Annotated in this window: 104 protein-coding genes, 2 tRNA genes, 1 pseudogene and 2 riboswitches (2 of these 109 only partly in view); of the genes and pseudogenes, 55 read left to right on the forward strand and 52 right to left on the reverse strand. The window is 73.0% G+C overall.

Going from position 1 to position 115,068, the window contains the following annotated elements:
• The 6 genes from LG379_RS13560 to pstB form a co-directional block, all read left to right on the forward strand.
• On the forward strand, positions 1-411 hold the 3' portion of the coding sequence (locus LG379_RS13560; RefSeq protein ID WP_225755123.1) for a response regulator transcription factor. 288 nt of this gene lie to the left of the window's left edge; 411 of the gene's 699 nt are visible here — the last part of the coding sequence; its start codon lies off the left edge, out of view; it ends in the stop codon at positions 409-411.
• A gap of 158 nt (positions 412-569) precedes the next feature.
• Positions 570-1,676, forward strand: a complete 1,107-nt coding sequence (gene pstS, locus LG379_RS13565) for a phosphate ABC transporter substrate-binding protein PstS (RefSeq protein ID WP_225755124.1) — start codon at positions 570-572, stop codon at positions 1,674-1,676.
• Positions 1,677-1,956: 280 nt separating this feature from the next.
• Positions 1,957-3,174 (forward strand): phosphate ABC transporter substrate-binding protein PstS, encoded by a 1,218-nt coding sequence (locus LG379_RS13570; protein ID WP_225755125.1) that lies wholly within the window; start codon positions 1,957-1,959, stop codon positions 3,172-3,174.
• Positions 3,171-4,151: a phosphate ABC transporter permease subunit PstC gene (gene pstC / locus LG379_RS13575; RefSeq protein ID WP_225755126.1), complete on the forward strand. Its 981-nt coding sequence runs from the start codon at positions 3,171-3,173 to the stop codon at positions 4,149-4,151. Before LG379_RS13570 ends, pstC begins: the two co-directional genes overlap by 4 nt.
• Positions 4,151-5,110, forward strand: coding sequence for a phosphate ABC transporter permease PstA (gene pstA, locus LG379_RS13580; protein ID WP_225755127.1), 960 nt, complete (start codon positions 4,151-4,153; stop codon positions 5,108-5,110). The genes pstC and pstA overlap by 1 nt, the downstream gene beginning before the upstream one ends.
• Before the next feature lie 34 nt (positions 5,111-5,144).
• Complete coding sequence (gene pstB / locus LG379_RS13585) at positions 5,145-5,924, forward strand: phosphate ABC transporter ATP-binding protein PstB (protein WP_225755128.1); 780 nt, start codon at positions 5,145-5,147, stop codon at positions 5,922-5,924.
• Positions 5,925-5,990: 66 nt separating this feature from the next.
• On the opposite strand, the gene LG379_RS13590 is transcribed toward pstB, so the two are convergent.
• Both LG379_RS13590 and LG379_RS13595 read right to left on the reverse strand, forming a co-directional pair.
• Positions 5,991-6,488, reverse strand: coding sequence for a hypothetical protein (locus LG379_RS13590; protein WP_225755129.1), 498 nt, complete (start codon positions 6,486-6,488; stop codon positions 5,991-5,993).
• Positions 6,489-6,593: 105 nt separating this feature from the next.
• A complete protein-coding gene (locus tag LG379_RS13595; RefSeq protein WP_225755130.1) occupies positions 6,594-7,076 on the reverse strand; it encodes a hypothetical protein in 483 nt (160 codons plus the stop codon).
• 281 nt (positions 7,077-7,357) lie between these two features.
• Between LG379_RS13595 and LG379_RS13600 the strand changes: the two genes are divergently transcribed.
• Genes LG379_RS13600 through ispF form a run of 3 tightly spaced genes read left to right on the forward strand, consistent with a single transcriptional unit; the run spans position 7,358 to position 9,214 of the window.
• Complete coding sequence (locus LG379_RS13600; RefSeq protein ID WP_034225045.1) at positions 7,358-7,840, forward strand: CarD family transcriptional regulator; 483 nt, start codon at positions 7,358-7,360, stop codon at positions 7,838-7,840.
• A 52-nt stretch (positions 7,841-7,892) separates the two neighbouring features.
• On the forward strand, positions 7,893-8,717 hold the full coding sequence (locus tag LG379_RS13605) for a 2-C-methyl-D-erythritol 4-phosphate cytidylyltransferase (RefSeq protein WP_225755131.1): 825 nt from the start codon (positions 7,893-7,895) through the stop codon (positions 8,715-8,717).
• Positions 8,714-9,214: a 2-C-methyl-D-erythritol 2,4-cyclodiphosphate synthase gene (gene ispF, locus LG379_RS13610; protein ID WP_225755132.1), complete on the forward strand. Its 501-nt coding sequence runs from the start codon at positions 8,714-8,716 to the stop codon at positions 9,212-9,214. Before LG379_RS13605 ends, ispF begins: the two co-directional genes overlap by 4 nt.
• A gap of 36 nt (positions 9,215-9,250) precedes the next feature.
• On the opposite strand, the gene LG379_RS13615 is transcribed toward ispF, so the two are convergent.
• Complete coding sequence (locus LG379_RS13615; protein ID WP_225755133.1) at positions 9,251-10,183, reverse strand: NADP-dependent oxidoreductase; 933 nt, start codon at positions 10,181-10,183, stop codon at positions 9,251-9,253.
• Between the two features lie 79 nt (positions 10,184-10,262).
• On the opposite strand from LG379_RS13615, the gene cysS reads away from it, so the two are divergent.
• Both cysS and rlmB read left to right on the forward strand, forming a co-directional pair.
• The gene (gene cysS, locus LG379_RS13620; RefSeq protein WP_225755134.1) at positions 10,263-11,702 is read left to right on the forward strand and encodes a cysteine--tRNA ligase; all 1,440 of its coding nucleotides are present in this window, start codon (positions 10,263-10,265) and stop codon (positions 11,700-11,702) included.
• Positions 11,702-12,724 (forward strand): 23S rRNA (guanosine(2251)-2'-O)-methyltransferase RlmB, encoded by a 1,023-nt coding sequence (gene rlmB / locus LG379_RS13625; RefSeq protein ID WP_225755135.1) that lies wholly within the window; start codon positions 11,702-11,704, stop codon positions 12,722-12,724. Before cysS ends, rlmB begins: the two co-directional genes overlap by 1 nt.
• On the opposite strand, the gene LG379_RS13630 is transcribed toward rlmB, so the two are convergent.
• A complete protein-coding gene (locus tag LG379_RS13630) occupies positions 12,691-13,413 on the reverse strand; it encodes an MBL fold metallo-hydrolase (protein WP_225755136.1) in 723 nt (240 codons plus the stop codon). The two genes, rlmB and LG379_RS13630, sit on opposite strands and share 34 nt — an antisense overlap.
• 82 nt (positions 13,414-13,495) lie before the next feature.
• Here LG379_RS13630 and LG379_RS13635 point away from each other — a divergent pair, with 82 nt between their 5' ends.
• Positions 13,496-14,068, forward strand: coding sequence for a TetR/AcrR family transcriptional regulator (locus LG379_RS13635; RefSeq protein ID WP_225755137.1), 573 nt, complete (start codon positions 13,496-13,498; stop codon positions 14,066-14,068).
• 5 nt (positions 14,069-14,073) lie between these two features.
• On the opposite strand, the gene LG379_RS13640 is transcribed toward LG379_RS13635, so the two are convergent.
• The 4 genes from LG379_RS13640 to LG379_RS13655 form a co-directional block, all read right to left on the reverse strand.
• Positions 14,074-15,321, reverse strand: a complete 1,248-nt coding sequence (locus LG379_RS13640; RefSeq protein WP_225755138.1) for a DUF4032 domain-containing protein — start codon at positions 15,319-15,321, stop codon at positions 14,074-14,076.
• Between the two features lie 105 nt (positions 15,322-15,426).
• A complete protein-coding gene (locus LG379_RS13645; RefSeq protein ID WP_225755139.1) occupies positions 15,427-16,554 on the reverse strand; it encodes an ABC transporter ATP-binding protein in 1,128 nt (375 codons plus the stop codon).
• Positions 16,555-16,794: 240 nt separating this feature from the next.
• Positions 16,795-17,589, reverse strand: coding sequence for a trehalose-phosphatase (gene otsB / locus LG379_RS13650; protein ID WP_370634526.1), 795 nt, complete (start codon positions 17,587-17,589; stop codon positions 16,795-16,797).
• Entirely contained in the window at positions 17,586-19,049 is a 1,464-nt protein-coding gene (locus LG379_RS13655; RefSeq protein ID WP_225755140.1) for a trehalose-6-phosphate synthase, read from the reverse strand. Before LG379_RS13655 ends, otsB begins: the two co-directional genes overlap by 4 nt.
• Before the next feature lie 167 nt (positions 19,050-19,216).
• Here LG379_RS13655 and LG379_RS13660 point away from each other — a divergent pair, with 167 nt between their 5' ends.
• The 5 genes from LG379_RS13660 (at position 19,217) to LG379_RS13680 (ending at position 23,556) form a co-directional block, all read left to right on the forward strand.
• Entirely contained in the window at positions 19,217-21,001 is a 1,785-nt protein-coding gene (locus LG379_RS13660; RefSeq protein WP_225755141.1) for a serine/threonine-protein kinase, read from the forward strand.
• Between the two features lie 154 nt (positions 21,002-21,155).
• Positions 21,156-21,665 carry a hypothetical protein gene (locus LG379_RS13665; RefSeq protein WP_225755142.1) on the forward strand — a complete coding sequence of 170 codons (510 nt, stop codon included), beginning with the start codon at positions 21,156-21,158 and terminating at the stop codon, positions 21,663-21,665.
• 104 nt (positions 21,666-21,769) lie between these two features.
• Positions 21,770-22,645 (forward strand): thioredoxin domain-containing protein, encoded by an 876-nt coding sequence (locus tag LG379_RS13670; protein WP_225755143.1) that lies wholly within the window; start codon positions 21,770-21,772, stop codon positions 22,643-22,645.
• Positions 22,646-22,647: 2 nt separating this feature from the next.
• Positions 22,648-23,403 carry a vitamin K epoxide reductase family protein gene (locus LG379_RS13675; RefSeq protein WP_225755144.1) on the forward strand — a complete coding sequence of 252 codons (756 nt, stop codon included), beginning with the start codon at positions 22,648-22,650 and terminating at the stop codon, positions 23,401-23,403.
• An 81-nt stretch (positions 23,404-23,484) separates the two neighbouring features.
• Positions 23,485-23,556: transfer RNA gene (locus tag LG379_RS13680), tRNA-Thr, on the forward strand.
• 58 nt (positions 23,557-23,614) lie between these two features.
• Here LG379_RS13680 and LG379_RS13685 read toward each other — a convergent pair.
• Both LG379_RS13685 and LG379_RS13690 read right to left on the reverse strand, forming a co-directional pair.
• On the reverse strand, positions 23,615-24,514 hold the full coding sequence (locus LG379_RS13685) for an SGNH/GDSL hydrolase family protein (RefSeq protein WP_370634527.1): 900 nt from the start codon (positions 24,512-24,514) through the stop codon (positions 23,615-23,617).
• A 129-nt stretch (positions 24,515-24,643) separates the two neighbouring features.
• Entirely contained in the window at positions 24,644-25,360 is a 717-nt protein-coding gene (locus LG379_RS13690) for a uracil-DNA glycosylase (RefSeq protein WP_225755145.1), read from the reverse strand.
• A gap of 85 nt (positions 25,361-25,445) precedes the next feature.
• On the opposite strand from LG379_RS13690, the gene LG379_RS13695 reads away from it, so the two are divergent.
• From LG379_RS13695 to groL, 4 genes are all read left to right on the forward strand, one after another.
• Positions 25,446-25,772, forward strand: coding sequence for a DUF3263 domain-containing protein (locus tag LG379_RS13695; protein ID WP_225755146.1), 327 nt, complete (start codon positions 25,446-25,448; stop codon positions 25,770-25,772).
• Positions 25,773-25,803: 31 nt separating this feature from the next.
• Positions 25,804-26,424, forward strand: a complete 621-nt coding sequence (locus tag LG379_RS13700) for a LytR C-terminal domain-containing protein (RefSeq protein WP_225755147.1) — start codon at positions 25,804-25,806, stop codon at positions 26,422-26,424.
• A gap of 63 nt (positions 26,425-26,487) precedes the next feature.
• Positions 26,488-27,960: an NAD(P)/FAD-dependent oxidoreductase gene (locus LG379_RS13705; RefSeq protein WP_225755148.1), complete on the forward strand. Its 1,473-nt coding sequence runs from the start codon at positions 26,488-26,490 to the stop codon at positions 27,958-27,960.
• Between the two features lie 267 nt (positions 27,961-28,227).
• Positions 28,228-29,853 (forward strand): chaperonin GroEL, encoded by a 1,626-nt coding sequence (gene groL / locus LG379_RS13710; protein ID WP_225755149.1) that lies wholly within the window; start codon positions 28,228-28,230, stop codon positions 29,851-29,853.
• A 140-nt stretch (positions 29,854-29,993) separates the two neighbouring features.
• Here the strand turns inward: groL and LG379_RS13715 are convergent, their stop codons facing one another.
• From LG379_RS13715 to LG379_RS13760, 10 genes are all read right to left on the reverse strand, one after another.
• A complete protein-coding gene (locus tag LG379_RS13715) occupies positions 29,994-30,260 on the reverse strand; it encodes a DUF4031 domain-containing protein (protein ID WP_225755150.1) in 267 nt (88 codons plus the stop codon).
• Positions 30,261-30,337: 77 nt separating this feature from the next.
• The gene (locus LG379_RS13720) at positions 30,338-30,625 is read right to left on the reverse strand and encodes a WXG100 family type VII secretion target (protein ID WP_225755151.1); all 288 of its coding nucleotides are present in this window, start codon (positions 30,623-30,625) and stop codon (positions 30,338-30,340) included.
• Between the two features lie 53 nt (positions 30,626-30,678).
• On the reverse strand, positions 30,679-31,407 hold the full coding sequence (locus LG379_RS13725) for a hypothetical protein (RefSeq protein WP_225755152.1): 729 nt from the start codon (positions 31,405-31,407) through the stop codon (positions 30,679-30,681).
• Between the two features lie 43 nt (positions 31,408-31,450).
• Positions 31,451-32,989, reverse strand: coding sequence for a HAMP domain-containing sensor histidine kinase (locus LG379_RS13730; RefSeq protein ID WP_225755153.1), 1,539 nt, complete (start codon positions 32,987-32,989; stop codon positions 31,451-31,453).
• 3 nt (positions 32,990-32,992) lie between these two features.
• A complete protein-coding gene (locus tag LG379_RS13735) occupies positions 32,993-33,715 on the reverse strand; it encodes a response regulator transcription factor (protein ID WP_225755154.1) in 723 nt (240 codons plus the stop codon).
• A 165-nt stretch (positions 33,716-33,880) separates the two neighbouring features.
• Positions 33,881-34,666 (reverse strand): PspA/IM30 family protein, encoded by a 786-nt coding sequence (locus LG379_RS13740; RefSeq protein WP_225755155.1) that lies wholly within the window; start codon positions 34,664-34,666, stop codon positions 33,881-33,883.
• 44 nt (positions 34,667-34,710) lie between these two features.
• Positions 34,711-36,789 (reverse strand): TPM domain-containing protein, encoded by a 2,079-nt coding sequence (locus tag LG379_RS13745; RefSeq protein WP_225755156.1) that lies wholly within the window; start codon positions 36,787-36,789, stop codon positions 34,711-34,713.
• A gap of 170 nt (positions 36,790-36,959) precedes the next feature.
• On the reverse strand, positions 36,960-38,606 hold the full coding sequence (locus tag LG379_RS13750; protein ID WP_225755157.1) for a DNA repair helicase XPB: 1,647 nt from the start codon (positions 38,604-38,606) through the stop codon (positions 36,960-36,962).
• A gap of 103 nt (positions 38,607-38,709) precedes the next feature.
• The gene (locus tag LG379_RS13755) at positions 38,710-41,250 is read right to left on the reverse strand and encodes a helicase-associated domain-containing protein (protein WP_225755158.1); all 2,541 of its coding nucleotides are present in this window, start codon (positions 41,248-41,250) and stop codon (positions 38,710-38,712) included.
• Positions 41,251-41,294: 44 nt separating this feature from the next.
• Positions 41,295-41,882 (reverse strand): TetR/AcrR family transcriptional regulator, encoded by a 588-nt coding sequence (locus LG379_RS13760; protein WP_225755159.1) that lies wholly within the window; start codon positions 41,880-41,882, stop codon positions 41,295-41,297.
• A 93-nt stretch (positions 41,883-41,975) separates the two neighbouring features.
• On the opposite strand from LG379_RS13760, the gene LG379_RS13765 reads away from it, so the two are divergent.
• The 4 genes from LG379_RS13765 to LG379_RS13780 all read left to right on the forward strand — a co-directional run bounded on the left by LG379_RS13765 (position 41,976) and on the right by LG379_RS13780 (position 46,806).
• Entirely contained in the window at positions 41,976-42,317 is a 342-nt protein-coding gene (locus LG379_RS13765) for a hypothetical protein (RefSeq protein WP_225755160.1), read from the forward strand.
• 147 nt (positions 42,318-42,464) lie between these two features.
• Positions 42,465-42,848, forward strand: a complete 384-nt coding sequence (locus LG379_RS13770) for a cold-shock protein (protein WP_225755161.1) — start codon at positions 42,465-42,467, stop codon at positions 42,846-42,848.
• Positions 42,848-43,744 (forward strand): DUF3027 domain-containing protein, encoded by an 897-nt coding sequence (locus LG379_RS13775; protein WP_225755162.1) that lies wholly within the window; start codon positions 42,848-42,850, stop codon positions 43,742-43,744. The genes LG379_RS13770 and LG379_RS13775 overlap by 1 nt, the downstream gene beginning before the upstream one ends.
• The gene (locus LG379_RS13780) at positions 43,741-46,806 is read left to right on the forward strand and encodes a sacsin N-terminal ATP-binding-like domain-containing protein (protein WP_225755163.1); all 3,066 of its coding nucleotides are present in this window, start codon (positions 43,741-43,743) and stop codon (positions 46,804-46,806) included. The genes LG379_RS13775 and LG379_RS13780 overlap by 4 nt, the downstream gene beginning before the upstream one ends.
• Here LG379_RS13780 and LG379_RS13785 read toward each other — a convergent pair whose 3' ends face one another.
• Positions 46,807-47,040 (reverse strand): DUF2530 domain-containing protein, encoded by a 234-nt coding sequence (locus tag LG379_RS13785; protein WP_225755164.1) that lies wholly within the window; start codon positions 47,038-47,040, stop codon positions 46,807-46,809. It lies immediately after the preceding gene.
• 82 nt (positions 47,041-47,122) lie between these two features.
• On the opposite strand from LG379_RS13785, the gene LG379_RS13790 reads away from it, so the two are divergent.
• From LG379_RS13790 to LG379_RS13805, 4 genes are all read left to right on the forward strand, one after another.
• Entirely contained in the window at positions 47,123-48,619 is a 1,497-nt protein-coding gene (locus LG379_RS13790; RefSeq protein ID WP_225755165.1) for an NCS2 family permease, read from the forward strand.
• 118 nt (positions 48,620-48,737) lie between these two features.
• Positions 48,738-50,051: a UDP-glucose/GDP-mannose dehydrogenase family protein gene (locus tag LG379_RS13795; RefSeq protein ID WP_225755365.1), complete on the forward strand. Its 1,314-nt coding sequence runs from the start codon at positions 48,738-48,740 to the stop codon at positions 50,049-50,051.
• 139 nt (positions 50,052-50,190) lie between these two features.
• Positions 50,191-50,676, forward strand: a complete 486-nt coding sequence (locus LG379_RS13800; RefSeq protein WP_225755166.1) for a MarR family winged helix-turn-helix transcriptional regulator — start codon at positions 50,191-50,193, stop codon at positions 50,674-50,676.
• A complete protein-coding gene (locus LG379_RS13805) occupies positions 50,673-52,031 on the forward strand; it encodes an MFS transporter (protein ID WP_225755167.1) in 1,359 nt (452 codons plus the stop codon). Before LG379_RS13800 ends, LG379_RS13805 begins: the two co-directional genes overlap by 4 nt.
• Before the next feature lie 111 nt (positions 52,032-52,142).
• On the opposite strand, the gene LG379_RS13810 is transcribed toward LG379_RS13805, so the two are convergent.
• Both LG379_RS13810 and serC read right to left on the reverse strand, forming a co-directional pair.
• Positions 52,143-53,435, reverse strand: coding sequence for a sugar MFS transporter (locus tag LG379_RS13810; protein ID WP_225755168.1), 1,293 nt, complete (start codon positions 53,433-53,435; stop codon positions 52,143-52,145).
• Positions 53,432-54,568, reverse strand: a complete 1,137-nt coding sequence (serC, locus tag LG379_RS13815; RefSeq protein ID WP_225755169.1) for a phosphoserine transaminase — start codon at positions 54,566-54,568, stop codon at positions 53,432-53,434. The genes LG379_RS13810 and serC overlap by 4 nt, the downstream gene beginning before the upstream one ends.
• 109 nt (positions 54,569-54,677) lie before the next feature.
• Between serC and LG379_RS13820 the strand changes: the two genes are divergently transcribed.
• The 4 genes from LG379_RS13820 to LG379_RS13835 all read left to right on the forward strand — a co-directional run bounded on the left by LG379_RS13820 (position 54,678) and on the right by LG379_RS13835 (position 58,624).
• Complete coding sequence (locus LG379_RS13820) at positions 54,678-55,391, forward strand: metal-dependent transcriptional regulator (RefSeq protein WP_225755170.1); 714 nt, start codon at positions 54,678-54,680, stop codon at positions 55,389-55,391.
• A gap of 364 nt (positions 55,392-55,755) precedes the next feature.
• Positions 55,756-55,915: riboswitch (cyclic di-AMP (ydaO/yuaA leader) on the forward strand.
• A gap of 2 nt (positions 55,916-55,917) precedes the next feature.
• Positions 55,918-56,724, forward strand: a complete 807-nt coding sequence (locus LG379_RS13825; RefSeq protein ID WP_225755171.1) for a C40 family peptidase — start codon at positions 55,918-55,920, stop codon at positions 56,722-56,724.
• Positions 56,725-56,949: 225 nt separating this feature from the next.
• Positions 56,950-57,582: an HNH endonuclease gene (locus LG379_RS13830; RefSeq protein ID WP_225755172.1), complete on the forward strand. Its 633-nt coding sequence runs from the start codon at positions 56,950-56,952 to the stop codon at positions 57,580-57,582.
• Positions 57,583-57,676: 94 nt separating this feature from the next.
• Positions 57,677-58,624 (forward strand): universal stress protein, encoded by a 948-nt coding sequence (locus tag LG379_RS13835; protein ID WP_225755173.1) that lies wholly within the window; start codon positions 57,677-57,679, stop codon positions 58,622-58,624.
• A 2-nt stretch (positions 58,625-58,626) separates the two neighbouring features.
• Here the strand turns inward: LG379_RS13835 and LG379_RS13840 are convergent, their stop codons facing one another.
• The 4 genes from LG379_RS13840 to LG379_RS13855 form a co-directional block, all read right to left on the reverse strand.
• On the reverse strand, positions 58,627-59,100 hold the full coding sequence (locus LG379_RS13840; protein WP_225755174.1) for an Lrp/AsnC family transcriptional regulator: 474 nt from the start codon (positions 59,098-59,100) through the stop codon (positions 58,627-58,629).
• Positions 59,101-59,354: 254 nt separating this feature from the next.
• Complete coding sequence (rocD, locus tag LG379_RS13845) at positions 59,355-60,590, reverse strand: ornithine--oxo-acid transaminase (RefSeq protein ID WP_225755175.1); 1,236 nt, start codon at positions 60,588-60,590, stop codon at positions 59,355-59,357.
• Positions 60,587-61,441 carry a dimethylargininase gene (ddaH, locus tag LG379_RS13850; protein WP_225755176.1) on the reverse strand — a complete coding sequence of 285 codons (855 nt, stop codon included), beginning with the start codon at positions 61,439-61,441 and terminating at the stop codon, positions 60,587-60,589. The genes rocD and ddaH overlap by 4 nt, the downstream gene beginning before the upstream one ends.
• A 228-nt stretch (positions 61,442-61,669) precedes the next feature.
• On the reverse strand, positions 61,670-62,242 hold the full coding sequence (locus LG379_RS13855; protein WP_225755177.1) for a hypothetical protein: 573 nt from the start codon (positions 62,240-62,242) through the stop codon (positions 61,670-61,672).
• A gap of 131 nt (positions 62,243-62,373) precedes the next feature.
• On the opposite strand from LG379_RS13855, the gene LG379_RS13860 reads away from it, so the two are divergent.
• Positions 62,374-63,360 (forward strand): aldo/keto reductase, encoded by a 987-nt coding sequence (locus LG379_RS13860; protein WP_225755178.1) that lies wholly within the window; start codon positions 62,374-62,376, stop codon positions 63,358-63,360.
• A gap of 68 nt (positions 63,361-63,428) precedes the next feature.
• On the opposite strand, the gene LG379_RS13865 is transcribed toward LG379_RS13860, so the two are convergent.
• From LG379_RS13865 to LG379_RS13885, 5 genes are all read right to left on the reverse strand, one after another.
• The gene (locus LG379_RS13865) at positions 63,429-64,340 is read right to left on the reverse strand and encodes a hypothetical protein (protein ID WP_225755179.1); all 912 of its coding nucleotides are present in this window, start codon (positions 64,338-64,340) and stop codon (positions 63,429-63,431) included.
• 82 nt (positions 64,341-64,422) lie between these two features.
• Complete coding sequence (locus LG379_RS13870; RefSeq protein WP_225755180.1) at positions 64,423-65,805, reverse strand: UTP--glucose-1-phosphate uridylyltransferase; 1,383 nt, start codon at positions 65,803-65,805, stop codon at positions 64,423-64,425.
• A gap of 96 nt (positions 65,806-65,901) precedes the next feature.
• A complete protein-coding gene (locus LG379_RS13875; protein ID WP_225755181.1) occupies positions 65,902-66,828 on the reverse strand; it encodes a lipid kinase in 927 nt (308 codons plus the stop codon).
• 133 nt (positions 66,829-66,961) lie between these two features.
• Complete coding sequence (locus LG379_RS13880; protein ID WP_225755182.1) at positions 66,962-67,612, reverse strand: response regulator transcription factor; 651 nt, start codon at positions 67,610-67,612, stop codon at positions 66,962-66,964.
• Positions 67,609-69,030: a sensor histidine kinase gene (locus tag LG379_RS13885; RefSeq protein WP_225755183.1), complete on the reverse strand. Its 1,422-nt coding sequence runs from the start codon at positions 69,028-69,030 to the stop codon at positions 67,609-67,611. Before LG379_RS13885 ends, LG379_RS13880 begins: the two co-directional genes overlap by 4 nt.
• Positions 69,031-69,222: 192 nt before the next feature.
• On the opposite strand from LG379_RS13885, the gene LG379_RS13890 reads away from it, so the two are divergent.
• Genes LG379_RS13890 through LG379_RS13905 form a run of 4 tightly spaced genes read left to right on the forward strand, consistent with a single transcriptional unit; the run spans position 69,223 to position 73,313 of the window.
• Positions 69,223-70,164, forward strand: a complete 942-nt coding sequence (locus LG379_RS13890) for a ribokinase (RefSeq protein ID WP_225755184.1) — start codon at positions 69,223-69,225, stop codon at positions 70,162-70,164.
• Positions 70,161-71,417 carry a sugar MFS transporter gene (locus tag LG379_RS13895; RefSeq protein WP_225755185.1) on the forward strand — a complete coding sequence of 419 codons (1,257 nt, stop codon included), beginning with the start codon at positions 70,161-70,163 and terminating at the stop codon, positions 71,415-71,417. Before LG379_RS13890 ends, LG379_RS13895 begins: the two co-directional genes overlap by 4 nt.
• Before the next feature lies 1 nt (position 71,418).
• Positions 71,419-72,348 carry a pseudouridine-5'-phosphate glycosidase gene (locus LG379_RS13900; protein WP_225755186.1) on the forward strand — a complete coding sequence of 310 codons (930 nt, stop codon included), beginning with the start codon at positions 71,419-71,421 and terminating at the stop codon, positions 72,346-72,348.
• A complete protein-coding gene (locus LG379_RS13905) occupies positions 72,345-73,313 on the forward strand; it encodes a carbohydrate kinase family protein (RefSeq protein ID WP_225755187.1) in 969 nt (322 codons plus the stop codon). Before LG379_RS13900 ends, LG379_RS13905 begins: the two co-directional genes overlap by 4 nt.
• A gap of 63 nt (positions 73,314-73,376) precedes the next feature.
• Here the strand turns inward: LG379_RS13905 and LG379_RS13910 are convergent, their stop codons facing one another.
• The 3 genes from LG379_RS13910 to LG379_RS13920 form a co-directional block, all read right to left on the reverse strand.
• Complete coding sequence (locus LG379_RS13910) at positions 73,377-74,063, reverse strand: Pr6Pr family membrane protein (protein WP_225755188.1); 687 nt, start codon at positions 74,061-74,063, stop codon at positions 73,377-73,379.
• Positions 74,064-74,198: 135 nt separating this feature from the next.
• Positions 74,199-75,299, reverse strand: a complete 1,101-nt coding sequence (locus LG379_RS13915; protein WP_225755189.1) for an alpha/beta fold hydrolase — start codon at positions 75,297-75,299, stop codon at positions 74,199-74,201.
• Between the two features lie 258 nt (positions 75,300-75,557).
• Positions 75,558-76,382: a pseudouridine synthase gene (locus LG379_RS13920; RefSeq protein ID WP_225755190.1), complete on the reverse strand. Its 825-nt coding sequence runs from the start codon at positions 76,380-76,382 to the stop codon at positions 75,558-75,560.
• Between the two features lie 228 nt (positions 76,383-76,610).
• Positions 76,611-76,693, forward strand: a riboswitch (cyclic di-GMP riboswitch).
• 76 nt (positions 76,694-76,769) lie between these two features.
• Here LG379_RS13920 and LG379_RS13925 point away from each other — a divergent pair.
• Positions 76,770-81,023, forward strand: coding sequence for an S-layer family protein (locus tag LG379_RS13925; protein ID WP_225755191.1), 4,254 nt, complete (start codon positions 76,770-76,772; stop codon positions 81,021-81,023).
• Here LG379_RS13925 and LG379_RS13930 read toward each other — a convergent pair.
• Entirely contained in the window at positions 80,957-81,607 is a 651-nt protein-coding gene (locus LG379_RS13930; RefSeq protein WP_225755192.1) for a hypothetical protein, read from the reverse strand. The two genes, LG379_RS13925 and LG379_RS13930, sit on opposite strands and share 67 nt — an antisense overlap.
• 230 nt (positions 81,608-81,837) lie before the next feature.
• Between LG379_RS13930 and LG379_RS13935 the strand changes: the two genes are divergently transcribed.
• The 5 genes from LG379_RS13935 (at position 81,838) to LG379_RS13955 (ending at position 86,866) form a co-directional block, all read left to right on the forward strand.
• A complete protein-coding gene (locus LG379_RS13935; RefSeq protein ID WP_225755193.1) occupies positions 81,838-83,040 on the forward strand; it encodes an amidohydrolase in 1,203 nt (400 codons plus the stop codon).
• 113 nt (positions 83,041-83,153) lie between these two features.
• Complete coding sequence (locus LG379_RS13940; protein ID WP_225755194.1) at positions 83,154-83,648, forward strand: nucleoside deaminase; 495 nt, start codon at positions 83,154-83,156, stop codon at positions 83,646-83,648.
• A gap of 127 nt (positions 83,649-83,775) precedes the next feature.
• On the forward strand, positions 83,776-84,597 hold the full coding sequence (locus LG379_RS13945) for a hypothetical protein (protein ID WP_225755195.1): 822 nt from the start codon (positions 83,776-83,778) through the stop codon (positions 84,595-84,597).
• Between the two features lie 125 nt (positions 84,598-84,722).
• A tRNA-Arg gene (locus tag LG379_RS13950) sits at positions 84,723-84,795 on the forward strand.
• A gap of 391 nt (positions 84,796-85,186) precedes the next feature.
• Positions 85,187-86,866: an AIPR family protein gene (locus LG379_RS13955; protein WP_225755196.1), complete on the forward strand. Its 1,680-nt coding sequence runs from the start codon at positions 85,187-85,189 to the stop codon at positions 86,864-86,866.
• Positions 86,867-87,005: 139 nt separating this feature from the next.
• Here LG379_RS13955 and LG379_RS13960 read toward each other — a convergent pair whose 3' ends face one another.
• The 5 genes from LG379_RS13960 to mobF all read right to left on the reverse strand — a co-directional run bounded on the left by LG379_RS13960 (position 87,006) and on the right by mobF (position 94,121).
• Positions 87,006-88,052 (reverse strand): hypothetical protein, encoded by a 1,047-nt coding sequence (locus LG379_RS13960; RefSeq protein WP_225755197.1) that lies wholly within the window; start codon positions 88,050-88,052, stop codon positions 87,006-87,008.
• Positions 88,042-89,700, reverse strand: coding sequence for a class I SAM-dependent DNA methyltransferase (locus tag LG379_RS13965; RefSeq protein ID WP_225755198.1), 1,659 nt, complete (start codon positions 89,698-89,700; stop codon positions 88,042-88,044). The genes LG379_RS13960 and LG379_RS13965 overlap by 11 nt, the downstream gene beginning before the upstream one ends.
• A gap of 120 nt (positions 89,701-89,820) precedes the next feature.
• Positions 89,821-90,963 carry a site-specific integrase gene (locus tag LG379_RS13970; RefSeq protein ID WP_225755199.1) on the reverse strand — a complete coding sequence of 381 codons (1,143 nt, stop codon included), beginning with the start codon at positions 90,961-90,963 and terminating at the stop codon, positions 89,821-89,823.
• On the reverse strand, positions 90,963-91,178 hold the full coding sequence (locus tag LG379_RS13975) for a helix-turn-helix domain-containing protein (RefSeq protein ID WP_225755200.1): 216 nt from the start codon (positions 91,176-91,178) through the stop codon (positions 90,963-90,965). The genes LG379_RS13970 and LG379_RS13975 overlap by 1 nt, the downstream gene beginning before the upstream one ends.
• Before the next feature lie 36 nt (positions 91,179-91,214).
• Complete coding sequence (mobF, locus tag LG379_RS13980; RefSeq protein ID WP_225755201.1) at positions 91,215-94,121, reverse strand: MobF family relaxase; 2,907 nt, start codon at positions 94,119-94,121, stop codon at positions 91,215-91,217.
• 413 nt (positions 94,122-94,534) lie between these two features.
• On the opposite strand from mobF, the gene LG379_RS13985 reads away from it, so the two are divergent.
• Both LG379_RS13985 and LG379_RS13990 read left to right on the forward strand, forming a co-directional pair.
• The gene (locus LG379_RS13985) at positions 94,535-94,969 is read left to right on the forward strand and encodes a DUF6653 family protein (RefSeq protein WP_225755202.1); all 435 of its coding nucleotides are present in this window, start codon (positions 94,535-94,537) and stop codon (positions 94,967-94,969) included.
• Between the two features lie 88 nt (positions 94,970-95,057).
• Positions 95,058-95,654, forward strand: coding sequence for a hypothetical protein (locus LG379_RS13990; protein ID WP_225755203.1), 597 nt, complete (start codon positions 95,058-95,060; stop codon positions 95,652-95,654).
• A gap of 135 nt (positions 95,655-95,789) precedes the next feature.
• Here LG379_RS13990 and LG379_RS13995 read toward each other — a convergent pair whose 3' ends face one another.
• Positions 95,790-96,665, reverse strand: coding sequence for a bifunctional 2-polyprenyl-6-hydroxyphenol methylase/3-demethylubiquinol 3-O-methyltransferase UbiG (locus LG379_RS13995; protein WP_225755204.1), 876 nt, complete (start codon positions 96,663-96,665; stop codon positions 95,790-95,792).
• A gap of 122 nt (positions 96,666-96,787) precedes the next feature.
• On the opposite strand from LG379_RS13995, the pseudogene LG379_RS14000 reads away from it, so the two are divergent.
• Positions 96,788-97,451, forward strand: a pseudogene (locus tag LG379_RS14000) (Type 1 glutamine amidotransferase-like domain-containing protein).
• Between the two features lie 343 nt (positions 97,452-97,794).
• Here the strand turns inward: LG379_RS14000 and LG379_RS14005 are convergent.
• The gene (locus LG379_RS14005) at positions 97,795-98,049 is read right to left on the reverse strand and encodes a relaxase domain-containing protein (RefSeq protein WP_225755205.1); all 255 of its coding nucleotides are present in this window, start codon (positions 98,047-98,049) and stop codon (positions 97,795-97,797) included.
• Between the two features lie 205 nt (positions 98,050-98,254).
• Here LG379_RS14005 and LG379_RS14010 point away from each other — a divergent pair, with 205 nt between their 5' ends.
• Positions 98,255-98,674 (forward strand): nitroreductase family deazaflavin-dependent oxidoreductase, encoded by a 420-nt coding sequence (locus tag LG379_RS14010; protein ID WP_225755206.1) that lies wholly within the window; start codon positions 98,255-98,257, stop codon positions 98,672-98,674.
• Here LG379_RS14010 and LG379_RS14015 read toward each other — a convergent pair.
• The 5 genes from LG379_RS14015 to LG379_RS14035 form a co-directional block, all read right to left on the reverse strand.
• Positions 98,655-98,873, reverse strand: coding sequence for a hypothetical protein (locus tag LG379_RS14015; protein ID WP_225755207.1), 219 nt, complete (start codon positions 98,871-98,873; stop codon positions 98,655-98,657). The two genes, LG379_RS14010 and LG379_RS14015, sit on opposite strands and share 20 nt — an antisense overlap.
• A 13-nt stretch (positions 98,874-98,886) precedes the next feature.
• Entirely contained in the window at positions 98,887-99,465 is a 579-nt protein-coding gene (locus LG379_RS14020; RefSeq protein WP_225755208.1) for a hypothetical protein, read from the reverse strand.
• Positions 99,466-99,915: 450 nt separating this feature from the next.
• On the reverse strand, positions 99,916-100,329 hold the full coding sequence (locus tag LG379_RS14025; RefSeq protein ID WP_225755209.1) for a DUF6527 family protein: 414 nt from the start codon (positions 100,327-100,329) through the stop codon (positions 99,916-99,918).
• Positions 100,326-101,489, reverse strand: a complete 1,164-nt coding sequence (locus LG379_RS14030) for a ThiF family adenylyltransferase (protein WP_225755210.1) — start codon at positions 101,487-101,489, stop codon at positions 100,326-100,328. Before LG379_RS14030 ends, LG379_RS14025 begins: the two co-directional genes overlap by 4 nt.
• Entirely contained in the window at positions 101,464-101,715 is a 252-nt protein-coding gene (locus tag LG379_RS14035) for a multiubiquitin domain-containing protein (protein ID WP_225755211.1), read from the reverse strand. The genes LG379_RS14030 and LG379_RS14035 overlap by 26 nt, the downstream gene beginning before the upstream one ends.
• 194 nt (positions 101,716-101,909) lie before the next feature.
• Here LG379_RS14035 and LG379_RS14040 point away from each other — a divergent pair, with 194 nt between their 5' ends.
• The 3 genes from LG379_RS14040 to LG379_RS14050 all read left to right on the forward strand — a co-directional run bounded on the left by LG379_RS14040 (position 101,910) and on the right by LG379_RS14050 (position 104,148).
• Positions 101,910-102,209, forward strand: a complete 300-nt coding sequence (locus tag LG379_RS14040; RefSeq protein ID WP_225755212.1) for a type II toxin-antitoxin system RelE/ParE family toxin — start codon at positions 101,910-101,912, stop codon at positions 102,207-102,209.
• 15 nt (positions 102,210-102,224) lie between these two features.
• Positions 102,225-103,298, forward strand: a complete 1,074-nt coding sequence (locus LG379_RS14045; protein WP_225755213.1) for a HigA family addiction module antitoxin — start codon at positions 102,225-102,227, stop codon at positions 103,296-103,298.
• Positions 103,299-103,470: 172 nt separating this feature from the next.
• The gene (locus LG379_RS14050; RefSeq protein ID WP_225755214.1) at positions 103,471-104,148 is read left to right on the forward strand and encodes a DUF3223 domain-containing protein; all 678 of its coding nucleotides are present in this window, start codon (positions 103,471-103,473) and stop codon (positions 104,146-104,148) included.
• 335 nt (positions 104,149-104,483) lie between these two features.
• Here the strand turns inward: LG379_RS14050 and LG379_RS14055 are convergent, their stop codons facing one another.
• The 4 genes from LG379_RS14055 to LG379_RS14070 form a co-directional block, all read right to left on the reverse strand.
• A complete protein-coding gene (locus LG379_RS14055) occupies positions 104,484-105,533 on the reverse strand; it encodes a LacI family DNA-binding transcriptional regulator (protein ID WP_370634528.1) in 1,050 nt (349 codons plus the stop codon).
• Between the two features lie 41 nt (positions 105,534-105,574).
• A complete protein-coding gene (locus LG379_RS14060; protein WP_225755216.1) occupies positions 105,575-106,474 on the reverse strand; it encodes a carbohydrate ABC transporter permease in 900 nt (299 codons plus the stop codon).
• Positions 106,471-107,343 carry a carbohydrate ABC transporter permease gene (locus LG379_RS14065; RefSeq protein ID WP_225755217.1) on the reverse strand — a complete coding sequence of 291 codons (873 nt, stop codon included), beginning with the start codon at positions 107,341-107,343 and terminating at the stop codon, positions 106,471-106,473. The genes LG379_RS14060 and LG379_RS14065 overlap by 4 nt, the downstream gene beginning before the upstream one ends.
• A 68-nt stretch (positions 107,344-107,411) precedes the next feature.
• The gene (locus tag LG379_RS14070) at positions 107,412-108,788 is read right to left on the reverse strand and encodes an ABC transporter substrate-binding protein (RefSeq protein ID WP_225755218.1); all 1,377 of its coding nucleotides are present in this window, start codon (positions 108,786-108,788) and stop codon (positions 107,412-107,414) included.
• A 338-nt stretch (positions 108,789-109,126) separates the two neighbouring features.
• Here LG379_RS14070 and LG379_RS14075 point away from each other — a divergent pair, with 338 nt between their 5' ends.
• From LG379_RS14075 to LG379_RS14090, 4 genes are all read left to right on the forward strand, one after another.
• Entirely contained in the window at positions 109,127-110,476 is a 1,350-nt protein-coding gene (locus LG379_RS14075) for a glycoside hydrolase family 172 protein (RefSeq protein WP_225755219.1), read from the forward strand.
• Positions 110,477-110,502: 26 nt separating this feature from the next.
• A complete protein-coding gene (locus tag LG379_RS14080; RefSeq protein ID WP_225755220.1) occupies positions 110,503-111,765 on the forward strand; it encodes a glycoside hydrolase family 32 protein in 1,263 nt (420 codons plus the stop codon).
• Between the two features lie 898 nt (positions 111,766-112,663).
• On the forward strand, positions 112,664-113,308 hold the full coding sequence (locus tag LG379_RS14085; RefSeq protein ID WP_225755221.1) for a gluconate 2-dehydrogenase subunit 3 family protein: 645 nt from the start codon (positions 112,664-112,666) through the stop codon (positions 113,306-113,308).
• Positions 113,309-113,312: 4 nt separating this feature from the next.
• Positions 113,313-115,068 carry the 5' portion of a GMC family oxidoreductase gene (locus LG379_RS14090; protein WP_225755222.1) on the forward strand. 11 nt of this gene lie beyond the right edge of the window, so only the first 1,756 of its 1,767 coding nucleotides appear in the window; the start codon lies at positions 113,313-113,315; the stop codon falls past the right edge of the window.

Genomic DNA, 115,068 nt, shown 5'->3' on the forward strand with positions numbered 1-115,068 from the left:
GACTACGTCACCAAGCCGTACTCGTCCCGCGAGCTCCTCGCCCGGGTCAAGGCGGTGCTGCGCCGCCGCGCCGAGCCGGTCGAGGACGACGACGAGCAGGTCCTCGTCGTCGGCGGTCTGCGGCTGGACCCCGACCGCCACGTCGTCGAGGTGGACGGCGAGCGCACGTCGTTCCCGCTCAAGGAGTTCGAGCTGCTCGAGCTGCTCCTGCGCAACGCGGGGCGCGTGCTCACGCGCCGTCAGATCATCGACCGCGTGTGGGGCTCGGACTACGTCGGGGACACGAAGACCCTCGACGTCCACGTCAAGCGGGTCCGCGCCAAGATCGAGAAGGACCCGGGCGCGCCGGTCAGGCTGCTCACCGTCCGCGGGCTCGGCTACAAGCTCGCCGACGACGACGCCCCGGCCTGACCCGCGGGCGACGCCTGGCCGCGTGATCACGAACGTCCGTCGTGCGTTCACCGCCCGTTCAGCAGGGGCACCGGATGCGGTCACGCGGGCTCCCTAACGTCGCCGTCGACACCGACCGCCGGTACCCGACCGGTGGCGTGACGACAGGACGGAACACCGTGAAGCTTCAGCGCACGAGCCGCATCGCCCCCCTCGCTGCCGTGGGCGTGCTGGCCCTGACCCTCACCGCGTGCGGTTCCGACGCCGCCACGGAGGACCCGACGACCGACGCGGAGTCCGGCGCGACGGGCGAGCTGAGCGGTCAGCTCTCCGGTGCCGGCGCGAGCTCGCAGGAGTCCGCGATGCAGGCGTGGATCGCGGGCTTCGGCAGCGCGAACCCGGACGTCACCGTGGCGTACGACCCGGTCGGCTCGGGTGGCGGCCGGACCCAGTTCGTCGAGGGCGGCGTGGCGTTCGCCGGCTCGGACGCGGCCCTGGACGAGGAGGAGACGGCCCTGGCCGCCGAGCGCTGCGCGCCGGGCGACGCCGCCGAGCTGCCGCTCTACATCTCGCCGATCGCCGTGATGTTCAACCTTCCCGGCGTCGAGTCGCTGAACATGACGCCGCAGACGGTCGCCGGGATCTTCGCCGGCGAGATCACGCAGTGGGACGCCCCGGAGATCGCCGCGGACAACCCCGACGTCGAGCTCCCGGACCTGGCGATCACGCCGGTCAACCGCTCGGACGAGTCCGGCACCACGGAGAACTTCACCGAGTACCTCGCCGCCGCGGCCGCCGACGCCTGGCCGCACGAGGCGAGCGGTGACTGGCCCATCTCCGGCACGCAGTCCGCGCAGGGCACGTCCGGCGTGGTCCAGACCGTGACCGAGGCCGAGGGTGCCGTCACCTATGCGGACGCCTCGCGGGCCGGCTCGCTGGGCACGGTCGCCGTGCAGGTCGGCGACGAGTTCGTGCCGTACTCGCCGGAGGCCGCGGCCGCCGTCGTCGACGCGTCCCCGCTGGCCGAGGGCCGGGGCGAGGCGAGCCTCGTCCGCGAGCTCGAGCGCGACACCACGGCGGCGGGCACCTACCCGATCGTCCTCGTGTCGTACTCCCTGGCCTGCACCACGTACGAGGACCCGGCCACGGCCGAGCTCGTCAAGGCGTTCCTCACCTACGTCGCCAGCGAGGAGGGCCAGGAGCAGGCGGCCGGCGCCGCCGGCTCCGCGCCGATCTCCGAGGAGATGCGCGCCAACGTCATGGAGATCGTCGAGCAGATCTCCTGAGCCCGTCGCGCCGGCCGCCCCGGGGGGAGCGGCCGGCGCGCACGACGACGGCCGGTGGTCACTGGGGGGTGACCGCCGGCCGTCGTCGTGCGTCGGGTCGGCGCCATCTCCGAGCGCCGTCCCCGTCGGACGCGGGCCGGCGGCACGCGGACAGGCCCGCCGCGGGCAACTCTTCCCCCCTCGTTCACCCTCCGTTCACCCGGGGGCGACCGCGCGGTAGGGCACCCTCGTACTGTGGACCCGGCCGAGAACCCGGCCGGACCGACCCGAACGGAGAGCCGTGACGCGGACGATGCGTCAGACCCCCCACCTCGCCGGCACGTCGACCGCACAGCCCCCCGCCACCGCCCCCCGGCGGTCCGCGCGTCGGCGCGCCGCGGCAGCCGTCGTCGTCGGTGCCCTCGCGCTCACCGTCTCGGCCTGCGGCTCGGACGACCCGCTGAACCACCCGTGGCGACCGGGCGGCGGCGCCGCGCAGGCCGGCAGCGGTGACGGTGCAGCGCAGGTCGAGGGGCTCACGGGCACCGTCGCGGGCGCCGGGTCCAGCGCCCAGGAGGCGGCGATGCAGGCGTGGATCGCCGGCTTCCAGTCCGCGAACCCCGACGTGAGCGTTGCCTACGACCCGGTCGGCTCCGGGGGCGGTCGCACCCAGTTCGTCGAGGGCGGGATCGCGTACGCCGGCTCGGACGCACCGCTCGACGAGCAGGAGCTCGCGGCCGCGCAGGAACGGTGCGCCCCCGGCGAGGTCGCCGAGCTGCCGCTGTACATCTCGCCGATCGCCGTCATGTTCAACCTCGAGGGCGTCGAGACGCTCAACATGTCCGCGGCCACCATCGCCGGCATCTTCGCCCGCGACATCACCCGGTGGGACGACGAGCGCATCGCCGCGGACAACCCCGGCGTCGCCCTGCCGGACCTGCCGATCACGCCGGTCAACCGGTCGGACGAGTCCGGGACGACCGAGAACTTCACCGAGTACCTGCACGAGGCCGCCCCGGAGGCGTGGCCCTTCGACCCGAGCGGCAACTGGCCGCTGACCGGCGGGCAGTCCGCGCAGGGCACCTCCGGCGTCGTGCAGACGGTGCAGGACGGCCAGGGCACCATCACGTACGCGGACGCCTCGCGGGCCGGGACGCTCGGCACCGTGGCCCTCGGCGTCGGGGGGGACTGGGTCCCGTTCTCGCCGGAGGCGGCGGCCGCCGTCGTCGACGCGTCGCCCCGGGCCGAGGGCCGGCCGGCCGCGAGCCTGGTCGTGGCGCTGGACCGTGACACCACGGCTCCCGGTGCCTACCCCCTCGTCCTGGTCTCCTACACGATCGCCTGCACGGCCTACGCCGACGCGGCGGACGGCGAGCTCGTCGAGGCCTTCCTCACGTACGTGGCGAGCGAGGACGGCCAGGCGGCCGCGGCGCAGGCGGCCGGGTCCGCACCGATCTCCGAGGGTCTGCGCGAGCAGGTCATGACCGTCGTCGAGGCCATCAGCCAGGAGGCGATGTGACCACGCAGCCGACCACCACCCCGCCGCCCGCGCAGGAGGTCCGCCGCGCGCCCGCGCGCGACCGGGCGGGTCGCGTCTTCGCCGGTCTGTCGACCGGCGCCGGCGCCCTCATCCTCGTCGTCCTCGCGGCGGTCGCCGGCTTCCTCCTGTACGAGGCGTGGCCCGCCCTCACCGCGGGCGCCGAGGAGCTGACCGCCATCAGCTGGATCCCCGACGACGGGTCGCTCCTGACGTACGTCGGCCCGCTGATCTTCGGCACGCTCGTCGCGGCCGTGCTCGCCCTCCTCATCGCCGTGCCCGTCGCCATCGGGATCGCGCTGTTCATCTCGCACTACGCACCGCGCCGGCTCTCGAGCGCGCTCGGCTACGTCGTGGACCTGCTGGCCGCGATCCCCAGCGTCGTCTACGGCCTGTGGGGCGGGCTCGTCCTGGCGCCCCTGGTCCAGCCGGTGTGGCAGTGGCTCAGCCAGGTGCTCGGCTTCATCCCGCTCTTCCAGGGCCCGGCGGCCACCCCCGCCCGCGTCATGATGACCGTCGGCGTGGTCCTCGCGGTGATGATCCTGCCGATCATCACCGCCGTCTCGCGGGAGGTCTTCCTGCAGACGCCCCGCCTGCACGAGGAGGCGGCGCTCGCGCTCGGCGCGACGCGGTGGGAGATGGTGCGCATGGCGGTCATCCCGTTCGGCCGGTCCGGCGTCATCAGCGCGTCGATGCTCGGCCTCGGCCGAGCCCTCGGCGAGACGATGGCGGTCCTCATGATCCTCTCGCCCGGCCTCACCTACAGCCTCGCTCTGCTGCTGGCGGGCCGTCAGCAGACCATCGCGGCGAACATCGCGCTGCAGTTCCCCGAGGCGAGCCCGCTGGGAGTCAGCGCGCTCATCGCGACGGGCCTGGCGCTGTTCGTCATCACGCTGGCGGTCAACATGCTCGCGCGCTGGGTCGTTGCCCGCCGTGCCGACTTCTCGGGGGCGAACTGATGACGACGACGACCTCCACCCGCCCGACGACGGGAGCGCCCAGCACGCGCGACGTGCTCACGCGGCCCGACACCCGGCGCAAGCTCGTGGACCGCGGCATGCGGGGCGTGGTGACTCTCGCGTTCCTCGTGGCGCTCGTGCCGCTGCTCTCGCTCGTCTGGACCGTCCTGGTCAACGGGTTCGAGCGGCTCAGCCCGTACTTCCTCGTCGTGTCGATGCGCGGCGTCTTCGGCGGGATGGACGCCGGCGGCATCTACCACGCGATCGTCGGCACGGTCCTGGTGACGGGCTTCGCCGCCCTCATCTCCGTGCCGATCGGCCTCATGACGGCCATCTACCTCGTCGAGTACGGGCGCGGCCGGCTCGCGCGCGCCGTGACGTTCTTCGTCGACGTCATGACCGGCATCCCCTCGATCGTGGCCGGCCTGTTCGCCTACGCGCTCTTCGCCGTCTTCTTCGGCCCGGGTGTCCGGTTCGGCGTGGTCGGCGCCGTCGCGCTGTCCGTGCTCATGACGCCCGTCGTCGTGCGGTCGAGCGAGGAGATGCTCCGCCTCGTCCCGAACGAGCTCCGGGAGGCGGCGTACGCCCTGGGCGTGCCGAAGTGGCTGACGATCGTCAAGGTCGTCCTGCGCACGTCCGCGGCGGGCATCGTCACGGGCATCATGCTCGCGGTCGCCCGGGTCATCGGGGAGACGGCACCGCTCCTCATCACCCTCGGCGTCATCGACTCGATCAACTACAACCTGTTCGAGGGCCGCATGATGACCCTGCCGGTGTACGTCTACCGGCAGTACCAGCAGGGCCTGGTGCCGTGCCGACCTGACCAGCTCGACTGCATCGCGACGGTCAACTTCGACCGTGCGTGGGCGGCCGCGCTCGTGCTCATCATCATCGTGCTCGTCCTCAACCTCGTCGCCCGCCTCATCGCCCGGTGGTTCGCGCCGTCGCGCGGGCACTGACCGAACGCCCCCCGGCGCACACAGAGAGAGACCCATGGCCCAGCGCATCGACGTCAAGGACCTCGACGTCTACTACGGCACCTTCCGTGCCGTGGCCGACGTCTCGATGATGATCGAGCCCCGCTCCGTCACGGCGCTCATCGGCCCGTCCGGCTGCGGCAAGTCGACGTTCCTGCGGACGCTGAACCGGATGCACGAGGTCATCCCCGGCGCCCGCGTCGAGGGCACCGTGACCATGGAGGGCGTGGACCTCTACGGCAACGACGTGGACCCCGTCGCGGTGCGACGGCTGGTCGGCATGGTGTTCCAGCGGCCCAACCCGTTCCCGACCATGTCGATCGCGGAGAACGTCCTGGCCGGCGTGCGGCTCAACAACCGCCGGATCTCCAAGAGCGACGCCGAGACCCTCGTCGAGCAGTCGCTGCAGGGCGCCAACCTGTGGAAGGAGGTCAAGGACCGGCTGGACCGTCCCGGGTCCTCCCTGTCGGGCGGTCAGCAGCAGCGCCTGTGCATCGCGCGGGCCATCGCGGTCAGGCCGCAGGTGCTCCTCATGGACGAGCCGGCCTCGGCCCTCGACCCGATCTCCACCCTCGCGATCGAGGACCTCATCGCCGAGCTCAAGAACGACTACACGATCGTCATCGTCACCCACAACATGCAGCAGGCGGCGCGCGTGAGCGACCGGACGGCGTTCTTCAACATCGCCGGCACGGGGGAGCCCGGGCGCCTCATCGAGATGGACGACACCCGCACGATGTTCTCCACGCCGTCTGTGCAGGCGACGGAGGACTACATCTCCGGCCGCTTCGGCTGACGGGTCGGTCGCGCGGCCGGACGACCGGTGCACGGCGGCCGCCGTCGACCCGGCGGGCACCTGTGCTCAGGACGCCTGGACGGGGACCAGCGGGTCGTACGGCGGCAGCGTGCCGTCGAGGACCGGCACGGGTGTGACGACCTGGCCGCCGCGGTCCGTGCCCACCAGGAGCTGCATGACGGCGCCCGGCCGCACGGGGACCTCCGGCACCGCGATCTGCACCTCCTGGTCCGACCCGAGCGTCACGGTGCCGCCCGCCGGCACCGTGACCCGGGCGAGGACCGTCCCGTCGGGCAGTGCGACCGTCACGTCGACGGGGACCGTGTTGTCGTTCCACGCGGCGCCGTAGAGCGCCCCCGTCCCACCCTCCTCGGCCGTGAGCACCATGAGGTTGACCAGGCCGGCCGTCTCGCTGATGTCGACGGGCAGCCCGTGGGACGGCGGGTAGGCGATGTCGGTGGTGATGGGGTTGGTCGCCGAGCACCCGGCCGTGACGAGCGCCGAGGTCGCCAGGAGGGCGCCGGCGGCGAGCCGGCCGACGCGGGTCGCACGGGGGGTGGTCATCACGGTCCTCCACTCGACTTGGTCTTCTCTTGACCAATCTAAGGAGAGATCCGGAATATGTCGCGGCGAGCGTCGCAGCCGGTGCTCAGGCGGAGTCCGTCGTGCTCACGGGACGAGGTCGGCGTACTCCGGCAGCGTGCTGTCGAGGACCGGAACCTGGAGGGTCGTGGCGCCGGCCACGTCGGTCGTGAGCGTGACCGCGAGCTTGCTGCCCGGGATGGCGGGCACCGCCTCGACGTCGACCGTCTCGTCCGCGTCGGGGCCCAGCAGCACGGTGCTCCCGGCGGGGACGTCGATGGCGTCGCTCTGCTCCTCGCCCACCGTCAGGACGACGGACGCGTCCTGACGTCCTTCGTTCGCGACGAAGCCGACGACGGTGCCGGCCGCGCCCTCCTCGGCCGTGAGGACCATCATGTTGCCGACGCGCACGTCGCCCAGCCGCTCACCCACGCCGTCCGACGGGTCGTAGTCCAAATCCGTCGTGATCGGGTTCGTCGCCGAGCACCCTGCGAGCAGGGCCGTCGTGGCGAGCACGGCCGCCACGGACGCCGTGCGACGGGTCGGGAAGGGGGTCGAGCGCTTCGCCACGGAGGGTCTCCTGGTCACGTCGGTCGAGGACGCCACGCGGGCGGACGCGGGCTGCGCCCAGGGTACTGGGTCACCGGACGCGCGCGGCCGTGCGGTCAGCCTGCGGTCGTCGGGCCACGCGCAGACCGCCTCCGGTGGCCACCGGAGTCCCCTCGGACCCGTCCCGGTGCGCCGGGTCGGACCGGTTCCAGTGCGCTGACCTGCGGCGACGGTCGGACGTGACCGGGGGTCCCGCCCGCGCCGTGTTAAGATGGACCTCCGCGAAAGGGGACGTCCGCGACATGACCTTCACCGTAGGCGAGACCGTTGTCTACCCGCACCACGGCGCTGCACTGATCGAGGAGATCAAGAAGCGCACGATCCGGGGCGAAGAGAAGATGTACCTCAAGCTGAAGGTCGCCCAGGGCGACCTGACGATCGAGGTACCCGCCGAGAACGTCGACCTGGTCGGCGTCCGCGACGTCGTGGGGCAGGAGGGCCTCGAGAAGGTCTTCGACGTCCTGCGCGCCCCGTACACCGAGGAGCCGACCAACTGGTCGCGCCGGTACAAGGCGAACCTCGAGAAGCTCGCCTCCGGCGACGTCATCAAGGTGGCCGAGGTCGTGCGCGACCTCTCCCGCCGCGACGCCGACCGCGGCCTGTCCGCCGGCGAGAAGCGCATGCTGGCCAAGGCCCGCCAGATCCTCGTCTCCGAGCTCGCGCTGGCGGAGCACACCGAGGAGGAGAAGGCCGAGGCCATCCTCGACGAGGTCCTGGCCTCCTGACAGCACCTGCGGCCCGCACCCCCATCCGCACGACCACACCCGGCTGAGCCCCGTGGACGACGTGCACGCCCCCCGGGGCGACGGTGGCGGCGTGCGGGCCGTCGTCGTCCTCACCGCCGCCGGCAGCGGGTCGCGACTGGGGCACGCCGTGCCCAAGGCGCTCGTGCCCGTCGCCGGGACGCCGCTCGTCGAGCGCGCCCTGCGCGGGCTCTGGGCGTCCGGCGTCGTCGACGACGTGGTCGTGACCGTCCCGTCGGAGCACCGCGCCGACTTCGAGGCCGTCGTGCGGAGGGCCGTCGCCGACAGCACGCGGCGTGGGACGCCCGCGTCGGCCAGGTGCGTCGTCGGCGGGCCCACCCGGCAGGCATCGGTGGCTGCCGGCGTGGCGGCCCTCCTCGGCGCGCACGAGGTCGCCGGGCACGACGGCGCGGCGACCGACGGAGCCCCGCGCACCGTCGTCCTCGTCCACGACGCGGCCCGGGCGCTCACGCCGCCGGACGTCGTCCGACGGGTCGTCGAGGCGGTGGCGAGCGGTGCCGACGTCGTCGTGCCGGTCGTCCCCGTGACCGACTCGGTCGTGGACGTGTCGGCCGGGGTCCGGCCGGTGGACCGCACCCGCCTGCGCGCCGTGCAGACCCCGCAGGGCTTCGAGGCGGCGCTCCTGCGCCGCGCGCACCTCGCCGCGGCCCACCGTGCCGCCGACGAGGCGACCGCCGCGACCGACGACGCCCAGCTGTGCGTGGCGCTCGGCGCCGCGGTCACCCTCGTCGAGGGGCACGTCGACGCCGCCAAGGTGACCACGCCGCGGGACCTGCTCGTGGCGGAGGCCCTCCTGGGCGGCGGGACGGGCGGACGGGCTCAGGAGGGGCACCCGTGAGCGACGCGACACCCCGGACCGGCGTCGGCGTCGACGTCCACGCCTTCGCCGCCGCGGGCAGCGGTCGCCCGATGTGGCTGGGCGGGCTGCACTGGCCGGGCGAGGTCGGCCTGGCCGGCCACTCGGACGCCGACGTCGCCGCGCACGCGGCCGCGGACGCGCTCCTGTCCGCCGCGGGGCTCGGCGACCTCGGGTCGAACTTCGGCACGTCGGAGCCGGAGTGGGCCGGTGCCTCGGGCGCGGCGCTCCTCGGCGAGGCGGCGCGGCGCGTCCGCGCCGCGGGCTTCCGCATCGGCAACGTCGCCGTGCAGGTGATCGGCAACCGCCCGCGCGTCGGCGCGCGCCGCGCCGAGGCCGAGGCGGCGCTCGGGGCGGCCTGCGGCGCCCCGGTCAGCCTGTCCGCCACGACCACCGACGGCCTCGGCCTGACGGGCCGCGGCGAGGGCGTCGCGGCGATCGCCACGGCGCTCGTCGTCCCCACCGCGCCGCCGGCCTGACGGCCGCCCCTCGCGGCCGTCAGCACGCCGTGCCGCTCAGGGGACGACGACGATCTTCCCCGTCACCACACCGTCGATGCTCGCGCGGTGCGCCCGGGCGATGTCGGCCAGGTGGTAGGTCGCCCCGACGAGGACGCGCAGGCGGCGGTCGCCGGCCATCTCCACGAGCCGGCGGCGCGCGTCGGCCCGGACCGTCGTGCCGGGGTCGGCTCCGGGCACGTGGCCGAGGACCTGCACGCCGAGCGCGGGACCGCGCTGGAAGTTCGCGACGGTGGCGACGCGGCGCCGGTCCCCGACGAGCTCGAGCGAGACGTCGAGCGCCTCGTCGGAACCCACGGTGTCGATCGCGGCGGTGACGCGGGGAGCCAGGGCGCGCACGCGGTCCGCCAGGCCGGGGCCGTAGGTGACCGGCAGGGCACCCAGCGCGACGAGGTGGTCGTGGTTCGACGCCGAGGCCGTCCCGACGACGCGCGCGCCGCGCATCCGCGCCAACTGGACCGCCATCGCCCCCACGCCGCCGCTCGCCCCGTGGACGAGCACCGTGTCGCCGGCGCCCGCGTGGACGGCGGTCACGGCGTGCCACGCCGTCGTCCCGGTGAGCAGCAGGCCACCGGCGGCGGTCCACTCCAGCGACGGCGGCTTGGCCACGAGGACGTCCGCCGGGACCACGACCCGGTCCGCGTACGCGCCCCGGACCGGCCAGCCCACGACCTCGTCGCCGACCGCGGGCCAGTCCACGTCGGGCCCGACGGCGCCGACGACGCCCGCGACCTCGAGGCCGATCCGCAGCGGCAGCTTGGCCGGGTCCCGGCCCCAGGTGCCGTTGTACGACTTCCAGTCGGCGGGGTTCACCCCCGCCGCCCTCATCTCGAGGAGCACCTGGCCCGGGCCGGGGACGCCCGGGTCGGACTCGACCACTGCCAGGACCTCGGGTCCGCCGTAGGCGGTCGCCACCACGCTGCGCACCATGCCCCATCCTTTCGTGCAGGTCAGGCCCACGTCCAGGGTCGAGGGTCCCTGGGACCCGGCCCGCCGGTACCCTTGCGCGGTGACCCTCCAGCTCTTCGACACGGCGACGCGCGGCCTGCGCGAGCTCGTCCCGCTGCGCGCCGGGCGGGTCGGCATGTACGTGTGCGGCGCGACGGTGCAGAGCTCGCCCCACATCGGTCACGTCCGCATGGCGGTGGCGTTCGACGTCCTCGTCCGCTGGCTGGGGCGCAGCGGGTACGACGTCACCCTCATCCGCAACGTCACCGACATCGACGACAAGATCCTGGCGCGCTCCGCCGAGGCCGGCGTCCCCTGGTGGGCGTGGGCGCAGCGGCACGAGCGCGAGTTCACGGCGGCCTACGACACCCTGGGCGTCCTGCCGCCGACGTACGAGCCCCGCGCCACGGGCCACGTCACGGAGATGGTCGAGCTCATGGAGCGGCTCGTCGAGCGCGGGCACGCCTACGTCACCGGCCCGGGGGACGTGTGGTTCGACGTCCGCTCCTGGTCGGAGTACGGCTCGCTGACGAACCAGCGCCCCGAGGACCTGCCGCCCGCGCCCGACGACGACGGCGGCGCGGGCGACGGCCCGGCGAAGCGCGACCCCCGGGACTTCGCGCTGTGGAAGGGCGTCAAGGGGTCGGACCCGTCCGGCGCCGCGTGGCCCACCCCGTTCGGGCGGGGCCGTCCCGGCTGGCACCTCGAGTGCTCCGCGATGGCACAGCGGTACCTGGGCGAGGCCTTCGACATCCACGGCGGCGGCCTGGACCTGCGGTTCCCGCACCACGAGAACGAGCAGGCCCAGTCCCGCGCCGCCGGGTACGGCTTCGCCTCCATGTGGCTGCACAGCGCGTGGGTCACCCAGGGCGGGGCCAAGATGAGCAAGTCGCTCGGCAACTCCCTGCTCGTGTCCACGCTGCTGGAGCAGGCCGCGCCCGTGGTCCTGCGCTACGCGCTCGCCTCGGTGCACTACCGCTCGATGCTGGAGTGGACCGACGAGACGGTGCACGAGGCCGAGGCCACCTGGGTCCGTCTGGCCGGCTTCGTCGCGCGCGCGCAGGAGCGCGTGGGCACGCCGACCTTCGACGACGTCGCGGCGGCCGGGCTCCCCGCGGCGTTCGTGGCCGCGATGGACGACGACCTCAACGTCTCCGCAGCCCTGGCCGTCGTGCACGAGCACCTGCGGGCGGGCAACACCGCGCTGGCGGAGGGCGCCGACGACGCCGTCGTCCGAGCCGCCCTGGTGGCGGTGCGGGCGATGCTGGACGTGCTCGGGCTCGACCCGGCGCGCTGGGCCGCCGCGGACGGCGACGGCCGGGCGGCACGAGCCCTGGACGCCCTGGTCCAGGCGGAGCTCGACGCGCGCGCCCAGGCGCGCGCCACGAAGGACTGGACGACCGCCGACGCCGTCCGCGACCGCCTCGCGGCGGCCGGTGTCGTCGTGCAGGACTCACCCACCGGCGCGCGCTGGGCGCTCGCCACCGATCTGGAGGACTGATGGCCGGCAACTCCCAGCGTCGCGGCGCGACGCGCAAGCCCGGCAGCAAGAAGGGCGCCACCGCCGGCACCGGTGGCAAGAACCGGCGCGCGCTGGAGGGCAAGGGGCCGACGCCGAAGGCCGAGGACCGGCCGTACCACGTCGCCGCCAAGCGCAAGGCCGCTCAGGAGCGGCAGGAGCGCAAGGACGCCAGGACCGGCACGGGAGAGCGCCGGACGTCCGGGGCGCCCGCGGGCCGCTCGACGACGCCGGCGGCCCGCCGGCGCCGCGAGGTCGGTGGCGTGGAGATCGTCTCCGGGCGCAACTCCGTCGTCGAGGCGCTGCGGGCGGGCGTGCCCTGCGACGGCGTCTGGGTGGCGCGCAGCATCGAGGGGGACGAGCGCACGCGCGAGATCCTCAAGACCGCCTCGGACAAGGGGCTGCCGATCCTCGAGGTGACCAAGGCCGAGCTCGACCGCCTCACCGACGGCCTGGTCCACCAGGGCGTCGCCATGCAGGTCCCCGAGTACCGCTACGTCGACCTCGACCGCATCCTGGCGCGGGCCGAGCGGGCGGGGGAGCCGCCCCTCGTCGTCGCGCTCGACGGCATCACCGACCCCCGCAACCTCGGGGCGGTGCTGCGCTCCGCCGGGGCCTTCGGGGCGCACGGCGTCGTGGTGCCGGAGCGGCGGGCCGCCGGCGTCACCGCGGCCGCCTGGAAGGTCTCCGCCGGTGCGGCGGCCCGCGTGCCCGTGGCGCGCGTGACGAACCTCGTCCGGGCGCTGGAGGAGCTGCGGCGCGACGGCTGCTTCGTCGTCGGCCTCGACGCCGGGGGCACGACCGCGGTGGCCGACCTGCACGTGGCGACCGACCCCGTCGTCCTCGTCGTCGGCTCCGAGGGCAAGGGCCTGGGGCGGCTCGTGCGGGAGACCTGCGACGTCATCGCCTCGATCCCCATCCGGGAGGCCGTCGAGTCCCTCAACGCCGGTGTCGCGGCCGGCGTCAGCCTCTACGAGGTCGCGCGGATCCGCTCGCGCACCTGACGGACCACGGCGGCGGTGCCGGCGTCGGACGGCGCCCCGTGGCCAGGCAGGACCCAGCGCGCGTCCAGGGCCCGGAGCCGGTCCAGGCTCGCCAGCGCCTGCGCGGGGTCGTCCGTGAAGGGCGCAGCCTGTGCGCCGGTCCGGCCGGTGAGGACGTGGCGCGTCGTCAGGGCGTCACCGACCATGACCGCGTCGACCGCCGGGACGTGGACCGCGACGCTGCCGGGCGAGTGGCCCGGCAGGGCGACGACCCGCGGCCGGCCGGGCAGGTCGAGGACGTCGCCGTCGGCGACCTCCTGGACCTCCCGGACGTACGTCGTCCGGAGACCTCCGTGGGTGGCGGCGTAGGCCAGGAACTGGCCGGTCGGACGCAGGCGCCAGCTGCCCCAGTGGGCGTGAGGACGCTCCTCGCCGCGGGCCCGGGCGGCGTCGTCGGCGTGGACGAGGACCGGGACGCCGTGCTCGCGCCGCAGGCGCTCGGCGAAGCCCAGGTGGTCGGTGTCCCCGTGGGTCAGCACGACCCCGCGGACGTCGGCCAGGGTGCGGCCCGCGTCGGCGAGCTCGCGCACGAGGGCCCGCCAGTGCCCGCTCAGCCCGGCGTCGACCACGGTGACGCCGTCGTCCGCCAGGACGAGGTACGCGGCGACGAGGTCGTTGCCGATGCGACGCAGGGACGGGGTGATCTGCACGGTTGCCTCCGTGTGCCGGACGGGTGATGATGGCTAATGTAACTAGCCATGAAGGCTATGTGCAATAGCATACGGAGGTCCGATGCCCGCACCGCAGCGCACGTCCCTCGCCGCCATCCGGCGTGCGGCGGCGGAGCTCCTCGAGGCCGACGGTCCCGGCGGACTCACCATGCAGGCGGTCGCGGAGCGGGTCGGCGTCCGCGCGCCGTCGTTGTACAAGCACGTGCCGGGCAGGGACGCCCTGGTCAGGCTCGTCGCCGAGGACGCCGCCACCGAGCTGGGCGTCGCGCTCGAGGCCGCCGCCCCGCCGGGCACCACGCCCCGGGACGGGCTCGAGGCTGCGGCGAGCGCCCTGCGCCGGTTCGCCCACGCGCGGCCGGCCGCCTTCCGCCTCGTCCTCAGCCCGGGTGCGGAGGGGACGCGGCCCGACCCGGAGGTCTCGCGACGGGCGGCCGCGACGGTCCTGCGCCTCGCCGCCGAGCTGGCCGGGCCGCAGCAGGCCCTCCCGGCCGCGCGGACGATCACCGCGTGGGCGAGCGGGTTCGTGGCGATGGAGCTCGCTGACGCCTTCCGGATGGGCGGCGACGTCGACGCGGCGTTCACGTTCGGGGTCGACGCGCTCGCGCGGGCCCTCGCGCAGCCGTCGCAGACCTGACGGCGTCAGTCCCGGACGACGGGCAGCACAGCCGTGTCGGTGACGCCGAGGATCGACTTCTCGTCCGGGCGCTGCCGCAGCACCTTCTCGACGTAGCTGGCCACGGCCTCCGGCAACGGGACGTCCCGGCCCTGCTCGCTGGAGATGTACCAGCGGTGGTCGAGGATCTCGTGGAACATCTGCGCGGGCTCCAGCTTGCCGCGCAGCTCGCGCGGCACGGCACGCACCGCCGGCTCGAAGACCGTCGTCAGCCAGTCGTGCGCGACGAACTCCTCCTCCTCGCCCTGCCGGTCGGTGGCGGCGGCGTAGGAGTCGAGGTCGTTGAGCATGCGGCGGGCCTGGTTCTCCTGGACGTCCAGGCCCGTCAGCCGCATGAGGCGACGGGAGTGGTGGCCGGCGTCGACGACCTTCGGCTGGATGTGCACCGTGGTCCCGTCCACGTCCGTCGTGATGTCGAGCTCGCCCACGTCGAAGCCCAGCCGGTTGAGCTGCTCGATCCGGGCGGCCACGCGCCAGCGCTCACCCGTGCTGAACGACTCCGCGCCCGTGAGCGTGTCCCACAGGTCCGTGTAGCGCTCGACGAGCGCGGCGCCGATCGCGATCGTGTCGACGTCGGGCTCGAGCAGCTCGCCGGCCTCGAGGTCCATGAGCTCGCCGATGATGTTGACCCGCGCCACCTCGAGGTCGTAGGCGCGCTGGCCGTCGGAGAGGCGGTCGTGCAGGTCGCCGGTCTCCGCGTCGACGAGGTACGCCGCGAAGGTCTCGGCGTCCCGGCGGAAGAGGGTGTTGGACAGCGACACGTCGCCCCAGTAGAAGCCGGTGAGGTGCAGCCGGACCAGGAGCACCGCGAGCGCGTCGACGAGCCGGGTGATCGTGTCGGGCCGCAGCTGCTGGCTGAAGAGCGCCCGGTAGGGCAGCGAGAACTGCAGGTGCTGGGTGACCAGGCACGTCTCGAGCCGCTCGCCGTCGGCGTCCCGGCGGCCGTTCACGACGCCGACCGGCACGACGCTCGGCACGCGCAGCCGCTGCAGGGCGCGCAGGAGCTCGTACTCGCGGAACGCGACCGTCTCGCCGATCTCCTTGACGGCGATGACCCGGCCGGACATCTTGACGAAGCGCACGACGTGGCGCGAGATGCCGCGGGGGAGCGCCGCCAGCACCTTGTCGGGCCACTCCTCCAGGGGCACGTCCCACGGCAGGTCCAGGAGGGCGGGGTCCGGGGCGGCGGCGGTGATCTGCAGCGACTGCGGCACGGCGGTGTCCTCGGTGTGCTGGGCGCCCGGAGGGCGGCGCGGTGCGGAAGACACGAAGGGGCGGACGGCCGGAGCCGCCCGCCCCTTCGCGGGTGATGCAGGAGGTCAGACGGCGATGCGCTGACCGGTGGAGGCGGAGAACGCGTGGCGCTCACCGGGACGGACGGCCACCCAGACGGTGTCGCCCTTGCGCGGGACCTGACGCGGGTCGACGCGGACGATGATCTGCGCGTCGCCGGCGCCGGAGTGCATCTCGCGGGCCTCGGCGCCTGCGTTGGCGAGGGCGCCGTAGACGAAGGCGTCCGAACCGAGCTCCTCGACGAGGTTGACCTCGACGGGGATGGCGCCGTCCTGCGCCTGGGTCACGACGTCGAGCGACTCCGGGCGGAAGCCGATCGTGATGTGGCCCTTGTCCTCCGCCGTGATGGCCGAGAGGACCGAGCGCTCGAGCGGGATGCGGGTCTGCCCGAGCTGCGCGGCACCGTCGGCGACGCGGAACGAGCCGATGTTCATCGCCGGGGAGCCGATGAAGCCCGCGACGAAGACGTTGGACGGGGTGTCGTACATGTCGCGCGGCGTGCCGACCTGCTGCAGGAGCCCGTCCTTGAGCACGGCGATCCGGTCACCCATGGTGAGGGCCTCGGTCTGGTCGTGCGTGACGTAGACGGTCGTGACGCCGAGGCGGCGCTGCAGCGACGCGATCTGCGTGCGCGTCTGGACGCGGAGCTTGGCGTCGAGGTTCGACAGCGGCTCGTCCATGAGGAACACCTGCGGCTGACGCACGATGGCGCGGCCCATCGCGACACGCTGGCGCTGGCCACCGGAGAGCGCCTTCGGCTTGCGGTCGAGGTACTCGGAGAGGTCGAGGATCTTCGCGGCCTCCTCGACGCGCTTGCGGATGTCCGCCTTGGGCGTGCCCGCGATCTTCAGCGCGAAGCCCATGTTGTCGGCGACGGACATGTGCGGGTACAGCGCGTAGTTCTGGAACACCATCGCGATGTCCCGGTCCTTCGGCTGGACGTCAGTGACGTCGCGGTCACCGATGAGGATGCGCCCGGAGTTGACGTCCTCGAGGCCGGCGAGCATGCGCAGCGACGTGGACTTGCCGCAGCCGGAGGGGCCGACGAGGACGAGGAACTCGCCGTCCTCGATGTGGAGGTTGAGCGCGTCGACCGCGGGGCGGTCGGTGCCCGGGTAGAGCCGGGTCGCGTGGTCGTAGGTGACCGTAGCCATGATGAGGTACTTCCCTTCACCGGCAGGTACGTGCCGGACGATCCGTCGTGAAGTGGATGCGTCGTGCGGGCCTCGTCGACGAGGCCCCGTCCGAGGCGTGGTCCGCTGTGACCCACGTCGCAGACGCGACGGCGCCATCCTGCCACACCTGGTCCGGCGAGGCGCAGGCGTCCGCCGTCCCGGTGACGGCGGACGACGGGCGCGTCGGGCTCCCGCGGGTGACGTGGCGACCGGTGCCGCTCAGGTCAGCGCGTCAGCCAGGCGCGTGAGGAGCTCGGCCATCGCGTCCGGGTCGGCCACGCGGAAGCGGGCGGCGGTCTCACCGTCGCCGACCTTCACCGACACGTCGCCGGGCCGCAGCGTCGCGAAGGCCCGCTCGTCCGTGACGTCGTCCCCGGCGTAGGCGACGACGTCGACCCCCAGCGCCGAGCGCAGGGCCGCCAGGGCGTCGCCCTTGGTCACGTCGAGCACCGACAGCTCGACGACGGCCTTGCCGCGCATCGCGTCGACGCCCTCGCGGTCCCCCAGGGCGAGTGCGTGCTCGGTGAGCCGCGCCGCGGCGTCGCCGTCGGTCACGGTGCGGGTGTGGAGGACGACGGAGGCCGGCTTGTGCTCGACGCGTGCTCCGGGCACGGCCGCCACCGCGCGCTCGAGCGCCGCGGTCAGCTCGGCGAGCAGGCGGGCGCCGGCGGGGTCGATGTCGACCGAGTCGGGCACGACCTCGCCGTCGCGGCGGTGGCCCCGTTCGCCGCCGTGCGAGCCGACCAGGTGCGTCCCCGCGGGGACCTCCGCCTTGGCGGACAGGTCGCCGAGCGCGCGGCCGGAGACGATCGCCAGGTGCAGGCCGGGCACGCCGGCGAGCCGGTCCAGGGCGGTGACCGCCGCGGGGAGGGCCCGGCTGCGCTCCGGGTCGTCCTGCAGCGGGGCGAGGCAGCCGTCGAAGTCCAGCGCGAGGAGCGCCCCGCCGTCGCGGACGGCGGCCACGACCTCCGCGACCGCCCGCGCGGCGTCGTCGGCGCCCGGGACGGCGCTCACAGGGCGCGGCCCGTGGACGGCTCGGACGGTCCCACGTCGCGCGGGCCGAAGGCGTGGGGCGGGTCGTCCATGAGGTGGGACAGGAAGCGGTTCGACCAGCGCGCCACGTCGTCGTGGAGCACGCGCCGGCGCAGCTTGCGCATCCGGCGGCGCTGCTCGGCGGGCTCCATGTGCACGGCGCGCTCGATCGCGTCCTTCATGCCGTCGATGTCGTGCGGGTTGATCATCAGGGCGCCGCCGAGCTCGTCGGCCGCGCCGGTGAACTCGCTGAGCACCAGGACGCCCCGCTCGTCCGTGCAGGCGGCGACGAACTCCTTGGCGACGAGGTTCATCCCGTCGCGCAGGCTCGTGACGAGCATGACGTCGGCCGCCAGGTACAGCGCGGCCATCTCGTCCGGCGGGTAGGAGTGGTGCAGGTAGTAGATGGCCGCGGCACCGATCTGGCCGTGCTCGCCGTTGATGCGGCCGACGAGGAGCTCGACCTCCTCGCGCAGCTGCTGGTAGGCCTCGACGTTCTCCCGGCTGGGGCTCGCCACCTGGACGAGGGCCGCGTCCGGCACCCCGAGCCGACCCTCCTCGAGCAGCTCGCCGAAGGCCTTGATCCGGTGCCGGATGCCCTTCGTGTAGTCCAGGCGGTCCACGCCGAGCAGCAGGACGCGCGGGTCCCCGAGGTCGCGGCGGATCTCCCGCGCACGGGCCCGGACGTCCTCCTGGCGGGCCATGGCGTCGAACCGGGAGGAGTCGATCGAGATGGGGAACGCGGCGGCCCGGACCTCGCGGCCGGCCGCCCCGTCCGCCCCGGGGCAGTGGACGACCTGGCCCTTCGTCGTGAGGTCGGTGAGGCGGCGGACGACCCGCACGAAGTTCCCCGCGTCGCCGGCGCGCTGGAAGCCGATGAGGTCGGCGCCGAGCAGCCCCTCCACGACCTGCCGCCGCCACGGCAGCTGGGCGAAGATCTCCAGCGGGGGGAACGGGATGTGGTGGAAGTAGCCGATGCGCAGGTCCGGCCGGATCTCCCGCAGCAGTGCCGGGACGAGCTGCAGCTGGTAGTCCTGCACCCACACGGTGGCGCCCTCGGCGGCCTGCGCCGCGGCGGCCTCGGCGAAGCGCCGGTTGACCTTGCGGTAGGCGTCCCACCAGCGCCGGTGGAACTCCGGCGGGCTGATGACGTCGTGGTACAGCGGCCACAAGGTGTCGTTGGAGAAGCCCTCGTAGTAGTCGCCGACCTCGGCCTCGCTCAGCGTCACCGGCACCAGGCGCATGTCGTCGCCGTCGAACGGCTCCGCCTCGACGTCCGGCTTGCCCGCCCAGCCGACCCACGCGCCGTCGGCAGCCTGCATGATCGGCTCCAGCGCGCTGACGAGGCCTCCGGGCGAGCGGCTCCAGCTCGTGCTGCCGTCCTCCTCGACGGTGATGTCCACCGGCAGGCGGTTGGCGACGACGACCAGCGCGTAGGTCACGGCATCAGCTCCTCGGGTTCCCACCGAGGGTAACCAAGGCACGGCAAAGCGCGCCGGTCAGAGCACGGCGGGCGGGGGCGAGGCCGACCGTGGCCGGACGCTGCTGCCCGGTGCGCCACCGGGCGCGGCACGCGGCGCCCCGACGCCGCCCCCGCTAGCGTTCCGGCATGGAGCGGATCGGCGTCGTCCCCGGGACGGAGATCGGGGGCTACCGCGTGCTCGGCCCGCTCGGCCGCGGTGGCATGGGGTCGGTCTACCGGGCGGTGGACGCCGACGGGGTGGCCGTCGCGATGAAGGTGCTCCACGCCCACCTGGCGGCCGACGACGCGCACCGCGAGCGGCTGCGTCGCGAGGTGGCGAACCTGCAGCGCGTCCGGCACCCGGCCGTCGCCCGGGTCCTCGACGCGGAGATCGACGCCGACGACGCCTTCGTCGTCACCGAGCTCGTCGAGGGCACGGACCTCGCCGCCCGGGTCCGCGACGGCGGGCCCCTGCCGCCGGCGGCGGTGGGGGACCTGGCCGAACGCCTGCGGGAGGCGCTCGAGGTGGTCCACGACGCCGGGGTGCTGCACCGCGACCTGAGCCCCGGCAACGTCATGCTCAGCCCGCGGGGCCCGGTCCTCATCGACTTCGGCATCGCGCAGACGGTCGAGGACGCCCGGGTGACGGCGACCGGGATGGTCGTGGGGACCCCGGGCTACCTCTCGCCCGAGATGGTGCGGGGCGGCGAGCCGTCGTCGGCGGCCGACTGGTGGGGGTGGGCCGCGGTGCTCGCGTTCGCCGCGACGGGCCGGGCGCCGTTCGGCACGCGACCGCTGGCCGCGGTCCTGGCGCGCGTGGAGTCGGGCGAGGCGGACCTCGCGGGCCTCGACCCGCGGACGGCGGCGGCCCTGCGCTCGGCGCTGGTCGTCGACCCGGCCGCCCGCGCCGAGCCCTCCGCCGTCGTCGCGGAGCTGCGCCGCGCGGCCGGCGGCGACACCGCCGTCGCGGGGGACACCCAGGTGCTCCCGGGCGGGCGGGCGACGCAGGCCGTCCCGACGGCCACCGCCGTGCTGCCGCCCTGGGGGCCGGGTCCGGCTCCGTCGGACGCGGACCGGACCGCCGTGCTCGGCGTCACGGACGCGACGGCCGTCGTGCCGGCCGCCGCCGGGGACGACGACTGGGACACGGCTGACGGGGGCGACGGCTGGGACCGGGCCGACGGGTCGTACGACGACGATCGGGCTGCCGACGGGGCTGACAGTGCCGACGGTGCTGACAATGCCGACGGTGACGCGTTCGAGCCGTTCGACCCCGACGCGCAGGATGAGCCCGTCTCCGAGGAGCCGCCCCCGGTCCGGCGGCGCGCGATCAGCGTCCTCGCGGTGGGCGTCGTGCTCGTGGCGCTCGCGGCGACCCGACCGGTGACCGCGCTGCTCGTCGCGGTGGCCGCGGCCGCCCTGTGCCGGACGGTGGGCGTGGGCGTGCACGCGCTCTACCGGCGGCGCGCCCGGCGCGGCGGCCGACGCGGTGATGCGGCCCGGTCCACCGTGGCCTCCCCGTGGTACCTGCTGCTCGGTGTGCTGGGCGTCGTGCCGGCCGCGGTGGTCGCGGCGAGCACGGTGGTCGTCGTCGGCGGGGTGACCTGGTGGCTGCTCGGCTCGGGGCGCCTCGTCGTCGCCGCGCCCGCCGCCGGGGAGCCGGCAGGGGAGCTGGCCGGCAACGCGGCGTGGGTGACACCGGCCCTGCTCGCCGCGGCGGCCGCCCTCGGGCTGGTGGTGCTGTGGTTCGGCCCCCTCATGCGGACGACCCGGACGGGCGCCCGCTGGGTGCTGCGGGCCGTGGCGCCGGGCGCGGTCGGTGCCACGGTGCTCGTGCTGGTTGCCCTCGCCGCCGCGGCGCTCGTCGTGACGACCTGGTCGGGGACCGAGACGATCTGGTGGCCGCTGCCCGGCCCGCCCGAGCTGCGCTGACACCGTCAGCGCCCGGGGACCGCACCTCCCGAGGACGGCAGCACGTGAGGACGGCAGAGCCAGAGGCGGCAGCCCGGCTCTTGTCCCGGTGCGCGCCGTCACAAAGGTCCGAGGTCCCATGCCGGGTGCCGGGGGCGGCTCGTACCCTGGTCGCATGCACCAGGGGCGACGGGGCACGGCGGGCGTCCGCCGCGCGCCCGCGCGCCTCGTCGTGGCCTGGCTCGCCCTGCTCGCCGGCGTGGCGACGCTCGCCGCCCAGGCGCCCGTCCTCGTCCACCGCTGCCTGCCGGCGGACGGGCTGACCGGGGCGCTCGGCATCCGGCTCGCGCTGCTGCGGCCCGACGTCGACTGCCCGTCCGGCACCCTCGCGGTCGGCGCGGAGCCGGGGCAGGCCATGGGTCTGCTCGTGCTCGTCACCGTGCCGGTCGTCGTCGCGCACGCCCTCAGCCTGCTCGCCGCGGCGTGCGTCGTCGCCGGTGCCGGGCTGCTGCTGCGCGCCGTCGGCGCGCTCTCCGGCGCCGTCGTGCCGACCGTGCCCGGTGTGCCGCGCGTCGTGGTCGACCGGGCCCGCGCCGTGGTCGCGAGCGTCGTCAGCCGCGTCGTCCGCCCGGTGCTCGACACGGCGGTCCTGCGCCGCGGCCCACCGGCGCTCGTCGGCGCCTGAGCCCTGACGTCCCGCACGTCGACCGCCCCCGGGCGGGCGCTCACGCCCCGCGCCCCGCGCCCCGTCCCGCCCGACGCCCCGCGTCCCCAGTCACCGAGGTCACCATGTCCAGCACCAAGCCCACCCGTACCCAGCGTGAGGAGGCGCGCGCGATCGCCGAGCGCCTCCACCAGGAGCAGCAGTCCGCCGAGGCCCGCCGCCAGCGCACGATCCTCATCTCGCTGCTCGTCGTCGGCCTCGTCGTCATCGGCGGCGTCGTCGCGTTCATCTTCGCCAACGCCGGCAGCACGACGTCCTCGACGGTCGACGTGCCTGACCTCAGCGACGCCGAGGACCCCTTCGAGGGCATCGCCGCCCCGCAGGGCGCGACGGACGACGGCGCGATCGTCGTCGGCCCGGACGGCGTGGCCGGCTCCGCCGAGGGCGCGGACGCCGACGCGGTGACCGTCAAGGTCTACTCCGACTTCCTGTGCCCCTTCTGCCAGATGTTCGAGCAGACGAACGGCCCGGTCCTCGAGGAGCTGCGGGCCGCCGGGGACGTCGTCAGCGAGTACCACCTCGTCTCGATCCTCGACCGCGCCGCCGCGGGCTCGCAGTACTCCACCCGGGCCGCCGCTGCCGCCGCGCTCGTCGCCGACCAGGCGCCGGAGGCGTTCGTGGACCTCGTCGACGCGCTGTTCGCGAACCAGCCCGCCGAGGGCGTCGCCGGCCTCACGGACGCGCAGATCGCCGAGCTCGCCCGGGAGGCCGGCGTCGCCGAGGACGTCGCGGCACAGATCGAGGACGGCAGCTACGCGACCGGTGAGGACTCGTTCGTGCCGTGGGTGGCCGCGGTGACCGAGCAGGCCTCGCGCGACCTGCCGCGGCTCGCCACGCCCGCCGTGCTGCTCGACGGCCAGGACATCGGTGAGGGCGGCCTGGGCGTCGACTGGCGGGTCCCGGGCGCGCTCGCGGCCGCCGTCGAGCAGGTCCGGGGCTGAGCGTGGACCGCGAGGGGGGAGCGGGCGGGTCGGGCGTCCCGGTGGTGACGCAGCGCCCCGGCCCGCCCGTGCCCGACGACGACGGCGGCATCGCGCGCGTGCCGGCCGCCGCCGCGTCGCCGGTCGGCCTGCGGGCCGGCACGGGGCTCGTCGCCGCGCTGTTCCGCATCCGCCACCACAACACGTTCATCTTCACGACCATGCTCGTGTCGGCCTGCGTGAGCCTGCTCGCGTCGTTCGTCCTCTCGGTCGACGCGCTGCGCCTCGCGGAGGACCCGGGCCTGGCCCTGGGCTGCGACATCAACGCGGTCCTGTCCTGCGGCACGGTCGCGCAGTCGTGGCAGGCGCAGCTGTTCGGGTTCCCCAACGCCTTCCTCGGCCTGATCGCCGAGCCGGTGGTCATCACCATCGCGGTGGCGTCGCTCGGCGGCGTGCGGTTCCCGCGGTGGTTCATGTTCTCCGCGCAGGTCGTCTACACGCTCGGCCTGGTGTTCGCGTACTGGCTGTTCGCGCAGTCGACGTTCGTCATCGGCGCGATGTGCCCGTGGTGCCTGCTCGTCACGGTCTCGACGACGCTCGTGTTCACGACGCTCACGCACGTCAACGTCCGCGACGGGAACCTCTACCTGCCGCGGCGGGCGCTGGCCCGCCTGCAGTGGGCGGTGGAGCGGGACGTCGACCTCGTCGTGGTGTGGGCGTGGCTCCTGGGCCTGGCGGTCTTCGTGCTGCTGCGGTACGGCCCGGCGCTCGTCGCCTGAGGTCACGGCCGCCGACGGCGGCGCGCGCCGCCTCCGGGCGAGGGGCGTCGCCGTCGGCGGCTCTGGCACACTTCCTGCGTCGCCGCCTTAGCTCAGTGGTAGAGCACCCGCCTTGTAAGCGGACGGTCGTCGGTTCGAATCCGACAGGCGGCTCTGACCCGCCGGCGGGAGCCACCGGCCGGCACCCGGAGGCGCTCCGCGAGCGGCCGCGTCACTCCTCGTGGACGGGGCCCGGCTGCGGACGCTTGGGGCGGCGCTCGTCCCCCGACGACCGGCCGCGCAGGCGCCGTGTGGCCCACGGGTACACGTGCTCGCGCAGCCACTGGACGTCCTCGCGCACCCGCTCCAGCCGCGGCGAGGGCGGCAGCGGGGTCAGCGGGTCGTCCCACCGGGCGTCGTCCGGCTCGAGCCCCAGGGCGACGAGAGCACCCTGCGCCACCCGGCGGTGACCCTCGGTCGTCAGGTGGATGCGGTCCGGCGCCCACATGCGCCAGTCGCGCAGCGACCGCATCCCCCAGAGGTCGACGACGTGCGCCCCCTGACGCCGCGCGATCGACCAGATGTGCGTGTTGTAGACGGCGACGCGGCTGCGCGTGCGGCTGACCAGCGGGCTGTCCTTGGCGTCGACGCCGGTGCCGAGCAGCACGTCGGCGCCGGACGCGCGGAGCCGGACGACGGCGTCCTCGAGCCGCGTCGCCATGACGTCCGGGTCCGCCGTCGGGCGCAGCATGTCGTTGCCGCCACCGACGAGGCTGACGAGGTCCGCCGCCATGTCGATCGCGGCGGGCACCTGCTCGGCGAGTATCGGGGCGAGGAGCCGGCCGCGGATGGCCAGGTTGGCGTACTCCAGGGGGGCCGCCGGTACCTCGTCGCCGGCGGGCCGCGCGCGGGCCGCCAGGTGCATCGCGAGGAGGTCGGCCCAGCCGCGGCAGGCCTGCGGCGCCGCTGTCCCGGGGGAGCCGCCGTCGGGCAGGTCCCACAGCCCCTCGGTGAACGAGTCGCCCAGGGCGACGTAGCGACGCCACGGGACGGTCGCGCGGGCGGGCGCCGTGCCGAGCGGTCGGTCGAGGGACAGGTGCGGGTCGGCGGGGCCGGAGGGCGTGCGGGTCACGGGCCCAGTCTGCGACGAGCGCGCGGCCCGAGGCACCTCGGCGGGCATCCGCTGACGGCGGGGCACGGGAGGGCGCGCCCACCGGACGGCGACAGGACGCGCCCGGACGCGACAGGCCGCGACGGCGCGTCAGCCGGACGACGCCGCGGCGTCGGTGCCCTGGCCGCGTCCGGCGCGGCCCCAGTCGATGCCCGGCGCCCCCTGCTCGGCGAGGAGGCGGTCGACCGCGGAGAACGGGCGGGAGCCGAAGAAGCCCCGGGAGGCCGACAGCGGGCTCGGGTGGACCCCGGAGACCACGGGCGTGCTGCCGAGGAACGGGCGGACGGTCTGGGCGTCGCGTCCCCACAGGAGCGCGACCAGCGGGCCGCCCCGTTCGGCAAGGGCCCGCACCGCGCGCTCCGTGACGTCCTGCCACCCCAGTCCCCGGTGGGACCCGGGTGCACCCTCGCGCACGGTGAGCACGCGGTTGAGCAGCAGGACGCCCTGCTCGGCCCACGGCTGCAGGTCGCCGGTCGGCCCCGGGGTGGCGCCGACGTCGTCGGCCAGCTCCCGGTAGATGTTCTGCAGCGAGCGCGGGAGGGGCCGCACGTGCGGCGCGACCGAGAACGCGAGGCCGGTGGCGTGACCCGGTGTGGGGTAGGGGTCCTGGCCGACCACGAGCACCCGGACGTCGGCGAGAGGACGGGTGAACGCCCGCAGGACGTCGGCCCCCGCGGGCAGGTAGCGGTGCCCCGCGGCGGTCTCGGCCCGCAGGGCGTCGCCGATGGCGTGGACACGTCCCTCCACGGGCGCCAGGGCCTCCGCCCAGTCCGGTGCGACGAGGTCGGTCAGCGGGCGGGGCGGCACGCCGGCAGCGTAGCGACGTGCAGGCAATGACACCGGTGTGATTCGCCGTCTAGCATGGGCGCGACCGCACCACCTCGGAGGAACTATGCCGACGACCTCGCCCAGCCTGCCGACGCTCGCCGCCCGCGGCGAGGCGACGCCGGACGCTCGCGGGACCTCCGCCGCACTGACCGAGCGGGACGAGCAGGTCCTCGCCTTCGAGCGCCAGTGGTGGAAGTACGCCGGCGCGAAGGAGCAGGCGATCCGCGAGCTGTTCGAGATGTCGGCCACGCGCTACTACCAGGTGCTCAACGCGCTCATCGACTCCCCGGCGGCGCTCGCGCACGACCCGATGCTGGTCAAGCGCCTGCGCCGGATGCGCAGCTCCCGCCAGCGCGCCCGCACCGCGCGTCGTCTCGGCATCGACGGCTGAGGTCGTCGTCCCAGCCGCTAGCCTGACCGGCGTGAAGGGCCACCACGCGTACCCGCCGGACGAGTTCGACGCCGCGGCGCAGGAGGAGCGTCCCCGGGGGGTGCACCGCGCGCCGCGCACCTGGTGGAGCCGGTGGGGTGCGCTCGTGGCCGTCCTCGTGGTCTTCCCCCTCCTGGCGTTCGGCGTCGTGACGTGGCTGTCCGGGTGGGACGGCCTGCAGCAGGACGGGACGGCGGTCGACCAGCCGCAGGCCGAGGTGCCGACCGACGCGGGGGCCACCGAGCCGGACGCGGAGGCCACGGACGGCGCCGGGCAGCCTGTGGAGGAGTCACCTACCGCGGAGCCCACCCCCGAGGCCCCGGCGGCGCCCGAGCCCGACCTCACCGCTCCCGTCGCGGTGCTCAACGCGACGGGGACGTCCGGTCTCGCCGCCGAGGCGGCCGGTGTGCTCGAGGACGCCGGCTTCACCTCGCTCACGACGGGCAACTGGCCCCAGCAGGACCCCCCCGCGTCGGTCGTCCTGTACGCCGACCCCGCGGACGAGGGGACGGCGGGCGAGGTCGCCGCAGCGCTCGGCATCACCGGCGTGCAGCTGTCGGAGGCGGTCGAGGACGTGACCGCGGTGCTGTGGACGGACTACGTCGCGCCGTGACGTGACCGGTCGCGGTCGCGGCCCGGTTCGCACCCGCCTGGCCGCTGCGTGAGGATGGGCGGGATGAGCAACCGGACCGCACTCGACGTCGTCGTCGTCGGCTCCGGGCCCAACGGCCTGGCGGCCGCCGTGACGCTCGCCCGCAGCGGGCTGGCGGTCCAGGTCCTCGAGGCGCAGACGACCGCGGGCGGCGGCGCACGGACCGTCCCGGGGATCGTCGACGGCGTCGTGCACGACCAGTGCAGCGCGGTGCACCCCATGGCGCTCGCGTCACCCTTCTTCCGCCGCTTCGACCTGGCGGGGCGCGGGGTCGAGCTCCTGACGCCCGAGGTGTCGTACGCCCAGCCGCTGCTCGACGGCGACTCGGCGATCGCCTACCGCTCGCTCGACCGGACCGTCGAGCACCTCGGCGTGGACGGTCCGGCCTGGCGGTCCCTCATGGAGCCGCTGGTCGACCGTGCCGACGGCGTCGTGGAGTTCGTGCTGGGTGATCACCGCCGGCTCCCGCGGGACCTCGTGGCGGCGGTCGCGTTCGGGCTGCGCGTCCTCGAGCAGGGCCTGGCGGCGACGTGGGACCGCCGGTTCCGCGAGGGCCGTGCGCCCGCGCTCATCACCGGTGTGGCGTCCCACGCGATCACGCCGCTGCCCTCGGTGCCCGCCGCCGGCACGGCACTGCTGCTCGGTGCGCTCGGCCACGCCACCGGGTGGTGCATCCCGCGCGGCGGGACGCAGGTCATCACCGACGCGCTGCTGGCGGACCTGGCCCGGCACGGCGGGGTCCTCACGACCGGCCACCCGGTGCGCACCGCCGCCGACCTCCCGGCGGCGCGGGCGTACGTCTTCGACACCACGCCCTCGACGGTCGCCGAGGTGCTCGGCGACCGCATGCCGCCACGCTTCGCCCGCGGCTTCCGGCGCTTCGAGCACGGCAACGCGGCCGCCAAGGTCGACTTCGTCCTGTCCGGACCGGTGCCGTGGTCCTTCCCCGAGGTGGGCCGCGCCGGGACCGTGCACCTCGGCGGCTCACGCCCCGAGATGGCGCGCGCCGAGCACGCCGTCGCGCGCGGCCGGCACGCCGAGCACCCCACGGTGCTGCTGAGCGACCCCGCGGTCGTCGACCCCGGTCGCCTCGGCCCGGGGGGCATCCGTCCGCTGTGGACGTACGCGCACGTCCCGGCGGGGTCCGAGCGCGACATGACCGCGGCGGTGACCGCCGAGATCGAGCGGTTCGCCCCCGGGTTCCGCGACCTCGTCGTGGCCGCGCGGGCGGTGCCCGCGGCACGCATGTCCGTGCACAACGCCAACTACGTGGGCGGGGACATCGCCACCGGCGCCATCACCCTGCGGCGGATGCTCGTCGGGCCCCGCTGGCAGGTGGACCCCTACGCGACCGGCGTCGACGGCGCCTACCTGTGCTCCTCCGCGGCTCCGCCCGGCCCCGGCGTGCACGGCATGGGGGGATGGCACGTGGCGCGGCGGGTGCTGCGGGACCGCTTCGGCATCGCGGTCCCGCCGGACCTCCGGCCGGGCCGCTGAACCGGCGTCGTCCGACGCGCGCGGGTCGTCGGTCCGGCGCTCCGGGGGGTCCGGGCCGCTGACCTGCCGTCCTCCTCCGAGGGACCGAGGCGCCTTGCACTCTCGGGTCGAGAGTGCCAATAATGCGTTAGCACTCTCGACGCGAGAGTGACAGAACGTCTGGTCCGAGGTGAGGCCGGAGCCGGCGGGACGTGACCGCCGGGTACCGAGCCGTCCGTCGCGGGCACCGCGGCCCAGTCCCACCGCCACAACCGGAGGACCATCCGAATGGCCAAGATCATTGCCTTCGACGAGGAGGCCCGCCGCGGCATGGAGCGGGGCATGAACGCCCTGGCCGACGCCGTCAAGGTCACCCTCGGCCCCAAGGGCCGCAACGTCGTGCTGGAGAAGAAGTGGGGCGCCCCCACGATCACCAACGACGGCGTCTCGATCGCCAAGGAGATCGAGCTCGAGGAGCCGTTCGAGAAGATCGGCGCCGAGCTCGTCAAGGAGGTCGCCAAGAAGACCGACGACGTCGCGGGTGACGGCACCACCACGGCCACCGTGCTCGCCCAGGCGCTCGTGCGCGAGGGCCTGCGCAACGTGGCCGCCGGCGCCAACCCCATCGCCCTGAAGCGCGGCATCGAGAAGGCCGTCGAGGCCGTCACCGAGCAGCTGCTCAAGGCCGCGAAGGACGTCGAGACCAAGGAGCAGATCGCGGCCACCGCCGGGATCTCCGCCGGCGACCCGGCCATCGGCGAGCTCATCGCCGAGGCCATGGACAAGGTCGGCAAGGAGGGCGTCATCACGGTCGAGGAGTCCAGCGCCCTCGGCCTGGAGCTCGAGCTGACCGAGGGCATGCGCTTCGACAAGGGCTTCCTGTCGGCGTACTTCGTCACCGACCCGGAGCGCCAGGAGGCCGTCCTGGAGGACGCGTACGTCCTGCTCGTCGAGTCGAAGATCTCCAACGTCAAGGACCTGCTGCCGCTGCTGGAGAAGGTCATCCAGGCCGGCAAGCCGCTCTTCATCGTCGCCGAGGACATCGAGGGCGAGGCCCTGGCCACGCTCGTCGTCAACAAGATCCGCGGCACCTTCAAGTCGGTCTCCGTCAAGGCCCCGGGCTTCGGCGACCGCCGCAAGGCGATGCTGCAGGACATGGCCATCCTCACCGGCGGCCAGGTCATCTCCGAGACGGTCGGCCTCAAGCTCGAGAACGCCACGCTCGACATGCTGGGCCAGGCCCGCAAGATCGTCGTGACGAAGGACGAGACGACCATCGTCGAGGGTCAGGGTGACGCCGAGCAGATCGCCGGCCGCGTCTCGCAGATCCGCGCCGAGATCGAGAACTCCGACTCGGACTACGACCGCGAGAAGCTCCAGGAGCGCCTCGCCAAGCTCGCCGGCGGCGTCGCCGTCATCAAGGCGGGTGCGGCCACCGAGGTGGAGCTCAAGGAGCGCAAGCACCGCATCGAGGACGCGGTGCGCAACGCCAAGGCCGCCGTGGAGGAGGGCATCGTCGCCGGTGGTGGCGTCGCGCTCATCCAGGCCGGCAAGCTCGCGTTCGAGAACCTGGAGCTCGAGGGCGACGAGGCGACCGGTGCGCGGATCGTGCAGTACGCGGTCGACGCCCCGCTCAAGCAGATCGCGATCAACGCCGGCCTCGAGGGCGGCGTCGTGGCGGAGCGCGTGCGCAACCTCCCCGCCGGCCAGGGCCTCAACGCCGCGACCGGCGTGTACGAGGACCTGCTCGCCGCGGGCGTCAACGACCCGGTGAAGGTGACCCGCTCGGCGCTGCAGAACGCGGCCTCGATCGCGGCCCTCTTCCTCACCACCGAGGTCGTCGTGGCCGACAAGCCGGAGCGTCACCCCGCCCCGGCCGGTGGCGACGGCGGCATGGGCGGCATGGACTTCTGATCCGCGGATCGGGAGGCTGTCGCACCGGCTGACCAGCACACGAACGGGCGTCCCCTGACGGGGGCGCCCGTTCGTGCGTGCGGACCGCTCAGCGGCGCTCGCGCGGACAGCTGCTCAGCGGCGCTCGCGCGGGATGCTGGTCAGCGGCGCTCGCGCGCCGGGACCCGCAGCCCCGAGGCGCGCAGCCGGCGGACGAGCTCGCGGGAGTCGACCAGCTGGGCGCCGAGCGCCACGAGCTCGTCGTAGCGCTCGCGCGGGACGTCGTAGTGGTCGAGGTCGAAGGCGCGACGGGGGATGCCGGCAGCGGCGGCCAGTGCGTGGAGCTCCTCGAGCGAGCTGTCGCTCACGAGGTGTCCCCAGACACGGCCGTGACGTGGCCACAGCGGGGGGTCCAGGAGCACGGCCACAGGTCGATGGAAGCACACGCTCCCGCTCCATCACCGCTCCGACCGGTCGGGCGCGTGCGGCGCACGGCGGTCCGGCGTCAGCGGACGAACAGGCGCGACGCGTTCTGCTCGGCCTCCGCGTACGTGGTCGCCGCGGCCCCCAGCGCGGCGGTGATCTGGTCCAGGCTCGCCTCCACGCGCTGCTGCGTCGCCGACCACTCGGCCAGCACGCCGCCGAAAGCCGTGGCGGCGCCACCGCGCCACCCCGCCTGAAGGTCGGTCAGGTGCCGCAGCAGCGCCGCGACCTCCGCCCGCACCGCCACGACGGACCGACCCGCCGCCGCGCTCGCCTGTGCCACCTGGTCGCTGTCGACCTCGTACCTCATGACCCCTCCTCCGCCGGTGCTGAGGGGCCGACGCTACGAGCCCGTTCCCGTGCTCAGGCGTCGGGACCGTCAGGCCTGTGGACGGCCTCGGCGTCGAGGCGCTTCAGCTCCTTGCGGAGGCGGTGGAGCTCGGCGGCGGTGTTCTGCCGCGCAGGCTCCTCCCAGGCGGCCCCGAGCGGGCTGACGAACAGCCGCGCCCGTTCCGTGAGCTTCTCCAGGATCCGGATCCGCGCGCGGACGAAAGCCTCGACGGGCAGGTGGGCGTACTCGGCGCGCACGTCCTCGAGGTACGCCTTGTACCGCTGCGGCTCGGCGGCGAGGACGGCGAGGTCGGCGTCGCACAGGACGGCGCAGTCGAAGTCGTCGGGGTCGGGGTTGTGCCGACGCAGCGCCGTGACGAGGTACGCGACGCGCTCCGCCGACGGTGCGGGGACACCGAGCGACATCAGCTGCTCGCGGGCCAGCGCCGCGCTGGCGACCTCGTCCTCGCCGCCGCGACCGGCGTAGGAGGTGCGCTCGGCGGCGTCGAACACCGCGCCGTGGTACCAGGCGCCGAGGCGGACGAGGTCCGGCTCGTGCGTCTCCTCCGCCAGCTCGTCCACGCGCATGAGCACGTCCGTGAGGTGACGCAGGTTGTGGAAGCGACGTGCCGGCTCGCTCCACCGGTCGATGAGGTCGTGCGCGACCTTCTCGACCTCGTCCTGCGGGGCGGTGGCCCCGGCCGACCGGCAGGACCGGACGAACGCCTGGGACAACCACTGGGGTGCGTCGGTGACGCCCATGGGTGCGGAGCCTCGCTGTGGGGGTGCAGGACGAGCAGTCATCCTAGACCGGCGCCGGCCAACCCTCCTGTCGGTCGTGGCCGACCGCCGACGGCAGCACGACCCGGACCGTCGTGCCGCCGCCGGGCGTCGTGCGGACGCCCACCTCGCCGCGGTGCGCCCGGACGATCGCGGCCACGATCGCGAGGCCGAGGCCGGCGCCCCCGGTCTCGCGGCCCCGCGCGGCGTCCACGCGGTAGAACCGCTCGAACACCTGCCGGGCGTGCTCGGGCGGCACTCCCGGACCGTGGTCGCGGACCTCCACCGCCACGTGCCCGTCGGCGGCGCGCCCCACGGCGACCTCCGCCGGTGTGCCGGGCGGCGTGTGCCGCGCGACGTTGCCCACGAGGTTGGACAGGACCTGCCGCAGCCGGTCCTCGTCGCCGACGGCGACGGCGCCCCCCGTGCTCCCGCCCGCCACCAGGGGCTCGACGCGGACGGGTCGGTCGGGGTCCAGCGCGCGCAGGTCGGCCGCCGCATCGGTGGCGAGCACGGCCAGGTCGACGGGCTCCGAGCGGAGCGGCCGGTCCTCGTCCAGGCGTGCCAGGTGCAGCAGGTCCTCGACGAGGCTGCCCATCCGCACCGCCGAACCCTCGATCCGGTGCATGGTGGCGGCGACGTCGTCGGGGGCGGACAGCGCACCCATTCGGTACAGCTCGCCGTACCCGCGGATGGTCGCCAGGGGGGTGCGGAGCTCGTGGCTCGCGTCGGACACGAACCGGCGCATGCGCTCCTCCGACGCCTCGCGGGCGGCGAAAGCCTGCTCCAGCTGCGCCAGCATCGCGTTGAGGGCGGCGGCGAGCCGCCCGACCTCCGTGCTCGTCGGCTGCTCGGGGACGCGGCGCGCGAGGTCGCCGGCGGCGATGGCCCCCGCGGTCGTCTCGATCTCCCGCAGCGGGCGCAGCTCGCGACGCACGCCCCACCACCCGGCCGCGGCGCCCAGAGCGACGACGCCGAGCGCGATGGTCACGAGGACACGGCGCATCTGGGCCAGCGTCGCCTCGGCGGGGTCCAGCGGGAGCGCGACGACGACGGAGCCGACGACGCCTCCCTGCCGGTGGCTGGTCAGCGGCAGGGCCAGCGCCCGCCACCGGCCGCCGTCGTCCGCGTCGGGGACGGTGAACGCGCGCCCCGCGCGGTCGGCGACCTGGGGCGCCGAGAGCGTGGGGACGGTGGGGCTGCCGGCCGCGGCGCCGTCGACGGCCTGCGCCGTGACCACCTGCCCGTCCACGTCGAGGATCGCCACGTGGTAGTCGGACGGCAGGTTGCCGGTGTCGAGCATCCGCATGCCGCGCGCGGTCACCCGGTCCACCGCGAGCGGCGCCGCCGACGCGAGCTGGGTGTCCACCTGCTCCACGAGGGAGCTGCGCAGGAAGGTCTGGGCGACCACGCCGGTCAGGCCGAGCCCCAGCAGGAGCAGGGCCGTGAAGAGCGCCGTCAGGCGGGAGCGCAGGGGCAGGGACGACCACGCCGTCGCGGCACGGGAGCGCAGCCCGCGCGCCCGCGCGGCGCGGGCCGGCGGGTCGCCGACCGCGGTGCTCACGGCTCAGGCCCCCGGCGGCAGACGCAGCACGTAGCCGATGCCGCGCTTGGTGTGGATCAGGGGCTGGTCCTCGGGCGTCCCGTCCGGCTGGCGGTCCACCTTGCGGCGCAGGTAGGAGATGTAGGACTCGACGATCGCGCCGTCGCCGCCCCAGTCGTACTCCCAGACGTGGTCGAGGATCTGCGACTTGGACAGGACGCGGCCGGCGTTGAGGAGCAGGTAGCGCAGCAGCGCGAACTCGGTGGGGGAGAGGTCCACGACGCGGTCGCCGCGGCGTACCTCGTGGGAGTCCTCGTCGAGCTCGAGGTCGGCGTACCGCAGGACGTTCTCGTCGGCGGCCTGGCCCGCCGCCCGGGTGCGCCGCAGGACGGCACGGATGCGCGCGACGACCTCCTCGAGGCTGAAGGGCTTGGTGACGTAGTCGTCGCCCCCGACCGTGAGCCCCTGCACCTTGTCGGTGGTGTCGTCGCGGGCGGTGAGGAACACGACGGGGACGTGCTGGTCGCGGTCGCGCATCCGCCGCGTCACGGTGAACCCGTCCATGTCCGGGAGCATGACGTCGAGGACCACCAGGTCCGGCTGGACGTCGCGGACCAGCGCGAGGGCGGAGGCGCCGTCGGCGGCCGCGTACACCTCGAATCCGGCGAAGCGCAGGGACGTGGTGAGCAGCTCGCGGATCGTCGGCTCGTCGTCGACGACGACGAGGCGTGCCTCGGGATCAGCCATGCGCTCAGTCTGCTCCCCGTGCCTGGGAGCTGCCTGGGAGTCCGCTGGGCGCCGTCGCGTCCCGACGACGACGGCGCCCCGCCCCGCGGGGTGCGGGACGGGGCGCCGTCGTGGTGCCGTCAGGTCACGCGCGGCACTCGGCCGCGCAGCCCTGCGGACGCACGCTCAGGCACGCTCCTCGCGCGCGGCCTCGATCTCCGGCGTCACGGACCAGGCCTCGATCTGCGCCGTCGGGCGGGTGCCGGCCTTGAGCGCGGCGAGGCGTGCCTCGACCTCGATCTCCGTGCCGGCGTCCTCCAGCTCGGCGAACTGGGACTCCAGCGACGACGCGGCGATCTCCGCCTGGCCCATCGCCATCGCCTCCTCGCGCCGCACGCGCTCCTCGAAGCGGGCGAGCTCGCTCGTGGGGTCCATGACGTTGATCGAGGAGATGGCGCCCTGCACCTGCTGCTGCGCCTCGGCGGCCTTCTGCCGGGCGACGAGCGTGTCCCGGCGGGTCTTGAGCTGACCCAGCTTGTCCTTCATCTGGGACAGGCCCAGCTTGAGCTTCTCGACCGTGTCGCGCTGGGAGGCGATGAGCGGCTCCGACTCCTTCGCCTCGGTCTCGGCGCCGATCTGCTTCTGCAGGGCGATCTTGGCGAGCTGGTCGAACCGGTCGGCGTTGGTCGTGTCGCCCTGGGTGCGATACTGGTCGGCGCGGGTCGAGGCGGCCACCGCCTTGTCGCCCCACTCCCGGGCCGCGGCGACGTCCTCGTTGTGGTCCTGCTCCGCCAGGCGCAGGTTGCCGATCGTCTGGGCGATCGCGCGCTCGGCCTCACCGATGCTGCTGGTGTAGTCGCGGACGAGCTGGTCCAGCATCTTCTGCGGGTCCTCGGCCTGGTCGATGAGCGCGTTGATGTTCGCGCGGGCCAGCTGGGTCATGCGGCCGATGATGCTCTGCTTCTCCGTCATGTGCCGTGCCTTCCTGTCTCGGTCGTCTACCGGTCGTCCGTCGGTCACGCGTCCTGTCGCCTAGAAGCTGCCGCCCCCTCCACCGAAGCCGCCTCCGCCGAAGCCGCCGCCGAATCCGCCGCCGCCCCGCCGAAGCCGCCGCCTCCGCCACCCCGAAGCCTCCGCCGAAGCCGCCGCCCCACCGCCGCCGCCGCGGGGATCGAGTCGATGAGGATGCCGCCGAGGATCATGCCGCCGACGTTCGGGCCCCCGTGGTACTGGGTCCGTGGCTGGTGGCGCAGCTCGTAGTCGTCGATGTCGGCGTGGGCGATCGCCTGCGCCTCCTGGGCGAGGCTCTCGGCGCGCTGGACGGTCGCGAGCGCCGTCTCGGGGTCGGTGCGCGCCTGGTCGCCGGCGAGCTGCAGGAGGCGCGCCGCCTCCGCGAGCCGCGTCCGCGCGTCCGGCCCGACGGCGCCGCGCCGCGTCGTGATGAAGTCGGCGGTGGCCCGGATGAGGGAGTCCACGCGCCCGAGCGTCTCGCCCAGGTGCTGCTCCGCCCGGCTGCGGCGCTCCGCCTCCTCCCGGTGCGGGGCCAGCGCGCGGTCCAGCTCCGCCTCCGCCTCGGTGATGGTGCGCAGCGCGGCGAGCGGGTCCCCTCCGCTCCGTGCGGCCTGCGCCCGCTCGATCGCGACGCGCGCCGTGTCGACGCGCGGGGCGACCTCGCCGCTGCGCGGGGCGAGGCGGCGGGCGTCGTCGATGTCGGAGCTGATGGAGGCGATCGCGCGCTCGAGGCGCTGCGCCGCCGAGGCGAGGTCGGAGCCCGCGCGGTCGACGGCGTCCAGGAGCGTCACGGCCTGGCCGATCGCGTTCTCCGAGGCCCGCGCGAGGTCCACCGCGGCGGCGCGGTCGCCCGCCGCGAGCGCCTCCCGGCCCTGGCCGACGGAGACGCGCACCTGGTCCAGCAGGGCCTGGGCCTGGTCGGGGTTGGCCGTGACGGAGGCGAGCGCCTCCTGGGGGTAGGTGGCGGCGAGCTGCTCGAGCGCGCGTCGTGCCGCCGGGATGCGTCCCTCGATCTCCGCGGCGCGGGCCTCGTCGGCGTCGAGCAGCTCCGGTGCGCGCTTCTGGAGGTCCCGGAGCTCGTCGAACTTGTCGGTCTGCGAGTCCAGGCTCTCGGCGACCTCGCGGCACAGCGCGAGGACCTGCAGGGACACGCGCCGGACGGTGGCGTCGTCGTCGGGGATCTCGTCCTCGAGCACTTGGCGCAGGTGGAACGCCTCCAGCACCTGCTTCTTGGCCCGCTCGAGCACCGCGCCGAACTCGCGCGTCGCCTCGATGCCGAACTGCGCCTGGGCGAAGCCGAGCTCCTGCTCCGAGGTGCGGACCGCGTCGTCGACGCGGACGAGGGCCGAGGCGGCGCGCCGGTCCAGCTCGTCGGTCGGCAGCGCCTCCAGCCCCTGCGCCACCGGCGCGGGCGGTCCGCCCGGCCCGCGACCGTCCGCGGGCCCGGACCTCTTCCGCCGCAGCGAGCGGACGAGCAGGACGCCGGCGATCACGGCACCACCGAGGAGGAGCAGGGTCACGAACCCCCCGAGGCCGCCGCCGTCGTCGACGGCCGGGGCCCCGGGAGGCGAGCCAGGGTCCGCTCCCGTGCCGGTGCCCGTGCTTGCTTCCCGCAGGCCGGTCGCTGCGGCGAGTGCCGCACCGGCCCAGTCGTTGGCGCTGAGTTCCGACCGCACCTGGGGCTCGATTTCAGAGATCGCCGCCCGGGCAGGTGACCCTTCCGCTGCACCGAAGAAGTAGTCACGGTCACCCACCGCGACAGCAAGCAGGGTGTCGCGTCCACCGAGCCCCGACAACTCTGCTGTCTCCTGCCCCCACTCCGTGTAGGTGCGACCCGAGAAGTCCTCGACGAAGACCACGTAGAGATCGATTCCTGCGTCGGTCGCGAGCCGGTCGACGGCCTCCTGGACCTCCGCGGCCTGACCGCCGAGCACGCCGGCCTCGTCGACCACCTGCTCCGTCAGGTCGATCGGCTCCGCGGCGCCCGCGGCGAGGGCCGGGCCGAGGGTGAGGAGCGCGGCGCCGGTCAGGGCGGTCGCGGCCCGGGCGGGCACGGTACGGGCGCGGGTCCGGGCTGGGGTCACGGCTCGATCCTCGACCACGCGGGCGGTGCCCGCAACGAGTTGGCGCGCTGACCAGGCCGTGTTCGCGCAACGCGTCACGTGAGGGCCCCCGGGAACTGCGGGCCGCCGCCGTTCGTCCGCCCGCGAGCCGCCCGCGGTGCGCCCGGCGCCGGCCGCACGGTGCCGTGCGGTCAGGACTCCGGGACGAGGTCCTCCGCGTCGACGATCCGGTACGCGTAGCCCTGCTCGGCGAGGAACCGCTGGCGGTGCGCGGCGAACTCCTGGTCGACCGTGTCGCGCGCGACGACGGCGTAGAAGTGCGCCGTCCGGCCGTCGGCCTTGGGGCGCATGATCCTGCCGAGGCGCTGCGCCTCCTCCTGCCGGGACCCGAACGACCCGCTCACCTGGATCGCGACCGCGGCCTCGGGCAGGTCGACCGAGAAGTTCGCGACCTTGCTGACGACGAGCCGGCGCACCTCACCGGAGCGGAACGCGTCGAAGAGGCGCTGACGCTCACGGACCGGTGTCTCGCCCGTGATGAGCGGCGCGTCGAGGTGGTCGGCGAGCAGCTCGAGCTGGTCGAGGTACTGACCGATCACGAGCACCTGCTCGTCCGCGTGCTTGGCCACGAGCTGCTCGACCACGGTGTTCTTGCCGGGGGCCGACGCGGCGACGCGGTACTTGTCCTCCGGCTCGGCGGTCGCGTAGAGGAGCCGGTCGCGGTCGGGCAGGGTCAGCCGCACCTCGACGCACTCCGCCGGCGCGATGTACCCCTGCGCCTCGATGTCCTTCCACGGCGCGTCGAACCGCTTGGGCCCGATGAGCGAGAACACCTCGTCCTCGCGGCCGTCCTCGCGCACGAGCGTCGCCGTGAGGCCGAGACGGCGGCGCGCCTGCAGGTCCGCGGTCATCCGGAAGATCGGCGCGGGCAGCAGGTGGACCTCGTCGTAGAGGATGAGGCCCCAGTCGCGGGCGTCGAGCAGCTCCAGGTGCGGGTAGACGCCCTTCCGCCGCATCGTCAGCACCTGGTAGGTCGCGATGGTGACCGGACGGACCTCCTTGCGGGCACCGGAGTACTCGCCGATCTCGTCCTCGGTCAGGCTCGTGCGCCGCAGCAGCTCGTCGCGCCACTGGCGCGCCGAGACGGTGTTGGTGACGAGGATGAGCGTCGTCGTCCCAGACCGCGCCATCGCGCCGGCGCCGACGAGCGTCTTGCCCGCCCCGCACGGCAGCACGACGACGCCCGAGCCGCCGTGGAAGAAGTTGTCGACCGCCTGCTCCTGGTACGGCCGCAGCGACCAGCCCTCCGTGACGAGGTCGATGGGGTGCGCCTCGCCGTCGACGTAGCCGGCGAGGTCCTCGACGGGCCAGCCCAGCTTGAGGAGGACCTGCTTGAGGCGCCCGCGCTCGCTGGCGTGGACCACGACGTCGTCGTCGTCCAGGCGCGCGCCGACCAGGCCGGCCGTCTTGCGGGACCGCAGGACCTCCTCCAGCACCGGACGGTCCAGGGCGTGCAGGACCAGCCCGTGCGTCGGGTGCGAGACGAGCTGCAGGCGCCCGTAGCGCGACATCGTCTCCGCGACGTCGACGAGCAGCGCGTGCGGCACCGGGTACCGCGAGTGCTCGAGCAGCACGGAGACGACCTGCTCGGCGTCGTGCCCCGCGGCGCGGGCGTTCCACAGGCCGAGCGGCGTGAGCCGGTAGGTGTGGACGTGCTCGGGGGCGCGCTCCAGCTCGGCGAACGGCGCGATCGCGCGGCGGCACGCCTCGGCGGCGGGGTGGTCGACCTCCAGCAGGAGGGTCTTGTCGCTCTGCACGATCAGCGGACCGTCGGTCACGCGGGCTCCTCGTGGTGGGGGATCGTCGGGTCTGGGTAACGCCCGGACCGGTGGGCGCTGTTCCCGGGCGGACGCCGCCGTTCCCGGCGGACGGCGTCAAGGGTCAGACCGGCGTCACGGAGGCGATCCGGTGCACGGCCACGGTCATCTCGGTCTCGCGCTCGGCGTCGACGACGCGCACCCGGCCGCCGTCGACGCGCACCGGGCGCACGCGGCGCCGCACCGGGACCCCGGCAGGGTCGACCATCTCGAGCCACACGTCGCGGCCCGCACCGGCGGCCTCGCGCAGCAGGTCCAGCCCGAGGACGGGGTCCGACGCGGCCGTCCCGGGGGCGCCGTCGTCGGCGGTGCCGGCGTCGCGGGCGCCGCCCCCGTCGGACGCCGCCGCCCGCTCCCGGCGGTCGACGGCGAGCAGGTCCCGCGCGACACGGTGCAGCCGCCGGTCCCGGGCGGCGGTCGCCTCCGGCGCGCCGACAGGCGCTCCCGCCGGCGCGGTCCGGCGGCCGCGCGCCGGCCGGACGCGGTGCGCCGTCGTGGCGCCGAGCACGACGTGGCCCGTGGCGTCCTCCGTGACGGGGGCGAGGCCGCGGTCGCGGAGCGCCGCCAGCAGAGCAGCGGGCGTCGCCTGCGCCGCGAGCACGGTCGGGGCGAGCCGGAGGAGGCCGAGCCCCCGCAGGGCCGGGTCCTCCGCGAGGCCCGCCAGCAGGGTGGGGTCGTCGGCGCGCACGTAGGACGACGCCAGCCCCACCCGTGTGCGTCCGTGCCGGCGCGCCGTGTCCAGCACGAGGTACTCCAACGGCTGGGGCACCCCCGAGCGGGCGTGACGCGAGAGGTCCGCGAGCAGGTCCTCGGCGGTCCGCCCGGAGTCGAGGGCCCGCCGCACCGACGTCTCCGTGAACCGGACGGTCAGGGCGGCGCCGCGCGACTCGACCTGCGCGGCGCCCTCGAGCAGGCCCCCGAGCCCGGGCGTCGGTCGTCCGGGCACGATTCCCGTGAGGTCCCCCTGGAGGAGCACCTCGTCGACGTCCGGCGGCAGCTGACCGGCCAGCGCGGCGGCCGGCCCGCTGAGGCCGTCGGTGGGGACGGGCGCGCCGTCGTCGTCGGCGAGCAGGGCGCGGCCCGCCGGGGACAGCGCCCCCGCGCCGAGGATGCCGAGGGCCGCTGCCTCCGTGAGGACGGCCTCGACGGCGTGCAGCGGGGGGACGGACCGCGGCGTGCGCCACCGGAGGACGTCGTGCACGGCGGCCGCCGCGGCCGCCGTGCCCTCCGGGAGGCCGGCGAGCACGTCGAGGACGGCGCGGCGCAGGCGCGGGGCCCACGGACGGCGCGACTCCGGGTCGAGGGCGGGTCGCAGGGCACCCTTCTCGGTGCGGGTGCCGACGAGCCAGGCCGCCCGCTCGGACCGCAGCCACGCGACGGCCAGGTCCGCCCAGCGCTCGGTGGACGGCAGGGCGAGCCAGTCGTCGGCGGCCGCGGCGGGCGCCATCGCGGCGCTGTCCTCCCCGTCCTCGACGACGAGGCCCGCCGCGCCCGCGACCTCGACGACGAGCGCGGCGGCGTCCTCGGCCACCTCCAGCCGCTGGGCGGCGCGGCGCAGCTCGCGCGCGCCGATGCCGCCGGCTCGCAGCACGGGCGCCGGGTCCTCGCCCCAGAGCGTCACGAGCCCGGCGACGAGCCGGACGACCTCCTCGGCCTCACGGGCGGACTCGGCCGCGACCGTGCCCGCGCCGACGACGGGCCCGGTCACCTCCGGTGGGACCTCGGCGCTGCGGTGCGTCCGCCCGCCCCGCAGCGCCAGGCCGATCTCGCAGGGGAGGACGACGTGCTGGGCGTCCGAGACCGCAAGGAGCCCGTGCCGCAGCGCCCACTCGACGCCGGCGCGCGCCGGCGACGGCCCGCCGGGCGCCGCGTCGGGGGAGCGGCCGACGGGCGGGCCCCAGGCGAGGGCGTCGAGCACCGGACGGACGGCGGCCGGCGCCTCGGCGAGCAGGCCGTCGACGACGGCGGGTGCTGCCAGACGCGCGACGACGGCGGCGAGGAGGGTCTCCGGCGCCGGGTCGTCCGGCGTCGCGTCCGCCAGGGTGCTCCCGTCCACGCCCAGGGCGTCCGCCAGGCGGGCGAGCGCCGCGGGCGAGCGCCGTTCCAGGGAGGCCCGGAGCGTGGGGCCGAGGCCGGCCGGGTGCGGCCCGAGGACGTCGGCCAGGCCGGGCGCCGGGCGCAGGGCGACGTCGGCGGGCAGGTCCACCCAGGCGTCGTCGGGAAGGGGCGGGTCGGTCCACAGCAGGGCGGCGGTCAGCGCGGTCACCACGGCGGGGCGCAGCTCGGGCACGGGTGCGCCGATGGCCGCGGCGAGCTGCGCGAGGGTGACGCCGGTGCGTGGCGCGGGTGCGCCGGGCCGCGTGGCCCTCGAGGCGTCGGTCGCGGGAGCCGTCGTGCCGTCCAGCGCGAGGACGGCCTCCAGGGCCTGGAGGGTCGCCGCGTCCAGCGCGGCGAGGGCGCGGTCCAGGCTCACGCGGTTGGCCGCCCGGGCCGCGAGCGACCGGACGCTCGAGGGCGGCGGTGCGGCCAGGTCGGGTCGCACGGCGAGGAGCGGGACGAGGCCCGCCTCGCCGCGGACGCGCAGGGCCTGCGTGAACACGGACATCCGCACCACCTTACGGCGGTGGCGCTACGAGGTCGGCGGCGGGTTCAGCGGCCGGCGAGGGCATCGAGGCCGCCGAGCGCGAAGGACGCGGCCCGGGTGGCCTCGCCGTCGGGGTCGCCACCCGCCTCGACCCGCTCGATGAGCGTCGCCGCGACGCCCTGGACGAGCGCCGACGCCCCCTCGAGGTCCGTCACGCCGAGCTCGCGCGCGGCGGCGTGCAGCGGCTCCGCAGCCGTCCGGTGCCCGCGGGCCAGGCGCTCGCGGGTGTCCTGCGGCAGGGGCGTGTCCCGCAGCGCCGCGGCGAGGAGGTGGTTGCCCTGCGCCGCGCTGAGCGCCGCGGCCCGAAACCATCCCCGGACCAGCTCCCGGGGCGAGGTGACCCCGGCGGTGGCGTCCTGCAGCGTCGCGGTCCAGCGGTCGAAGCCCTCCTCGACCAGGGCGACGAGCAGTGCCTCGCTCGACGGGAAGTAGGCGTAGACCGACGGCCGGGCGAGCCCCGTGCGCGCCGCCACGGCCGACACCGTCAGCGCGTGGCTGCCCTCGCCGACGACGATCTGCTCGGCCGCCCGCAGGACGTCGGCGCGGCGACGGGCGCGGTGCTCGGCGACGGTGGGTGCGGTGATCCGGGGCATGGCGCGCCCAGTCTGCCACGCTTGCCGACATTGCGTTGCTATGATCTCGACGCCGCGTCGACAAGGCGCGTCCCCGACCCGAGGAGTACTGCTGTGGACTTCGCCCGTGACCTCCTGCTCGTGCTGCACATCGTCGGTCTGGCGTCGATCATCGGCGGCTTCCTCGTGCAGACGCGCTCGTCGCGCAAGCGGGTCGAGCCGGCGATGCTCCACGGCGCCCTGACGGCCCTGGTCACGGGCGTCCTGCTCGTGGGGGTGGCGGAGATGGGCGACGTCGACCTCAACCACGTCAAGATCGGCGTCAAGCTCGTCGTCGCGCTCGTCATCGCCGTCCTCGCGTGGCGGGGCCGCAAGGCGTCGTCCGTCTCCACCGGCGTCTGGGGCGCGATCGGCGGCCTGGCTCTCCTCAACGTCGTCCTCGCCGTCTTCTGGTGAGCGCCCCCTGACGCCCGCCGACGGCGCCACGGCTGCAGCAGCACGCCGTGGCGGTGGCGCCGTTCGTCGTCAGGGAAACCGGCGGACCGCCCGCCCCGCGCCCGGTAGCCTGAGCAGGTCCCGTCCGCCGACACGACAGAGGTCCCAGTGCCCACCGGCAAGGTCAAGTGGTTCGACGCCGAGCGCGGCTTCGGTTTCATCGCCAGCGAAGACGGCGACGAGGTGTTCCTGCACGCCTCGGCGCTGCCGGCCGGCGTCACGGCCCCGAAGCCCGGCACGCGCGTCGACTTCGGCGTCGCCGACGGCCGCCGCGGACCGCAGGCCCTGTCCGTCAAGGTGCTCGACCCGCTGCCGTCCGTCGCCAAGGCGCACCGCAAGCCCGCCGACGACATGGCGATGATCGTGGAGGACCTCATCAAGCTGCTGGACAACGTCGGCAACGGCCTGCGCCGCGGGCGCTACCCCGAGAAGGGTGCGGCGTCGAAGGTCGCCACCCTGCTGCGCGCCGTCGCGGACGACCTCGAGGCCTGATGCCCACCGCCACGAAGGACGCCGTCCTGGTCTCCGCCGTCGACCTCGCGCGCGCCGCCGCGGTGGAGGAGGCCGGCTCGCCCGACCTCGTCGGCGAGCACCTCGGCCTCGTCGTCGAGGGGGAGCGCCTCGTCTCCCACCGCTTCGCGACGACGGCGCTCGGCCAGCGCGGCTGGGAGTGGACGGTCACCGTCGCCCGCGTCCCGCGCGGCCGGACGCCCTCGGTGTGCGAGGTGCACCTGCTGCCCAGCGACGACGCCGTCCTCGCCCCCACGTGGGTGCCGTGGTCCGAGCGGATCCGGCCCGGCGACCTCGGTACCGGTGACGTCCTGCCCCGCCTGCCCGACGACGAGCGCCTCGACCAGGGGTACGAGGCGGTCGGCGACGCCGACGCCGACGAGCTCGCCGTCTTCGAGCTGGGCCTCGGGCGTCCGCGGGTCCTGTCGCGCACCGGTCGCTCGGAGGCCGCGGAGCGCTGGTACGCCGGGTCCCACGGCCCCACCGCCCCGCAGGCCATCGCCGCGAGCGCGCCGTGCTCGACGTGCGGCTTCCTCCTGCTCATGGCGGGGTCGTTGCGGACGGAGTTCGGCGTCTGCGCGAACGACTGGTCCCCGGACGACGGCAAGGTCGTGAGCATGGACCACGGGTGCGGCGCGCACTCGGAGACGGACGTGCCCGACGGGCCGAGCGACTGGCCGGACCCGCCGTCGGAGCTCGAGCCGCTCGAGCTCGTCGACCTGGCGACGGTGCCTGGCCCTGTCGCGACGGAGGCCGCCGTCGAGGAGCCGGCGCCCGTCGACGAGACCGTCCCGGACGAGGAGCCGGTGCCCGCGGACGAGGCCGTCCCCGCCGAGGAGCCGACGCCCGCGGACGAGACCGTCCCCGGCGAGGAGTGACCGAGGACCCGTTCGGGACCGGCCGTCTGCGCGAGGCCGTCCTGGCGGCCTGGACGGCCCAGCCGGCGCGGTTCCGCGAGGACGCGAACGCCGAGGAGGACCACGCCCGCGGCGGCTACCGCGACCGCGTCGTCGTCGAGCTGGCCCAGAACGCCGCCGACGCCGCGTCGCGGGCCGGTGCGGCGGGAAGCCTCCTCCTGCGTCTCGTCGACCACGGCGACGGCGGCCTGCTGCTCGCCGCCAACACCGGCGCGGCGCTCGACGCGGAGGGCGTCGCGTCCCTCGCGTCCCTGCGCGCGTCGGCGAAGCGCGACGAGGGGACGGCCGGCGCTCCCGGCGGCGTCCCGACCGCGCCCGTCGGGAGGTTCGGCGTCGGGTTCTCGGCCGTCCGGTCCGTCGCCGACGACGTCGCCGTGGCCAGCCGCGCCGGCGCCGTCCACTTCTCGCTCGCGCGCACCCGCGACGCGGTGGCCGGCACGGGCGTGCTGGGCGACGAGCTCGCCCGCCGCGGGGACGCCCTGCCGGCCCTGCGCCTGCCCTGGCCCGGCCCCCTCCCCGCGGGCGAAGCGGCGGAGGCGCGCGACCTGGTGGGCACGGACGGTGCCCCCGTCGGCGCATGGGACACGGTCGTCGTGCTGGTCCTGCGGGACGCCGCCGCCGTGAGCGCCGTGCGGGTGCAGCTCGAGGACGTGGCGGACCCGCTGCTGCTGGCGCTGCCCGCCCTCGGCGACGTCGTCGTCGAGGCCGACGGAGCGGCCCGGACGGTGCGCGACGTGCGATCGCGGTGGGTCGTCGCGACGCGGACCGGTGCGGTCGGGCCGCGGCTGCTCGTGGACCGGCCCGTCGAGGAGCGCGCCCGGACGACGTGGTCCGTCACGTGGGCGGTCCCGCGCCCGTCGACGCGGACGTCCTGGGCGCCGGTCGTCCACGCGCCGACGCCCACGGACGAGCCGTGCACCGTCCCCGCCCTCGTCCTCGCGACCTTCCCCCTGGACCCCTCCCGCCGGCACGTCGCGCGCGGGCCGCTCACCGACGTCCTCCTCGAGGAGGCGGGCCGGACCTACGCCGACCTCCTCCTCGCCTGCCACCGGGACGACGGCGCGCCCGACGTGCTCGACCTCGTCCCCGGCGGACTGCCGTCCGGTGCGCTCGACGCCGCGCTGCGGGCGCAGGTCCTCGCCGCCGCGGCGGCCGTCCCGGTCCTGCTCCCGGCCGACGGCGGCCCGGCCCTCGCGCCGCGGGACGCGGCGGTCCTGGCGGGCCCGGCCGGCGACGACCCCGACCTGCTCCCGGTGCTCGGCCGACGCGTCCCGCGGCTGGTCCCCGCCCCGACCCGGCACCGCGCCGCCCTGCGTGCCCTCGGTGTGGAGGAGCTCGACGCGTCCGACGTCGTGGAGGCCCTGCCCCCGCTCGACCCGCCGGAGCACCGGGGCCTGCTCGACGCGGCGGCCGGCGCGGAGCCCGCGGTGCTGGAGGCCCTCGCGACGCTGCTCGTCCCGCTCGCCGACGGTCGGCACGTCCGCGGCGCCCGTGGGCTCACGGTGCTGGACGGCGCCGTCGACGACGACGTGCTGGGTCGCCTCGCGGACTGGGGGCTGCGTGTCGTGCACCCCGCCGCCGCCCACCCGCTGCACGAGCGGCTCGGCGCGGAGCGGCTGACCGTCACGGACCTGCTGCGGCACCCCGTGCTGCGCGGCCACGTGCTCACCGGTGACGACGAGGAGGCGACCGCGGACGTCCTCCTCGCCCTGCTGGACCGGGTCGCGGCCGACGGCGGTGCACCGCACGCGGAGGCCTGGTGGGGCGAGCTGCTCCTGCCCGCCGACGACGGCGAGCCGTCCCCGGCGCGCGGCCTCGTGCTGCCCGGGTCGGACGCCGGGCGCTGGTTCGCCGCGGACGTCCTGCCGCCGGTCGCCGACGACGTCGTGGCGCGCTGGGGGCGCGTGCTGGCCCTGGTGGGGGTCCGGACGGGCCTGGCCGTGGTCGACGTGCCCGTCGAGGCGTACGACGCCTTCCTGCCCGCCGGGGACGACCCGCACCACGGCGCCCCCCACGACGACCTCGCGCTCGTCCTCGACGCCCTCGACGGCTGGGAGGACTACCTGGACGAGGTCCGGCCCGCCGCCGGCCCGCAGCGCGCCGTCGCCGACCTGGACGCCGTCGTCCCGGCCGCGTGGCCGGAGGTCCTCCGTGCCCTGGCCACCGCGGCCCGACCGGCGCTGCTGGACCGCGTGCGCGACGCCGACGGCGCGCCGTGCCCCACCTACGTCGCCTGGTGGTTGCGGACGCGCGCCGGGCTCGGGCTGGAGCGCCCCTTCCGCGGCGAGGAGGCGAGCGCCGGCCCGCTGGACGCGCTCCTGCCGCGACCGCCGGGCGCCGTCGTCGGGCTGGACGGCGAGGTGCTGCGCGCGCTCGGTGCCGTGGGCGCGCCGGAGGACCTCGGTGCCGACGACTGGGCCGAGCTGCTCGCCACCCTGCCCCTGGACGGGGAGGTCGAGCTCGCGCTGGCGGTGCCGATCTGGCGCGCCCTGGCCGGGCTCGCCGCCGGCGACCCGCAGCTGGACCTCGAGGTGGACCGGGTGCCCGCGCTCGTGGGCGACGGCGAGGTACGGACCGTGCCCGCCGGCGACGTCGTCGTCGTCACGCTGGCGCAGGCCCAGCACCCGGCCGCGCGGCCCGCGGTCGTCGTGCCCGGCGCAGCGGTCGAGGCGCTCGCGGACGCCCTGGGGGCCGACGTCGCGGCGGACCGCTTCGACCTGGAGGTCGACGACGACGGCGTGGCCGGCCCGGTGCCCGACGCCGTCCGGGCGGTGTTCCCGACGGCGCCGGCCGTGTGGGTCGAGCACGAGGACCTGCGGGTCGGCGGGGCGTCTGTCGCCTGGTGGGTCACGGCGCAGCCCTCCCCGGTCGTGCACGCCGCGACGACGGACGGGCTGGCGGACGGACTGGCGGAGGTCGTCGGGCGCCGGCACCGGGACCGGCTCGCGCGGCTGCTGTCCGACCCGGACGAGCTCGCCGCGGTGCTGCTGGAGACGGCGGCCGAGGACCTGCCCGAGCGCTGATCAGGTGCGCGAGCGGTTCCGGCGCTCCCACAGCAGGGCGAGGCCCCCGAGGCCGATGCCGGCGGCGCAGATCCACGCGATCCGCGGTGCCACCTGACCGCTCGCCGTGAGGACGAGCGAGACGAGCAGCGCCACCGTCCACAGGCCGATGCCCGCGAGGAAGACCGTGCGCAGGTCCAGGTGCACGGGCTCCAGCCGGCTCGGCTCGAGGAGACGGGGGCGCCGATCGGTCACGGTGCGAGCCTAGTGCCGGGTGTCCTCGCGCCGGCCGCGGACGATCACACGGCCCCCCGCGATTTCTGGGACCCTCTGCGCCATGACGCAGACCGCGACCACTCCACGGCAGGGGCTGCTCGGCTCCGTCGACCGATTCTTCAAGATCACCGAACGGGGCTCGAACTACCCGCGCGAGCTGCGCGGCGGTCTCGTGACGTTCTTCGCGATGAGCTACATCATCGTGCTCAACCCGTTCATCATCGGCGGCGTGCCCGACGGGACCGGGGCGTTCCTCGGCGGCGGGTCGGAGCCGAACTTCCCGCTCGTGGCCGCGGCCACCGCGCTCGTCGCGGGCGTCCTGTCGATCCTCATGGGCGTCGTCGCGCGCTTCCCGCTCGCCCTCGCCGCGGGGCTCGGCCTCAACGCGTTCGTCGCGTTCTCGGTTGCCGTGCTGCCGGGCATGACATGGGCGGACGCGATGGGTCTGGTCGTGCTCGAGGGCCTCATCATCCTGGTGCTCGTCCTCACCGGCTTCCGGGAGGCGGTCTTCCGCGCGGTCCCCGTCGAGCTCAAGCTCGCCATCAGCGTCGGGATCGGCCTGTTCATCGCGCTCATCGGCGTCTTCAACGCCGGTCTCGTGCGCATCCCCGCGAGCCTGGCCACGCCGCTCGAGCTCGGCCAGGACGGGTCGCTGGCCGGCTGGCCCGTCGTCGTCTTCCTGCTCGGGCTGCTGCTCATCGCGGTGCTCATGGTCCGGCGCGTCAAGGGCGCCATCCTCATCGGCGTCGTCGCGGCGACCGTCCTGGCCGTCGTCGTCGAGGCCGTCGCGGACCTCGGGACGCGCTCGGCGGAGAACCCCGGCGGGTGGAGCCTGGTCCAGCCCTCGCTGCCCGGCTCGGCCGGTGACGTCGTGTCCCAGCCCGAGTTCAGCCTGCTCGGCCAGTTCTCGCTGCTGGGCTCGGTCGAGAAGATCGGCATCGTCGCGGTCGTGCTCCTCGTCTTCACGCTCATGATCGCGGACTTCTTCGACACGATGGGCACGATGGTCGCGATCGGCGCCGAGGCCGACCTGCTCGACGAGAACGGCAACCCCCCGAACACGCGCCAGATCCTCGTCGTGGACTCGCTCGGCGCGGTGGCGGGCGGCATGGGCTCCGTCTCCAGCAACACCAGCTACATCGAGTCCGCCGCGGGCGTCGGCGACGGGGCGCGGACAGGCCTCGCCTCGGTGGTCACCGGCGCGCTGTTCCTGCTCGCGACGCTCTTCGCGCCGCTGGTCAACATGGTCCCGTACGAGGCGGCGACGCCGGCGCTCGTCATCGTCGGGTTCCTCATGCTCATGCAGGTCACCGGCATCGACTGGAAGAACTACGAGATCGCCATCCCGGCGTTCCTCACGATCATCCTCATGCCGTTCAGCTTCTCCATCGCCGTCGGCATCGGGGCGGGCTTCGTGTCGTTCGTGGCCCTCAAGATCGCCGTCGGCAAGGCGCGCCAGGTGCACCCGCTCATGTACCTGTCCGCGGTCCTCTTCGTCCTGTACTTCGCGATCGAGCCGATCGAGGACGGGCTGCGGAGCATGGGCGTCCTGGGCTGAGCCGCTCCTCCCTCCGGCCGGGCGTCCTCGCCCGGTCGGAGGTCACGGGTGCCCCGGTGACGCAGGCCCTAGGGTCGTGCAGGTTCGACAGCACTGGTGGGTGGAGGAAGGCGTGACCATGCGCATCTCGGTGATCGGCTGCGGGTACCTGGGAGCGGTCCATGCCGCCTCCATGGCCCACCTGGGTCACGACGTCATCGGGGTCGACGTCGACGCGGCCAAGGTCGAGCAGCTCGCGCGCGGCGAGGCCCCGTTCTACGAGCCCGGGCTGCCGGAGCTCTTGACGTCCTCCTTGGCGACCGGCCGCCTGACCTTCACGACTGACATCGCGGCCGCGGAGGGGGCGCAGGTGCACTTCGTGTGCGTCGGGACGCCGCAGAAGAAGGGCGAGTACGCCGCGGACCTGAGGTACGTCGACGCCGCCGTCCAGGGCCTGCTGCCCCACCTGCGTGCGGGGGACGTCGTCGTCGGGAAGTCGACCGTACCGGTCGGGACCACGGAGCGCATCGCCGAGGAGGTCGCTGCGACGCAGGTCGGCGCCACGGTGGTGTGGAACCCCGAGTTCCTGCGCGAGGGCTTCGCCGTGCAGGACACCCTGCACCCGGACCGGATCGTCTACGGCCTGCCCGACGGGGAGACCGGCGCGCGCGCCAAGGACCTCCTGGACGAGGTGTACGCGACCCCCATCGCGGAGGGGATCCCCGTCGTGGTGACCGACCGCGCGACGGCGCAGCTGGTCAAGGTCGCGGCCAACTCCTTCCTCGCGACGAAGATCTCCTTCATCAACGCGATGGCCGAGCTGTGCGAGGCGACGGGCGCGGACGTGACCCAGCTCGCCGACGCGATCGGGCACGACGCGCGGATCGGCCGCCGGTTCCTCAACGCGGGCCTCGGCTTCGGCGGGGGGTGCCTGCCCAAGGACATCCGCGCGTTCATGGCCCGGGCGGGAGAGCTCGGTGTCGACCAGGCCCTGTCCTTCCTGCGGGAGGTCGACTCCATCAACATGCGCCGGCGCGTGCGCACCGTCGACCTGGTGCGGGAGGTCTGCGACGGCTCGATCGTCGGGCGCCGCGTGGCCGTCCTCGGGGCGGCGTTCAAGCCGGACAGCGACGACATCCGCGACTCCCCGGCGCTGAGCGTGGCCGCCCAGATGGGTCTGCAGGGCGCGCACGTGGTGGTCACCGACCCGCAGGCGCTCGGCAACGCGGAGCGCATGTGGCCGGACCTGCGCTACGCCGCCACGGCGGACGAGGCCGCGAAGGAGGCCGACGTCGTGCTGCTCGCGACGGAGTGGCCGGAGTACCGGAGCCTCGACCCGCACGCGTTCGGGAACGTCGTGGCGCGCAAGGTGATCGTCGACGGTCGGAACGTCCTGGACCCCGTCGCGTGGCGCGCGGCCGGCTGGGTGTACCGGGCGCTCGGTCGGCCCTGAGGCGACGCCTCCGGTGCAGACGGAGGTGCGTGACACCCGCGCCGCCCTGTCGCGGCAGGGCGATGCACCGCTCCGGACGTGCCCGAGGTCACCCCCTGTCCGCAGGTCATGACCTTCGGTAATGACCTAGGATCAGGGGGTGCCCGTCCCTGCCGCCGACCGCGAGTCGTCCACCACCGCCCCGGCCCGCCCGCGCGCCACCGAGTGCCGCCCGGCGCCGCTGGCGAGCGAGCTGCGCGTCGCCACCACGCACCTCGTGCGGCGGCTGCGGTGGGAGCGCAGCTCCGACGCGATCACCGACGGCCAGTACGGCGTGCTGGCGGCGTTGTCCACGAACGGGCCGATGACGCCCACGGCGTTGGCCGAGGACCAGCACGTCCATCCGCCGCCGATGACGCGGACGATCAACGCGCTCGTCGAGGCCGGCCTGGTCCGCCGCGACCCGCACCCGAGCGACCGGCGCCAGGTCCTCGTCTCCATCACCGATGCCGGTGAGGCCGAGGTGCGCGAGACCCGCCGTCGGCGGACCGAGTGGCTCGCGCAGCGCCTGGCCCGGCTGACGCCCGAGGAGCGGGAGACGCTCGCGCGGGCGGCCCGGATCCTGCGGACGGTGGTGCAGCCGTGAGCCCCACCTTCGCCTCCCTGCGCTTCGTCAACTACCGGCTGTGGTTCGCCGGCGCGCTCGTCGCCAACATCGGCACGTGGATGCAGCGCGTCGCGCAGGACTGGCTGGTCCTCACCGTCCTCACGGACGACTCCGGCGTCGCGGTCGGCATCACGACCGCCCTGCAGTTCGCGCCGATCCTCGTGCTGTCCGCCTACGCCGGCCTGCTCGCCGACCGGATGGACCGCCGCAAGCTCCTCATCGCCACGCAGGTCGCCCAGGGCGTGCTGGCGGCCGGGCTGGGTGTCCTCGTCCTCAGCGGCGCGGCGCAGCTGTGGCACGTCTATGTCTTCGCGGCGCTGCTGGGCTGCGTCTCGGCGATCGACGCCCCCGTGCGCCAGACCTTCGTGGCGGACATGGTGTTGCCGGACCGGCTGTCCAACGCGGTGGGGCTCAACAGCGCGTCGTTCAACGCGGCCCGCCTCATCGGGCCCGGCCTGGCCGGCCTGCTCATCGCCGCCGTCGGCACCGGCTGGGTGTTCATCATCAACGCGGTGACGTTCGCCGCGACGATCCTCTCCCTCACGCTCATGCGTCGCGGCGAGCTGCACGCGCGCGAGCGCACCAAGCGCGGCAAGGGTCAGATCCGCGAGGGCATCCGGTACGTGCGGGGCCGCAGCGACATCGTCGTGGTCATGGTGGTCGTCGGCGTGGTCAGCACGTTCGGCCTGAACTTCCAGCTGACCAGCGCGGTCATGGCCCGCACCGAGTTCGGCCGGGGCCCGCAGGAGTACGGGATCCTCGGCTCCGTGCTGGCCATCGGCTCGCTCACCGGTGCGCTGCTCGCCGCGCGGCGGGAACGCCCCCGGGTGCGGCTCGTCGTCGGTGCGGCCTTCGGCTTCGGCATCTCGACCGGTGTCATGGCACTCATGCCGACCTACGAGCTGTACCTGCTCGCCTGCATCCCGGTCGGCTTCGCGTCCCTGACGATGATGACGGCGGCGAACACCACGCTCCAGCTCTCGACCGACCCGGCGATGCGCGGGCGCGTCATGTCGCTGTACATGGTCGTCTTCCTCGGGGCGACGCCGGTGGGCTCGCCGATCATCGGGTGGATCGCCGAGACGTTCGGCGCCCGGTGGGCGATCGGCATCGGCTCGGTCAGCGCGCTCGTCGTGGCGTCGGCGGCAGCCGTGTGGGCGAAGCGGCACTGGAACCTCGAGGTGCGCTACAGCCTCAGCGAGCGGCCGCACCTGCAGGTGACGTACCTGGACGGTGAGCCGGAGGAGGAGTCCTCGGCGGACCGCCGGGCACGCCAGGACGCCGCCCGCGAGATCGAGGCCCAGCAGGCGAGGGACCGCGCCTCCGCCGCCTGACCAGCACCCCCACCCCCGTCCAGCCCGCCACTTTCCTCTCGCCCCACGTGCTGACAGTGGCGGTCTGGACGCGAAGTGGCGGTCTGGACGGAGGGTTCTGGGCGGGCCAAGTCAGGCCGGGCGGGTCTCGGCCGGTGTCCGCAGCACCGTGCGCAGGCCGAGGGCGACGGCGGTCGCTCCGGCGACGAGCAGCACCGGCACGAGCAGGAACGCCGTGTGCGACCCGAAGGCGTCGGCGAGGGCGCCGAGCAGGAAGGGCGCCAGCCCGACCGCGATCCCGGTACCGACGGTCGACGTCGCCTGCGCCTGGTCGGGCCGGTCCGCCGCGTGCTGCAGGACGAGGGACACGGCGAGCGGGTAGTGGGCTCCGTACCCCAGACCGGCGACGACGAGACCGAGCACGGCGACCCCGGGACTGGTCGCGGTCCACAGGATCACGAAGCCGACCGCCGCCACCGCGTACGCGACGAGGAGGAGCTTCTCCGGCGCCTTGCGCAGGGAGAGCGGCCCCACGACGAGCCGGGCGGCCGTCATCCCCGCCACGAGCGCGGAGACCGTCGCCGTGGCCACTGACGGCCCGGCCCCCGTCCGCGACACGACCAGCTCGGCCGCCCAGAACGTCGTCGAGAACTCGATCGCCACCCCGGCGAGCATGGCCGCCCAGAAGAACCAGAACGCGCGCGTGAAGCCGGGGCCGCGCAGCCGGCCTGCTGCGGTCGCACCACCTGCCACCGGGCGACTCCCACCGTCGGGTGCCGGCCCGTCCGCCGCGGCGACGACGACCGCGCCAGGACCGGCGACGGCCGCGACGGCGACCCGGCGGGTCGCCGTCCCGTGGCCCAGCGCGCCGGTCCCCGGCAGGCGGAGCACACCGATCGCGAGGGCGACGGTCAGGAGCACGACGACGGCGACGGCCGGGCGCCACGACCAGCCGGCCGCCACGGCCGCGCCCACCGCGAGCGGCGCGACGAGCCCCACCCCGGACCCCATGGCGTTGGCCTCCGTGACGACGGCCGCGCCCGCGGGGCCGTGGTGCCGGGCCAGCGCCGGCTGCGCACCGGAGATGAGGAAGCCGCCGCCGATGGCCGCGACCGCGACGGCGCCGATCGTCTGCCAGGGAGCCGAGCCCAGCAGGAGCGCCACCACCCCGACGACGAGCGTCCCCGCGCCGACGAGCACCTGGATGCGCCGGCCGAGCCGCACCGCGAGCGCGGAGCTCATCGCGCCGGCGATGACCGTGCCCGCGGCCATGCCCGTGCCGTGCAGCCCGGCGAGCGCCAGGCTCGTGCCCTGCTCGGCGGCGATGAGCGGGACGGCGGGCCCGAAGCCGTAGAGGAACCAGCCCCACGTGACGAAGGTGCCGTAGAGCGTGACCGTGAGGCGGTCGCGCCGGACGCTCGTCATCCCAGGCGCTCGACGACGTGGTCGACGCACGCGGTCAGCGCCTGGACGTCCGCGGGCTCCACGGCCGGGAACATCGCGACCCGGATCTGGTTGCGCCCGAGCTTGCGGTACGGCTCGACGTCGACGACGCCGTGGCGTCGCAGCACCGCGCAGACCGTGGGCGCGTCGATCGCCGCGTCCAGGTCGACGGTGCCGACGACGGCGCTGCGCAGCCCGGGGTCCGTCACGAACGGCTGGGCCCAGTCGCGGGCGTCCGCCCACCCGTAGAGGTGCTCCGCGGACTGCGCCGTCCGCGCCGTGGCCCAGGGGAGGCCGCCGTGGTCGAGCATCCAGTCGAGCTGGTCCGCGAGCAGCACGAGGGTCGCGACGGCCGGCGTGTTGAGGGTCTGGTCCGCGCGGCTGCTGGTGATCGCGGTCGTCAGCGACAGGAACTCCGGGATCCACCGGCCGGACGCGCCGATCGCCTCGGCGCGCGCGACGGCCGCGGGGGAGAGGACCGCCAGCCACAGGCCGCCGTCGGACGCGAAGGACTTCTGGGGTGCGAAGTAGTAGGCGTCGGTCTGCGTCAGGTCGACCGACAGGCCACCCGCGGCCGACGTCGCGTCGACGAGGGTCAGCGCGTCGTCGTCGGCGCCCGTGCGGCCCGGGCGGGTGACGGGCACGGCCACCCCGGTGGACGTCTCGTTCTGGGGGTAGGCGTACGCGTCGACGCCGGCCTCCGGCTCGGGCAGGACCGCCGAGCCCGGCTCCGCGGTCCGCACGGTCGGCTCCGCCAGGAACGGCGCGCTCCGGACCGCGGTCGCGAGCTTGCCGCCGAACTCCCCGAAGCTGCACAGCTGCGCGCGCTCGCGGACCAGGCCGAGGGTCGCGACGTCCCAGAAGGCGGTCGAGCCACCGTTGCCGAGGACCACCTCGTAGCCGTCGGGCGCGCCGAGCAGCTCGGCGACCCCGGTCCGCACGCGGCGCACCAGGGAGCGGACGGGCGCCTGCCGGTGCGAGGTGCCCAGGACGGTGCGGCCGACTGCGGCGAGCGCCTCCACCTGCGCCGGGCGGACCTTGGACGGGCCGGAGCCGAAGCGGCCGTCCACCGGCAGGAGCGCGGAGGGGATGACGATGTCGGTCGCGTCGGCCACGCGCCCACTGTAGGGGTGCTCGCGAGGCGGGGACCGGGCGGTCCGGCCACGTAACCTTGGGTGCGGACAGGGGGCCGTAGGGGGACGAGCGGGAAGGACGGAGCACCGCGTGAGCGACCTGATCGACACGACCGAGATGTACCTGCGCACGATCTACGAGCTGGCGGAGGAGGGGATCGTCCCCCTGCGCGCCCGCATCGCGGAGCGGCTCGGGCACTCCGGGCCCACGGTGTCGCAGACCGTCGCGCGGATGGAGCGCGACGGCCTCGTCGTCGTCAGCGGTGACCGCCACCTCGAGCTGACCGAGGAGGGCCAGGCCAAGGCGACGCGGGTCATGCGCAAGCACCGGCTCGCCGAGCGCCTGCTCACCGACGTCATCGGGCTCGAGTGGAGCTACGTCCACGACGAGGCCTGCCGGTGGGAGCACGTCATGAGCGAGCGCGTCGAGAAGCGGCTCATCGAGCTGCTGGGCCACCCGCGCCACTCGCCCTACGGCAACCCGATCCCCGGACTGGCCGAGCTCGGGGACCACCTGCTGCCCGAGGGCTTCCTCGACGGCGTCGTCTCGCTCGTCGCGCACGCGCGTGCCGTGCCGGGGGTCAGCGAGGTCGTCGTCGGCCGGCTCGGGGAGCCGCTGCAGACCGACACCGAGCTCCTGCAGCGCCTCGTGGGCGCGGGGGTCCTCCCCGGTGCGGTCGTGCGCGTGGAGGTCGTCGACGGGATGGTCGCCGTCGGCGCGCCGGGCGCCGAGCTGGTGGTCGACCTGCCGGACGACGTCGCACGGCACGTCTTCGTGTCGACCGCCGACACGACCGCTGCGTGAGCTGAGACGTATGTCACATCGGCGGTCCCTGGTGCCGCCGGGCGGCGGTCGTGCGTCCCGCCCCACGAGCCGTCGCACCGCCCCCGACGCCGCACTCGGCCCGTTCTCCTGACCTGGGGACCCGTCCGGCGATCTACCTGCCCTTGACCTCCCGTACTCCTCGTGATGGATCGAGCCTCGGCGGCCGTCGCCGGGACCTCGGTCCCGTGCGCCCAGGCTCCCTCCGTGATCGTTCCGAGACACAACGGTTGCGGCCGTGACCGGAGCGTGACATCGCTCCGAATGACCGGGTACATTCGCGGTGCTTCGAGGAACCCTCCTCCGCGAAGCCCCCGAGCGGAACGCCGAGTCCTGCCGCCGCCCGGGGCCCCTCACGACATCACGGCAGGAGCGGGGGAACCACCAACGGGCACCACACGGTGTCCTCGGGGTGAAGCCGCAGGACCGTCCTCGGACGGGAGCGCGGCCGGGTGATCTCCCACCCGAACCCGACAGCTCACCTCGTAGGCGTCCGGAGAGGTATTACGTGACCGCTACGCCCCAGCGAGCCCGCCACCGCGCGGCCCGCCGCCCCTCGACCCCCCTGGACGACCTCGCCGGCAACCTGGCGACCGTCAGCCGCCGCTCCGCCGTCGTCGCCGCATCGTCCGGCCTCGTCATGACCATGGCGCTCCCGGCCTCCGCCGCCCCGGCCGACAGCCCGGCGAACGCGGTCCCCGCCGTCGACGTCAGCGCCCTCACCGCCGAGGCGCGCGCCGCCCTCGCGACGGCCCCCGCCGTGTCCGTCCCCGCCGACGCGGCGTGGACGTTCAAGGCGCCGCAGATCCAGATCACGGCCAACCCGGAGCCGGAGCCCGAGCCGGAGCCGGAGCCCGAGCCGGAGCCGGAGCCCCGCCGGACCGAGAGCACGTCGCGGTCCGCCGAGCGCGCCGCTGCCCCGGCCGCCGCTGCCCCGGCCCCGGCCCCGGAGAAGCCGGCCGCTGCCATCCCCGCGAGCGGCATCGGGTCCGCGGTCATCGAGGCCGCTGCCCGCTACGTCGGCGTGCCGTACGTCTCGGGTGGCACGACGCCCGACGGCTTCGACTGCTCCGGGTTCACGTCCTACGTGTACGCGCAGGTCGGCATCACGATCCCCCGGACGTCCGCGGAGCAGCGCTACGCCGGCACGGTCGTCCCGGCGGACCAGCGCCAGCCGGGCGACCTCATCTGGTCCCCTGGCCACATCGGCATCTACGCCGGTGACGGCATGCAGATCGACTCGCCCCGCCCGGGGAAGACCGTGCAGTTCCGGTCGATCTGGCAGACCAACCCGATCTACATCCGCATCGGCTGACGCTCGCAGCACCGACCGAGAGCCCCGGACCACGACGGTCCGGGGCTCTCGGCGTGCCGGGCGTCGCGGGTCGGCGTGGGGCGTCGCCCACCCGTTCACCGACGCCTCCTGAGCCGTTCGCGAGGCACCGCGACCTCGCGCCCGGTCGCGCAGTACGCTGGCCCCGCTCCACCAGGCGGACCTGGCAGCCGGTCAGGTCCCGGTGCGCTGGTCCCGGAGGCTGCCGTGCTACGGACGACAGACCGAGTCACGACGGGCGCCGGCGCGCGCCTGGACACCCTTGCCGCCGCGATCCACGCGGCCCGCGAGGAGGCCGACGACGCCGCGGGGGGTGAGCATCCGGCCCCACCGTTCGACCCCGGCGGGCTGCCGCGCGCGCTGGTCCTCAACGCGAGCCGCGAGCCGCTGTGCGTCGTCGGCGTGCACCGGGCGGTGTCGCTGGTGCTGGCCGGCAAGGCGGTCGTGCTGGAGTCGGACGGCCGCGTGCTGCGCTCCGAGCGCATGGCGCTGCCCGTGCCGCACGTCCTGTGCCTCACCCGGTACGTCCACGTGCCCTACCGCCGGTCGGTGACGCCGACGCGTCGGACGGTGCTCGCGCGCGACGGTCAGCGCTGCGCGTACTGCGCCGGCCCGGCCGACACGGTGGACCACGTCCACCCGCGCTCGCGCGGCGGTCGCCACGTGTGGACGAACGTCGTCGCGGCCTGCTCTCGGTGCAACCACCGCAAGGCCGACCGGTTGCTGTCCGAGATCGGCTGGCAGCTGCTCGTGACGCCGACGCACCCCCGTGGGCCTGCGGCGGTGCTGGGTGCCTCCGTGCGCCCGCACCCGTCCTGGATGGCGTACCTGGCGGCGTAGCACCGCACCCGCGGGACACTCCGGAGTCGGAAGTTCCCCCGGTACGGTCGTGGCATCGGCAGACTGTGGGCAGGGGCGACCGGAGGGAGGCACCATGACCGGGAGCGACGTGGTCCTCGTGGGTGTGGACGGCTCGGCGCCCAGCCTGCGCGGCCTGGACTGGGCGGCGGCGCACGCCGCGGCGCACGGCCACCGGCTGCACCTCGTGTGCGCCTACTCGATCCCCTCGTTCAGCACCGCCGCGCTCGACGGCGGGTACGCCGCCCTCGACGACACCGCCATCCAGCAGGGCGCACGCGCCGTGCTCGAGGAGGCGGAGGCGCGGGTCCACCGCAGCGGTGTCCCGGTGACGTCCGACGTCGCGACGGGCGACGCGGCCGCGGTGCTCATCGAGCTGTCGCGCGGGGCGGCGACCGTCGTCGTCGGCACCCGCGGTCGCGGCGGGTTCGCGGAGCGGCTCCTCGGCACGGTGTCGTCCGCGCTGCCGGCCCATGCGCACTGCCCGACGGTCGTCGTCCCGTCCCGTCAGCACGCCAGCTCCCGGGGCGAGCCGGTCGCGGGCGGTGCGCCGGTGCGACGGATCGTCGTCGGTGTCGACGGCTCGCCCGCGGCCGAGGCGGCGCTCGAGCACGCGATCGTCGAGGCGGAGACCTGGGGGGCGGAGCTCACCGCGGTCGCCGGCGTGCCGATGGGGACCGGCTCCGGGCTGCTGGCCTGGCTGCCCGCCGCCCAGGACCACGAGCAGGTGCTGCGCGACGTCGCCGAGGGGCTGGACGTCGTCGTCGACCGGGCCCTGGCCGGGCACCCGGGGCTCCAGGTCCGTCGGCACGTCCTGGACGGCACCGGCGCCGCCCTGCTCACCGAGTTCTCGACGGCCGTCGACCTCGTCGTGGTCGGGTCGCGTGGCCGTGGCGGGTTCGCGGGGCTGCTGCTGGGCTCCACGAGCCAGGCCGTGCTCCACCACGCCGTCTGCCCGGTCATGGTGGTCCGCGTGCCGGCGCGCGACGACGAGTGGTCGCCGACGGACGTCGGTCGCCGCTGACGTCAGGACGTCGTGCGGGGTGTGTCCGGGCGGCGGACCAGGGGGGTGAGCACGATGGTCGAGCGCGTGCGCAGCACGAACGGCTCGGCGGCGATGCGCTCGACGACGGTGTCGAGGTGGCGGACGTCGTGGGCCCGGACGTGCACGAGCGCGTCCGCCTCGCCGGTCACGGTGCTCGCCGCGACGATCTCGGGGTAGCGCTCGAAGGCCTCCCGCATCGTCGCCGGCCGCGTCGCGCCGGTGCAGTAGACCTCGACGTGGGCCTCCGTGGCCCAGCCGAGCGACGCCGGGTCGAGCCGGACCGTGAAGCCGTCGATGACACCACGGGCCAGCAGGCGGTCGACGCGACGCTTGACCGCCGGGGCGGAGAGGTTCACGACCGCACCGATCCGCGCGAAGCTCGCGCGGGCGTCGAGGCCGAGCTGGTCCAGGATCGCCAGGTCGGTGCGGTCGAGCAGCGGCGCGTCCTCGGGCATGGGCTCAGCATGCCCGAGGACGCGCGGTGTGCGGCCTCCGCACGGCTCGGCGCGGCGCCGCCGTGGGCGTTCGCCCCCTCACGCCGGTCGCGGCCGGGAGGCGTCCGACCCTCCCGCCCGTCCGGGCCGGGAGGCGTTCGACCCCTCCCGCCGGCCGCGGTTCTCGACGTCTCGGCGATCGGCGTCGCAGAAACGTCGAAGAGTGCGACTGTCAGCAGGCGATCGTCAGGAGGGCTATCCGTGGAGGGCTGGGCTCAGCGGAGGGCGTCGGCCAGCTGGTCGAGGGCCCAGTCGAGGTCCTCGAGCGACACGACCAGGGGCGGGGCGATCCGCACCGTCTGCCCGTGCGTGTCCTTGACGAGGACGCGCCGCTCGAGCAGCCGCTCGCTGACCTCGCGACCGGTCCCGCGAGCCGGGTCCACGTCCACCCCGGCCCACAGCCCCGCGACGCGGTAGCCGACGAGGAGACCCTCCTCGACCATGGCCACGAGGCGGTGCTCGAGGTGCTCCCCGAGCTCGCGCGCCCGCGCCTGGTGCTCGCCGGTCTCCAGCAGGTCCACGACGGCCAGCGCGACGGCGCAGGCCAGGGGGTTGCCCCCGAACGTCGACCCGTGCGTCCCGGGCGTCAGCACCGCCAGCACGTCCCGGCGGCCGACGACGGCGCTCACCGGCACGACGCCGCCGCCGAGCGCCTTGCCCAGCGTCACGAGGTCCGGCTTGACGCCCGCGCGCTCGCACGCGAGCGTCGCGCCGGTGCGGCCGAGGCCGGACTGGATCTCGTCCGCGACGAAGAGCACGTCGTGCTCGTCGCACAGCGCCCGTACGGTCGCGAGGTACCCCTCCGGGGGCACGATGACACCGGCCTCGCCCTGCACCGGCTCGAGGAGCACGGCGACCGTCGTCTCGTCGATCGCCGCCGCGAGGGCCGCCGCGTCGCCGTAGGGCACGACGCGGAAGCCGGGCGCGAACGGGCCGAAGCCGCTCCGGGCGTCGTCGTCGGTGGAGAAGGAGACGATGGTCGTGGTGCGGCCGTGGAAGTTGTCCGCTGCGACGACGATCGTCGCCTGACCGTCCGGCACGCCCTTGACCTCGTAGCCCCACTTCCGGGCCGTCTTGACCACCGTCTCCACGGCCTCGGCTCCCGTGTTCATGGGCAGCACAAGGACGCCGTCGGGCGCCGCGAGGAGCGGCTCGAGGAGTCGAGCGAGGCGGGTGGCGAACGGGGCGAGGAGGTCGTGGTCGAACGCCCGTGAGGTGAGCGTCAGCCGGTCGAGCTGGGCGTGCGCGGCCGCGACGAGGTGCGGGTGGCGGTGACCGAAGTTCAGCGCCGAGTAGCCGGACAGCAGGTCCAGGTACTCGCGCCCGTCGGTGTCCCGGACCCACGCGCCCTCGCCGGAGGCCAGGACGACGGGCAGCGGGTGGTAGTTGTGCGCGAGGTGGTCGTGCACGGTGCCGTCCGTCTCGGAGGTGTGCTGGACGTCGAGGCTCATCGGGACTCCCGGATCTCCAGGGTGCAGCACTTGGCGCCGCCGCCGCCCTTGAGCAGCTCGCTGGTGTCCACGGCGTGCGGCTCGAACCCGCGCGCGCGCAGCTCGGCGGCGAGGTCGACGGCTCCCGGGGCGAGGACCACGCGGCGGCCGTCCGAGACGGCGTTGAGGCCGAGGGCGTCGGCGTCACGGTCGGTCGCGATGATCGCGTCGGAGTACATCGCGGCGAGGAGGGTGCGCGACTCCTCGGAGAACGCCGCCGGGTAGTAGGCGACGAGCGGGTGCGACGCGTCGCTGTCCAGCACCGCCAGGGCGGTGTCGAGGTGGTAGTAGTGCGGGTTCACCAGCTCCAGGCTGACGACCTCGCGGCCGACCAGCTCCGCCAGCTCGCCGTGCGAGGCGCGGTCCGTGCGGAAGCCGTAGCCGGCCAGCAGGACGTCGCCGACGGCGAGGATGTCGCCCTCGCCCTCGTTGATCTCGCGGGCGGTGCGGGTGGTGAAGCCGGCGTCGGCGAACCACTGCTCGTAGGCCGGGCCCTCGGGGGCGCGCTCGGCGTAGCGGAACCGCGCCGAGTACACGACGCCGTCGACGACGGTCGCGCCGTTGGCCGCATAGACCATGTCGGGCAGGCCCGGGATCGGGTCGATGAGGTCCACCGCGTGGCCCCAGTCGAGGTACGTGCGGTAGAGCGTCTCCCACTGCTGGACGGCCAGGTCACGGTCGGTGAACCGGGTGACGTCCATCCACGGGTTGATCTCGTAGCTGACGGTGTAGTGCTCCGGCCGGCACATCAGGTAGCGGCGCGGCGTGCTGGCGCGCTCGACGGTGGCGGTCGCGGTGAGGGTCTCGGTCATGCGGGCGTCCTCCGGGTCTCGGGGGGCACTCGCGGCGCAGCGCCGGGTGGTCGCCGCAGGCCGTCTGGTGCTGTGTCGAGGCTAGGGCCGAAAGTCCCGGACGGCCGGGTGGCGACGCTGCGCGTGACCAGGCGAAACGTTGCGTCGTGCGTCGTCGTTGTGGCGATTCGTTGCGCGGCGGTCAGCCGGGAGTGGGAGCGGGCCGCGGCGGGCCGACGGGTCGAACCCTCAGCGGGTGAGCTCGGCGTCGACGCGACGCAGGGCGTAGGTCACCATCGCGGCGAGCACCGGGCGCAGGATCGGGGCGGTCAGACCCGCCGGCAGACCGCGCAGGTGGACGCGCTCGACCCACGCGGCCTCGCAGGTGTCCGGCCCCAGAGGGCGGACCTGGACCTCGGCCGTCCCCAGGAGGACCGGACCGAGCTTCCGGTAGACCGCGGTGCCGACGGTCCCGGGCCCGTTCTCGTCGGTGTGCGGCGGGACCGAGCGCACCACCGCCATGCGGTCGACGACGCCCGGCGCACCTCGCGTCGCGAACGGCCCGCTGACCGCGGTGAAGACGGCGCCGACGGGCAGGCTCGCGGCGGCGTCCATGCGGGTCATCGGGATCCACCGGACGTGGTTGCGCATGTCCGTGAGGAGCACCCACGCGTCCTCGGCGCGCAGCGGCAGCACGCGCCGGGCCACGGCGGCGCGGGAGCGCGGTGCGTCGTCGTCGGCGGGGAGGCGAGGGGCGTCGTCGTCGGTCGTCGCGACCGCCAGGGCCGGGGTGGCGCGGCGGGACATCAGGACGGGCCTCATGGGTGACCTCGCGGGCTCGGGAGCGGTGCGTGGCGGCTGGTGCGGGTGGGTGCCGACGGGTGCCGGCGGACGCGACGGACGGGAACGGTTGCCGCGTCGGACCTGCGCCGACGGTAGTAGCGTCGCACGACATGGAGACACGTGTGCTGGGACGGACGGGCCGGGACGTCACGGTCGTCGGGCTGGGCTGCTGGCAGCTCGGGGCCGACTGGGGAGACGTCGGGGACGAGCAGGCGATGGAGATCCTGGGGGCGGCCGTCGACGCCGGCGTGACCTTCCTCGACACGGCGGACGTCTACGGCGACGGGCGGTCGGAGCGGTTCGTCGGCCGGCTGCTGCGCGAGCGTCCCGACGCCGGGCTCGTCGTGGCGACGAAGATGGGGCGCCGGTCGGACCCGCACGTGCCCGAGGCGTACACGCTCGACGCGATGCGGGCGTGGACGGACCGGTCGCGGGAGAACCTCGGCGTCGACACGCTCGACCTCACGCAGCTGCACTGCCCGCCCACGCCGGTGTACTCGCGTGACGACGTCTACGACGCGCTGGACACGCTCGTGCAGGAGGGGCGGATCGCCGCGTACGGGGTGTCCGTCGAGACCGTCGACGAGGCGCTGACCGCGATTGCCCGGCCGAATGTGGCGAGCGTGCAGATCATCCTCAACGCGTTCCGGCGCAAGCCGCTGGAGGAGGTGCTCCCGGCCGCCGTGGAGGCGGGCGTGGGGATCATCGCGCGGGTGCCGCTGGCGAGCGGGCTGCTGTCGGGGAAGTTCGACGAGAGCACGCAGTTCGCCGCGGACGACCACCGCACGTACAACCGCGGCGGGGACGCGTTCGACGTCGGCGAGACCTTCGCCGGGGTGCCGTACGAGGTGGGCGTCCGGGCGGCGCGCGAGGTGGCGGCGCTGACGCCGGACGGTGCGACGACGGCGCAGCTCGCGCTCCGCTGGATCATCGACCAGCCGGGCGTCACGACGGTCATCCCGGGCGCCAGCCGCCCCGAGCAGGCGCGGGCCAACGCGGCCGCCGCCGACCTGCCGCCGCTGACCGCCGAGCAGCAGGACGAGCTGCGGCGCATCTACGACGAGCGCATCCGGGAGCACGTGCACGGGCGCTGGTGAGCGGGTGCCCGGTGGCGCCGTGGGGCGGCCACCGGGCGCGGCGGGTCAGGTGCGGGTCAGGTGCGGGGTCAGTGGCGGCCGGTGTCGCCCGGGGCCGTCCAGCCCGTGCCCGGGTCCGGTCGGGTCTCCACGAGGCGGACGTCGCGGCCGTCGGTGATCGTGGGCGCGGCGGCGTCGCTGACCGCGACCTCGATGATGCGCGGGAACCGCGCGGGTGCCGGGCCGAACGCCTGGCGGGCGGAGGTCACGACCGTCTTGCCGAGGGCGCGCGCACCCGTCGCGCCGATGACCGCGCCGATGCCGAACGGCGCCAGCCGGCCGAACGCGAGCGCACCCTGCTTGGCGGCCTGCCGCTGGAGGAAACGACGGGTGAGGCGCGCGTTGACGCGCTTGATCGTCGTCGTCGGCATGTTGACGAGCAGCGTGCGCGCCCAGCTGCCGTTGAGCCCCACCTCGCCGCTGATCGCCTTCGTGCCCTGGTCGCCCAGGACCGTGGCCATGAGGAGCGTCCGACGGCGCGCCGTCTCCTCGATCCCGATGCCGTGCACGTCGGCGACGGCGAGCGCGAACGCCGACGACGCCCCGAAGAAGGTGGCGACCTCGGCGCTCGTCAGGGCGATGCCGACGCCCGTGCCGATCGCGGGCGCGGCGGCCGCGGCGCCGACGGCGCCCCCGGACGTGGAGACGGCCATGAGGTACTGCTTCTCCAGCAGCGCGATGATCTGCGCGGGGGACGCCTCGGGGTTGCGCCGGCGCAGACGCTCGACGTGGGCCCGGATCGCCGCGGAGGGGACGGAGACCGCCTTGTCGAGCGCCGCGTCGAGGATCGGGACGCCGGTGACGGGGGACGGCGGCGGCGCCCCGGGTCCGTGCTGACCCGACGGCCGGACGTCGTCGAGCGGGAGCGTCCCGGCGGCGAAGACGTCGTCGGGGCCACCGTGGGACGGGTACGGGCCGTGCGGGCGCGGGACGTCAGGCATGTCCCGATGGTCGCACGGGGTCGCGGGGGAGTCGCGGCGTGCTCTCCGTCCTACCGGCTGCGGGAGGGGCCGGTGTGGTCGGTCAGGCGACGCCGTCCGCGGTGACGCGAGCGCCGTCCGGCACCTGCCCACCGGATCCGGCCAGGCGCGCCTCGCCCTCGACGACGACGTCGCGCCCGAACGCCCAGTCGCCCTCGACGCGCAGAGCGGTGGCCGAGCGCAGTGACGGGGTGTGCGGGACGCGGGCGTCGAACGCGTCGATGGTCTTGTAGTGGTCGGTGTCGAGGTCGACGAACGGTGCGTCGACCTGGGCGACGAGCCGTCCGGCGTCGTCGTCGGCGTAGACGTCGGAACGGAGGACCAGCAGGTCGTTCGTCGTCTTCACCGGCAGGAAGCGGCTGCGCGGCACCTCCAGGGCCGTGGCGCCGTCGAACGCCTCGACCGCCGCGCCCATGGCGGACTCGATCTGCACGACCTTCGTCGAGTCCTTGCGCGTGGGGTCGACGGTCTTGTCGTTGCGGATGAGCGGCAGCTGCATGACCCCGCCCGTGCGCTCGAGCTCGGCGGCGAGCGCGCGGAGGTCGAACCAGAGGTTGTTGGTGTGGAAGTACGGGTGGACCGCGATGTCCGAGGCGACCGCCTCGTCCTCGGGCGGCGTCTGCGCGGTCTCGCGCAGGACGATGCGGTCGTCGCTCCTGCGGATGACGAGGTGCCCGCCCTTGCGGTCCGCGGGCGTGCGGCGGCACACCTCCGCGGCGTACGGGGCGCCGCTCGCGGCGAACCAGCCGGCGATGCGGGCGTCGGGGACGGTGCCGAGGTTGTCCGAGTTCGACACGCTGGCGTAGCGGAACCCGGCGTCGAGGAGCGCTTGGAGCGTGCCCGAGGCGTACAGGGCGGTGTAGAGGTCGCCGTGGCCGGGCGGGCACCACTCCAGGCTCGGGTCCTCGGGCCACTCGACCGGCGTGAGGTCGTCGGCGCGGAGCTTCGGCTCGCGGTTCTGCAGGAAGTCCAGCGGCAGGCCGTCGACGGCGAGCTCGGGATACCGGGCCAGCGCGGCGAGGCTGTCGTCCTGGGTGCGGAAGCTGTTCATGAGCACCAGCGGCAGGCGGGCGCCCGTGGCCTCGCGCGCGGCGAGCACCTGGGCGGCGATGACGTCGAGGAACGTCTTGTCGCCGCGCACGCGGAGCAGGGACTTCGCCTTGTCCATGCCCATGGACGTGCCGAGGCCGCCGTTGAGCTTGAGGACCGCGGTGGCGCCGAGGGCGTCGCGCGCGGCGTCGTCGTCGACGGTCAGGGCGTCGAGCTGCGCCACGTCCGTGAGGGGGCGGACCGTCGACTCGGGGATGACGCCCGTCTCGCCGGACTCGAGGAGCCCGTAGAAGCGGGTGAAGACCTGGATCGCGGTGGGGGAGACGCCGGCCTCCTCCATCTTGCGGCGGGCGAGGGCAAGTCCGTCAGCGCTCATGGTGATCAACCTAGGCCGGGGGGCCGACACGTGCACGGGCTGTTGCCGTGCCGGCGGATCGCGGTGAGGGCGCGGTGGACCGGCGTGGTGCGGGCGTCAGGCGCCGTCGAACCGGGCGCCGGTCGCGTGCTGGGGCACGACGACGTGCACGGCGTTGCGCTGCACCTCGAACGTCGTGGGCGTCTGGCCGGTGATCTCGCCGTCCATGTTGATCCGCAGGGCGGGCTCGGTGACGAGGCGGACGCGCCGGGTGGCACGGTGGTGGACCTTCTCGTGCTCGATGAAGTGCCCGGTGCGCAGCAGCCGCGCCATGCTCACGTGGTCGCGCAGGCGGCCGTGCTCCACGACGTCCACGTCGAGCATGTGGTCGTCGATGTCCGCGTGCGGGGCGACGGTCGCGCCCCCGCCGAAGTGCCGGCCGTTGCCGATCGAGACCTGGAGCAGGTCGTCGACCTCGAGGGTGGGGTGGTCGCCGTCGGGGAACTCCAGGCGCGCGGCGAACGGCTGGTGGCGGCGGTAGGCGCGCACGGCCGCCACGGGGTAGGCGAGCGGCCCGAGCCGCCGCTTGAGCGTGGGCGACAGGGCGCCGGTGACCTCGACGGACAGGCCGACGGAGGCCACGTTGAGGAACGGCCGGCTGTCGGCGCGGCCGAGGTCGATGTCGACGACCGTGCCGTCGGCGAGGACGGCACAGGCCTCCCGGAGGTCGTCGGGGATCTCCAGCGTGCGGGCGAGGTCGTTGGCGGTGCCCAGCGGCAGGACGCCGAGCACGGTTCGGCTCCCGGCGACCCGGCCCGCCGCGCAGCTCACCGTGCCGTCGCCACCGCCGACGACGAGCAGGTCGGGTGCGTCGGCCAGCGCGCGGTCGAGGACCGACTCGAGGTCGTCGTCCCTGCGGACGACGTGCTCGGCCGCGAGCGGGATGCCGGCGGCCCGGACGGCGTCGCCCACGTCACGCGCGGAGCCGCGGCGCGAGCCTGCGTTGACGACGAGCACCGCGGAGTCGATCGGGCGGTCGGGCATGGGACTGACGGTAGGGGGTGCGGCTGGACTTCTGATGCGAAGGGCCCCGTGCAGCAGCGAGCCCCGCCCGACGGGTGCCGGGCGGGGCTCGCTGTGGCGACGACTACTTCAGGGTCTTGACAGGCTCGATGCCTCAGCGCCGCGACGCCTCCCGGGCCAGCCGGATCGCCGCCTCCCGGTCCGTCACGCGGAGCTTCTTGAGGATCGCCGAGATGTGGGTGCGTACGGTCACCGGCGCGACGAACAGGCGCTGCGCGATCTGCTCCGTCGTCAGGTCGTCCCCCATGAGCTCCAGGATCTCCTGCTCGCGGCTGGTGAGCCGGGAGGTGGCGCGCCGGCGCAGGTCGACCCGACGCCGCGGTTCCTCGCGGAACTGGTCCACGACGCGCATGACGAGCGACCGCGGCAGTGCCGCCTCGCCGGCGATCACGCCGCGCAGGGCCGCGCCCAGCCGCCCGGGGTCCATGTCCTTGACGAGGTACCCCGACGCCCCCGCCCGCAGCGCCTCGAACAGGTCCTCGTCCTCACGGCTGGCGGTGAGCATGACGACGGGCGTCTGTGGCAGGGCCCGGGTGATCTCCATGGCGGCGACGATCCCGCTCCCCGGCATGTGGATGTCCAGCAGGCACACGTCCGGCCGGTGCTCGCGTGCCGAGGCGAGAGCGCGTGCGCCGTCGCCGACCCGCGCCACCACGGTGAAGCCGTCGGCCTCCAGGGCACGTGCCACCTCGTCGCGGGTCGGCACGTGGTCGTCCGCGATGAGCACGCGAATCGATTCGCTCACGACCACGTCACTCGCACGGTCGTCCCCTCTCCGGGCGCGGACTGGACTGCCAGCGTGCCACCGACCCCGGCCGCGCGCTCGTTCATGCTCGTGAGCCCGAAGCCGCTGGGCGGGCCGTCGTCCGGTCGGTGCGCCGTGAACCCGCGGCCGTCGTCCGCCACGAGGAGGGAGAGGGGGTCCGCCGTGAGGCGCACCCGGATCCGGGCGGCCTGCCCATGCCGCACGGCGTTGTGGATGGCCTCACCCGTGATGCGCAGCAGGGCATCGGCGAGGGCGCCGTCGACGTCCGCACGCGGGTCGATCTCCGTCTCGACCTTCACGTCGTACTGCTCGCCCAGCGCCACGACGGTGCGCTGCAGCGCCGTGGGCAGGTGCTCGTCCTCCGGTCGGGTCAGGGCGGCCAGGGCCCGCCGGGACTCCTCGATGGCGCGCCCAGCCGCGCCGCCGATGCGCTCGACGACGGCGAGGTCGCCCGGGTTCGCGGACAGCCGCTGGTACTGCGCCCGGATGTACGAGAGCTCCTGGATGACCCCGTCGTGGAGCTCGCGCGCCATCCGGCGGCGGTCCTCCAGCACGGCCACCTGCGCCCGTGTGCGCCAGTAGGTGGTGATCTCCTGCGCAGCACCCACGAGGAGGAGCAGGTAGAACCCGAGCCGGAGCACGTCGCCGGTGTAGACGACGTCCGAGTAGAGCGAGGGGTAGAGCACGTAGTGCAGACGCCCCACCGCCGACAAGGTGCACCCGGCCGCCAGCCACCGCAGGAACGGGTCCTGCCGCCGGTCGGCCTGCCTCACGAAGGCGACGGCGCCCACGGCGTAGAGCAGGGCGTCGAGCCCGAGGACGCCGAGCGCGGCGGGATGCGCCACCAGCTGCGGGCGCGTGGCGTCCCCGACGGCGGCCGGGTCCACCACGGGCGGCAGCGACCCGGCCGCCACCGAGCCGGCGACGGCCACGGCGACCAGCGCCAGGACGAAGAGCGTGGACGTCAGGGCCGCACGCCGGCGGTCGGCCCGCCGACCGCCGGAGACCAGGGCCGCGGTGGCCACCGTGGTCGCGCCCACCAGCCGGAACCCGAGCGGTACCCATGAGCCGGTGAGCGTGCCCATGCCGTCCTGCACCGCGGACGGGATCGCGGTCAGGACCAGGCCGGCCACGGCGGCTGTGGACAGCGCCAGACCGAGGAGCAGGTCCTGGAGCCGGCGCCCCTCGCGGAACCGTCCGTAGACCACGTACCCGACGACGATCGCGATGATCGCGTTGACGGTCTCGAGCATGACCCGCAGGGCGGGTGACTCGTAGGCGAAGCGGGCGAACGGCAGGGCGACGACCGCGACCGTGAACGCGGCAGCGACGAGGGCTGCCGCCGCGGCGAGCGCCGCAGCGGACCGCTCGGCGACCCTGCCCCGCTTGCCGGTCACGCCGATGACCCTAGTGACGAATCCATGACCATCTCTCGCGGACCGCGGGTGAACCCTTCCACCCCCTGGCGCGCCGCGAAACGGTGCGACCCGTCGCTAGAGTCGGCGTGGCGCCGGCACAGCAGCCCGTCGAGGGCATCCGGCACGACGGCGGCCGGGAGGCACGATGCAGGCGGAGACGGCGGTCGCCCCATGAGTTCCGGACGGACCGAGATCGCCGTCGTCGGTAGCGTCAACGTCGACCTCGTCGCCACCGTCGCCCGCCTGCCCCTGCCCGGCCAGACCGTCCCTGCCCTCGGCTTCGAGCAGTTCTCCGGCGGCAAGGGGGCCAACCAGGCGGTGGCCGCCGCTCGGCTCGGCCGCCGGGTGGCGCTCGTGGGGCTGACCGGCTCCGATGCCGAGGGCGCGGCGGTCCGCGCGGCGCTGGCGCGCGGCGGTGTCGACGTGACGCACCTCGGTGTCGCCGACGGGGCTCCGACCGGGCGGGCCATCGTCCTCGTCGCCGACGACGCGGAGAACTCGATCGTGGTCGTCGCCGGGTCCAACGCCCTCCTCGGCGAGGTGGACGTGGCTGCGGCGTCCGAGGAGCTGCGCGACGCCGCCGTCGTCCTCGCGCAGCTCGAGGTCCCGGTGGACGCGGTGCTCGCGGCCGCCCGCGGTGCGGCGGGCACCTTCGTGCTCAACCCTGCGCCCGCCCGCGAGCTGCCGGACGAGCTGCTCGACCTCGTCGACGTGCTCGTGCTCAACGAGGTCGAGTACGAGGTCGTGATCGGTCGTCCCCTGCCTGCGGACCTCGCCGACCTCCCGGCGCACCTCGCGCAGAGCGGCCTCCGCTGCGCCGTCGTCGTCACGCTGGGTGGGCGCGGCGCGGCGCTGTGCCAGGACGGGGCCGTCGTCGTCGAGACGCCGCCGCACGTGCCCGTGGTGGACACGACCGGAGCGGGTGACACGTTCATCGGGGCCCTCGCGGACGCACTGAGCCGGCACGAGGGGCCCCCCGCAGCGCTGCGCTGGGCGGTGCACGCGGCCTCGCTCAGCGTCGGCGCCCTCGGCGCGACCACGGGGATGCCGACGTCGGACCAGGTCGGCGCCTCTCTGGCGCGGTCGTCGACCGACGACGGCGTGCCGCGATGAGCCGCCGGGACGCCGCCCCGCGGCCGGGCAACGCGTACCGAGACCTCCTCACCCTCGGGCTGTTCGCCTCGATCTTCAGCGCGGCGATGATCCAGGGCGGGCTGGGCGCGCTGCTGCCGTACATGGGCGAGGACATGCCCATGACGTACACGCTCGAGAGCCTCCACATCACCGGCCTCGCCGCGGGCGGCCTCGTCGCCTCGGCGCTCGCGGAGCCCGCCCGACGGCGTCTGGGCCGCGGCCGCGTGCTCGTGCTCGGCGCCTCCTCCTGCGCCGTGGGGTCGGTGCTCCTGGCCGTCGCCCCGACGCCGCTCCTCAGCGCCGAGGCGATGCTCTTCATCGGCTTCGGGCTGACCAGCACGCTCATCGCGGGTCAGGTGCTTCTCGCGGCGCTGCACGGCGCGCGCGGTGCGCGGATGATCGGCGAGCTCAACGTCTCGTACAGCGTGGGGGCGCTGCTCGCGACGGCGGCCCTGCCGGTCCTCGCCGCGAGCGCCCTCGGTTGGCGCGGCTTCGCCGGCATCCCCGCGCTCCTGCTCGTCCTCCTCGTGCTGCCGCTGGTCGTGGTGGGCGTGCGCCGGACGGCGACCGACGGCGCCGTCGCCGTCCCCGCGGGCACGGGCCACGCCGCCGGACGCGCGCGGCTGGCGCCCGCGGTCATGCTGCTGTGCGTCGTCGTGGAGTGGGGCTTCCTCTTCTGGCTCGCGACCCACCTGACGACGGTCGCCGGACTGAGCACCGCGGACGCCTCGCGGGCGACGGCGGCGATGTGGGTCGCGGTGCTGGTCGGCCGGGTCGCTGGCAGCCGCCTGCTCGGCATGCTGCGCCCGGGCCTCCTGCTCGGGGGATCGCTCGGCCTCGCCGTCGTCGCCACGGTCGCCCTGACCGTCGTCACCACGCCGGGCGCGGCGCTGGTCACCGGCGTCGCAGCGGGTCTCGCGGCCGCCAACCTCTACGCCGCGTCCGTCGCCTACCTCATCGAGGCCGACCCCGTCCGCGCAGACGCCGCCGTCGCCCGCGGCTCGCTGCTCTCCGCCGTCGCGCTGGTCGTGGCGCCGCTGGGCATGGGCGTGCTCGCCGACGTCATCGGGCTGCGCACCGCCTTCGCGGGCGTCGGCGCCGTGGGGATCGTCGCGTCCGCCGTGATGCTCGCGATCACCTGGCCGGCGCCGCGTCGTCCCGTGCGGCCCGTGACCGTGGCCTCGACCGTCCCCGCTGCGCAGGCAGCACCCGTCCCGCCCGAGGAGAGCTGAGATGACCCACCACGCCACCGGCCCCGTCGTCCTGTCCGAGGCGGTCGCGGACGCCCTCGCGGAGGGCCGGCCCGTCGTCGCGCTGGAGTCGACGATCATCTCTCACGGCTTCCCGCGCCCCAGGAACCTCGAGGTCGCGCGCACCTTCGAGCAGACGCTCGTCAACGAGGGCGTGACGCCCGCGACGATCGCCGTCATCGACGGCGTGCCGCACGTCGGCCTCGACGACGCGCAGGTCGAGCGGATCGCGCAGGACGAGTCGGTCATCAAGGTCTCCAGCCGCGACCTCGGCCCGGCGATGGTCGCCCGCGCCACGGGCGCGACCACGGTCGCCGCGACCGCCCTGCTCGCCCACCGCGCCGGGCTGCGCGTGTTCTCCACCGGCGGGCTCGGCGGCGTGCACCGCGGGGCGTCGCAGTCCTACGACGAGTCCGCCGACCTGACGATGGTGGCGCGGATGCCGATCACGGTGATCTCCGCGGGGGCCAAGTCGATCCTCGACATCCCGGCGACGCTGGAGCGGCTGGAGACGCTCGGCGTGACGGTCGTCGGCTACCGCACGAAGCACTACCCAGGCTTCTACCTCAGCGACTCCGGGTACGAGATCGACTGGCAGGTCGACTCCGCCGAGGAGATCGCGGGGATCATGGCGGCGAACGACGCGCTCGGCCTGGAGAACGCCGTCCTCGTCGCAAACCCGCTGCCGGTGGACAAGCAGCTCGACCCGGAGCTGCACGACCGGGTCCTGGCCGAGGGGCTCGCGGAGTCCGAGCAACGCGGCATCCACGGCAAGGAGGCCACGCCGTTCCTGCTCGCGTGGATGGTCGAGCACACCCAGGGCAGGAGCCTCGAGGTCAACATCGACATCGCGGTGAACAACATCCGCCTCGGCGGGGAGATCGCGCGGGCGTGGGTGGGTCGGTCAGCGTGACCGGTCGTGGTGTCCCGGGCGGGGCGGAGCCGGACCGGCGACGGGTGGTCGTCGTCGGCGACGTCATCGACGACATCGTCGTCCGCCCGCAGGGCGCGGTCACGCACGACTCGGACACGCGCTCGGAGATCGTGCGGCGCGAGGGCGGCTCGGCGGCCAACATGGCGTGCTGGCTGGCCTCGACCGGGGTGCCGGTGACGTTCGTGGGGCGGGTCGCCGCGGCCGACGTCGAGCGGCACACCGCGGCGATGGAGGCGTTCGGTGTGGACGCCCGGCTCATCGGCGACGAGGAGCGCGAGACGGGTCGGATCATCATCCTCGTCGACCCCGACGGTGCCCGGACGATGTACACCGACCGCGGTGCCAACCTCGCGCTCGTCGCCGACGACGTCCCGGTCGGCCTGGTCGAGGACGCGGCGCTGCTGCACCTCTCGGGGTACTCGTTCGTCGAGCCCGGGGTGCGCGAGGCGGCCCTGACGCTCATGGCGCGGGCTCGTGAGGCCGGTGTCCCGGTCTCGGTGGACCCGAGCTCGGCCGCGTTCCTGCGCGAGGTCGGCGCCGCGGAGTTCCTCGCCTGGACCGCCGGGGCGGCGCTGTGCTTCCCGAACCACGACGAGGCACACGTCCTCACCGGCGTCGAGCGGCCCGAGGACGCGGCCGAGGCGCTCAGCAAGCACTACGGGCTGGTCGCCGTCACCTGCGGGGCGGCGGGCGCCGTCGTCGCCGCGGGCGGGCACCTGCTCGGCAGCGTGGTGCAGGAGCCGGTCGCCGCCGTCGACAGCACCGGGGCGGGCGACGCGTTCTGCGCGGGGTTCCTCGACGCGTGGACGTCGGGTCAGACCGAGGCGCTGGCCGCCGCTCACGCCGGCGCGGCGCTGGCCCGCGACGCCGTCAGCCGCATGGGCGGGCGGCCGCGACGGGTCGTGCGCCAGGGTGACGGGGCGTGGCGCACGGCGGCGGACTGACGGGCGCCGCCGTCGGCGTGCGTCCCGAGCGCTCGCCGAGCGCCCGGGACGAGGTGCGCACGCTCAGTGCGCGACGAGGGGTCGATGCGGTCGGTGGATGCGGGGCGGCGCCACGTGGTGGTCCCGCGACGCCCCGGCGGTGCCGAGCACGGGGTGCGCCGGCATCGCGCGGTCGATCGCGACGTACACCAGCCCGAGCACGGCGAACCCGGCGCTGAGCAGCACGACGTTGCGGAGCAGCCCGCCCCAGCCCAGGTCGGCCAGGTTGATGAAGCCGTACTCGTAGTGCGGCTCGGCGATGAGCTCGGCACGGACGAGCGCGAACGCCACGTACGCGATCATGTACGACAGCCAGATGGCCGGCGCGCTCCAGCGCAGGCGCCGGTGCGCGTCGAGGACGAGGAAGTCGATCAGCGCCAGCACGGGCGTGACCTGGTGCTCGATCGTCCCCTGGGTCATGCCCAGGAAGCGGATCGGCGCGTCCGGCGACTCCGGGCCGAGGATGAAGAACACCACGAGGCCCGTGACCGATAGCAGCATGAGGACGCCCACCTTGAACCAGGCGGGCGGCTGCCGGAAGAGGCCGAGCGAGGCGAGCGCCGCCCAGATCATCACGACGGCGAGCATGAGGTTCGCCTGGTTCGTGAAGCGGGTGAGCTCGTGCGGTTGGAGGTCGAGCCAGACCTCCTTGGTCGCGGCGAGGGCGAGCGTCGCGATGGACAGACGGAACAGCACGGCGAACAGGTCCACGGGGCACCTCCGGGAACGGGACCATGACGGGATCGGTGATGACCTGTTGGTCCCACGCTAGGACGGCGCGGTCCGACCCGTGGTGGGTTTGGGACAGGCGGTTGACGCCGGAATCGCCGACGGGCGCGGTCGGCGTCAGGCGCCGTCGGCGAGGTGGGTGGTGCCGGCCAGGACGTCCTCCCGCAGGATCCGTCGTGCCCGGTCCGGCTCCTCGAGGAACGGGCTGTGCGCGGACTCCCGGAACGTGTAGAAGCCCTTCGCCGGCGCCTGGACTGTCTCCAGGTACGCGCGGGCGAGGTCGTAGCTGCAGGTGTGGTCGTGGATGCCGTGGAACAGGTAGAGGGGCACGTCGAGCGCCGGCACCGTCTCGCCCAGGTCGGTGGCCAGCGCCTCGTCCCACAGGGCGCTGACGCTGGACGCGACCTTCGCCCGCCACGTCCGGACCTTCTCCGCCGGCGTGTACTGCGGGCTGCGCAGGGAGGGCCAGACGATGCCGGTCAGCACCGACCGCATGTCGCGGGTGGTGCCGACGCCGAGCCGGTGCATCGCGGTGTCGCGGACCCGGAGGTAGGCACGTGGCGTGCCGTCCGCGACGGTCGCCGGCGCGCGGCGGAGCCGGCGCACCATCCGTTCGTCCCCGAGCTCCTCGTACCGGCGGAGCATGTGCTCGTACGCCCGTGCCTCCGAGCGGCGCTGGTCGACCATCTGCGCGACGCCGATGTACGCGTGGAACCGCTCCGGCGACCGCGCGGCCGCCTGCAGGCCGACGAACGTCCCGCCGGAGTGCGCCATGAGGTAGACCTTGTCGACGCCGAAGCGCTCGCACAGGTGGTCGGTGACCGCGAGCGTGTCGGCGACGAGCTGCTCGGCGGTCAGGGATGCGCGGGGGAGTCGCGGGTCGAACGACAGGCCCGCGCCGCGCTGCTCCCACCAGGCCACGGTGAACAGGTCCTCCACCCCGGTGGGGTACCGCTCGGTGAGGACGTACTCCGGCATCCCGCCGTGGAGGAACAGCAGGACGGGCTGCGTGACGTCCCTGCTGCGGAGGATCACGCCCTGGCGGGTGCCGTTGACGTCGAGGAACACCTTCTCCGCGAGGCTGCCGGCGACGGGTCGGCCCTTGGTGTCGAGGACGGGGAGAACTCGCCCGTCGCTCCAGAGTCCCGTGCGGCGCAGCACCGCCCCGACGGCGACGGCGGCCGACGTCGCGATGGCGAGACTGCGCGGCCTGCTCACGCCGGCCGGCCCGCGGGGACGGCTACGGGGGAGGTGCACGGGGACGCGTCGGTCCGCGCCGCGGCCTCGGCGCGGTCGCGCACGGTGCGCAGCATCTTCCGGAGCATCCAGATGTTCGCGACCTCCAGAACCGACTCGGTGATGGCCTGTCGGTTCCACGCTAGGTCGGCGTGGTCCGGCACGTGAGCGGTTCGGACAGGGGGTTGGGACCGGCTCCCAAGGGTGCGGGGGGTAGTCCGCGACGGCGGTGGCGACGCATCAGCGCTCGGCGTCGAGCGGCAGCGACCTGACGCTGCTGAACTGTCGTGGACGCCCGTCCACGGGGTCGGTGAACGCCACCTCGGACGCGAGGAGCTGCAGAGGCCGACGGAAGTCGTCGACCGCCACGTCACGGACCACGGGGTACAACGGGTCGTCGATGATGGGGATGCCGAGTCCGAGCAGGTGCAGGCGCAGCTGGTGGGTGCGGCCCGTCCGTGGTCTGAGGCGGTAGATGCCGACGCCATCCCTCTCTCGCTCGAGATCGACGTGCGTCTCGGCATTGACGGCCGCATCCGGCACGACCTCGGCGCGCCACGTGCCGCGGTCCTTGCGGATGTGGTTGCGCACGACGGTCGGCAGCGCCAGGTCGTCGCGCAGGGGCGCGAGCGCCCGGTACGTCTTGTCGACCGCGCGCTGCTCGAACGCCGTCTGGTAGGCGCCGCGCCACCGGCGCTCCGTCGCGAGCATCAGCAGCCCGGACGTGACGCGGTCGAGGCGGTGGAGCGGCGACAGCTCCGGCAGGTCCAGCTCCGCCCGCAGCCGGACGACGACGCTCTGCCGCACGTGCCGACCCCGCGGGATGGTGGAGAGGAAGGGCGGCTTGTCCACGACGACGATCCGCTCGTCCCTGTGGACCACGTGCACGTGACCCGGGACCTCGGGCTCGTCGCGCAGGTCCCGGTGGAACCACACGAAACGATGGGGCGCATAGGGTTCCGCCTCGCGCACCGGCCGGCCGGCCTCGTCGACGACGCGTTCCGCGGCCAGCAGTCCAGCCACGTCGACGCCGTCCGGCAGGCGGTGACGCAGCCATGCGCTCATCGTCGGCCAGGGAGACGGGTTCAGGGGGTCGCGGTCAGGCGTGCGCAGCCAGGCGGCGGCGAGACCATGGCGTGCCGGGAGCGGTGAGCGGGGAGGCACCGGCCGATCGTAGGGCCCCGCTGCCGACCGCAGCGGCAGGTCCGGGTCGAGGCGTTGAGTTCACATCTCAACGCCGTGCACACCCGATCGGCGTAGTTCACGACGCACCTGGCTCCGTAACGTCCCGTCAGCAAGCCGTGACACGTTGATCCGGGGTCCTCCATCTGGTCGCTTCGACCCCGGGGAGTGAGTAGCGAAACCGACGCGGTGCTGTACCCGATCTCGGTTCCTGCCCCAGGAGTGCTCACCATGCGCAACCACGCCCCAGTTCGCACGCTGTCAGCGTTGATGGCCATGATCCTGTTCGCGATCATGGGAAGTGGACCCGCGCTCGCGGACGACATCTTCAACACCTTGGACGGGACGATCGACGCGGCTGCGGAGTCGATGACCCTGGTGGCCGGCGGGTCGAGCGGCAGCACCAGCCTGGGCGTCATCCAGCGAGGCGAAGACGGCAAGCCCGGGTGCAACTTCACCGGGCAGACCAGCGTCGTCGTCGCGCTCCACTCCAGCAACGCGGACGTCGCCACCGTCCAGCCGTCGAGCGTGACCTTCGCGTCCTGCAACGCCACGGTCCCCATCACGGTGAGCCCGGGGAAGGCCGGCACGAGCACCATCACCGCATCCGTCACGAGCAACACCACCGGAGGCGACTTCAACGTCGACCCGGTGCGCTTCGTGGTCACCGTTGCCACGGCCACCCCGGTCAAGCAGAACCAGACCATCTCCTTCACGCAGCCGGCGACGCCCGCGACCTACGGCGACACCTTCACGGTCCAGCCGACGGCGAGCTCCGATCTGCCGGTCTCGGTAGTGACGTCCGGTGGCTGCTCCGCAGCAGCGGCGGGCACCGCAGGCGCCTACGCCGTCACCATGACGAGCGGCACGACGGCATGCAGCCTCACCGCCTCGCAGGCCGGCAACACCTCGTACAACCCCGCCGCTGAGGTCACGCGCACCGTCGCCGCGGCTCCCCGCCCCATCACGGTCGCCGCGAACTCCGCCGGCAAGACCTACGGCGACGCCGACCCGGAGCTCACGACCTCCCTCAACGCAGGCACGATGGTGGGCACGGACGCCCTGTCGGGCAGCCTGAGCCGCGCCGCCGGCGAGGACGTGGGCTCCTACGCCATCACGCGCGGCTCGCTGGCCGCCGGTTCCAACTACGCCATGACCTTCGTGCCGGGCACCCTGCAGATCGCGCAGCGCGCGATCTCCATCGCGGCGGACGCGAAGTCCATGACCTACGGCGAACCGCAGCCGGCGCTCACGTACTCGATCACGAGCGGCACGCTCGCCGAAGGCGACAGCATCAGCGGTGCGCTCGTCCGCGCTGCGGGTGACGGTGCCGGTACCTATGCCATCAGCCAGGGAACTCTCGCCGTCAACGGCAACTACGCGCTCAACTTCTCCGGCAGCACCCTGACGATCGCCAAGCGGGCGCTCACCGTGACGGCTGACAACACGACCAAGACCTACGGTGACGACGACCCGGCGCTCACTCATCGGGTGACCTCGGGCTCCCTCGCCTCCGGCGATGGGTTCACCGGTTCGCTGACCCGGGTTGCCAGCAGCAATGTCGGGACCTATGCCATCACCGGGGGCACTCTCTCTGCGGGCGGGAACTACGACCTGACCGTGGTGCCGGGGACGCTGACGGTCACCCCGCGTGCCATCACGGTGACTGCGGATGACAAGGGCAAGACGTACGGCGACGGCGACCCGGTGCTGACGGCGTCGGTGTCCGAGGGCACCCTGGTCGCCGGTGACGTCCTGTCCGGCGCCCTGACGCGGGACGCGGGTGAGGACATCGGCTCGTACGCGATCACCCGGGGCACGCTGACCGCGGGCAGCAACTACGCGGTGACCTTCGAGAACGGCACGCTGGAGGTGGCCGCTCGCTCGGTGACGGTGACGGCGGACGCGAAGTCCAAGACCTACGGCGACGCGGACCCGACGCTGACCTACGCCATCACCGCGGGCTCGCTGGCCCCCGGTGACAGCTTCACCGGCTCGCTGGCCCGCGCGGCCGGTGAGAACGCGGGCGAGTACGCGATCACCAAGGACACGCTGAGCCTGGGCGGGAACTACGCGCTCAACTTCGTCGGTGCCGAGCTGACGATCGACCAGCGGGCGATCACGGTCACCGCTGACGCGCAGAGCAAGGTGTACGGCGACGACGACCCGGAGCTGATCTACACCGTCACGGCCGGCGATCTCGTCGACGGTGACGGCTTCACCGGCTCGCTCACCCGGGCCGACGGCAACACTGTCGGCACCTACGCCATCGGCCAGGGCACCCTCACGGCCGGCGGCAACTACGACCTCACCTACACCGGGGCCGACCTGTCCATCACCCCCAAGCCCATCACCGTCACCGCCGAGAACAAGTCCAAGACCTACGGCGACGCCGACCCTGATCTGACCACCTCGGTCACCTCCGGCTCGCTCGTGGGGACCGACACCTTGTCCGGCAGCCTGGTCCGCGCGGCCGGGGAGAACATCGGCAGCTACGCGATCAGCCAGGGCTCTCTCACGGCGGGCCCGAACTACACCTTGACGTTCGTCGACGGCTCTCTGGGCATCAGTGCCCGTGCCATCACCGTCACGGCGGACGCCAAGACCAAGACGTACGGCGACGCCGACCCAGCGCTCACCTACGAGGTGACCAACCTCGTGGACGGCGACCAGCTGACCGGCGCGCTCGCCCGGTCGGCCGGCGAGAACGTCGGCGGGTACGACATCGGCCGCGGGACGGTGGCCGCGAGTGACAACTACGTCGTCACCTACGTGCCGAACCAGCTGGTGATCACGCAGCGGTCGCTCACCGTGACCGCCGACGCGAAGTCGAAGACCTACGGCGACGCCGACCCGGCGCTGACCTACGCCATCACCGTTGGCTCGCTGGCCTACGCCGACGCCTTGGCTGGGGCTCTTCTCCGGACGGACGGTGAGGACGTCGGCGTGTACGACATCCAGCTGGGTTCCCTCTCGGCCGGTCCGAACTACGACCTCACCTTCGTCGACACCGACCTGACCATCACCCCGCGGGCCATCCAGGTCACCGCCGCCGACGCGACGAAGACCTACGGTGACGACGACCCTGGTCTGGCCTACACGGTGACCTCCGGTGAGCTGGTCCGGGACGGCGACGGGTTCACCGGTTCGCTGACCCGGGATGCCGGGAGCAACGTCGGCGCCTACGCCATCACCGGGGGCACTCTCTCTGCGGGCGGGAACTACGACCTGACCGTGGTGCCGGGCACGTTGACGGTCACCCCGCGTGCCATCACGGTGACTGCGGATGACAAGGGCAAGACGTACGGCGACGGGGACCCGGAGCTGACGGCGTCGGTGTCCGACGGCACCCTGGTCGCCGGTGACGTCCTGTCCGGAAGCCTGACGCGGGACGCGGGCGAGGACATCGGCTCGTACGCCATCACCCAGGGCACCCTGACCGCGGGCAGCAACTACACGGTGACCTTCGAGAACGGCACGCTGGAGGTGGCCGCCCGCTCGGTGACGGTGACGGCGCTCGCGAAGTCCAAGACCTACGGCGACGCGGACCCCGCGCTGACCTACACCATCACCGAGGGCTCCCTCGCCTCCGGTGACAGCTTCACCGGGTCCATGGCCCGCGCGGCCGGTGAGGATGCGGGTGGGTACGGCATCACCCAGGGCAGCCTGAGCCTGAGTGGGAACTACGCGCTGAGCTTCGTCGGTTCCACCCTGACGATCAACCAGCGGGCGATCTCGGTCACCGCCGGTGCGCAGAGCAAGGTGTACGGGGAGGACGACCCGGAGCTGAGCTACACCGTCACGACCGGTTCCCTGGTCGCCGGTGATGGCTTCACCGGTTCGCTCACCCGGGAAGAGGGCAACACCGTCGGCACCTACGCCATCGGCCAGGGCACCCTCACCGCCGGCGGGAACTACGCCCTCACGTACGCCGGGGCTGACCTGACCATCACCCCCAAGCCCATCACCGTCACCGCCGACCCGAAGACGAAGACCTTCGGTGTGACGGACCCGGTGCTGACCTACAGCATCACGGACGGTGGCCTGCTCCCGGGAGACGCGATGACCGGCAGCCTGACCCGTGCTGGAGGTGAGGCCGTCGGCACCTACGCCATCCTGCAGGGCTCGGTGACGGCAGGCACGAACTACGCCATCACCTACACCGGCAGCTCGCTCACCATCACCAGCTGGACCTACGTCGGGTTCAAGAGCCCGGTCAGCAGCACCAAGGTCAACCAGATCAAGGGTGGGAGCACGGTGCCGCTGAAGTTCAACGTGTTCGCCGGGAGCGTCGAGCAGACCGGAGCCGGCGCGGTCACCGGTACGGTCACCGTGGCCACGCCGTGCGGCTCGACCAGCGGCAGCCCTGCGGTCAGCACCTCGACGGCCGGCCTGCGGTACGACCTGGCCGGTGGGCAGTGGGTCTTCAACTGGAAGTCCCCGACTGCGCTGGGCTGCTACACCGTGGGCGTCACGCTCGCGGACGGCTCCCGCATCACAGCGGACTTCCACGTCACCAAGTAACCGACGAGACGTCCGAGGCCCCGTCCGGCATCTGCCGGGCGGGGCCTCGTGGCGTGCCCTGCCGCGTCCCGTCGACGTCGAGGAACACCGTCCCCGCGAGGCTGCCGTTCCCGGACCCGGGTGACGAGGCGGGTGGCGCCGTCGTCGGCGTCGTCGAGCTGCCACGACCACGAGGTGTCACCGGGCGTGCCCCAGACCATCCAGCGCGGTGCGTCGAGGGAGTGCACCGTAATGCCGTGTCTGCCGTCGGGGCTCATCGGGAGGAGGTCGCCGGGAGCGATCGCCTGCAGCTCGGGGACGATCGTGCGGGCGCTCGGCCGGCCGAGGTTGTCCAGCAGGTCGTAGCTGTACCAGCCGCCGCGGTTCACCCCGACCTGGACGAGCCAGGGGAAGACGGCGGCGGGCGGTGCGGCGATCGTGATGGCGCGGGTCGCGTCGAAGGTGGGGCGGGGGACCAGGTCGTCGCCGGGCATCGCTCGCGCGACCTCCGTAGGGGTGGCGCCCCAGGTGAGCTGCCACGGGCGCCCGACGACGACGTAGCCGAGCGCGGCGAGGGCTGAGAGGGCGACGAGCCGTCGGGCCATGGCGTCTCCACGGGATGGCGGTGGCTTCGGAGGGCGAGCCAGGACAGCGGGTGGGGTTCGCCCGCGCCCGCCGTCTTGGTCGGTCCCTCCGAGCGTGGCAGGGGGTGTCCGGCGTGCGAGGGCACTTGGTCCCGGCGGTGCAGGCACGGGCGTCCGGCGGTGCGATGCTCGGAGGCGAGCGCCGTCGTCGTCCGACGCCTTGCGACCCCATCCCAGCAAGAGGAGACGCGATGACCACCACGCTCGTGCGCGACGTCCGCCCGTGGGGTGGTGACCTCACCGACCTGCTGGTGGTCGACGGCGTCATCGCGGAGCCCTCGGACGGTGGGGCCGCCGCGGACGTCGTCGTCGACGGGGCGGGTCGCCTCGCGCTTCCGGGGTTCACGGACGCGCACGTGCACCTGGACTCGAGCCGCATCGGCCTGCCGTTCCGCCCCCACTCCAGCGAGGGGCGGGGTCTGTGGGACCTCATCGAGAACGACCGTCGGCACTGGCGCACGGCGGAGGCGTCCGTCACCGAGCGCGCGACGACGACGCTCGGCCGCGCCATCGCGCACGGCATGACGCGGGCGCGCAGCTACGCGCAGGTCGACGCCGACTGCCGCTTGGAACGGCTCGAGGGCGTGCTGGCCGCGCGGGAGCACCACCGCGACCGTGCGGAGCTGCAGGTCGTGGCGTTCCCGCAGGCGGGCATCCTGCTCGAGCCCGGCGTGCCGGACCTGCTCGACGCGGCGCTGCGGGCGGGCGCCGACGTCGTCGGGGGGCTGGACCCGTGCGGGCTCGACCGCGACCCGGTGCGCCACCTCGACGTGGTGTTCGACCTCGCGGAGCGGCACGACGCGCCGATCGACATCCACCTGCACGAGCCGGGGGAGCTGGGCCGGTTCTCCCTGGACCTCGTGCTGGAGCGGGTCGAGGCGCACGGGCTGCGGGGACGCGCCACGATCGCGCACGCCTTCGTGCTCGCGGACCTGCCGGCCGACGTGGTGCTGGCCACCGCCGCGCGGCTGGCGGAGTGGGACGTCGCCGTGACGACCATCGCGCCCGGTGGGCGCGCGGCGCTGCCGGTGGACGTCCTGCTCGAGCACGGCGTCCGGGTGGGGCTCGGCCAGGACGGGCAGCGGGACTACTGGTCGCCGTACGGGACCACGGACATGCTCGACCGCGCCTACCAGCTCGCCTTCACGCGAGGTCTGCGCCAGGACGCCCTCATTGAGCGGTGCGTCGAGGTGGCGACCGTGGGCGGCGCCGTCGTCATCGACCCGGACGCCGCGTGGCGGCACGCCGGGGGACGTGGCCTCGGCAGCGGGTGCCCGGGGGACCTCGTCCTGGTGCCGGGGGAGACCGTGACGTCAGCCGTCATGGACCGCCCGGCGGGGCGGACGGTGCTGCGGGCCGGGCGCGTGGTCGCCGAGGACGGCGCGCTGGTCTGACGGCCGACGGCGCCCTGGCCCGCTCGGTGCGCGTGGGCCTGGATCCCCGTGACGGTTCCCGCTCGTCCGGTGACACATCCCGGAATGATCGGTGGTGGAGGCGGGTGGGCGACATGACCTTCACCACGGCGAACCGCGACGCCGACGACGAGCGCTGGCTCAGGGAGGCGGTCCGGCTGGCGACCGAGAACGTCGTCGCGGGCGGGGGGCCGTTCGGTGCTCTGGTCGTGCGGGACGGGGTCGTCCTCGGCCGGGGCCAGAACCGGGTCACGCGGGACAAGGACCCCACCGCGCACGCGGAGATCCAGGCGATCCGTGCCGCCTGCCGGGCGATCGACGACTTCTCCCTCGCCGGGGCCACGGTCTACAGCTCGTGCGAGCCGTGCCCGCTGTGCCTGACCGCGTGCCTGTGGTCGCGCGCGGCCCGCGTCATGTACGCGGCCGATCGCGACGACGCCGCACGTGCCGGCTTCGACGACCGCGCGTTCTACGACCTCCTCGCCCGCGACCGCAGCACCTGGCCCATGCCGGTCACGGAGCGCCGCGTCGACGGGTGCGAGGCACCGATGAACGCGTGGCTCGCGCTCGCGGACCGGGCCACGTACTGAGTCGGCGCGCCGTGGCGTCGGAGGCCGTGGTCCGACCGGGTGACGCCCGGGCAGGAGGTCCCTTGTCGGCGGGTGCGGTCAGGCTGACGCTGGCAAGGACCGGTCCGTCATCCAGTGGGGGTGGGTGATGAGCACGACCTCTGTTCCCGGGAGCGGCTCAGCGACGGCTGCACCGGCGGCCACGACCGCAGGCGCCGCGGAGGCGCCACGGTCCGACTCGCTGGTCGTCTCCATGATGTCGATCGCGGTCATCGTGGCGACCGCCGTCGTCCTCAAGCTGCTCGAGGTCCCGAGCGAGGTGACGGCCCCCGCCTCGACGGCGTCCGGCGCACTGGTGCCGATGGTGGCGGTGCGACGGCGGGACCGGCGCAAGACGAAGGTCCAGCACGTGCAGGAGCTGCTGTCCGGCACCTTCGGCCGCCCGCCCGTGTACGGGCTCATCGTCGCCGCGGGCCTGCTCGCGCTCACCGAGTGGGCCACGTACGTCGTGGCCGCCGCCGGATCCATCGGGCTGTCCGTGGCTGGCGAGGAGTCCGGGGTGCTCACGGCGGCCGAGTCCGAGATGCTCCTCGGCTCGACGACGGCCGACGGCGTGACGACCGCGCTGAGCCTGCTCGTCACGATGGTCGCCGCCGTGCCCATCGGCGTGTACGTCGCCCACCGTGTGCTGCGGCACGGGTTCGTCGTCGCGATCGCTTCGGTGGTGGTGTCGCAGGTGATCACGTTCGTCCTGATGGGGTGGCTCTCGGGCTTCGTGGGCTTCCAGCCCTGGCCGTGGATCGTGTGGATCCTCCTGGTCTCCGGGGCGATGGGTCTCGGCGTGGCCCGCGGTCGCGCCACGCGTTCGCTGTTCGTCGTGACCCGGGTGTTCCGTCGGCTCGGTGAGACGGACCGCCGGGTGGTGCTCTCGTTGATCGACGAGGAGCAGGTGGCCGAGCGGCTGGCGTGAGTCTTTGGCCGCTGGTGTCGCTGCCTCGGCGCCTGCTCGATGGCGGTGAGCAGGTAGGCTCATCGCGTCTCTCGCGCCGCTTGCCGCGGACGACGAGAGATGAGCGCGGGGTCCGCCGGCCCCACGCGCCTGTAGCTCAGGGGATAGAGCACCGCTCTCCTAAAGCGGGTGTCGGCAGTTCGAATCTGCCCAGGCGCACAAGGGTGTTTGTGCAGGTCAGAGGCGGTTCAGATGACCTAGGCGCAGGGGCCGCCTGGGGCCGTTTCGGGGCCGTGGTCAGCGCGTGGTCAGCGACTTGTCTCAGAAAGTGGACGGCTGTCAAGGGCATCGCGGATGGCCGCGGACTCAGCGAGCGTCGCTTGGGGTAGCACAGGCGTGGTCCCCGGTCTGGGCTCATGGTGGAGCGGTCGGCTGAGATCGTGGTCGACCTTCGGGGGTGACGGGCGTAGGGGTGCGCCCCTGCTCAGGCGAGCACGCTGGTCCGGAGTGCGCCGGGCAAGCCCAGCCAAGTCTTGGATAGTGTCAGTCCGTGACCTCGTCGAGCAAAGGCGCCGCGGCTTCACGCGCTGCCCGCCCCACCAAGCAGGAGATGTACGACCTCGTTGCGGAGCTCGCGACTCTAGATGAGGCGGGAGGTTTGGCCAAGGAGCGCTCAGTGCTCCTGTTGTGGTTTCTTCGGAACGTCGTCGGTGTAGACGACCTCGACGCCTATGAGTACATCTGCGATGGCGACGACGACTACGGCGTCGACGGCCTCTTCCTGGAAGCTGCGGCGGGCGATGGGCCTGAGACGCTCGTCGTATATCAGAGCAAGTACACCGAGGGCCCAACGAATGCGGGCCCAAATTCACTACATGGACTGATTTCCGCCGCATCCCACTTTTCCACAGTGGAGAACCTGGAATCGCTGCTTGCGGGCCGAATTGAGCCAAGGCTTCGGCGCCTCGTGGCCGAGTTCGACCTAATCCGAAAACTTCGCGCGGGTGCGATCCGCGACGGCAAACTGCGGATCCGGATTGCGCTTGTCACTACAGGAGTACTCAACGCTCAGGCGAAGCGGCTTGTGGGGTCAACGAACGGGGATCGATGGAGCGGCTACCTTACGGTCTACGACCTCGGCCGCCTAGGCCCGCTTGCGCAGGCAGTGGCAACGCCCACCATTACGACTTCCGACATCGTAGCTCCGTGCAAATCTAGTGAAAGAGTAGTCATCGGAGAGTCGCCAAACAGGGTTGTCATCGCTGCAGTGCGAGCTACAGATATCGTCAAGTGGGACGGAATCGAGACACGCGCGCTGTTCGAACTGAATGTTCGGCGGGAAGTCCGTCGAAATCGCGTGCGTGACCAACTCGATCGCGCAATCCGCCGACCGCACGAGCACAAGGACTTCTTGGCGTACCATAACGGGATGACGGTTGTGTGCGAATCGCTTGACCTGAAGAGGGGTTCGCTGGTCGCTAGGAAGCCGTCCGTTGTGAACGGGGCACAATCGACCATAGCCTTCGATCGCGCTGCGGCGGATGGCGAGCTGACGGAAGAGCTCCGAGTTTTCGTGAAGTTTGTGGAGGTCGCCCGTCGTCCGCAGTTGCAAAAGGAGATCTCCTGGCGCAGCAATACGCAGACAGCCGTTAACGCGCGTAACCTGGTCGCACTGGGGGGGCCGCAGCAACGCCTAGTCACGGAGTTCGGGGAGAGCTTCCCCGACATTACCTACGAGACTCGGCCCGACGCGACCCTGAGTCAATCGTCAGGATATGTAATCAAGAACGATGACGCGGCGCAGTTGCTTTGTGCCGTGTTCAATGCGATGCCGTGGCTGGCGGTGAAGCGCCTTGCTCTCTTCGAGTCGGAGAACCACGCGATGATCTTTAACGAGAGGATTACCGCGGCTCACGTGGTGCTAGCCGATCAGATAAAGAGGGCGGTCGAAGCGGGCAAGGACCGTGTGCCGGCGGTCTATCGCAAGAGTTGGCAGTTGAGCCGGATGGTCATGGTGTACTTGGTCGGTGAGGTCCTTCGGTCGGATGAGCGCCTGAGAGCGCTCCTCGAGTCGCCAGGCGCGCACGTCTCCGATGTGGGAGAGTTGGAAGATCGACTTAAGTTGCCAGTCCGTATCGCCGCGGCCACGCTTAAGCAGCGAAGTGACCAGAAGGAACGCGCGTCGGCTCCCGATGAGTTCAATGTGGAATTTAAGCGCCAGGATGTGCTACTTGATCTTCGCGACAAGGCTCGGGATAACTTCAGTCTTGCTGCCACGCTCGACGACTAGACGCATTCCGCCAAGTGGGCGGTCCTTGCTCCGCGACACCGAGTCGATGGGTGTCCTCGGCGTCGACGCAGATGCGCGGGTCGCATCGCGATTCGGGCGGGATGCCTGGTAGTGAGCCCACGGCCGCCAGGCCTTGTGCCTACTGCGCTTCCTTCAGTCGGCGCCGTGCCTGGGTGTGGAAGTTGACGGGTGTCGCATCGAGTATGCGGGTGACCATCAGAGCTAAGAACCTCGATGGAGCGAGGTGCTGGGGGACCTGGTCATGCCTAAGGGTGACGGAGGGTAGCTGAGTGATCGCGACCTCGGCGGCAAGGCTCGCCTCAACGGCTGAATCGGACACTGGATCGCCGTCCGCCTCTTCGCTCGGGGCAGGCGCCAAACCAGCGGCCACAGCGGCGTCGTCGGCCGGGTCCAGGGCATCGTCACCGCCCTCCGCGATCGCGAGGGTGTCTGGGTACTCAATCATGACCAGGCATGTGGCGTGGTAAGCGTCGTCTTCACGCCCGAGCTTGCCCAGCAAGTCGATCAACCACGCGGCCGTGTCCGGTTCCTTCTCCAGGATGTCTGAGCGCAGGCCGAATACGAAGCCGAGCGCCGCCAGGGGGTGTCGTAGGCGAAGGTTCTTGGCATCGCCGTAGGACTCCTCGATGCGGTTCGGTGCGTTCTTGCCGTAGGAGGAATCCATGCGTTTTGTGGAGATGAGCAACTCGGGGCCCGAGTGCCAGTCCGTCATGATGACGTCGACCTGCTTCAGATAGTTCTTGCCAAGGATGCTGGCGCTCGCAGAGGTGACGCCAGGGATTGCGGAGCGGTGGGCCAGGCGCTGGGCTAGGGTGTCGCGGTCTTTCCGGGGTAACGACTTGAGCAACTTCGAGATCGGCATCGGGAGAATGCGAGGTTGAGTGGGGCGTGGCCACGCCGCGTCCGGGTCGAAGCCTGCCCGCCGAAGCTCGTAAGAGAGCCACACGTCAAGGGCGAGCGCCGGCACACCCGTGCGCGAGGTCGCGCCCAGATAAAGAGGGACCCCGAGCAGGCGGGTAAGGGTGGCGTAGTCGGGCACATAGGACGGGGCCCCATCCGCCCCGGCGATCCACGGGCTGGTGTGTACGCCATCCGGTGCCGCTTCGGCGACGATCCGGTCAAACAGCGCCCATGCATTTGTCTTCGCGCTCGGGTCAGTGGCCACTGCTCCCCCTGGCCTTTCGTCGATGCGCCATTGCGGACCGCGCGCGGCGGACCGCCTCGAGTTGCTGGCTCGATACGGCGCCGGGCTCGATCAGCAATGTCTCATCCACAATTGCCACCGCAGCATCGAGATGACCCGCCCGGAGGTTTCGAGCTACACGAACGCGAACGGAGCGGAGGCGTTCCGCGCGGGAGGCGACGAGGACGGGCGATGGCATCGCCCACGCGTCAGCTTCACGAGGTTCAATCTTGAGAACGCCGCCCCCGTAAGAACGCCCGACCATCTCGGCGTTCAGGAGCGTTACCGAGTTCAGGCTCGCGAGCGGCAGTAGTTCTCGACCAAGTGCCCGCAGGTCGTCAGACAGGTAGACGCCGTGGACGGAGTTCAGGTGGTACGCGTTCGCGTCGTTCGTGGTGAGCCGCGGAGTGTCAGCGTTCATGCAGGTGAGCAATAGGTCGGCGGGTGGGAGGAGGGGAACCCGATACCACTCCTTGCGGACGCGACATTTGTAGGCCTCGTGGACCCCGGCCCTCACGCCGACGTCGATGTATGCCTCGGCCTGTGCGGATGGTGTCGGTGCCGGCGAGAAGAGGTAGGTCGCTTTCCCTTGTGCTCCCAATCGCCCGAGCATGCCCCGGGAGAGAGCGAGGCCCCGCAGGTGTGAACTCCCAGGAGGGGACAATCGGAGGAGCTCACGCCGGGGCAGGCCGAGTTCGCGCACGCGAGCCGGCGAGAGGGTGAAGTACTTGTTGTTCCCTGTGACGATGCCGAGTGTCGTGTCTCCCCACTCCTCCAGCGTGGTGAACGCACCGTCCCCACGCAGGGCGTTGAGCGGTTCAACGGCAGCCGGTTCTACGAGGCTGGCGGTCCACTTCCCCTCCGGGTCGGTGGGGGTCCACGTCGACCCGGTCCCGAGTTGTAGGAGGTCCTCCGCGTTGCGCGCCTGGCGGATGATCGCGTGATCTGTCGGGCCCTGCTGGTACCCCGACGCCAGGAGCAGGACCACGTCGGCCTCGGCTTCAGGAAAGACCTGCTCGTCGAACAGTACGAGTTCGACCACACGGAATCGGTCGAAGAGGAACCGTCGGACCGGGGCCGCGTAATTGACCGAGAGGAGCTCTGCTGGAAGGACCAAGCCCAGCCGCCCTCCGTCCTTTAAGAACAGGGCGGAGTGCGCCGTGAACGCAGCCCAACTGGACGCAAGACCGGTTAGCGATACTCCAGCCCGTAGGGCCGCTTCGCGCGAACGTGCGCGGGAGTGCCCGGTGAAGTCCTGGTATCGGATGTATGGGGGATTTCCGATGACTGCGTCGTAGATCGGGCGCGGGGGCACCAGAAAGAAATCACCTTCGTCAACCTGAGGGATGCCGCCGGCGTCTCGGACTCGCTGCCGGGCTATGCGGGCGGAGGAGGGATGGAGCTCGACGCCGTCGACCACGGGCGTATGGGATGCGTCCGGTGCAAGTTGACGAAGACGGTCGACTGCGGCCACGAGGAAGGCGGCGTCGCCCGCCGCCGGTTCCAAGACCCTCTCGTTGGGACCACCGATCGCCCAACTGCTGATGAATCTCGTGATCACGTCGGGGGTGAAGAAGGCACCCCTTGCCTTCCTCATCGCGGGAGTGTCCACGACCTCCGAGCTGCTCACAGACGTCACCCTCTCATCATCGACTGACAGCAAGCAGCGGCGTTGTGCGACATGCCGCTCCACCCGGTGTGTGCTTCGCGCGGGCAGCAGCGTTGCGGCCCGTCGGGCCATGGGTCAGGCCTACATCCCGATGCCGAGTGGGCCGCCCGGCACCGACTCCATACCTGGGGTCGCCGCCAGCAGCGGGATCGCCGGCAGCCGCTCCATCGCCTGCCACGTCGCCTCGGAGAACAGGTGCCCGTACAGGTCCATCGTCATCGTCGCGGTGGAGTGCCCGAGGATCACCTGCACCGCCTTCACATCCGCCCCGGCCGCGATGAGGAGTGACGCGGCGGTGTGCCGCAGGTCGTGGATCGTCGTCCCCTCCACGCCCGCCGCCTTCGTCGCGTCCATCCACCGCGACCGCGCCCGGAAGTTGGTGTTCGTCCAGACCCCGCCGGTCGGGCTCGGGAACAGGTACGAGCCGGGGGCGGAACCGGCGACCCGCGTCCGCACGTACGCGTCCAGCGCCGCCGGCACCGGCACCGTCCGGGTCTGGTGCGTCTTTGTCGGCCCGAACACCGCCCCGCTGGTCCGCTTGGACTGCGTCGCCGCCCGGTGCACCCGCACGTCGAGCCCGTGCGGGGTCTGCACGACGTCGTCGACCCGCAGCGCCGCCATCTCGGAGAACCGGCACCCGGTCAGCCCGAGGAACAACACGACCGGCCGACACAGCTCCGGCATCGCCATGACGAGCCGACCGAGCTGCTCCGGTCGCAGCCACCGCGGCTCGCGCTTGGTCCCACCGCGCGGCAGCGACACCATCCGCGCGACGTTCACCGACAGCCGCCGGTCCCGGATCGCGTAGTCGAACACCAGCCGGATCATCGACAGCGCCCGCCGCCGCGTCGCCGTCGCCAGCCCGCGCGCCGTCAGCGCCGACATCACCCGCTCGACGTCGGCGGCCGAGATCCCGGAGATCGGGAACCCCCCGATCTCCGGGATGACGTACTTGTCCAGCAGGAACCGCGTGGTCTCCTGGCTGCGCACCGCCAGGTGACCACGCGAGGCCTGCCACTCCTCGGCCAGCGCCGCGAACGTCATCCGCCCACGCGCCGGGTCGATCCAGGAGCCGGCGTCCAGCCGCGCGAGCTGGTCCGCCTCCCACCGCTTGGCGTCGACCCGGCGCGAGAACGACCGCTGGACGATGACCCGACCCTCGAAGAAGACCTTCGCGCGCCAGGTCACCGTGCCCGACGGGAGCACCCGTTTGGTGACGGACATCAGCGGCGCCGCGGCATCGTCGGCTCGCTGTCGACCCACGCCGCGGGGAGGAGGATCACCGTCCCGAGGCGCCGGCACGGGATCTGCTCGCGCTCGACCAGGTGGTAGAGCGTCCGGGGCGGCACGCCGAGGACCTCGGCGGCGTCCTTGACGCGGTAGAACCGCCGCGCCGGGGCGGGGAAGCCGTTCGAGGCGGGCTGCGACATCGTGGTCATGATCCTTCTCCTTCGGTTGGGTTGGTGGTGCTGAGGTCAGAGGCCCGCTACCCATCCATGGGCGGACGACGACGGCGCCGGTGTCCAGTGCTGCGACGCGGGCTGTGGAGGCACGACGCCCCACGGCTGCTGTTGACGCGCGGGCGGCACGAGCGGCGCGGCCCGCCCCGGGTGGTACGTCTCCCAGGTCTCGGTGGCGCTGGGCTCGGCGTGGCTCGTGGCGAGGATCCGCTCGAGCACCTCCCGGCCCGACGACGGCGCCCGGCCCGGCAGGCACTCCGGGTCGCCGTCGTCGAGGACGACGTACGCGCGGTTCGCGTGCCGGCCGCGGCTCATCGCCACGTAGAGGTCCTCCCGGCCCATGCCGGGCGCGGCGATGGTGTGCGTCTCGTCGACCGTCATGCCCTGGGTGCGGGCGATGGTGGTGGCGTAGCCGAGCTCGACGTGGTCGGCGACGTAGTCCGCGGGCAGCCGGACGCTCTGCGCACCCGCCCTCAGGCCCGGCTCGGCGGCCGCGGGGCGGACCCGGAGCACGCCGTCGGGCAGGACGGCGGTGACATCCCACAGCGCGCCGTTGCGGACGAACCCGTCCGCGGTGGCCAGGCGCCGGTGGTTGCGGCGGGTGACGACCCGGTCGCCGACGCCCGCCCGCAGACCGTCGTGCAGCGGCGCCCCGGTGGGGGAGACCCGTCCGGCGGCGACGCGGTCGGCGCGGAGGCGGGCGTTGAGCTCGCGGACGGTCCGGTTGTCGACCGCCTGCAGCACCGCGACCCGGCCGCGCTCCTCGGCGGTCGTGACGGCCACGATCGCGGCGTCCAGCATCGCGTCGTGACCGCCGGAGGAGAGGGCACCGTGCGCCGCGTAGGCGTCCAGGGCCGCCGGGAGGGCGCGGCGCAGCTCGAGACTGGCGCGGGCCTCCCACGGGTGCGCGAACCGCCACAGGCTCGTCAGCTCGGCGGTCGGCCCGCGGCGGGCCAGCATCCCGAACGCGCCGCCGGCGTCGACCGACCCGCGCTGCAGGTGGTCCCCGACGAGCAGCACCTTGGCGGTGGCCGCGCGCGCCTGCTCGACCAGCGCGGCGAGGGTCCGGGTGTCGGCGAGGGAGGCCTCGTCGACGATGACGAGCTGGCCCGGGGCGAACCGCCACCGGTCCTGCTCGATCCGCACCTGCCACTGCTCCTGCCGCGCCGCCTGCCGCTCGTGGAACGGCCCGACGCCCTCCCGCCGGACGGCGTCCGCCCACCGCAGGGCGCGGGCCGTGCCGCCGTCGCCGGTGGACTCGTGCAGCCACTTCGCGGTCGTCTCGCACGGGATCCCGAGCGACCGCGCGAGGGCCTGCGCCGCGGTGGCCGACGGCGCCAGCCCGACGACCGGCCCGAGGCCGTCGCGCCAGATCGCGGACAGCGCCGCCAGGGTCGTGGTCTTGCCGGACCCCGCCGGGCCGACGAGCACGTCGAGCAGCCGGCCAGAGGTGATGACGGCCTCGGCGGCCGCGCGCTGGTCCGGGGCGAGGCCGCCGAGGCGGCTCTCGGTGCGCAGCGCCGGGTGACCGAGCTGCTCGCGACGTCGGTGCGGGGAGCCCGCGGTCTCGGCCGCGTCGAGGAGGACCTTCTCCGCGCCGAGCAGCTCGGTGGTCGTGAACAGGGACTCCCCGACCCGCCGGGTGGCCGGGTCGCGATTGGCATCGAGGTGGACGCACGCCGCGGCAGCGTCGGTGGTGATCGCGTTGAGCAGCGCCAACCGCTCGGCGGGGGAGGCCATCCGCAGCAGCTTCGACGCGCGGACGGCGGCGGCGCCGAGGTTCCACGTCGACCACACCGACCGCCGGGTGGAGACGTCGTCGAGCACCTGCGCGACCATCGCGGCGCGCACCTCCGGGCCGACGTCGTGCGCGTGCAGCGTCCGCCCGTACGTGCCGGACAGCGCGCGGGCGGCCAGGTCCCGCGGCTCGAGGCCGGTCAGCGCGCGGGCGCGGTTGGCCCAGTCGGTGAGGAGGTCGGCCAGCGGCCGGACGGTCTTGGGCGGCCGGGTGGCCCGGGTGAGGTGCTGGCGGGCGCGGGTGGTCTCCACGCGGGTCGGCGCCCGGCCGTAGTCGGCCTCGAACCGGGCGAGCCACTCCTGCTCGACGCAGTGGATCCGTTCCGCCCGCGCGGAGAAGTGCGCCAGGACGTCGTCGTCGAGGCCGCGCAGCTCGAACGCGGGGTTGCGGCGCGGGCCGCGGTCACGCCGCGACCACTGCACCGGCAGGCGCCGGGAGAGCTCGTCGGCGAGCAGGGTGTCGTAGAGCTCGGACACGGTGACGACGGCGGCGTGGACGGTGCGCCCGTCGACGCTGCGCCAGGCGCCGTCGGGCCCTTGGACCTTGTTGGCGATGACGACGTGGGTGTGCAGGTTCGGGTCCCCGGCCCGGGTGTCCCAGTGGTCGAACGCCGCCGCGACCATGCCGCGGGTGCGGACCTGCTGCCGCCCGCCGTCGCCGATGCGCGTGCGGATGACGCGCTGGCCGAGGAACTGCAGCGATGACGCCAATGCCGCCCGGTGCGCGTCATAGACGACGGTGCGGGTCGCGTCATCGGCCAGCGCCCACAGCACCGAGGCGGACTTCGGAGCGGTGAAGGTCAGGTCGTAGCCGACGACGGCGCGCCGCTTCCCGTCATCGCCACGGCTATAGGCCCGGCCCAGCGAGTCATCGGTCAGCGGGTCGTGGCCGTCGCGGAAGAGCGCCGTCATCGCCTCCTCGCTGACGACGTCGCCCGGGTGCAGCCGGCGGGTCGCGTCGCCCAGGCCGGCGAGGCCGTCCCCGAGCCACCGCCCGGCGGGGTTGCCGGTCTGCTCGTAGTACGCGGTCAGCGACGCGCCCGGCTCCAGGCCGGCGTCGCCCGCGGCGACGTGACGGGTCAGGTAGGCGTACCCGTCCCCGGCCGTCAGCTTGTGCATCGACATCACGCGGCACCTCCTGCCCCAGGTCGCCATGCGTGCGATGGCGGTCTCAGTGACAGGTGTGCGGGAGGAGAGGAGAAGATTTCGCGGACCGTGCGAGCGCCTGCCGCGGAGGTGTGCGTGGCGCGGTCGGGGCGTCCGTGGCGGTGTCAGAGGTTGAGCGCCACCGCGGCCACGGCAGCGGCCAGCAGCCACGGGCCCAGTGCTGCGGTTCGCAGCCCTCGGGTCGCTGCGCCGGTAGCAAGGGACGGCTGTCCGACGGTCACGTAGAGACGCCAGCTCTCAGGGCTCGACGACCGGCCCTCTCAAGACCAGGTGTGGGAAGTCCGCGAAGACGCACAGCTACGTTCTCCGGCGACGTGGCTCAGTCGAGGCGGCGGTGGCCGAAGCGCCGAGAGAGGCGGCAGGCTGGGGTGGTGGCCTCCCGGGACGACTTCTACGCCCGCCTGTTCCAGCGGCACGCTCACCCGTTCAGCGCCTGGTCCAGGCTGTTGAGCGCTCCACTGCTGCTCGTGCCACTGTGGACTCGGCGCTGGTGGCTCTACCTACCCATCGCTGCGTGGTTCGCGTTCAACCCCGTGATCACTCCGCCGGCCCGCAACCCCTCCTCGTTCGCGACACGGGCAATCCTGGGTGAGGAGTCCTGGACCCGGGACCCCACCTCGGAGCCGAAGCTCCTGGCACTGTCGGCCATGGCCAGTGGATCGCTCATCGGCGCGATGATGGCTGGCTACCAGCGCAGCAAGATGGGCGCCGTTGCCGGCACCGGGATCTTCATGGCGCTCACATTGTGGGAGTGGAAACTGTGGGCCGATCGTTTCGATCGGGAGAGACGCCGGCCGCCGATCTGACGTACGACCGTCCGCGCACGCGCTGGGGTAGGAGCGGACCCCACCGCGTCGCCAGCACGGCACGGCGGAAACGATCCTCAGGCCGACGATGAGCTGCCGCCCTATGGTCTTCCTCTCGGGGAGCGAGGAGCAGGTCGCGACCGCCTCAGCGGCGGTCCTAATCGGCGGAAGGTGGCGCGTGGAGGAGGAGAGCCGCCGACCTGGGCTGCAGTGGTCGCAGGACCTCGGTCGAATCGCGCGGTCACTGCACCGGGAGGTCGCCCGATCACTTGCCGACGCGCATGTCCCCGGGGAGCTCAGCTTGACGGGAGCGCTCTGCGTCCCGGGAGTGCTGACGCGTGGCGACGTGGACCTGCACCTGCGTGTCCCGCCGGCGCTGTGGCACCACGCCGTCGCCGGGTTGCAGGACGTGTTCCCGGTGGTGAGTCCGGAGATCTGGTGCGACACGCTGGCGACGTTCGGGATCCCGGCGGCCGTCCCCGCAGGGCTTGCCGCGACCCCGGCAGGGTCAGAGCACGACGTCCGGTTCACCCGGACCTGGCAGCTCCTCGCCGCCGGAGGTCCGGCCCTCGTCAGCGAGCTGAACTCGCTCAAGAGCCGAGCCTGGACGACGTCGTTCGACGAGTACGAGCTCCAGAAGAGTGCCTTCTTCGACCGGCTGCTGTCTGGGGACACCCTGCCTTGACGCCGCCCCGCCATCCTCGGCGACCAACGTCACTGACGCTGCTGATGACGCGCGGCGACGACAGCAGGTGCCCGTCCTGCGGGCATCGTCATCGTCGCGGCTGGCAGCGCCGGTCGCGGGGCCGGCCGGCGCCTCTCAGCGACGCCGAGCGGTCAGCGTGAAGGTCGCCGGGAGGCGTTCGGGCCGGTCGCGCAGGCGGTACTCGTCGGTGTCCTCGTCGAGGACCATGAAGCCGGGGAGCGCGTCCCACGGGACGCTGTCGTGCTCGGTCAGCGACGTGAGCTCCAGGCCCGCGTCGAGCACCGCGGTGACGATCTCGCCGATCCCGTGGTTCCACTCCATCGAGCGGGGCTGCGCCACCTTCTCCTCGCCCGCGTAGGTGTACTCGTCGTTCCAGACGAGCGGCTCGGCCTGCTCGTAGTACGGGAGCTCGAGCGCGAGGGTCGTCGCGCCGGGCCCGGTGATCCACGGCTGCTGCTCGCGGTCGGGGTGCTCGGCACCGACCGTCATCGCCAGGGCAGAGCTCAGGACAGGGTGGCCGTCGCGGATGAACAGGCGCCCGCCGGCGCGGAGCAGGGCGGCGACGGTCTGGGCCCAGCGGTGGATGCTCGGCAGCCAGCAGATGGCGCCGATGCCGGTGTAGACGACGTCGAACTGGCGGCCACCGAGCGCCTCGGGGGCGGCGTAAACGTCGGACTGGACGTACTCGATGTCCGCACCCGCGCGCTGCGCCAGGCTCCGCGCCTCGTCCAGCGAGGTGCCGGACAGGTCGACGCCCGTCATCCGCGCGCCGAGGCGGGAGAGGCTCAGCGTGTCGGTGCCGATGTGGCACGGCAGGTGGACGACGTCCAGGCCCGCGATGTCCCCGAGCCGGGGCCGGTCGAACGTGACCACCTCCGACAGCGCGGTCGGGTCCGCCAGGAGGCGGTCGATCCCGTAGCCCTGCGCGTGAACCGTCGCGCGGCTGTCCCAGTTGGTGCGGTTGAGGTCGAGGTACTCGTCGGCGGACACCAGCCGGACGGTAGCAGCGCCCCTGCAACACCGAGCGTGCTGCTCCAACCCGCTTCCCAGATGAGTTCTGGCGTCACGACGAGTCCACCCACTCAAGCATCGGCCCACCTCACGAGGTACCCATGAAGCTCCTGCTCACGTCCGGCGGCGTCACCAACCCGAGCATCAGGACCGCCCTCGAGCGGCTCCTCGGCAAGCCGGTCGGCGAGTGCCACGCGCTCTGCATCCCGACGGCCCAGTGGGGTCATCCGATGTCCGACGACGGTGCAACGCCTCGTCGGCGCCGGGCCGGGATTCGAGCACCTGTCCGGCCTCGGCTGGGCCTCCCTGGGCGTCCTGGAGCTCACCGCCCTCCCCACGATCGGCGAGGAACGGTGGGTGCCCTGGGTCCGGCAGGCCGACGTGCTGCTCGTGAACGGCGGCGACGCCACCCACCTGTGCCATTGGATGCGGGATTCCGGCCTGGCCGCGCTGCTGCCGTCGCTGACCGACACCGTCTGGGTGGGAGTGAGCGCGGGGAGCATGGTCATGGCGCCGCGCATCGGGCCCTCCTTCGTCGAGTGGCCGTCCGCGCCGGACGACCGGACGCTCGGCCTCGTCGACTTTGCGATCTTTCCGCACCTGGACGCCTTCCCCACCAACACGCTGGCTGACGCCGAACGGTGGGCCGCGGACATTGGTGGGCTGGCGTACGCCATCGACGAGCAGACGGCCATCGTCGTCGACGCCGGTTCTGTCGAGGTGGTGTCCGAGGGGCGGTGGGTCGACTTCCGGCATGACGGCTGAGCCTCGAGCCCGGTCCTCCGGGTTGGATCGGCCCGCTCCGCCGCGTCACCCTGTTGCCCGTGTGCGATCCGTGCCGGTCAACGCCGACCATCGGCGCCCCCGCGTGATACCGGTGGCGATAGCGCTGGCAATGACGAAGCGCGGTGGGTGCGGTCGCTCCGTCATCGCGGCGCTGAGGAGGCTCGTTCGCCCACTCGGCCAGGAGGTCGACCAGCGGGCGCACCGTCTTGGGCGGCCGGGTGGCGCGGCCAGTGCTGGAGCGCCCTGGTGACCTGGACTCGGGTCGGCTCGTCGCCGTGAGTGGTGAGGAACTGCCCGGCCCAGTCCTGCTCGGCGCAGTGGATCAGGTGAGCGGGTCGACTCCATCGCGGAACACGGCCGTCATCGCCGCCTCGGTGACGACGTCGCCCGGGTGCAGGTGGCGGCGGCTGTCCCCGAGGCGGGCGAGGCCAGCTCCGGACCAGCGGCCCTGCGGGTTGCCGGTCTGCCTGTAGTAGGCGGTCAGCGATGCGCCCGTCTGGAAGTCGGCGTCGCCCGAAGCGACGTGACGGGTCAAGTAGGCGTACCCGTCCCCGGCCGTGAGCTTGTGCATCGACATCAATTCCGCCACCTCCCTCAACGCGGCCATGCGAGCAGGAATAGCTGCCCCATACGTGCAGGTGTGCGGGCGCAGGGGAGAAGATCGGCGGCCCACGCGCTTGAGGCGTCTGCAGGCAGGTAGGCGAACCGATGCGCAACCTGCGGGCGGCTCAGAGAAGATGTGGCGCCGGGCAGACTGGAGGCACCGCACCCGGGAGGACGCCATGCCGATGGCCCGAGGGATCACCCGCATCAACAAGCGGTTCATCAACCCGGTCATGCTGCGGCTCGCGGGGATCGGGCCGATGGTCGACCTCGAGCACGTCGGCCGGCGGACCGGGACGGTCCGGCACACCCCGCTCATGGCCTTCCGCCGCGGGGACGTGGTGACGATCGCGTTGACCTACGGCCCGGACGTCCAGTGGCTGGCGAACGTCCGTCACGCGGGCAGGTGCCGCATGCGCATGGGCCGGGAGATCCTCAGGATCGGCGCCCCGCGACTCGTGGACCCGGCCGAAGGGCTCGACCGCATCCCGCAGCCCAAGCGGGCGCTGTTGCGCTGGCCCATCGGGTGCCGCGACTACGTCGAGCTGCCCGTGCTCCGGCCGCCGTCCCGAGGGGGCTTCAGTCCTCCCGGAAGGTGAGTCCTTCCGCTGCCAACGCGTCGCCGAGGATGGCGACGGCCTTGGGGCCGACGCCGTGGATCGTCAGGAGCTCGCGCCGGGATCGTGCGGCCACGAGACGGAGGCTCGTGAGGCCGTTGGCGGAGAGCTCGCGAGCGGCGGTCTTGCCGATGGCATCGGGGAGGTCGCCGACCGGGCGGACGTCGGGTGTGGGAGCCATGGCCCATCCTCGCCTAAGCACGGTTCCGTCGAGCCCGCCGGAGAGCGGCCGCGCCCACTCCCACCAGGCCGAGAGTCACCGCCGCTGCAGACGCGTTGCGCCCTCGGTTCCTCGCCGAGCCATGCTCAGCGGTCACTGTCCTCAGTAGCTCTTCGTACCGCTCCGTCGCGAGTTCAGCCGCCGCACGTTGCTCAGCGCCAGCTCTTCGCCCGGTGCGCGTCGCGTACATAGCCGCAGCACCCACCGTCACGAGTGCCGCGACAGCCAGCACGACGATCCACTCAGTGTCCGCCTCTGATAGTTCCGCTCCGGCGGAGGTGACTGCGGACAGCGTCACCGAGATGATCAGCGTCAGCACGCCGCCGTTGAAGGCTGCCGCCGCTCCGACCGCATACCGGACGAACGCGCTCGTCGGTGACGCCCATGCCGCCGCGATCACAGCGAACGCGCCGACGACGAGGGTCAAGCCAGGAAGAGAGTCGAAACGCCAGACCACTGCGGCGAACACAAGTGGAACGATGAGGGCCACCCCCGCGGCCAGTCGGTCCTCCACCTTGAGGTCGTTCTTCGGGACCCGGGCTCGCCTGCTCACTCAGTCGTCATCGACGCCTCGGAGGCCCTCCATGAGTCGCTCCGCATCCTTGCTGCGGCGGGACCTCACCGCGGGTACCGGCGACTCACGGGGTGCGTGCTGCCAGGGCCCGCCGAGAGCCCAAACTGCGCCCGTGGCCGTCGGAGGCGTCCATCTGACATGACCTTCCCGAGCGGCTCACCGCTGGATGACGAAGCCTGACTCTTCTTGCATCGCTGCGATGCAACCGGTGTCCCGGGATCGTTTCGGGGCCCGCGGCGCCATCGAGATGGGTGCGCCCATGGCACCCGAGCCGCCGCTCCAGGCACGCAGGGAAGAGGACTGCCGCATTCGCGAGTCGCTTTGGCCTGCCCCGCCCCCGTGAAGCCGTTGGCGTGGACCGACGCCTGCTCGCTCGACGCCGAGCCGGCAGGCTGCGGCCGCGCGTCGACGGCATGGAGCCGCATTTGCTCACTGCGCCCGCGTCGCGAACCACCGCCGTGCTCGAATGCGAACCGGTGTGAACAGGCGGCGCCACCATACGCGTTCGCGGGTCAGATGAGCGGCCACGTCGCGGTGGTCCCGCGCTGCAGCTGCGGCGTGCTCTAGCGCGCCGATCGGGGGCAACCAGTGGACTCGGCCGCGGGTGATCCAGTAATGCGATCGGCAGGGAAGTGCGCCGTTGCCAATCGAAGGGCTGAGGCTGATGTCGCCGTCCTCGAAGCGCACCGACCACTGCGCGGGGCCGAGCGGTGTGACCACCTTGGCGCTGCATCCGCACAGGCACAGGTGCACCACCAAGTCGTACTTAGGACAGACGTAGAGCGTGCGCGGCTCGAGCGCCTTTGGGATCGAACTCACGAGGACATGCGGGATGGTGGTCACGTCGCGTCCTCCCCGATGGTGTTGTCGTCGGTCGTGTAGATGCTGGTGGTGCCGAGAACGGCGTCCAGGTAGAAGCCGTTCATCCGCTTCCACGCGATCACAGCCAGAGCCGCGTTGAGGGCGTTGAGCTCGACGACCTGGATGTTCGACCCGTACTCGTCAGCCGACGCACCGCTGGGTATGTGGGCCCGCGCCTGCGGAGTGCTGACCGACACGCGGATCGCCGCGAGCAGCTGCCCAGCTGTGCCGGCACGGTCTACACCCATGCCAACGTCGATGAACGTCGCGCCGGACGCCTCGAGCGCCGCAACCAGCTCACTGCGAGCGGGGCCGTCGTCTACTGCGAGGAAGACGCAGTCGAAAGCGGCCAACTCGGTAGCGTCGTCGGCCGTCACGTACTGGTCGTGGGCGACGACGCCGCGGCGCATGACCGCAGCCTGGGTCGCCCAATGCTGTGCCTTGGATGGGCGCGCACGGAGCGTCTCGATGCTCACAGCGCCCGGCGCTCGGAAGGCGTTGTGGGAGAGGAGAACGTCACCGTCATAGACGTGAATCTCGGCGACACTTGTCTTGATGAGCAGATCCACCAAGTACGAGCCGGTGCCCCCTGCCCCGATCACAGCGAGCCGCTGCCCAGACAGCCGGTGGCCGAGGTCAGCGATCCCGGCGCGCGGCGTGGCCGAGTCCGCGAACCGGAACGGTGAGGGGTGCGCGTCGCTCGACGAGCGGCGAAACGTGCGGGCACTGACACCAGGTTCGATCGCCTGAGCCCAGCGCTCGATGAGCTCGACGTAGTGGGTCACCTTGTCGTGAAGGTCTCCGTACAGTCCCCCAGGAGGCTTGGAAGACAGGCGCAGCGTGGCGCTCAGACCAGGCTTGACTACGGAGTTGTCGCGACCGGCGACAATCCGGGTCAGCGGGCCGCCCTTGTCGTCGCAAGGGTGGTCTCCGCACAGAATTAGCGTGTGGTCAGCCGGGGGCTGCAGTCGGTCGCCGGCGTGCTGCAGGGTCTCGGCTAGGACGACCCGCCCCACAGTTCCGGGTGAGATCACCGCGGGAACGTCGTGGACTAGCAGCACACCTTCGGCGACCTCCACATCGAACCCGTCACGTCGCAACTGATCTATGGCCTCCTCAGGAGCGAACGGTGGCCTTGACAACGAACCTCATCCCCTTCCGCACCTTGATGCTCTGGCCGGGACGCAGCAGCCCGGACGTGGCCTCATGCGGGCCGCGCGAGTACTTCACCGAGTGCTCGACGTCCCCGGTGGCGCCGAGCTCGGCGAGCTCGACGATGCGCTCGAACGTCAACTCCCGCTCCCGCACCTCGACCTCGGTGCCGTTGATCACGATCTCGAACGTCTTGTTCTTCGTCTCGGTCGACATGGCAAGCCTCATCCGTACTGGCGCCGACTGGTTCGGCCCCTCAACCCACACAGTAGCCGCTCTGTCATCATCAGTGCAAGGGTGATACTGTGATGTCGGGTTACGCAGACGGACGTGGGCGTGTCGTGCCGACGCGGTTCAGGCCCGGGTCATAGGCTGTCGTCATCAGGGCATGGGTGACGGCGAGAAGGGGAGTGCGCATCGAGTTCGGGGACGAGTTCCTGCGCCGCCTCGCGTGCGATCCGGACTTCGTTCCCGCGCGATGGAGCCGTGAAATCGTCAGGGCATATCGGAAGAAGGTGCAGGTGTTGGCGGCCGCGACCGACGACCGCGACCTTCGAGCTATGCGTTCCCTGCGCCTCGAGCGGCTCGAGGGTGACCGCGCCGGCACGTATTCGATCAGGGTTAACAGCCAGTACCGCCTGATCCTCGATCTCCGAACCGAAGGCTCTGATCGCGTGGTCGAGATCCTCGAGCTGGTCGACTATCACTGACAAGGAGGCTAGCTGTTGAACACCTTCGCAGAGGCTTTTCCTCCAGGCGAGATTCTCGCCGAGGAGTTGGAGGCCCGCGGCTGGACCCAGGCCGAGTTTGCCGAAGTGCTTGGGCGACCCGCGCAGTTAGTCTCCGAGATCATCGCGGGGAAGAAGGAGATCACCCGGGAGTCTGCGAGTCAGATTGCCGCCGCCCTTGGGACCACCGCAGAGTTCTGGCTCAACATGCAGGACCGCTACCACTTGTGGCGACAGGCACAGGACCGCCGCACCCAGAGAGAACTCGACGATGTGCGCCTTCGTGCACGACTTACGACCCTCGCTCCGGTGGCGATTCTGAAGCAGCGCGGTCTTATCCGCGGTAACACGCTGCGGGACGTGGAGGCGGAGCTCAAGCGGTTGTATAAGACCGACGACATCTGGGAGGACCCCGAGATTCTGGTCGCCGCGCGGCGCTCAGTCGCGGACGCCGCGCTCACATCGACGCAGGTGGCGTGGGCAGCGTGCGTTCGGCAAGCAGCCGAGGCAAAGACCGCGGCCGCGTTCGTGCCCGATGGTCTAGAGGATCTTGCGGGTAGGCTCACACGGTTGGTCCGGGTTCCGGAGGCATTCTCCGAATTGCCTGGCGAGTTCGCTGCGGTCGGCGTTCGGCTCGTGTACGTGGATGCCTTTCCTTCGAGCAAGATGGACGGCTGTTCGTTGCTCCTCGACGAGAACTCGCCGGTAATCGGCGTCTCGGGTCGCGGCCGGCGCATGGACAAGGTCCTGTTCACCATCCTTCACGAAACCGCGCACGTGGTCCTCCGGCACTTGGAAGAGGACTCTTGCATCATCGACGACTCGAGTGACGGCCCGACGCTCGGTCTTGAGGAGCCAGCGAACGAGCTCGCTGGTTCGTGGGTCTTGCCGTCGCCGCTCCCGACGGTCCCTGAACGCATAAGCGCGAGTTGGATCAGCAACGTGGCAGCCACGATGAATGTGCACCCGATCGTTCTCATCGGAAGGCTCCAGAAGGACGGGCGTATCCCTTGGAGGACGACTCTCGTCAAGGACGCGCCTACTGTCACGGCGTACCTGGAGCAATGGTGAGTTCCGCCCGTCATTGTCCTGCCATTTCCCACGGGAGCCGAACCTCGCGAGTGTCCTGCGCGTACGCGGTCTGGCGCACGGGCCGAGGTCTGCGACCTCAGCAGCCTCAGGAAGCGCGGTTGCACCGATTCGCGCGCCGAGGTTGGTTTTAAAGAGAAGAGGAGGCGGGAACATGGGAGTCGCGAAGCCGGTCAATTTGCCCAGCAAGTCGTTCCCCACGCGTGCCGCGGCCAAAGCTTGGGTGCGCGACGAGATCAAGGACCACTACAGCCTCGAGTCGGTCGTGGCCGATCCGTTGCACGTGGCAGTCCTGTTGGATCTGCTTGAACGAGACGACGATGCGGTCGACAAAGTTGGCGTCGGGGTGAAAGAGTTTTTTATCAGACGTACTGCGCTCGGCAAGGGCCGGGTCCAGCACGTGAAGCATGACGCGCGAGGGGTCTGGATCCGACGCGTCGATGGCACCGAAGAGGACTGGAGCTACACGAGCGCCATTGATCAGGAAGGGCGTCAGTCAGATGTCAAGGAGGCCCTGCGGGCGGTACTCGACGAGGACCGTGTCCGCTTTCGCGAAGAGGCATTTGCGGCGGGACCCGTGCGCTGTGCGCGTACGGGGGAGCTGATTCCATCAAGAGACGACGCGGAGGTGCGGTACGGCAACCCGTCCTGGGCCCAGCTCACGGCGGGCTTCGTCGAGACGCAAGGTGGCTGGGACGCCATCGAACTGACGGCCGGGGATGGCCAGGTGCAGATCGGGGGCGACCTGGCTGACGCCGGGCAGCGCCGGGCATGGAAGAGCTACTGGGAGCGGTATGCGCGACCCCTTCTGGTCAAGAAGCCGGGCCGGTGATTTCAGGGCGCCGTCCTCAGGAGGCGCCAGCCGCCCGCGCGAGCGGCGGACCCGCACTCAGCGAATGTCTGCCGGTGGACTTTCGCTTGAGCCCGGCCCATGGTCGGCTTGCGGCCGACGAGGCGGCTAGCCGTGCGCTTTGCCCGTGGACGTGGTCAGCGCGTGGTCAGCGCCGACCGTGGAACGGTGTCGTTCGACGAATCACCGGCATGTAGTTCCGCAGGTCAGGGTGTTGCGACTGAACCAAGATCGAACTCCAAAAGGTGGTGCTGGCAGATCGTGTCTGCCTCCCGTGAGTGCTCCGGGGACTGTGCGTGCGGGCCGGGACCGGCGCCTTACGGACCGATCGGGACCGTCGGGTTCCCGCAACCGCAGGATTCACGGTGTGAGATTCGTGCGGCGAGACGGACCGTCGTCGGCGTCGCCTCGGAGTCTTCCAGCCGCCTCAGGAGCAGTCTCATGGCCTCGCGGCCAACGTCCTCGGCAGGTTGGTCGGCCGTCGTGATGGCCGTCCGCATGAGGTCGGGGTTGGGAAGGCTGTCGAAGGAGACGAACGCGAGGTCTTCCGGGATGCGGAGCCCGGCGTCGTCGGCGGCGCGGAGGGCGCCGACGGCCATGGGGGAGCTCGCGCTGACCAGGGCGGTCGGTTGGTCGTCGCGGGACAGGAGTTCGGCGACGAGGACCCGCGTGTCGCGCTCACCGCCGTCCCCCCGCAGGGCCAGCGACGGGTCGACATCGACGCCGCGCAGGGAGTGGGCGGCGAGGTATCCCAGGTAGCGCTCCTGGAGGGTCGGCACCGTGAGGTCGCCGGTGGTGATCGCGACCCGCCGGTGGCCCTGGTCAAGCAGGTGGCCGACGAGTGCCCGCATCGCTGCCTCGCTCTCCACCCCGACCTGGTCGAGCCCCGGGTCGGTGAGGCGGTCGATGAGGACGATCGGGATGTCCTGCGACTTGGGCCAGTCCAGGGCGGCTGAGCTCGAGCCCGCAGCGCGCGCCAGGATCAGTCCGTCCACGCGGCGGGACTGCAGCGCCTCGATCGCCCGCAGCTCGCGGTCGGGGTCCTCCGCCGAGTCCGCCAGGAGGAGCACGAAGCCCGCGTCGCTCGCGGCCGCCTCGACGCCGGTGACCATGTCGCGGAAGGCGGGCTGGCCGCTGTCCGAGACGACCAGGCCGATGGAGTCCGTGCGCGAGCGTCGCAGCGCCCGGGCGGCCGCGTGCTGGCTGTACCCGGTCTGCTCGATCGCCGCGAGCACGCGCTCCCGCGTCCCGTCGGTGACGGAACGCGTTCCGTTGACCACGTGGGAGACGGTCGATGTGGAGACTCCGGCCAGGCGGGCGACGTCGACGATCGTGGATCGCACTGGGCCCCGGCCTCCCTTTCGCACGACGACGGCTCCTCTGCCGGCGCTGCCATTCTTCAGCATGGTCAGCCCTTCACTGCGCCGAACGTCATCCCAGCCACGACGTGGCGCTGGAACAACGCATACATGAGGAGCTGTGGCACGAGGACGAGCGTCGCGGAGGCCATCATCGCGCCGTAGTCGACGGTCCAGAAGCCTTGGAACTGCGAGACACCGAGCGAGATCGTCGTCATCGACGCGTCATTGATGAGCGTGACGGCGAACGGGTACTCGTTCCACACGTAGATGACGTTGAGGATGAGCAGGGTGGCGATGACGGGACGCATGAGCGGGAAGACGACGCGCCACGTCAGGGTTGACAGGCCTGCGCCGTCGATGACCGCCGCCTCCTCGATCTCCTGGGGGAAGTCCGCCAGGAAGCCGGTGAACAGCAGCACGTTGAACGGCAGCTGCGTGGCGATGTACGGCAGGATCAGCGCGAGGTACGTCCCGTAGAGGCCGAGCTCGATGTTCAGCCGGTACACCGGGAACAGCAGGATGTAGACCGGGATCGCCAGCCCCGCGAGGAAGTAGATGCGCAGCGCCTTCTGCAGCCCTGGGCGACGGAACACCATGCGGGTCAGCGCGTAAGCGGCCATGAACGAGATCAGCACGCCCACGACGACGGAGACGATGGCGAGCACGAGCGTGTTCGCGTACATCGTCATCAGGTCGAGCGTCTCCATCGCCTTGGCGTAGTTGGCGACGCTCAGGTCGGAGAAGTTCAGCGGGTCGCGCAGGATCGTCTCGTTGCTCCGGAAGGACAGGAGCACCACCCACAGCATGGGGAGGACGAGCACGAACGTGACGAGGTACGCGGCGATGGCCGCGGCGCGCCCGCGGCGACGTCGCGGCGATCGGGTCGCCGTGGTCGGCGCCTGCCGGTCCGCGCGCGGAGTCCGGCGGGTGGGAGCGGTGAGGGTCACGAGGTCCTCCTCCGGCGCAGGAACGCCAGGTAGCCGAGCGCGACGACGACGCCGAAGACGCTGGTGACGACGGCGAGAGCCATGCCGTAGCCGTACTTCTGGATGCCGAACGTGACGTGGTACGTGTAGCTGACGAGCGTCTCGGACAGGTGGACCGGACCGCCGCCGGTCAGCTGCACGACGATCTCGAAGATCTTGAAGGTGCCGGTGATCACGAGGACCGTGGTGATTCCGACGGTTTCCGACAGCATCGGCAGCGTCACGTACCGGATCTTCTTCCACCCGCTCGCGCCGTCGAGCGCGGCGGCCTCCATGACGTCGTGGGGCAGCATCCGCAGGCCCGCGTAGAAGATCGTCATGATGAAGCCGATCGTCTGCCAGACGTAGACGGAGCCGATCGAGTACGGGGCGAGTGTGATGCCGCCGATCCAGGTGGGCGGGTTGTCGACCCCCACGAGGCGGAGGAGCTCGTTCACCAGTCCGATGTGCGGGTCGAGGATGAACACCCAGATGAGCCCGATGAGGATCGGTGCGATGACGTTCGGTGCGAAGACGAGGGCGCGCAGCGTGCCGGCGCCCCGGATGCGACGGCTGAGTAGGAGCGCCAGAGCGAAGGCGCCCGGCAGCAGGATCAGCAGCGCGAGTGCCACGATGATCCCGGTGTTGCGCAGGGAGTTCCAGAACAGGGCGTCCTCGGCCATCGTCCGGTAGTTCTCGAAGCCGACCAGGGTGCTCGAGCCGAACGCCCGCGCGTCGGTGAAGCTCTGGTAGATCGAGTAGACGATCGGGTACGCGAAGTAGAGGGTGTAGACGATCAGCGCCGGTGCGAGCATCAGCGCCAGCTTGGGGCGCGTGCTGAGCCAGTTCACGGCTCCTCCTCGGGTCGTGCGGCCGCGGACACCTGGCGGGGCGCACGTGCGCCCCGCCAGGCTACGGGTCAGTCGATCGTGGCCTGGACGACCTCGAGCGCCTGCTGGGGGGTGTAGACCCCCTGGATGACGCCGTAGATCGAGTCGTACATCGCCGACGACGTCTCGGCGGAGACCACGAGGTCGGGCTGCGCAGCGGGGCTGCTCCAGCCCTCCTGGTTGATCACGTCGATGACGGCCGCGAACACCGGCTGCTCGGTGGGGTCGACCTCCGGCCGGAAGTCCGTGACCGGGGTCTGGGCGTTGTCGACGAGGATCTGCTGGCCCTCGTCGCTGTAGTAGAACGCGAGGAAGCGCTCGACGGCGTCCCGGGTGGCCTCGTCGTCCGCGACCTCGGCGCTGACCACGAGCGGGGCGGACGGCGCGTTCATGAAGATCTGCTGGTCACCCACGCCGTCGGCGAAGGTCGGGCCCGCCCAGAAGGTGGTGGTGTCGCCGACCTCGCTCTCCTGGATCTGCCCGGTCGCCCAGACACCGGCGTCGAGCATCGCCGCGTTGCCGCTGGTGAACTCCTCGACCGCCTTGACATAGTCCTGCGTCGCGACGTTGGGCGAGAAGGCCCCGGCCTCGGTGAGCTCTTCGAGGTGGGTGTAGAACCGGAGGAAGTCCTCGTTCACGTAGCTGTCGTCACCGGCGAGGATCGCCTCGTACCGGTCCTCGTAGCCGAAGCGCTCCAGCATCGTCAGGAACGCCCAGACGCTGAACGACGTGCCGTTCGCGCCCTTCGCGATCGGGGTCACGCCCTCGGCCGACAGCGTCTCGGCCACCGTCACGAGGTCCTCGAAGGTCTCCGGCATCTCCAGGCCGTGCTCGGCGAGGATCTCCTCGTTGACGAAGAAGCCCGTCACGAGCGACTGGTACGGGACGCCGTACTGCACGCCGTCATCGGTGGTGTAGCCGGCGAGCATGGACTCCGGGAAGCGCTCGGTCAGGCCCGCCTCGTCCAGGACGGGCCCGAGGTCCATGAGGTAGCCCTCCTCGGCCATCTGGGAGGCCAGGGAGTTGTACACCCAGAAGACCTCCGGCAGCGTCCCGGACTGCGCGGCGACCTGCATCGCCTGCTGGTGCTCGTCCACCGTCTGGCCCTCGACGTTGACGACGACGTCCGGGTTCGCGTCCATGAACGCCTGGACGATCTCCCACGTCGCAGGGTCCTGCTCCTCGACGTTGGGGTTCTGCATGGAGAGGGTGAACTCGACCGAGCTCGGGTCTGCCGAGCCGCCGGAGCCTCCGGAGCCTTCGCTGCCGGCGGCCGGGTCGTCGCCGGGCATGCTGCCGCCGCAGGCGGCGAGAGTGAGGGTGGCGGCGATGCCCGCCGCGATGCCGAGGCCCCTCCGGCGGAACCCGAGGTTGATGGACCGGCGGGGCGGGTGGTGCTCGTGCATGGGATGCTCCCGTTCTGCTGTCGGTACGACGCTGTACTGGGTCCGGCGCAGGGTGGTGCCGGACGGTGCCTGAGCCCTCGTGGCAACGGGAGCCCGTCACTGCGGATCGAGACGTTTGCGCGAAACGTTTGCCGGGACCGTAGCCCCGGGAGATTCAGGGAGTCAAGCACGGATCAACCCCGCAGATCGTTGATGACCGCGCTTGACGGGGTGCCTCGCGGCTCGCCATGCTCTGCGGACAAGGCAAACGTTTCGATCCCTCCTTGCAGAGCCAACGAAGGCACCCCGGCCGGCGCGGAACGGAGCGACATGCACCTCGACGACGAAAGGACGGACCCTTGAGCGGCTCCGCACCCCGGCAGGGTCTCCTCGCCGACCTCACCCGCACACGTGACGCCCGCACGGCTCGCGCGTCGAGCTGGGACCAGACCGGTCGCAACCGCGACAACTGGATCGTCATGCCGGGGGAGGAGCGCGTCCTGGCCGACATCGAGGGCCCGGGCTGCATCACACACATCTGGATGACCCAGTCCTGCCGGCTGCAGCCCGGACCGGGCCAGATCCCCACGGATGTCGTCGGCGTCCCCATGCTGGAGATCCACAACGCGCTCGGCGTGAGCTGGGAAGTCGTCGACCCGGACTACTACCGCAAGGTCGTCATCAAGATCTACTGGGACGACCAGGACACTCCGAGCGTCATCGCACCCCTGGGTGACTTCTTCGGCCTGATGAACTCGCTCTCCGGCGGGTACGAGTCGCTGCCGCTGTCCGTCTCGGCGAAGGAGCCGGAGCTCCACACCTTCGGCGGGTCGGCCGCGTTCAACAGCTGGTTCCAGATGCCCTTCGGCAAGCGCGCCCGCGTCGTCGTCGAGAACCAGAACGACGTGCCGTACCTGCAGTACTTCTACATCGACTACGAGCTGTACCGGGAGCCGCTGGCCGACGACGTCGCGTACTTCCATGCCCACTACCGCCAGGAGCGGCCGTGCGACGGCTGGGGCCCGGACCTGCAGACCAACAGCATCGAGGTGACGATCCCCAACCTCACCGGCGACGGCAACTACGTCGCGCTCGAGGTCGAGGGGTCCGGTCACTACGTCGGCTGCGTGCTCGCGGTGCGCCACTTCCAGGGGTCGTGGTGGGGTGAGGGCGACGACATGATCTTCATCGACGACGACACCTGGCCGCCTAGCCTGCACGGCACCGGCATGGAGGACTACTTCGGCCACGCCTGGGGCATGCAGCACAACGCCTACCTCATGAACGGCACGATCGTTCACGAGGAGGACGTCCCCGGCTTCCACCACAGCTACCGGTTCCACATGGTCGACCCGGTGCGCTTTCAGAAGCGCATCAAGGTCACCTTCGAGCACGGCCACGCCAACCACCTGTCGGACGACTGGTCGTCCGTCGCGTACTGGTACCAGACGCTGCCGACGGCGCCGCTGACGATCCCACCGGTGGCGGAGCGGCTCCCGCTGCGACCGCAGGACGCCGTGGCCACGGCACCGCTGCCGGAGCTCACGGACGAGCAGCGTGGCGCTCGCGAGGCGACGGAACGACGCATGGCGGAGTTCGTCGAGCTGCGCGACCGGGTCCGCGCCGAGCGCCGCCCGGAGGTGGACGCCTGGGAGCGCGGCAACGCCCAGAACGCCGCGGCGCTGCGCCGCCGCTACCTCGACTCGTGACCGCCACCGAACCGACAGGACCCGCGATGGACGACACCACCAGGCCTCGGCTGCACTTCACCGCGCAGTCCGGATGGATCAACGACCCCCTCGGGCTGACCTTCCGCGACGGCCTCTACCACCTCTTCTACCAGTACGTCCCCGGCGTGACGGAGTGGGCTCCGCAGCAGCGGTGGGGCCACGCGGCCAGTACCGACCTGCTGCACTGGACCGAACGCCCCGTGGCGCTCGAGCCCGGCGACGGTGACGACGGCGTCTGGTCCGGCAGCATCGCGATCGGCCCGGACGGCGAGGCCGCGCTGTTCTACACGACCGTCGACCTGGCCGACGTGCAGATCGGCAAGGCCCGGCTCGCCCGCCCGACCGACGCGAGCTGGGACGGCTGGGTCAAGAAGGACGTCGTCGCCGAGCTGCCGCCGGGCGTCGACGTCGTCGCGTACCGCGACCCGTACGTCTTCCACGACGGCACGTGCTGGCGGATGCTCATGGGCGCGGGCCTCACGGACGGGACGGCGACCGCCCTGACCTACCGGTCCGAGGACCTGGAGAGCTGGACCTACGACGGGCTGCTCGCCACGCGCCACCGCGACGAGATGGAGCCCTTGTGGACAGGCGCGGTCTGGGAGTGCCCCCAGGTGTTCCGGCTCGGCGACCGGTGGGTCCTCACCGTGTCGGTGTGGGAGCCCACCGAGCCGTACTACGAGGCGTACGCGATCGGTGACCTGGTCGACGGGCGCTTCACCGCCGAGTCCTGGGGCCGCCTCAGCTACGGACCGTCCTACTACGCCGGCGCCGCCTACGCGGACGCCGACGGCACACGCGGCCTCATCTACTGGCTGCGCGGCGTCGACGACCCCGCCGGCCGGTGGGCCAGCGCCCACTCGCTGCCACACACGCTCCGGCTCGACGGCGAGCGGGTGATCGCGGAGCCGCACGCGTCGGTCGCAGAAGCGCGGGTCGATTCCGGGACAGTCGTCCGTGATGGTGCGGCGAACCTGCCGCTGCAGGCGGACCTGGAGCTCACCCTCGACGGCCCGGGCTCCCGCACGGCGCTCGAGATCGACGACGTCCACCTGCTCGTCGCCGCCGGAGAAGTGACCGTCCGGACCGCCGATGGGTCATGGTCGATGCCGGTGCGCGGGACGTCGCTTCGGGCCGTGATCGATGGTCCGGTCCTCGAGGTGTTCACCGCCGGCGGGACGATGGCCGTGCCGGTGCCGAGCATTGCGTCGGTTCGACGCCTGGAGGTCCAGGGCGGCGGGTCCGTCGAGATCTGGAACCTGCGCTGACGCGTTGCGCCCGCTCCGTCGGTCACGATGGGGCGGGCGCTTGCCGCAGTGATCCAACAGTCAAACGCGCTGGGTCTGAGGGCGCCGACGTCGTCACCCGCGGGCGCGCGTTCGGCCAGTCGTGGTCAGCGCGTGGTCAGCGTGCGCCCCGGAATGGGGTCATCTGGCGAACTACCCGCGTGTAGTTCCGCAGGTCAGCGCGTTGCAGACGGACCAAGATCGAACTCCTAACGCGGCTGTCGCACGTGAGCCCTGCGCAGGCGCACGGCGTACTCGTCGAGGACTGTGACGGCGACGGGCGCGGTGCGGCCTTCTCGGGCAGCGCGTACTCGACTACAGGCTCTACGGAGACGGCGGACTTCTAGACCCGTTGCGCCGCGACCGCGCGATCCGGATCCGGCAGTCCATCGCGCTGCGGCCGCAGCGCTACCGCATTGACCTCGAGTCGTCCGATCCGCCGGTGGAGTCGAGCAGGCCGGCGTCGGCGAGAAGGCGGGCCCGTACGGCGCGTCTGCCACGCCGGTCCCGACGGCAACGAGGTCGGCCTGGGACGGGGAGGGACCCTCGGGAAGAGCGACGAGACGACAGCCCGCCATTCAAGGTCAGTAAGTGGTCGCAGAGTATGGGAGCGCTATCAGACGCGGTGCAGAGGGTTCGGGTAGGCTGGCGAGCGCTGCGATGAACTAGCAGGTCAGAGGGCAGGCGGGCCAATATTTCAGTGACGCAACCCACAAGATGCTTGACGTCCCCGCCTGTTAGCGCTAACAATCGATACATCCGAGGAGCAGCAGCGGAGCCGCTCCGGACCTCCTCAGGCACCAGCTTCGGGTGGGGCCGCAGAGCTCTGGCCGTCGCTTCACGGCCGGCACAGGGATGCACGGGACAGAGAGGACTCAGGATGACCGTCGACCACACCGCGGCGTCGGACGGTTCGGTGGCACTCACGTTCTTGAACGACGTCGAGGCCCGGACCGTGGAGGCGATCGCGGAACGCATCATCCCCGACGGGGGTGACGGCGCAGGAGCCAGAGCGGCGGGCGTCGTCTACTACATCGACCGCGCTGTCGCAGGCGTCAGCACGAACCTCCAGCATGTCTACCGCCGGGGTCTCCACGCGCTGGACCGGCACTGCCGGAGCGCTTACGGCACTGCCTTCGCGGACCTGTCCGAGGGGGACCAGGACTACGTCGTCCGCCGGTTCCTCGGTCCCGAGCAGCTCGATGGCGACGCGACCCCTCAGATGTTCGGTGACGAGCAGCGGGAGCAGGACGACCCTGACCGGCCGATCCTCGCGCGCCTGTTCGCGGTGGTCCGTGAGCACACCATCGAGGGCTTCTTCTGTGACCCGGTGTACGGCGGCAACAGGGACGCGGTCGGTTGGAAGCTCGTCGGATTCCCTGGCGCCTACTGGGGCTACACCGCGAAGCAGATGGGGCAAGGGTTCGACGGGCGGACCCTGCCGATCAAGACGCTGTCCGACCTGCGCGCGCAGCTCAAGAGCCTCCCGGACAACTCGACCTTCACCAGCAACGAGGAGCGCTGACCGCATGACCTCCAAGATCGACGTCATCGTCGTCGGGGCAGGCGCCTCGGGCGCTGTCATCGCCTCAGAGCTCGCCCAGGCGGGCTTGAAGGTGGTGTGCCTGGACAAGGGCCCCAAGCACACCACGGAGGACTTCCGTCTCAAGCAGGACGAGATCCGCTACTACGCTCGCGGATCCCTGGTGCCCAGCATGGACACCGACCCCATCACGTGGCGGGAGACCAGTCAGGACGGCGACGGCGAGCTCGCACCATGGGCGGCGGGACCGCTGGGCACGGCCAACCCGCTGCACCTGCCGCCATCCCTGGGTGCCGGAGGCGGCACCGTGCACTGGGGCGGTGCGTGCTGGCGCTTCCGGGAGACCGAGTTCCGGATGAAGACCGAGATCGAGCAGCGCCTCGGAGCCGACGCGCTCCCCGAGGGCCACACCCTGGTGGACTGGCCCATCACCTACGCCGACCTCGAGCCGTACTACGACAAGGCCGAGTGGGAGCTCGGCATCTCCGGCCGCGGCAGCAACGTAGCTGGCCGACCGGAGCTCGACGAGAACCCCTGGGAGGCGCCGCGCCAACGTGACTACCCGATGCCGCCGCTGCGTCAGGGCACGGCGGACATCGAGTTCTCCGAGGCGTGCAGCCGCCTGGGGTACCACCCGTTCCGCACGGCCGCCGCCATCGCGTCGGAGCCGTTCAAGGGACGCTCGGGCTGCACCTACTGCGGCTTCTGCCACGGCTACCCCTGCCACGTGGACGCCAAGACGTCGACCCACGTCGCCGCCCTCCCGTACGGGGAGGCGAGCGGCAACCTGGAGATGCGGGACTACTGCCGCGTGTACAAGGTCAACCGGTCCGTCGACGGCAAGCGGGTCACCGGCGTCTCGTACTTCGACGCCGACGGGCGCTCGGTCGACCTCGAGGCGGACCGTGTGGTGCTCGCCTGCTACGCCCTGGAGAACGCGCGGCTCCTGCTGGCCTCGGGTATCAACGGCAACGGGCAGGTCGGCAAGCACCTCATGACCCACGCGTTCGGCTTCTTCATGGGGCTGACCAAGGAACCCTCCAACCCGTACATGGGGACCCTCGTGGCGTCCACCTCGATCGAGGACTTCTCCGGTGAGCTCGTGCACGAGTACGACCCGAGCGTCCTGTGGGGCGCGCCCATCATCAGCTGGCCGGGCGACTACCAGCCGATCGAGATCGCCCACGCCCTTCCCCCGAGCGTGCCCCGCTGGGGTGCAGGGTTCCGGGACTGGATGCGCGACAACTACGCCCACGTCTGGTCCATGTACTCCCAGACGGCGAACATCCCGACGGTCGACACGTACGTGGACCTCGACCCGCGCCGGAAGGACCCCTGGGGCCAGCCGGCGCTGCGGATGACTCACGGCTGGGGTGAGTGGGACCAGAAGATGGTCGAGTTCCTGCTCGGGATCAAGCGCAAGATCGCCCGCGAGATGGGGCTTACCTACTGGTGGGAGGAGACCACCAAGCCGGACTACCACCTCTCGACCCACGAGGTGGGGACGCACCGGATGGGTGAGGACCCGGCGACCTCCGTGGTGGACGTGTACGGGCGGTCCCACGAGTGCGACAACCTCTACGTCGTCGGCGGCGGGCAGTTCCCGAGCTACCACGGCTACAACCCCACCGAGACGATCTGGGCGATGGCCTACATGACGGCGGACAGCATCATCGGCCGGTCCGCCCCCGGTCCCGTCACCGAGCACGGCCACGTCGGCCACCACCGGGGTGCCCACAGCC

Origin of the sequence: Actinotalea sp. Marseille-Q4924 (assembly GCF_916618755.1) — a bacterium.
In the GTDB taxonomy this organism is placed as follows: Bacteria; Actinomycetota; Actinomycetes; order Actinomycetales; family Cellulomonadaceae; genus Actinotalea.

Bases quoted from the DNA above. Each gene is read 5' to 3' on its own strand.
- pstA (WP_225755127.1), top strand. From the start codon at position 4,151: ATGACGACGACGACCTCCACCCGCCCGACGACGGGAGCGCCCAGCACG.
- pstB (WP_225755128.1), top strand. From the start codon at position 5,145: ATGGCCCAGCGCATCGACGTCAAGGACCTCGACGTCTACTACGGCACC.
- LG379_RS13590 (WP_225755129.1), bottom strand. From the start codon at position 6,488: ATGACCACCCCCCGTGCGACCCGCGTCGGCCGGCTCGCCGCCGGCGCC.
- LG379_RS13600 (WP_034225045.1), top strand. From the start codon at position 7,358: ATGACCTTCACCGTAGGCGAGACCGTTGTCTACCCGCACCACGGCGCT.
- LG379_RS13615 (WP_225755133.1), bottom strand. From the start codon at position 10,183: ATGGTGCGCAGCGTGGTGGCGACCGCCTACGGCGGACCCGAGGTCCTG.
- rlmB (WP_225755135.1), top strand. From the start codon at position 11,702: ATGGCCGGCAACTCCCAGCGTCGCGGCGCGACGCGCAAGCCCGGCAGC.
- LG379_RS13635 (WP_225755137.1), top strand. From the start codon at position 13,496: ATGCCCGCACCGCAGCGCACGTCCCTCGCCGCCATCCGGCGTGCGGCG.
- LG379_RS13645 (WP_225755139.1), bottom strand. From the start codon at position 16,554: ATGGCTACGGTCACCTACGACCACGCGACCCGGCTCTACCCGGGCACC.
- LG379_RS13660 (WP_225755141.1), top strand. From the start codon at position 19,217: ATGGAGCGGATCGGCGTCGTCCCCGGGACGGAGATCGGGGGCTACCGC.
- LG379_RS13665 (WP_225755142.1), top strand. From the start codon at position 21,156: ATGCACCAGGGGCGACGGGGCACGGCGGGCGTCCGCCGCGCGCCCGCG.
- LG379_RS13670 (WP_225755143.1), top strand. From the start codon at position 21,770: ATGTCCAGCACCAAGCCCACCCGTACCCAGCGTGAGGAGGCGCGCGCG.
- LG379_RS13695 (WP_225755146.1), top strand. From the start codon at position 25,446: ATGCCGACGACCTCGCCCAGCCTGCCGACGCTCGCCGCCCGCGGCGAG.
- LG379_RS13705 (WP_225755148.1), top strand. From the start codon at position 26,488: ATGAGCAACCGGACCGCACTCGACGTCGTCGTCGTCGGCTCCGGGCCC.
- groL (WP_225755149.1), top strand. From the start codon at position 28,228: ATGGCCAAGATCATTGCCTTCGACGAGGAGGCCCGCCGCGGCATGGAG.
- LG379_RS13720 (WP_225755151.1), bottom strand. From the start codon at position 30,625: ATGAGGTACGAGGTCGACAGCGACCAGGTGGCACAGGCGAGCGCGGCG.
- LG379_RS13725 (WP_225755152.1), bottom strand. From the start codon at position 31,407: ATGGGCGTCACCGACGCACCCCAGTGGTTGTCCCAGGCGTTCGTCCGG.
- LG379_RS13735 (WP_225755154.1), bottom strand. From the start codon at position 33,715: ATGGCTGATCCCGAGGCACGCCTCGTCGTCGTCGACGACGAGCCGACG.
- LG379_RS13740 (WP_225755155.1), bottom strand. From the start codon at position 34,666: ATGACGGAGAAGCAGAGCATCATCGGCCGCATGACCCAGCTGGCCCGC.
- LG379_RS13755 (WP_225755158.1), bottom strand. From the start codon at position 41,250: ATGTCCGTGTTCACGCAGGCCCTGCGCGTCCGCGGCGAGGCGGGCCTC.
- LG379_RS13760 (WP_225755159.1), bottom strand. From the start codon at position 41,882: ATGCCCCGGATCACCGCACCCACCGTCGCCGAGCACCGCGCCCGTCGC.
- LG379_RS13775 (WP_225755162.1), top strand. From the start codon at position 42,848: ATGCCCACCGCCACGAAGGACGCCGTCCTGGTCTCCGCCGTCGACCTC.
- LG379_RS13790 (WP_225755165.1), top strand. From the start codon at position 47,123: ATGACGCAGACCGCGACCACTCCACGGCAGGGGCTGCTCGGCTCCGTC.
- LG379_RS13795 (WP_225755365.1), top strand. From the start codon at position 48,738: ATGCGCATCTCGGTGATCGGCTGCGGGTACCTGGGAGCGGTCCATGCC.
- LG379_RS13810 (WP_225755168.1), bottom strand. From the start codon at position 53,435: ATGACGAGCGTCCGGCGCGACCGCCTCACGGTCACGCTCTACGGCACC.
- LG379_RS13835 (WP_225755173.1), top strand. From the start codon at position 57,677: ATGACCGGGAGCGACGTGGTCCTCGTGGGTGTGGACGGCTCGGCGCCC.
- LG379_RS13840 (WP_225755174.1), bottom strand. From the start codon at position 59,100: ATGCCCGAGGACGCGCCGCTGCTCGACCGCACCGACCTGGCGATCCTG.
- rocD (WP_225755175.1), bottom strand. From the start codon at position 60,590: ATGAGCCTCGACGTCCAGCACACCTCCGAGACGGACGGCACCGTGCAC.
- ddaH (WP_225755176.1), bottom strand. From the start codon at position 61,441: ATGACCGAGACCCTCACCGCGACCGCCACCGTCGAGCGCGCCAGCACG.
- LG379_RS13855 (WP_225755177.1), bottom strand. From the start codon at position 62,242: ATGAGGCCCGTCCTGATGTCCCGCCGCGCCACCCCGGCCCTGGCGGTC.
- LG379_RS13860 (WP_225755178.1), top strand. From the start codon at position 62,374: ATGGAGACACGTGTGCTGGGACGGACGGGCCGGGACGTCACGGTCGTC.
- LG379_RS13865 (WP_225755179.1), bottom strand. From the start codon at position 64,340: ATGCCTGACGTCCCGCGCCCGCACGGCCCGTACCCGTCCCACGGTGGC.
- LG379_RS13870 (WP_225755180.1), bottom strand. From the start codon at position 65,805: ATGAGCGCTGACGGACTTGCCCTCGCCCGCCGCAAGATGGAGGAGGCC.
- LG379_RS13875 (WP_225755181.1), bottom strand. From the start codon at position 66,828: ATGCCCGACCGCCCGATCGACTCCGCGGTGCTCGTCGTCAACGCAGGC.
- LG379_RS13890 (WP_225755184.1), top strand. From the start codon at position 69,223: ATGAGTTCCGGACGGACCGAGATCGCCGTCGTCGGTAGCGTCAACGTC.
- LG379_RS13895 (WP_225755185.1), top strand. From the start codon at position 70,161: ATGAGCCGCCGGGACGCCGCCCCGCGGCCGGGCAACGCGTACCGAGAC.
- LG379_RS13900 (WP_225755186.1), top strand. From the start codon at position 71,419: ATGACCCACCACGCCACCGGCCCCGTCGTCCTGTCCGAGGCGGTCGCG.
- LG379_RS13920 (WP_225755190.1), bottom strand. From the start codon at position 76,382: ATGAGCGCATGGCTGCGTCACCGCCTGCCGGACGGCGTCGACGTGGCT.
- LG379_RS13925 (WP_225755191.1), top strand. From the start codon at position 76,770: ATGGCCATGATCCTGTTCGCGATCATGGGAAGTGGACCCGCGCTCGCG.
- LG379_RS13930 (WP_225755192.1), bottom strand. From the start codon at position 81,607: ATGGCCCGACGGCTCGTCGCCCTCTCAGCCCTCGCCGCGCTCGGCTAC.
- LG379_RS13935 (WP_225755193.1), top strand. From the start codon at position 81,838: ATGACCACCACGCTCGTGCGCGACGTCCGCCCGTGGGGTGGTGACCTC.
- LG379_RS13940 (WP_225755194.1), top strand. From the start codon at position 83,154: ATGACCTTCACCACGGCGAACCGCGACGCCGACGACGAGCGCTGGCTC.
- LG379_RS13945 (WP_225755195.1), top strand. From the start codon at position 83,776: ATGAGCACGACCTCTGTTCCCGGGAGCGGCTCAGCGACGGCTGCACCG.
- LG379_RS13955 (WP_225755196.1), top strand. From the start codon at position 85,187: ATGTACGACCTCGTTGCGGAGCTCGCGACTCTAGATGAGGCGGGAGGT.
- LG379_RS13970 (WP_225755199.1), bottom strand. From the start codon at position 90,963: ATGTCCGTCACCAAACGGGTGCTCCCGTCGGGCACGGTGACCTGGCGC.
- LG379_RS13975 (WP_225755200.1), bottom strand. From the start codon at position 91,178: ATGACCACGATGTCGCAGCCCGCCTCGAACGGCTTCCCCGCCCCGGCG.
- mobF (WP_225755201.1), bottom strand. From the start codon at position 94,121: ATGTCGATGCACAAGCTGACGGCCGGGGACGGGTACGCCTACCTGACC.
- LG379_RS13990 (WP_225755203.1), top strand. From the start codon at position 95,058: ATGAGCTGCCGCCCTATGGTCTTCCTCTCGGGGAGCGAGGAGCAGGTC.
- LG379_RS14005 (WP_225755205.1), bottom strand. From the start codon at position 98,049: ATGTCGATGCACAAGCTCACGGCCGGGGACGGGTACGCCTACTTGACC.
- LG379_RS14010 (WP_225755206.1), top strand. From the start codon at position 98,255: ATGCCGATGGCCCGAGGGATCACCCGCATCAACAAGCGGTTCATCAAC.
- LG379_RS14015 (WP_225755207.1), bottom strand. From the start codon at position 98,873: ATGGCTCCCACACCCGACGTCCGCCCGGTCGGCGACCTCCCCGATGCC.
- LG379_RS14035 (WP_225755211.1), bottom strand. From the start codon at position 101,715: ATGTCGACCGAGACGAAGAACAAGACGTTCGAGATCGTGATCAACGGC.
- LG379_RS14050 (WP_225755214.1), top strand. From the start codon at position 103,471: ATGGGAGTCGCGAAGCCGGTCAATTTGCCCAGCAAGTCGTTCCCCACG.
- LG379_RS14070 (WP_225755218.1), bottom strand. From the start codon at position 108,788: ATGCACGAGCACCACCCGCCCCGCCGGTCCATCAACCTCGGGTTCCGC.
- LG379_RS14080 (WP_225755220.1), top strand. From the start codon at position 110,503: ATGGACGACACCACCAGGCCTCGGCTGCACTTCACCGCGCAGTCCGGA.
- LG379_RS14085 (WP_225755221.1), top strand. From the start codon at position 112,664: ATGACCGTCGACCACACCGCGGCGTCGGACGGTTCGGTGGCACTCACG.